At 62.6% G+C, this 112,981-nt stretch carries 98 protein-coding genes, 3 tRNA genes and 9 pseudogenes (1 of these 110 cut by a window edge); 47 read left to right on the top strand and 63 right to left on the bottom strand.

Features of this window, described 5'->3' with window-relative positions; all coding sequences use genetic code 11:
- Positions 1-1,224, bottom strand: the 5' portion of a protein-coding gene (locus IHE30_RS12115) for a lipopolysaccharide biosynthesis protein (RefSeq protein WP_337690904.1). The gene continues 33 nt to the left of window position 1, outside the view; only the first 1,224 of its 1,257 coding nucleotides appear in the window; it begins with the start codon at positions 1,222-1,224; the stop codon falls past the left edge of the window.
- Positions 1,225-1,468: 244 nt separating this feature from the next.
- Here IHE30_RS12115 and IHE30_RS12110 point away from each other — a divergent pair, with 244 nt between their 5' ends.
- The 5 genes from IHE30_RS12110 to IHE30_RS12090 all read left to right on the top strand — a co-directional run bounded on the left by IHE30_RS12110 (position 1,469) and on the right by IHE30_RS12090 (position 8,359).
- Complete coding sequence (locus tag IHE30_RS12110) at positions 1,469-2,851, top strand: phosphomannomutase/phosphoglucomutase (RefSeq protein ID WP_337690903.1); 1,383 nt, start codon at positions 1,469-1,471, stop codon at positions 2,849-2,851.
- A 185-nt stretch (positions 2,852-3,036) separates the two neighbouring features.
- Positions 3,037-4,035: a lipopolysaccharide heptosyltransferase I gene (gene waaC, locus IHE30_RS12105; protein ID WP_337690901.1), complete on the top strand. Its 999-nt coding sequence runs from the start codon at positions 3,037-3,039 to the stop codon at positions 4,033-4,035.
- 10 nt (positions 4,036-4,045) lie between these two features.
- Positions 4,046-4,930 carry a Kdo hydroxylase family protein gene (locus tag IHE30_RS12100; RefSeq protein WP_337690899.1) on the top strand — a complete coding sequence of 295 codons (885 nt, stop codon included), beginning with the start codon at positions 4,046-4,048 and terminating at the stop codon, positions 4,928-4,930.
- Positions 4,931-4,948: 18 nt separating this feature from the next.
- Positions 4,949-6,286: a lipid IV(A) 3-deoxy-D-manno-octulosonic acid transferase gene (gene waaA, locus IHE30_RS12095; RefSeq protein ID WP_337690897.1), complete on the top strand. Its 1,338-nt coding sequence runs from the start codon at positions 4,949-4,951 to the stop codon at positions 6,284-6,286.
- Positions 6,287-6,739: 453 nt separating this feature from the next.
- Complete coding sequence (locus IHE30_RS12090) at positions 6,740-8,359, top strand: hypothetical protein (RefSeq protein WP_337690896.1); 1,620 nt, start codon at positions 6,740-6,742, stop codon at positions 8,357-8,359.
- Between the two features lie 583 nt (positions 8,360-8,942).
- On the opposite strand, the gene IHE30_RS12085 is transcribed toward IHE30_RS12090, so the two are convergent.
- A complete protein-coding gene (locus IHE30_RS12085; protein ID WP_104076705.1) occupies positions 8,943-9,266 on the bottom strand; it encodes a rhodanese-like domain-containing protein in 324 nt (107 codons plus the stop codon).
- Positions 9,267-9,269: 3 nt separating this feature from the next.
- Complete coding sequence (locus IHE30_RS12080; protein ID WP_337690892.1) at positions 9,270-9,923, bottom strand: protein-L-isoaspartate O-methyltransferase family protein; 654 nt, start codon at positions 9,921-9,923, stop codon at positions 9,270-9,272.
- 252 nt (positions 9,924-10,175) lie between these two features.
- On the opposite strand from IHE30_RS12080, the gene IHE30_RS12075 reads away from it, so the two are divergent.
- From IHE30_RS12075 to IHE30_RS12055, 4 genes are all read left to right on the top strand, one after another.
- Positions 10,176-10,436 (top strand): YkgJ family cysteine cluster protein, encoded by a 261-nt coding sequence (locus IHE30_RS12075; protein ID WP_337690891.1) that lies wholly within the window; start codon positions 10,176-10,178, stop codon positions 10,434-10,436.
- Positions 10,437-10,706: 270 nt separating this feature from the next.
- Positions 10,707-10,979 carry a DUF6691 family protein gene (locus IHE30_RS12065; protein WP_337690890.1) on the top strand — a complete coding sequence of 91 codons (273 nt, stop codon included), beginning with the start codon at positions 10,707-10,709 and terminating at the stop codon, positions 10,977-10,979.
- Entirely contained in the window at positions 10,972-11,574 is a 603-nt protein-coding gene (locus IHE30_RS12060) for a DUF1439 domain-containing protein (protein WP_443193660.1), read from the top strand. Before IHE30_RS12065 ends, IHE30_RS12060 begins: the two co-directional genes overlap by 8 nt.
- Positions 11,575-11,630: 56 nt before the next feature.
- Positions 11,631-12,473, top strand: a complete 843-nt coding sequence (locus tag IHE30_RS12055; protein ID WP_337690888.1) for an undecaprenyl-diphosphate phosphatase — start codon at positions 11,631-11,633, stop codon at positions 12,471-12,473.
- A 10-nt stretch (positions 12,474-12,483) separates the two neighbouring features.
- Here the strand turns inward: IHE30_RS12055 and trmB are convergent, their stop codons facing one another.
- A complete protein-coding gene (gene trmB / locus IHE30_RS12050) occupies positions 12,484-13,272 on the bottom strand; it encodes a tRNA (guanosine(46)-N7)-methyltransferase TrmB (RefSeq protein ID WP_337690887.1) in 789 nt (262 codons plus the stop codon).
- A 326-nt stretch (positions 13,273-13,598) separates the two neighbouring features.
- On the opposite strand from trmB, the gene IHE30_RS12045 reads away from it, so the two are divergent.
- Positions 13,599-13,859 carry a hypothetical protein gene (locus tag IHE30_RS12045; protein WP_337690886.1) on the top strand — a complete coding sequence of 87 codons (261 nt, stop codon included), beginning with the start codon at positions 13,599-13,601 and terminating at the stop codon, positions 13,857-13,859.
- Positions 13,860-14,088: 229 nt separating this feature from the next.
- Here the strand turns inward: IHE30_RS12045 and IHE30_RS12040 are convergent.
- The 3 genes from IHE30_RS12040 to IHE30_RS12030 form a co-directional block, all read right to left on the bottom strand.
- Positions 14,089-14,163 (bottom strand) — tRNA-Gly (locus IHE30_RS12040).
- Between the two features lie 588 nt (positions 14,164-14,751).
- Entirely contained in the window at positions 14,752-15,315 is a 564-nt protein-coding gene (locus IHE30_RS12035; protein WP_337690885.1) for a YggT family protein, read from the bottom strand.
- Between the two features lie 56 nt (positions 15,316-15,371).
- Complete coding sequence (locus IHE30_RS12030) at positions 15,372-16,331, bottom strand: Rossmann-like and DUF2520 domain-containing protein (RefSeq protein ID WP_337690883.1); 960 nt, start codon at positions 16,329-16,331, stop codon at positions 15,372-15,374.
- Between the two features lie 248 nt (positions 16,332-16,579).
- Here IHE30_RS12030 and IHE30_RS12025 point away from each other — a divergent pair, with 248 nt between their 5' ends.
- From IHE30_RS12025 to IHE30_RS12015, 3 genes are all read left to right on the top strand, one after another.
- On the top strand, positions 16,580-16,741 hold the full coding sequence (locus IHE30_RS12025; protein ID WP_337690918.1) for a hypothetical protein: 162 nt from the start codon (positions 16,580-16,582) through the stop codon (positions 16,739-16,741).
- Between the two features lie 89 nt (positions 16,742-16,830).
- A complete protein-coding gene (locus tag IHE30_RS15220; protein ID WP_443193659.1) occupies positions 16,831-17,070 on the top strand; it encodes a hypothetical protein in 240 nt (79 codons plus the stop codon).
- Between the two features lie 336 nt (positions 17,071-17,406).
- A complete protein-coding gene (locus IHE30_RS12015) occupies positions 17,407-17,706 on the top strand; it encodes a hypothetical protein (protein WP_337690882.1) in 300 nt (99 codons plus the stop codon).
- Positions 17,707-17,774: 68 nt separating this feature from the next.
- Here the strand turns inward: IHE30_RS12015 and IHE30_RS12010 are convergent, their stop codons facing one another.
- Positions 17,775-19,349 (bottom strand): UbiD family decarboxylase, encoded by a 1,575-nt coding sequence (locus IHE30_RS12010; RefSeq protein ID WP_337690881.1) that lies wholly within the window; start codon positions 19,347-19,349, stop codon positions 17,775-17,777.
- 573 nt (positions 19,350-19,922) lie between these two features.
- Here IHE30_RS12010 and IHE30_RS12005 point away from each other — a divergent pair.
- Entirely contained in the window at positions 19,923-21,089 is a 1,167-nt protein-coding gene (locus tag IHE30_RS12005; protein WP_337690879.1) for a lytic transglycosylase domain-containing protein, read from the top strand.
- Positions 21,090-21,141: 52 nt separating this feature from the next.
- On the opposite strand, the gene IHE30_RS12000 is transcribed toward IHE30_RS12005, so the two are convergent.
- The 6 genes and pseudogenes from IHE30_RS12000 to IHE30_RS15215 all read right to left on the bottom strand — a co-directional run bounded on the left by IHE30_RS12000 (position 21,142) and on the right by IHE30_RS15215 (position 25,373).
- Positions 21,142-22,371: a pyridoxal phosphate-dependent aminotransferase gene (locus tag IHE30_RS12000; protein WP_337690878.1), complete on the bottom strand. Its 1,230-nt coding sequence runs from the start codon at positions 22,369-22,371 to the stop codon at positions 21,142-21,144.
- A gap of 32 nt (positions 22,372-22,403) precedes the next feature.
- Positions 22,404-22,838: a transcription antitermination factor NusB gene (gene nusB, locus IHE30_RS11995; protein WP_337690877.1), complete on the bottom strand. Its 435-nt coding sequence runs from the start codon at positions 22,836-22,838 to the stop codon at positions 22,404-22,406.
- On the bottom strand, positions 22,835-23,353 hold the full coding sequence (gene ribH, locus IHE30_RS11990) for a 6,7-dimethyl-8-ribityllumazine synthase (protein WP_337690875.1): 519 nt from the start codon (positions 23,351-23,353) through the stop codon (positions 22,835-22,837). Before ribH ends, nusB begins: the two co-directional genes overlap by 4 nt.
- Positions 23,354-23,437: 84 nt before the next feature.
- Positions 23,438-24,589 carry a bifunctional 3,4-dihydroxy-2-butanone-4-phosphate synthase/GTP cyclohydrolase II gene (gene ribBA / locus IHE30_RS11985; protein WP_337690873.1) on the bottom strand — a complete coding sequence of 384 codons (1,152 nt, stop codon included), beginning with the start codon at positions 24,587-24,589 and terminating at the stop codon, positions 23,438-23,440.
- A gap of 66 nt (positions 24,590-24,655) precedes the next feature.
- Positions 24,656-25,191, bottom strand: a pseudogene (locus IHE30_RS11980) (DNA-binding protein).
- Positions 25,185-25,373 (bottom strand): flavin reductase family protein, encoded by a 189-nt coding sequence (locus IHE30_RS15215; RefSeq protein WP_443193658.1) that lies wholly within the window; start codon positions 25,371-25,373, stop codon positions 25,185-25,187. Before IHE30_RS15215 ends, IHE30_RS11980 begins: the two are co-directional and overlap by 7 nt.
- 368 nt (positions 25,374-25,741) lie before the next feature.
- Between IHE30_RS15215 and IHE30_RS11970 the strand changes: the two genes are divergently transcribed.
- Positions 25,742-25,924 carry a hypothetical protein gene (locus IHE30_RS11970; RefSeq protein ID WP_337690870.1) on the top strand — a complete coding sequence of 61 codons (183 nt, stop codon included), beginning with the start codon at positions 25,742-25,744 and terminating at the stop codon, positions 25,922-25,924.
- A 16-nt stretch (positions 25,925-25,940) separates the two neighbouring features.
- Here IHE30_RS11970 and IHE30_RS11965 read toward each other — a convergent pair whose 3' ends face one another.
- Genes IHE30_RS11965 through hemL form a run of 3 tightly spaced genes read right to left on the bottom strand, consistent with a single transcriptional unit; the run spans position 25,941 to position 29,039 of the window.
- Positions 25,941-26,576, bottom strand: coding sequence for a riboflavin synthase (locus IHE30_RS11965; RefSeq protein ID WP_337690869.1), 636 nt, complete (start codon positions 26,574-26,576; stop codon positions 25,941-25,943).
- 14 nt (positions 26,577-26,590) lie between these two features.
- Positions 26,591-27,739 (bottom strand): bifunctional diaminohydroxyphosphoribosylaminopyrimidine deaminase/5-amino-6-(5-phosphoribosylamino)uracil reductase RibD, encoded by a 1,149-nt coding sequence (ribD, locus tag IHE30_RS11960; RefSeq protein ID WP_337690868.1) that lies wholly within the window; start codon positions 27,737-27,739, stop codon positions 26,591-26,593.
- Positions 27,740-27,755: 16 nt separating this feature from the next.
- Entirely contained in the window at positions 27,756-29,039 is a 1,284-nt protein-coding gene (hemL, locus tag IHE30_RS11955) for a glutamate-1-semialdehyde 2,1-aminomutase (RefSeq protein ID WP_337690867.1), read from the bottom strand.
- A 125-nt stretch (positions 29,040-29,164) separates the two neighbouring features.
- On the opposite strand from hemL, the gene IHE30_RS11950 reads away from it, so the two are divergent.
- Positions 29,165-30,379 (top strand): Bcr/CflA family multidrug efflux MFS transporter, encoded by a 1,215-nt coding sequence (locus tag IHE30_RS11950; protein ID WP_337690866.1) that lies wholly within the window; start codon positions 29,165-29,167, stop codon positions 30,377-30,379.
- A gap of 88 nt (positions 30,380-30,467) precedes the next feature.
- On the opposite strand, the gene hpaR is transcribed toward IHE30_RS11950, so the two are convergent.
- A complete protein-coding gene (gene hpaR / locus IHE30_RS11945) occupies positions 30,468-30,974 on the bottom strand; it encodes a homoprotocatechuate degradation operon regulator HpaR (protein ID WP_337690864.1) in 507 nt (168 codons plus the stop codon).
- 781 nt (positions 30,975-31,755) lie between these two features.
- On the opposite strand from hpaR, the gene zwf reads away from it, so the two are divergent.
- The 3 genes from zwf to IHE30_RS11930 all read left to right on the top strand — a co-directional run bounded on the left by zwf (position 31,756) and on the right by IHE30_RS11930 (position 35,882).
- Positions 31,756-33,213, top strand: a complete 1,458-nt coding sequence (gene zwf, locus IHE30_RS11940) for a glucose-6-phosphate dehydrogenase (RefSeq protein WP_337690863.1) — start codon at positions 31,756-31,758, stop codon at positions 33,211-33,213.
- An 82-nt stretch (positions 33,214-33,295) separates the two neighbouring features.
- On the top strand, positions 33,296-33,982 hold the full coding sequence (gene pgl / locus IHE30_RS11935; RefSeq protein WP_337690861.1) for a 6-phosphogluconolactonase: 687 nt from the start codon (positions 33,296-33,298) through the stop codon (positions 33,980-33,982).
- Entirely contained in the window at positions 33,963-35,882 is a 1,920-nt protein-coding gene (locus IHE30_RS11930) for a bifunctional transcriptional regulator/glucokinase (RefSeq protein WP_337690859.1), read from the top strand. The genes pgl and IHE30_RS11930 overlap by 20 nt, the downstream gene beginning before the upstream one ends.
- A 252-nt stretch (positions 35,883-36,134) precedes the next feature.
- Here IHE30_RS11930 and IHE30_RS11925 read toward each other — a convergent pair whose 3' ends face one another.
- From IHE30_RS11925 to IHE30_RS11915, 3 genes are read right to left on the bottom strand one after another with little or no spacing between them, the layout of a single operon-like run.
- On the bottom strand, positions 36,135-36,902 hold the full coding sequence (locus tag IHE30_RS11925) for an ABC transporter ATP-binding protein (RefSeq protein ID WP_337690856.1): 768 nt from the start codon (positions 36,900-36,902) through the stop codon (positions 36,135-36,137).
- A gap of 40 nt (positions 36,903-36,942) precedes the next feature.
- On the bottom strand, positions 36,943-37,656 hold the full coding sequence (locus tag IHE30_RS11920) for an ABC transporter permease (protein WP_337690855.1): 714 nt from the start codon (positions 37,654-37,656) through the stop codon (positions 36,943-36,945).
- 15 nt (positions 37,657-37,671) lie between these two features.
- Complete coding sequence (locus IHE30_RS11915; protein WP_337690854.1) at positions 37,672-38,361, bottom strand: ABC transporter permease; 690 nt, start codon at positions 38,359-38,361, stop codon at positions 37,672-37,674.
- A 328-nt stretch (positions 38,362-38,689) separates the two neighbouring features.
- On the opposite strand from IHE30_RS11915, the gene IHE30_RS11910 reads away from it, so the two are divergent.
- Positions 38,690-39,409, top strand: coding sequence for a response regulator (locus tag IHE30_RS11910; RefSeq protein ID WP_337690852.1), 720 nt, complete (start codon positions 38,690-38,692; stop codon positions 39,407-39,409).
- On the top strand, positions 39,393-40,691 hold the full coding sequence (locus IHE30_RS11905) for an ATP-binding protein (RefSeq protein WP_337690850.1): 1,299 nt from the start codon (positions 39,393-39,395) through the stop codon (positions 40,689-40,691). Before IHE30_RS11910 ends, IHE30_RS11905 begins: the two co-directional genes overlap by 17 nt.
- Positions 40,692-40,733: 42 nt before the next feature.
- On the opposite strand, the gene IHE30_RS11900 is transcribed toward IHE30_RS11905, so the two are convergent.
- Positions 40,734-41,000 carry a double-stranded DNA-specific endonuclease gene (locus tag IHE30_RS11900; protein ID WP_041753763.1) on the bottom strand — a complete coding sequence of 89 codons (267 nt, stop codon included), beginning with the start codon at positions 40,998-41,000 and terminating at the stop codon, positions 40,734-40,736.
- A 291-nt stretch (positions 41,001-41,291) separates the two neighbouring features.
- Between IHE30_RS11900 and IHE30_RS11895 the strand changes: the two genes are divergently transcribed.
- Positions 41,292-43,061, top strand: coding sequence for an ABC transporter permease (locus IHE30_RS11895; RefSeq protein ID WP_337690849.1), 1,770 nt, complete (start codon positions 41,292-41,294; stop codon positions 43,059-43,061).
- A 17-nt stretch (positions 43,062-43,078) separates the two neighbouring features.
- Complete coding sequence (locus IHE30_RS11890) at positions 43,079-44,425, top strand: ABC transporter ATP-binding protein (protein ID WP_337690847.1); 1,347 nt, start codon at positions 43,079-43,081, stop codon at positions 44,423-44,425.
- A gap of 318 nt (positions 44,426-44,743) precedes the next feature.
- Here the strand turns inward: IHE30_RS11890 and IHE30_RS11885 are convergent, their stop codons facing one another.
- Positions 44,744-45,799: a sigma-54 interaction domain-containing protein gene (locus IHE30_RS11885; protein ID WP_337690845.1), complete on the bottom strand. Its 1,056-nt coding sequence runs from the start codon at positions 45,797-45,799 to the stop codon at positions 44,744-44,746.
- A 352-nt stretch (positions 45,800-46,151) separates the two neighbouring features.
- Between IHE30_RS11885 and IHE30_RS11880 the strand changes: the two genes are divergently transcribed.
- From IHE30_RS11880 to IHE30_RS11855, 6 genes are all read left to right on the top strand, one after another.
- The gene (locus tag IHE30_RS11880; RefSeq protein ID WP_337690843.1) at positions 46,152-47,573 is read left to right on the top strand and encodes a sigma-54-dependent transcriptional regulator; all 1,422 of its coding nucleotides are present in this window, start codon (positions 46,152-46,154) and stop codon (positions 47,571-47,573) included.
- Positions 47,574-47,704: 131 nt separating this feature from the next.
- Complete coding sequence (locus tag IHE30_RS11875; protein WP_337690842.1) at positions 47,705-47,926, top strand: hypothetical protein; 222 nt, start codon at positions 47,705-47,707, stop codon at positions 47,924-47,926.
- 253 nt (positions 47,927-48,179) lie between these two features.
- Complete coding sequence (locus IHE30_RS11870) at positions 48,180-48,389, top strand: hypothetical protein (protein WP_337690841.1); 210 nt, start codon at positions 48,180-48,182, stop codon at positions 48,387-48,389.
- Positions 48,390-48,543: 154 nt separating this feature from the next.
- Positions 48,544-50,010 carry an alpha,alpha-trehalose-phosphate synthase (UDP-forming) gene (gene otsA, locus IHE30_RS11865; RefSeq protein WP_337690840.1) on the top strand — a complete coding sequence of 489 codons (1,467 nt, stop codon included), beginning with the start codon at positions 48,544-48,546 and terminating at the stop codon, positions 50,008-50,010.
- A gap of 2 nt (positions 50,011-50,012) precedes the next feature.
- Positions 50,013-50,903 (top strand): YihY/virulence factor BrkB family protein, encoded by an 891-nt coding sequence (locus tag IHE30_RS11860; RefSeq protein ID WP_337690838.1) that lies wholly within the window; start codon positions 50,013-50,015, stop codon positions 50,901-50,903.
- A gap of 76 nt (positions 50,904-50,979) precedes the next feature.
- The gene (locus IHE30_RS11855) at positions 50,980-51,303 is read left to right on the top strand and encodes a BON domain-containing protein (RefSeq protein WP_337690836.1); all 324 of its coding nucleotides are present in this window, start codon (positions 50,980-50,982) and stop codon (positions 51,301-51,303) included.
- Positions 51,304-51,523: 220 nt separating this feature from the next.
- Here the strand turns inward: IHE30_RS11855 and IHE30_RS11850 are convergent, their stop codons facing one another.
- The 9 genes and pseudogenes from IHE30_RS11850 to IHE30_RS11815 form a co-directional block, all read right to left on the bottom strand.
- Positions 51,524-51,967 (bottom strand): PA2169 family four-helix-bundle protein, encoded by a 444-nt coding sequence (locus IHE30_RS11850; RefSeq protein ID WP_337690835.1) that lies wholly within the window; start codon positions 51,965-51,967, stop codon positions 51,524-51,526.
- 119 nt (positions 51,968-52,086) lie between these two features.
- Positions 52,087-52,686 (bottom strand): glycine zipper domain-containing protein, encoded by a 600-nt coding sequence (locus tag IHE30_RS11845; protein ID WP_337690833.1) that lies wholly within the window; start codon positions 52,684-52,686, stop codon positions 52,087-52,089.
- Positions 52,687-52,734: 48 nt separating this feature from the next.
- Positions 52,735-53,037 carry a DUF1488 domain-containing protein gene (locus tag IHE30_RS11840; protein ID WP_337690831.1) on the bottom strand — a complete coding sequence of 101 codons (303 nt, stop codon included), beginning with the start codon at positions 53,035-53,037 and terminating at the stop codon, positions 52,735-52,737.
- Between the two features lie 416 nt (positions 53,038-53,453).
- On the bottom strand, positions 53,454-53,957 hold the full coding sequence (locus IHE30_RS11835; RefSeq protein ID WP_337690829.1) for a YbhB/YbcL family Raf kinase inhibitor-like protein: 504 nt from the start codon (positions 53,955-53,957) through the stop codon (positions 53,454-53,456).
- A 170-nt stretch (positions 53,958-54,127) separates the two neighbouring features.
- A pseudogene (locus IHE30_RS15210) lies at positions 54,128-55,141 on the bottom strand (glycosyltransferase family 4 protein); the annotation flags it as partial.
- A gap of 114 nt (positions 55,142-55,255) precedes the next feature.
- Positions 55,256-56,005: pseudogene (locus IHE30_RS15205) on the bottom strand (glycosyltransferase family 2 protein); the annotation flags it as partial.
- 297 nt (positions 56,006-56,302) lie between these two features.
- Positions 56,303-57,391 (bottom strand): glycosyltransferase, encoded by a 1,089-nt coding sequence (locus tag IHE30_RS11825; RefSeq protein WP_337690825.1) that lies wholly within the window; start codon positions 57,389-57,391, stop codon positions 56,303-56,305.
- A 373-nt stretch (positions 57,392-57,764) separates the two neighbouring features.
- Positions 57,765-57,839 (bottom strand) — tRNA-Arg (locus tag IHE30_RS11820).
- Between the two features lie 122 nt (positions 57,840-57,961).
- Positions 57,962-58,051 (bottom strand): annotated as a pseudogene (locus IHE30_RS11815) (rubredoxin); the annotation flags it as partial.
- 115 nt (positions 58,052-58,166) lie between these two features.
- Here IHE30_RS11815 and IHE30_RS11810 point away from each other — a divergent pair.
- The 4 genes from IHE30_RS11810 (at position 58,167) to IHE30_RS11795 (ending at position 65,168) form a co-directional block, all read left to right on the top strand.
- On the top strand, positions 58,167-60,140 hold the full coding sequence (locus IHE30_RS11810; RefSeq protein WP_337690824.1) for an ATP-binding cassette domain-containing protein: 1,974 nt from the start codon (positions 58,167-58,169) through the stop codon (positions 60,138-60,140).
- A gap of 150 nt (positions 60,141-60,290) precedes the next feature.
- The gene (locus IHE30_RS11805; protein ID WP_337690822.1) at positions 60,291-62,279 is read left to right on the top strand and encodes a DNA topoisomerase IV subunit B; all 1,989 of its coding nucleotides are present in this window, start codon (positions 60,291-60,293) and stop codon (positions 62,277-62,279) included.
- Between the two features lie 77 nt (positions 62,280-62,356).
- The gene (gene parC / locus IHE30_RS11800) at positions 62,357-64,693 is read left to right on the top strand and encodes a DNA topoisomerase IV subunit A (RefSeq protein ID WP_337690821.1); all 2,337 of its coding nucleotides are present in this window, start codon (positions 62,357-62,359) and stop codon (positions 64,691-64,693) included.
- 19 nt (positions 64,694-64,712) lie between these two features.
- Complete coding sequence (locus IHE30_RS11795; RefSeq protein WP_337690819.1) at positions 64,713-65,168, top strand: DUF4149 domain-containing protein; 456 nt, start codon at positions 64,713-64,715, stop codon at positions 65,166-65,168.
- Positions 65,169-65,177: 9 nt separating this feature from the next.
- Here IHE30_RS11795 and IHE30_RS11790 read toward each other — a convergent pair whose 3' ends face one another.
- From IHE30_RS11790 to IHE30_RS11775, 4 genes are all read right to left on the bottom strand, one after another.
- Positions 65,178-66,578, bottom strand: a complete 1,401-nt coding sequence (locus tag IHE30_RS11790) for a chromate transporter (protein WP_337690817.1) — start codon at positions 66,576-66,578, stop codon at positions 65,178-65,180.
- Positions 66,487-68,835, bottom strand: coding sequence for a bifunctional diguanylate cyclase/phosphodiesterase (locus tag IHE30_RS11785; protein ID WP_337690816.1), 2,349 nt, complete (start codon positions 68,833-68,835; stop codon positions 66,487-66,489). Before IHE30_RS11785 ends, IHE30_RS11790 begins: the two co-directional genes overlap by 92 nt.
- A 388-nt stretch (positions 68,836-69,223) precedes the next feature.
- Positions 69,224-69,682, bottom strand: coding sequence for a RidA family protein (locus IHE30_RS11780; RefSeq protein WP_337690815.1), 459 nt, complete (start codon positions 69,680-69,682; stop codon positions 69,224-69,226).
- A 53-nt stretch (positions 69,683-69,735) separates the two neighbouring features.
- A complete protein-coding gene (locus IHE30_RS11775) occupies positions 69,736-69,891 on the bottom strand; it encodes a hypothetical protein (protein WP_337690920.1) in 156 nt (51 codons plus the stop codon).
- Positions 69,892-70,124: 233 nt separating this feature from the next.
- Between IHE30_RS11775 and htpG the strand changes: the two genes are divergently transcribed.
- The 3 genes and pseudogenes from htpG to IHE30_RS11760 all read left to right on the top strand — a co-directional run bounded on the left by htpG (position 70,125) and on the right by IHE30_RS11760 (position 73,085).
- Complete coding sequence (gene htpG, locus IHE30_RS11770) at positions 70,125-72,023, top strand: molecular chaperone HtpG (protein ID WP_337690813.1); 1,899 nt, start codon at positions 70,125-70,127, stop codon at positions 72,021-72,023.
- Positions 72,020-72,583, top strand: a pseudogene (locus IHE30_RS11765) (chorismate--pyruvate lyase family protein); the annotation flags it as partial. The gene htpG and the pseudogene IHE30_RS11765, both read left to right, overlap by 4 nt.
- Positions 72,584-72,608: 25 nt before the next feature.
- Positions 72,609-73,085: a DNA-deoxyinosine glycosylase gene (locus tag IHE30_RS11760; protein ID WP_337690811.1), complete on the top strand. Its 477-nt coding sequence runs from the start codon at positions 72,609-72,611 to the stop codon at positions 73,083-73,085.
- Here the strand turns inward: IHE30_RS11760 and IHE30_RS11755 are convergent.
- Positions 73,014-73,256, bottom strand: coding sequence for a YlcI/YnfO family protein (locus tag IHE30_RS11755; protein WP_337690809.1), 243 nt, complete (start codon positions 73,254-73,256; stop codon positions 73,014-73,016). The genes IHE30_RS11760 and IHE30_RS11755 overlap by 72 nt on opposite strands.
- Positions 73,257-73,361: 105 nt before the next feature.
- Between IHE30_RS11755 and IHE30_RS11750 the strand changes: the two genes are divergently transcribed.
- Positions 73,362-74,306 (top strand): spermidine synthase, encoded by a 945-nt coding sequence (locus IHE30_RS11750; protein WP_337690807.1) that lies wholly within the window; start codon positions 73,362-73,364, stop codon positions 74,304-74,306.
- 596 nt (positions 74,307-74,902) lie between these two features.
- Here the strand turns inward: IHE30_RS11750 and IHE30_RS11745 are convergent.
- Positions 74,903-76,279, bottom strand: a complete 1,377-nt coding sequence (locus tag IHE30_RS11745; protein WP_337690806.1) for a hypothetical protein — start codon at positions 76,277-76,279, stop codon at positions 74,903-74,905.
- A gap of 151 nt (positions 76,280-76,430) precedes the next feature.
- On the opposite strand from IHE30_RS11745, the pseudogene IHE30_RS11740 reads away from it, so the two are divergent.
- Together IHE30_RS11740 and IHE30_RS11735 are read left to right on the top strand one after the other, a co-directional pair.
- Positions 76,431-76,745: pseudogene (locus tag IHE30_RS11740) on the top strand (transposase); the annotation flags it as partial.
- A gap of 11 nt (positions 76,746-76,756) precedes the next feature.
- Positions 76,757-76,936 (top strand): type II toxin-antitoxin system PemK/MazF family toxin, encoded by a 180-nt coding sequence (locus IHE30_RS11735; RefSeq protein ID WP_337690804.1) that lies wholly within the window; start codon positions 76,757-76,759, stop codon positions 76,934-76,936.
- A 122-nt stretch (positions 76,937-77,058) separates the two neighbouring features.
- Here the strand turns inward: IHE30_RS11735 and IHE30_RS11730 are convergent, their stop codons facing one another.
- From IHE30_RS11730 to IHE30_RS15200, 5 genes and pseudogenes are all read right to left on the bottom strand, one after another.
- Positions 77,059-77,664, bottom strand: a complete 606-nt coding sequence (locus tag IHE30_RS11730; protein WP_337690916.1) for a DNA-3-methyladenine glycosylase I — start codon at positions 77,662-77,664, stop codon at positions 77,059-77,061.
- Positions 77,665-77,743: 79 nt separating this feature from the next.
- A complete protein-coding gene (locus tag IHE30_RS11725) occupies positions 77,744-77,986 on the bottom strand; it encodes a hypothetical protein (protein ID WP_337690802.1) in 243 nt (80 codons plus the stop codon).
- A gap of 44 nt (positions 77,987-78,030) precedes the next feature.
- Positions 78,031-78,984 (bottom strand): transaldolase, encoded by a 954-nt coding sequence (tal, locus tag IHE30_RS11720; RefSeq protein ID WP_337690801.1) that lies wholly within the window; start codon positions 78,982-78,984, stop codon positions 78,031-78,033.
- A gap of 222 nt (positions 78,985-79,206) precedes the next feature.
- Positions 79,207-79,332 (bottom strand): annotated as a pseudogene (locus IHE30_RS11715) (benzoate/H(+) symporter BenE family transporter); the annotation flags it as partial.
- Positions 79,326-79,487: pseudogene (locus IHE30_RS15200) on the bottom strand (AAA family ATPase); the annotation flags it as partial. The pseudogenes IHE30_RS15200 and IHE30_RS11715, both read right to left, overlap by 7 nt.
- Before the next feature lie 298 nt (positions 79,488-79,785).
- On the opposite strand from IHE30_RS15200, the gene IHE30_RS11710 reads away from it, so the two are divergent.
- Together IHE30_RS11710 and IHE30_RS11705 are read left to right on the top strand one after the other, a co-directional pair.
- A complete protein-coding gene (locus tag IHE30_RS11710) occupies positions 79,786-80,139 on the top strand; it encodes a c-type cytochrome (protein ID WP_337690800.1) in 354 nt (117 codons plus the stop codon).
- Positions 80,140-80,221: 82 nt separating this feature from the next.
- Positions 80,222-80,557, top strand: coding sequence for a c-type cytochrome (locus tag IHE30_RS11705; RefSeq protein ID WP_337690914.1), 336 nt, complete (start codon positions 80,222-80,224; stop codon positions 80,555-80,557).
- 48 nt (positions 80,558-80,605) lie between these two features.
- Here the strand turns inward: IHE30_RS11705 and IHE30_RS11700 are convergent, their stop codons facing one another.
- From IHE30_RS11700 to rsxB, 3 genes are all read right to left on the bottom strand, one after another.
- Positions 80,606-81,037, bottom strand: a complete 432-nt coding sequence (locus tag IHE30_RS11700) for a DUF1841 family protein (RefSeq protein WP_337690797.1) — start codon at positions 81,035-81,037, stop codon at positions 80,606-80,608.
- A gap of 180 nt (positions 81,038-81,217) precedes the next feature.
- Positions 81,218-81,862 carry an endonuclease III gene (gene nth / locus IHE30_RS11695; protein WP_337690795.1) on the bottom strand — a complete coding sequence of 215 codons (645 nt, stop codon included), beginning with the start codon at positions 81,860-81,862 and terminating at the stop codon, positions 81,218-81,220.
- Between the two features lie 42 nt (positions 81,863-81,904).
- Positions 81,905-82,873 (bottom strand): electron transport complex subunit RsxB, encoded by a 969-nt coding sequence (gene rsxB / locus IHE30_RS11690; protein WP_337690794.1) that lies wholly within the window; start codon positions 82,871-82,873, stop codon positions 81,905-81,907.
- Between the two features lie 221 nt (positions 82,874-83,094).
- Between rsxB and IHE30_RS11685 the strand changes: the two genes are divergently transcribed.
- Positions 83,095-83,727, top strand: a complete 633-nt coding sequence (locus tag IHE30_RS11685; protein WP_337690793.1) for a TetR/AcrR family transcriptional regulator — start codon at positions 83,095-83,097, stop codon at positions 83,725-83,727.
- A 516-nt stretch (positions 83,728-84,243) separates the two neighbouring features.
- Here IHE30_RS11685 and IHE30_RS11680 read toward each other — a convergent pair.
- Positions 84,244-84,402, bottom strand: a complete 159-nt coding sequence (locus tag IHE30_RS11680) for a hypothetical protein (protein ID WP_337690792.1) — start codon at positions 84,400-84,402, stop codon at positions 84,244-84,246.
- Positions 84,403-86,092: 1,690 nt separating this feature from the next.
- Here IHE30_RS11680 and IHE30_RS11675 point away from each other — a divergent pair.
- Positions 86,093-86,584 carry a hypothetical protein gene (locus IHE30_RS11675; RefSeq protein WP_337690791.1) on the top strand — a complete coding sequence of 164 codons (492 nt, stop codon included), beginning with the start codon at positions 86,093-86,095 and terminating at the stop codon, positions 86,582-86,584.
- Between the two features lie 232 nt (positions 86,585-86,816).
- Here IHE30_RS11675 and IHE30_RS11670 read toward each other — a convergent pair whose 3' ends face one another.
- From IHE30_RS11670 to IHE30_RS11660, 3 genes and pseudogenes are all read right to left on the bottom strand, one after another.
- Positions 86,817-88,079: a polyhydroxyalkanoate depolymerase gene (locus IHE30_RS11670; RefSeq protein ID WP_337690790.1), complete on the bottom strand. Its 1,263-nt coding sequence runs from the start codon at positions 88,077-88,079 to the stop codon at positions 86,817-86,819.
- A gap of 450 nt (positions 88,080-88,529) precedes the next feature.
- Positions 88,530-88,826 (bottom strand): annotated as a pseudogene (locus IHE30_RS11665) (glycoside hydrolase family 15 protein); the annotation flags it as partial.
- 34 nt (positions 88,827-88,860) lie between these two features.
- Positions 88,861-92,073, bottom strand: coding sequence for a DNA translocase FtsK (locus IHE30_RS11660; RefSeq protein WP_337690789.1), 3,213 nt, complete (start codon positions 92,071-92,073; stop codon positions 88,861-88,863).
- Positions 92,074-92,304: 231 nt separating this feature from the next.
- Between IHE30_RS11660 and purT the strand changes: the two genes are divergently transcribed.
- Complete coding sequence (purT, locus tag IHE30_RS11655; RefSeq protein WP_337690787.1) at positions 92,305-93,537, top strand: formate-dependent phosphoribosylglycinamide formyltransferase; 1,233 nt, start codon at positions 92,305-92,307, stop codon at positions 93,535-93,537.
- Positions 93,538-93,878: 341 nt separating this feature from the next.
- Positions 93,879-95,387, top strand: a complete 1,509-nt coding sequence (locus IHE30_RS11650; RefSeq protein ID WP_443193657.1) for a DEAD/DEAH box helicase — start codon at positions 93,879-93,881, stop codon at positions 95,385-95,387.
- 5 nt (positions 95,388-95,392) lie between these two features.
- Here the strand turns inward: IHE30_RS11650 and gluQRS are convergent, their stop codons facing one another.
- Both gluQRS and IHE30_RS11640 read right to left on the bottom strand, forming a co-directional pair.
- Positions 95,393-96,307, bottom strand: coding sequence for a tRNA glutamyl-Q(34) synthetase GluQRS (gene gluQRS, locus IHE30_RS11645; protein ID WP_337690784.1), 915 nt, complete (start codon positions 96,305-96,307; stop codon positions 95,393-95,395).
- 67 nt (positions 96,308-96,374) lie between these two features.
- A complete protein-coding gene (locus IHE30_RS11640) occupies positions 96,375-97,256 on the bottom strand; it encodes a sulfurtransferase (protein ID WP_337690783.1) in 882 nt (293 codons plus the stop codon).
- 325 nt (positions 97,257-97,581) lie between these two features.
- On the opposite strand from IHE30_RS11640, the gene dnaE reads away from it, so the two are divergent.
- Together dnaE and msbA are read left to right on the top strand one after the other, a co-directional pair.
- Positions 97,582-101,178, top strand: coding sequence for a DNA polymerase III subunit alpha (dnaE, locus tag IHE30_RS11635; RefSeq protein ID WP_337690782.1), 3,597 nt, complete (start codon positions 97,582-97,584; stop codon positions 101,176-101,178).
- Positions 101,108-102,982, top strand: coding sequence for a lipid A export permease/ATP-binding protein MsbA (gene msbA, locus IHE30_RS11630; protein WP_337690781.1), 1,875 nt, complete (start codon positions 101,108-101,110; stop codon positions 102,980-102,982). The genes dnaE and msbA overlap by 71 nt, the downstream gene beginning before the upstream one ends.
- Positions 102,983-103,117: 135 nt before the next feature.
- Here msbA and IHE30_RS11625 read toward each other — a convergent pair whose 3' ends face one another.
- The 11 genes from IHE30_RS11625 to IHE30_RS11575 form a co-directional block, all read right to left on the bottom strand.
- The gene (locus tag IHE30_RS11625; RefSeq protein WP_337690779.1) at positions 103,118-103,822 is read right to left on the bottom strand and encodes a nucleotidyl transferase AbiEii/AbiGii toxin family protein; all 705 of its coding nucleotides are present in this window, start codon (positions 103,820-103,822) and stop codon (positions 103,118-103,120) included.
- 1,267 nt (positions 103,823-105,089) lie between these two features.
- Positions 105,090-105,166, bottom strand: a tRNA-Met gene (locus IHE30_RS11620).
- A gap of 146 nt (positions 105,167-105,312) precedes the next feature.
- Positions 105,313-105,564 (bottom strand): cysteine-rich CWC family protein, encoded by a 252-nt coding sequence (locus IHE30_RS11615; protein WP_337690778.1) that lies wholly within the window; start codon positions 105,562-105,564, stop codon positions 105,313-105,315.
- 100 nt (positions 105,565-105,664) lie between these two features.
- Positions 105,665-107,134, bottom strand: coding sequence for a ribonuclease G (gene rng, locus IHE30_RS11610; RefSeq protein ID WP_337690776.1), 1,470 nt, complete (start codon positions 107,132-107,134; stop codon positions 105,665-105,667).
- 3 nt (positions 107,135-107,137) lie between these two features.
- The gene (locus IHE30_RS11605) at positions 107,138-107,851 is read right to left on the bottom strand and encodes a Maf family protein (protein WP_337690773.1); all 714 of its coding nucleotides are present in this window, start codon (positions 107,849-107,851) and stop codon (positions 107,138-107,140) included.
- A 70-nt stretch (positions 107,852-107,921) separates the two neighbouring features.
- Positions 107,922-108,392, bottom strand: coding sequence for a 23S rRNA (pseudouridine(1915)-N(3))-methyltransferase RlmH (gene rlmH / locus IHE30_RS11600; RefSeq protein WP_337690772.1), 471 nt, complete (start codon positions 108,390-108,392; stop codon positions 107,922-107,924).
- 37 nt (positions 108,393-108,429) lie between these two features.
- Positions 108,430-108,825, bottom strand: coding sequence for a ribosome silencing factor (gene rsfS / locus IHE30_RS11595; RefSeq protein ID WP_443193656.1), 396 nt, complete (start codon positions 108,823-108,825; stop codon positions 108,430-108,432).
- 2 nt (positions 108,826-108,827) lie between these two features.
- A complete protein-coding gene (locus tag IHE30_RS11590) occupies positions 108,828-109,676 on the bottom strand; it encodes a nicotinate-nucleotide adenylyltransferase (RefSeq protein WP_337690770.1) in 849 nt (282 codons plus the stop codon).
- Positions 109,592-110,587: an oxygen-dependent coproporphyrinogen oxidase gene (gene hemF / locus IHE30_RS11585; protein ID WP_337690768.1), complete on the bottom strand. Its 996-nt coding sequence runs from the start codon at positions 110,585-110,587 to the stop codon at positions 109,592-109,594. Before hemF ends, IHE30_RS11590 begins: the two co-directional genes overlap by 85 nt.
- Before the next feature lie 6 nt (positions 110,588-110,593).
- Positions 110,594-111,868 (bottom strand): phosphoribosylamine--glycine ligase, encoded by a 1,275-nt coding sequence (purD, locus tag IHE30_RS11580; protein WP_337690767.1) that lies wholly within the window; start codon positions 111,866-111,868, stop codon positions 110,594-110,596.
- A gap of 41 nt (positions 111,869-111,909) precedes the next feature.
- Complete coding sequence (locus tag IHE30_RS11575) at positions 111,910-112,662, bottom strand: YebC/PmpR family DNA-binding transcriptional regulator (protein WP_337690766.1); 753 nt, start codon at positions 112,660-112,662, stop codon at positions 111,910-111,912.
- Positions 112,663-112,981 lie beyond the last annotated feature (319 nt).

Below are 112,981 nucleotides of genomic sequence, written 5' to 3'. Positions count from 1 at the left end.
ATTTACTGCGGCTGCCGTGATGTAGCCCGCGGCCAGTCCGCCTAGCGCGCCGCGTGCGCCGAATGCCGGGATCAGTGCGAAGTCCAGCGCGAGCGCGACGGCCAGTGCCAGCGTCCATTTGGCCAGCAAGACAAATTTGGCCTGGTATTTGAGCACGACCAGATTGCCGATTGCCTCGATGCCGGCCGGCACCGACAGCCAGACCGCCGCGCGCAGGAGGTGCGCAGCGTCGTCGAAATCGGGTCCGAACACGATCCGCACGATGAGGCTCGCCGCTAGATCCAGCAACAGCGCGCCGGCGCTCATCAGCGCTGCTGTCATCCACAGCAGTCGCCCCATATTGCGTCGCAGCTGCGATACGTCGGCGACGCGATAGACGAACGCCGGCGCGAGCGTTTGTGCAAGCATCAGCGCGAGCGCGATCCAGTTCTCGTTCAATTGCTGCGCGGCGGCATAGCGGCCCAGTTCGGCAAATGACACGTAGCGCTCCAGCACCAGCCGGTCCAGCTTCAGGAACAGGTACATGCAGACGAGTCCGAGCCAGAAAACCGTCCCGGTGCGGCCGAACGTGCGCAGTAGCGCGCGCTCCACACGCCAGTCCAAGCGGCCGTGGCGCGCGCGGTAATAGACGAGCAGCACGGCGGCGATGATCGCCGCCTCCACCGCCCACAACCATGCAAAGCCGGCCGCCGACGTGGCGGCGTGCACCAGCAGCCAGACGCCGCCGGCTTTGGCTAGCGCGGTGACCATGTTCGTGATCAACTGTGGCTTGGTATAAGTGATGCTCTGCAGCCACGCATTGACCACGCCGATCAGTGGCTCACGCAGCAGCAGTGTCACGGCCAGCGCGGCCAGTATCGCGCCGACGGTCGGCTCAGTCAGCCCGGCAGCGATGCCGGCCCACGTCAGCGCGAGCGCGAGTGCCGAGACGGCCAAGCGTAGCGCAAACGCGCTGCCGAGGATCGTGCCTAGGCGCTGCTCGCCGCCGTGCACGATCATGGGGACCAGGATCTCCGCGCCGCACACCCAGGTCAGCGGCGCCAGCACGAGCAGCAACGTGTTGGCATACTGCCACTTGCCGAACAACTCCGCGCCGAAGTAGCGGGCGAGCAGGCCGCTGATTACGATCGCGACCCCGATTTGCGTGAACCGCTCCAGGCCAAGCCAACACAGGTTGGCGACCGCGCGGGCAACATCCGGATGGTGCTTGATTCGGTTTAGCATGCGCCGGCGGGGCGGAAAAGTACGCGTCCTGACGTGGTGTGGTGGTGTGGACCGCCGTTTCGGCGATCATGGCCTTTAACCACGTTAAAATGACCAGACAAAGGGGTCTGAGTAAGCTGCAATTATAGATTGGATCCGGTCCCGAACCGGCGACCCGTGAGCGGCACGGCGAACAGACTGCGTAGGTTCGTTGCGCGACGCTTCGGCGGCCCCTCGAATTTTCGTTTCCAACAGGCACTCACTCATGATTTCTCAATCGATTTTCAAGGCTTACGATATTCGCGGCGTCATCGGCAAGACGCTCGATGCCGATGTGGCACGGCAGATCGGCCGCGCGTTCGGCAGCGAGGTGCGCGCGCAAGGTGGCGATGCGGTGGTGGTCGGTCGCGACGGGCGCCTGTCGGGTCCGCAGTTGTCCGCCGCGCTGGCCGATGGCCTGCGCGCGGCGGGCGTGGACGTGATCGATATCGGCCTGGTGCCGACGCCGCTCGGCTATTTCGCGGCCAGCGTGCCGCTCGCGGGGCGGCAGGTGGATTCGTGCATCGTTGTCACGGGCAGTCATAATCCGCCGGACTACAACGGCTTCAAGATGGTGTTGCGCGGCGCCGCGATCTACGGTGAGCAAATTCAGGCGTTGTATAAGCGTATCGTCGAGGGCAATTTCGCCACGGGCGCCGGCAGCTACAGCGAACATGACGTGCGCGATGCCTACGTCGAGCGGATCGTGTCCGACATCCAGCCGGCTCGGCCGCTGAAGATCGTCGTCGATGCAGGCAATGGCGTGGCGGGATCGCTTGCGCCGAGGCTGTTCAAGGCGCTCGGATGCGAGCTGGTCGAGCTATTCTGCGAGGTGGACGGCAATTTCCCGAACCACCACCCGGACCCGGCCCATCCCGAAAACCTGCAGGATGTGATTCGTGCGCTGAAGGAGACCGACGCACAGATCGGCTTTGCGTTCGACGGTGACGGCGATCGGCTCGGCGTCGTGACCAAGGACGGCCAGATCATCTATCCGGACCGGCAATTGATGTTGTTCGCGCAAGAGGTGCTGTCGCGCAACCCGGGCGGGCAAATCATCTATGACGTGAAGTGCACGCGCAACCTGGCCAAGTGGGTGCGCGAGCAGGGCGGCGAGCCGGTGATGTGGAAGACCGGCCACTCGCTGGTGAAGGCAAAGCTGCGCGAAACCGGCGCGCCACTTGCCGGCGAGATGAGCGGACACGTATTTTTCAAGGACCGCTGGTACGGTTTCGACGACGGTCTCTATACTGGTGCACGGCTGCTGGAAATCCTGTCGCGCGTAGCCGACCCGAGTCAGTTGCTCAACAGCTTGCCGAACTCGATCTCGACGCCCGAATTGCAGCTTAAGCTCAACGAGGGCGAAAACTTCGAGCTGATCGGCAAGCTGCAAAAGCATGCGACGTTTGACGGTGCCGACGAGGTGATGACGATCGATGGTCTGCGCGTGGAGTACCCGGACGGCTTCGGGCTCGCACGCTCATCCAATACCACGCCTGTGGTCGTGATGCGCTTCGAGGCCGACAATGATGCCGCGCTCAAGCGGATCCAGGCGGACTTCAGGCGTGTAATCATTGCGCAGAAGCCGGACGCAAAACTCCCATTCTAGGCGGTTCGGCACAACGCGGCTGCCGGGCCGTGTGCCCCGTTTATCGGCGCCGTTCGGGTCCGATGCGATAGCCGTGTCTATCCGCGCTACAATTCGCTACTTTTCGCCCGGCGGTCGAGAGCCCGCCGGCGATCCTCTTTCGCCGGCGATAGGGCCGGTGTGGTTCCCGTAGCGTATTGATCCGCGTGCAAAAGATTCTGATCGTTCGGCTGTCGTCGCTGGGCGACGTCGTTCACAACATGCCGGTGGTCGCCGACATCCGGCGGCGCCATCCCGATGCGGTCATTGACTGGCTGGTCGAGGAGAATTTCGTCGAGCTGGTCGAACTCGTCCAAGGCGTGCGTCGCGTCATCCCATTCTCTTTGCGTCGCTGGCGCAAGCGGCCGCTGTCGGCCACGACGTGGCGTGAAGTGCGGCAATTCAGGCGCACATTGGCTGCTGAGCAGTACGACGTGGTGATCGATTGCCAGGGACTGGTCAAGAGCGCATGGGTCGCGAGCTGGGCACGCGGCAACCTTGTCGGATTGGGCAACCGCACCGACGGAGCCGGTTATGAGTGGCCGGTACGCTGGTTCTACCGCACGTGTGTGCCGATCGAGGCGCGTACGCATGTGGTCGAGCGTTCCCGGCAATTGGTCGCACGTGCGCTCGGTGATCCAACGCCGCGAGCCGATGAACAAGACATCGATTTCGGCATTGACCGGCGCCGCGCGGCGCTCGAGCTGGCGCGCACGGGGCTGAACTTGCCGGTGCCGTACGTGGTGTTCGTGCATGCGACCTCGCGCGAGGACAAGCAATGGCCGCAACGCTGCTGGATCGAGTTGGGCCAGGCACTCATTCGCCGCGGCGCGTCGATCGTGCTGCCCTGGGGCAGCGACGTCGAGCGTGCGACTAGCGAGCGGCTTGCGCAGCAATTCGGTGCCGCCGCGCTCGTGCCGCCGCGCCTGTCGCTGCCGGCGGTCACGGGACTGATCGATGGCGCGGCGGCGACCGTCGGCGTTGACACCGGTCTAGTCCATATTGCCGCGGCGCTCAAGCGTCCGACGATCGAGTTGTACAATTTTGCGACGGCATGGCGCACCGGCGGCTATTGGTCGCCTGCCATCGTCAACCTGGGGACGGCGGGCGCCTCACCGGGCCTTGCCGACGTCAAGCGTGCGCTGGCTGGCTTCGGATTGCTGTAGCGATATGTTCATGAGCGAATCACAAATCATCGAGGTCCAAGCCGCCGATTGGCACGGGCAACACCTGTCGGTGCCACGCGAGACACTGCTGGCCGCGGTGGAGTCCGGCAAAGTGCTGTATTTCCCCCACTTGCGCTTTGTGATCGAAGGGGGCGAACAAGCACTGCTGGATCCGGCGATCGCCGACCCCAAGCGCAAGAACATCAGCTTGGCGCCCAATGGCGGCGCGTTGCACGGCGTGTCGGGCGATGCGGTCACGCAGTCGGCCGTGCGTGCGCTGGTGTCGCGTTATCAACTCAATGCACGCGAACTGATCGACGGACTGTTTCCGGAATATACGGGCAAGCTCCGCGTCGCGCCCACCAGCCTGCGGTTGCATCGTGTCGAAACACGCAAGACATCATGGCGCAAGGACGACAGCCGGCTGCACGTGGACGCGTTTCCGTCGCGGCCGAACTATGGCGAGCGAATCCTGCGCGTGTTTACGAACATCAACCCACACGGCGAGCCGCGCGTGTGGCGGGTCGGCGAGCCGTTTGAGGACGTGGCACGCCGGTTTCTGCCTCATATACCGAAACTCGTGCCCGGAGCCGCATGGCTGTTGAAGCTGCTGCGTGTGACCAAGACGCGACGCAGCGAGTACGACCATCTGATGTTGCACCTTCATGACGCGATGAAGGCCGACCTGGACTACCAGCGCAACGCGCCGCAGCAGACAGTGCCGTTTGCGCCGGGCAGCGTCTGGGTATGCTTTTCGGACCAGACGTCGCATGCTGTGATGTCCGGCCAGTTCATGCTCGAGCAGACCTTCTTCCTGCCGGTGCGCTCAATGGTGCAGCCGCAATGCGCGCCGCTGGGCATCCTGGAGCGTCTCGCGGGCCATGCGCTTATCTGACCCGTTGGCCGACGATCGATGCTACTAAGGATTCTGTATCGCGCACTCTGGTGCATCGTGGCACCGCTGGCCATCGTGCGCCTGGTGGCACGCTCGCGGCGCGAGCGCGTCTACATCGAGCATATTGGCGAACGGTTCGGCCATGCGGCGGGTCGCGCAGCGCACGACGACGCCCCGCTGGTTTGGATCCATGCGGTGTCGCTTGGTGAGACGCGTGCCGCTCAACCGCTGGTGCAGGCGCTGCTCGACGAGCGTCCCGATGCGCGGGTGCTGCTCACGCACATGACGCCGAGCGGACGCGCGACCGGCGAGCAACTATTCGGCTCGCGCGTGTTGCGCTGCTATTTGCCCTATGACATGTGCGGTCCGGTCCGGCGGTTTCTGCGCGCATGGCGTCCCACGTTGGGCATCGTGATGGAAACTGAGGTGTGGCCGACGCTGATCGACGAGTGCCGCCATGCGGGCGTGCCACTGGTGCTGACCAACGCGCGAATGTCGGAGCGCTCATACCGGCGCGCCTCGCGTTTTGGCGCGGCGGGGCGTCAGGTATTCGGCGGCTTTGCGCGCGTGTTGGCGCAGAGCCCTGCCGACGCGCAGCGCCTGAGCGCGCTTGGCGCGCGTGACGTCGCGGTGCTCGGCAACCTAAAGTTCGATATGGAAGCCCCGGCCGAGTTGGCTGAGCGCGGCCGTGCCTGGCACGCGGCAATCGGCCGGCGGCCGGTGTGGGTGGCGGGCAGCACGCGCGAGGGCGAAGAGGCGCTCGTGTTGGACGCATACCGCCAGCTCCACGTTGCCGATGCGCTGCTGGTGCTGGTGCCTCGCCATCCCCAGCGTTTTGATGAGGTGGCGTCGCTGGTCGAGCGCGCCGGACTCAAGCTGGCGCGCCGCTCGCAGTGGGCCGGCGCCTCGCTCGCGCCGGGCTCGCGCGAGGCGGCCGCCATCGAGCCGCTGCCGGCCGACGTGCAAGTGCTGCTCGGCGATTCAATGGGCGAGATGCGCGCCTACTACGCGGCGGCGGACGTGGCCTTCATCGGCGGAAGCTTGCTGCCACTCGGTGGCCAGAACCTGATCGAGGCATGCGCTGTCGGCGTGCCGGTCGTGATCGGCCCACATACATTTAATTTTGCACAGGCGAGTGCCGACGCAATCGCGGCCGGCGCTGCGCTGCGGGTGCAGGATCCGACAACGTTGGCGCACGCCGTGCGCACGGTGCTGACCGATCGCGCGCGCCGTGTGACGATGAGCGCTGCCGGGGCCGCGTTCGCGGCGCGTCACCGTGGCGCAACCCGTCGCACGATCGATGCGCTGGAGGCGCTGTTGCCGCCTGTCAAGCCGCGAACAGGCCGTTCTTCTTGATAAGACGCACGACGTCTGCCAAGCCGCTTTGCGTTCCTAGGTGGTTCATCATCAAAGGTTTGTCGCCTCGCATCGTGCGTGCGCCGGGCGATGACCGCGTGACGGACGTCGACATACCGCACAGCCCTGGTGACGTGAGGCGAAACGACACGGAGCACGTCCCGCAAGCGCATGAAAAGCAGCCCGCAGCAGATGGAACGACGTCGATGCTATGCATGACGAAGCAATAGCGCTGTCTATTTAGTAACTTTATTGGCGATTAATAAAAAAGATGTGTATCGCGCGCGATGGGCGGGTGCGCTGGTCATACTGACGTTTCGCGCCACGTCGCATGGCGTACCGATATAGCTTTTACTATCTGACAGTCGGAGCTGGTTTGCCGCGCCGTTGCCTTCGAGTATGAATTGTTGACGTTGCTGCAGGCGGGTATCCTGCATCTTGACGAGGGCGATTATGAAGACCATCGGATGTTTTTCCCCCTTTTTTAAGCTGTTCCGCGCACGCTTAAAACACGAAGGAAGCTACGAGCGTACGAATCAGCGGTATGTAGCGACGCCTCCGGGCCAGCGTTTCGGTTTGGACGGACTGCTTCCCAAGGCGCCATCGCGTCGTGCCAGCCTGACGCCGCTAAACCGTGATATTTACGAGCCGCGGTATGACAACATCGGCAACGCTCCGATATCGACGAAGGCGCATCGGCGCTTCGGATCCGTGCCGGAGGCACAACTGTATGCTAGTGAACTTCGGCCCGTTCACGTGCGTCGCGCGAATTCGCAACCGATGACGCAGCGATTAAAAAAGGCTGGCCGTTTTATTAGCATGTCGTTTGGTGGCCCGAGCGGGACGGCGGAATCTGACAGTCAAATCGACGTACTTCACCAACAGTACCTCGACTACAAGTTCTCTGCTCCTAAAGAGTTGTATCAGACGATTAACGGCTTCGAGCCGCTGATCGTGAAGAAGGTTAGGGGGAGCGATAATATGCTCGGCCCTCGTGCGCCGCTGCTCACCGTTTTCTCCACTGCTTGCAAGTCGGTCTATGGCAAACATGTGCAACCGGCCGATAAATGGAGCGTCCGAGACGGGAAGCTGAAGCGGTTCAAGAAGGCTCTCGCGGAGTTTAAAGATATTTCGCAGTCAGACGCGGAACGCGAGGACGTCGGGAAGTTGCAAACGTTGTGGGTGGCCATCAAAGAGTTTGAGCGTGAGCTGCAGTGTGATCCCGAATGGCGAGACTATTATAAGGAGTGGGATAAATTTCTAAAGTCTGCCAAAGCATTCGAAAAAAATATGCGGTCCAATGCCAAGGGGAAGGATGCCACGAAGCTGAGCGAATTTGCAGCGACCATCCAGAATTTTGAAAGTAAATTCCAGCCTAATCCTAAGTGGCAAGCCTACTATGAGAGGCTGGATGAGTTCAAAGTGGCCGTCAAGCATTTCGAGAAGCGTGCGCAGTCTGACCTAGACAGGAAAAATTCCGGTAAGCTGCACAATTTCATGGAATCTGTCAACCATTTCGAAAGCGCGCTGCAATTCGATTCCAAGTGGGGTAGCTACAGTGAACTGGAGAAATTGCTGGCAGGCGTCAAAACTTTTGACGATGTTTTGCAGTCCAACTTAGCGTGGCGGAGCGACGAGGGATCGTTCCGAGCGACCATCAGGGATTTTGCAAAAAATATGCAAGCCGATCCTGAATGGACGAACTACATCAAACTGAAGAAATTTAGAACGGACGTCCAAAACCTTGAAAAAGACTTGGAGTCCAATCGTGAGTGGAAGGGTTACAAGAACCAATACAATCAGTATTTGATGACGCTGGAAAAGCGTATGTTAGAAGTGAGAGCGGCACAGGCGCAGCAATCGGGGACATCCCGCACGCCGGTCAACAACCAGGTATTGGCTTCATCGTCATCGATCCAAAAACGGATTGTGCAGCAACGTTCGGAGCCCTTCGCATCACGCATCACGCTGACCGACGATGACCGAGTCTACGCCGAAGAGCTGAAGCAGTACCTGCTGAAGCAGCCCCTTGGTTCGGCAATGATCCAATTAATCCGTTCCACAAACGTTTAGGAAGATCCAAGATAGCGCGACGCCGCTGGCCGGCGTGCCGCCCGCCGCTTAATGTGCAATCCGTTGTCGTATGCCTTTTGTCCCCGATTCGCTGCCCGTGCCCTCGTCGACGTTTTTGATGCGGCTCATTATCCTGTACTGGCTGGCGAGTTCCTTTGCAAGTTCGTAGTACTACGCCACTAGCCGTACCGGCTTTCCACGTTAATCTATTAAACGCCTGAGCGTGTACCCCGATGTCGCGGGCGTTTAAGGGCTGCACGCCCGGCCGCCTGGCGCCAGGCAGCACGCCGATCGATGAAAAGGCCCGCTCAATAGGCGCTGCACCATCGATGAGGATGCAGGCGGACGGGCCCAGGCCACGACGATGCGCGCAGGATCAGCAAGAGAACACCGAATCAGTGACGGGGGCGAATCAGCGAAGGACACGCTGAAGCGGTGCGGCTGCGGGGCGACGAGGAGCGCGCCGTACTGGTGTCGGTGCGCGACAGGATGTCACGGTATGTCAGCGGGTGCGACATGCATAGCTGGCGCCCCGCCGCGTGCATCGACGGCGCTGCTTTTTAGTGGGGGCAGCGCAGTGCGTTCAATAAGTCGGCACTGACGGATCGACTTGCCGCGACCACGCATCGATACCGCCTTGCAGGTTATAGATGTGCTTGAAGCCGCGCGCCTCGAGGAACATGCCCACGTTTGCGCTGCGGGCGCCATGATGGCAGATGCAGACAATCTGCGCGTCGTCGTCAAGCTCTTCGCTGCGCGCCGGAATGTCCTTCATCGGGATATGCACGATACCGTCAAGCCGGGCTGTCGAGACCTCCCACGGTTCACGCACGTCGAGCAATACGGGTGCGGCACGAGACGAGTCAGCAAGCCAGGCGGCGAGGTCGGAGGCAGTGAGGTTCTGCATGGCTTAAAACTTGAAGTGAGGCGGCTCGACCGCGTTGATGAGGGGTGGGACGAACGTCTCGAAGACGTCGGCGATCCGGTATTGCTTGTCGTCCACACGGGTGACGATTTGTGCGCGCATGACCGGTGCCACGCCGACGAATGCCGCAAGTCGGCCGCCGATCTTCAATTGCTCCAACATTGCTTGTGGCAGCATCGGCAGCCCGCCCGATACGCAGATGACGTCATACGGCCCTTGTGCGGGCCAGCCGCGGGAACCGTCGCCGGTTTCCACTTGTGCATGGGTCACGTCGTTCGCCGCCAGGTTGGCCCGGGCCAGCTCCGCCAGTTCCGGGACAATGTCCAGCGTCAGCACCGAGCGCGCGCGATGCGCGAGTAGCGCCGCCATGTAGCCGGAGCCGGCACCGATCTCTAGCACCACCTCGTGCTTTTTCACGGCCAGCTCCTGCAGCACCCGCGCCTCGATCTTCGGCAACAGCATGTGCTGGCCCGCCGGCAGCGGCACCTCAAGATCGGCGAACGCAATGTTGCGATAAGCAGCAGGCACGAAATTCTCGCGCTTGACAATCGCCAGCAGGTTCAACACGTCTTGGTCCAGCACCTCCCACGGGCGGATTTGCTGTTCGATCATGTTAAAGCGTGCTTGCTCGATGTTCATGGTGTCTTGACGGTTTGAATCGACGAAGGTAAGCGTTGGAATTATACTCGACCCTTTGATGACGTTGCCGGTTCTCTCATCGCCGGCCCTTTCTTCGGCCGATACCGGCTTTGCCGGCCGCAGGCTCTCGTAGCAGGCTTCGTAGCAAGCTTGGTCTCGCAGGCCCCTGTGGCAGCGCTGATGGCGTAGGCCGCGCGTGCGGTGCCGCTCCAGTGTGCTGGCTACGTCGCCGATCGTCCATGACCGGATCCCATGAACTGCCGTCCCAATTGCGGTGCCTGTTGCATTGCGCCTTCCATTTCCAGCCCAATTCCCGGCATGCTGAGCGGTAAGCCCGCCGGCGTGGCGTGTGTCCAGCTGGATGCGCAGATGCGTTGCCGGATTTTTGGCGTGCCTGACAGGCCGCGTTGCTGCGGCGGCTTGCAGGCGTCCGAGGAAATGTGCGGACGCTCCCGTGCCCACGCGCTGCATTGGCTGACGCAGCTCGAGCAACTAACCGTCCCCTCGGCGTAATGGAGGCGTTGCGCTGGCACGTCGTTGAGTGCGGCGCCCAAGCCGTAGCGGAGCGTTCGGCGGCGCGTGTGAAACGCGTGTCAACGGTATAGGCTGATGTGCCGGCTGTGCTGATGGGCGGGCTGTCGTAAGAGGGACGGTCGGCGCACTGCAAAAGGAATTGCGCATTTAGCAGCCGACGTTTTCGCAGCAGCTGGGCGTGCTGCGGAGCAACAGGCTGGTGGCGACTCGCCGCGAAGGCGAGAACATTTTCGATTCGGTGGCGAGCCCGTGCGCGCTTGCTCGTTGCTCGGGCCGTCCCTGCAGTTGCCGGCGAGTGAGGCAGTGGCGTCGCGGCGGGTGCCGGGCAGTGCCGCGTTCGGCATCGGCTGTCGCTTGACGGGTTGCTGTCCGGAGCCTACGCTCGTGACGCTCAGTGCCGGCTATCCGAAGGCGAAGGGTTTCATGGCGGCAATGATGGCCAACATGGCCATCTTCAAGATCATCTCGCAGCGAGAATCGGATGGGTGGGGGCGAGCCGAAAGAGGAGCATTGCATGATTGAAACGGTGGTCCGCGCGCTGGTGCGGGCGGCGGCCGCGCTGTCGTTGATCGTGCCGCTTGGCGTGGCGGGGACGATGGCTGTGGCGCCCGGTGTCGCGCATGCCGGAATTTTCCCGTTCGTGCCGGATCATTACACCTTCTCGCAGCGGCAGGTGCAGCGTGCGATCGAGCGCAAGTTCCCGTATCAGCGCAGCGTCGGCCCATTGCTGGACCTGGCGTTGGCCAATCCGGTCGTCGCGTTGCGCGCAGATGCCAACCGCGTCGTGGTCACGATCGACGCGCACTTGGCCAGTCCGTTGCTGGGGCAGCCGGTGAACAGTGTCGTGAGCTTATCCAGCGAACTAGCGTACGACGCGCCTAGCCGCTCGGTAGTGCTGCGCCATCCCAGTATTGAGCGGATCGACGTCAGCGGCGACGCGGCGCCGTACACGCAACAGATCCATGCTGCCGCATCGATTGCCGTGACCCAGTGGCTGGCTAACTACCCAGTCTACACGTTCAAGTCTGAGCAACTGCAATTTGCCGGACAGCAATATGAACCCGGTACAATTACCATTCTTTCAGATGGCATACGCGTGCAGATCGTCGAGAAGTAGCGGCGTCGCGCGCGGCCGCCGCCCCGGCTCAGGTTGCTTCTTCAAAGGACGATGGAATGGATCTGTTGCTGTTGCTCAAGGCGCTGGTGCTTGGCATGGTGGAAGGCTTGACGGAATTCCTTCCCGTATCCAGTACAGGACATTTGATCCTGATGGGAGAACTGATCGATTTTACCGGCGACAGCAGCAAGGTCTTCGACGTTGCAATTCAATTCGGCGCCATCCTCGCGGTATGCTGGGAATATCGCGAGCGTATTGGCCAAGTCGTGCAGGGCCTGGCCACCGAGCCGCCAGCGCGGCGTTTTGCGCTCAACGTGATCGTCGCCTGTCTTCCCGCGGTCGTGATGGGACTGCTGTTCGAGAAGCCTATCAAGGCGCTGCTCTTTTCGCCGGTGCCGGTGGCGATTGCGCTGATTGTCGGCGGCATCATCCTGTTGTGGGTGGAGGCGGCGCATCGCCGTCGCGATGGCGATGCGTACGTTGCCCGTGTGCAATCGATCGATGAGTTGACCGTCGTTGATGCCCTGAAAGTCGGGCTCGCGCAATGCTTCGCACTGATCCCCGGCACGTCACGCTCGGGGGCGACGATCGTGGGAGGACTGCTCACCGGCCTGGAGCGGCGTGTTGCAACCGAGTTCTCGTTCTTCCTCGCCATCCCGTTGATCTTCGGCGCCACCGTGTACGAATTGGTCAAGGCGCGTGACGCGTTGAGTGTATCGGACATGGGGCCGTTCACGGTCGGCTTCGTGACCGCGTTCGTCAGCGCATTCGCGTGCGTGCGCTGGCTGTTGCGCTACATCGCAACACATGACTTCACTGTGTTTGCGTGGTATCGGATTGGCTTTGGACTGCTGGTGCTGGTCGCTAGCTATCTGGCGGGGGTCACGTTTAGCCACTGACCTGGGGTACTCAACGCTTCGTGAACAGCAGATCCCAGACGCCGTGGCCAAGTCGCAGTCCGCGGCGCTCGAATTTTGTCACCGGCCGATAATCCGGGCGCGGTGCATAGCCGCTCGCCTCGTCCGACGCATTGGCGAGAGCCGATTCCGCGCGCAGTACGTCGAGCATCTGCTCTGCGTAATTCTGCCAGTCCGTCGCTAGGTGCAAGTAGCCGCCGGCGCGTAGCCGTGAGGCGAGCAGCTTAACAAACGGTGGCTGGATGAGCCGGCGCTTGTGGTGACGCGCCTTGTGCCACGGGTCGGGGAAGAAGAGGTGTACGCCATCCACGCTGTTCTCGGCCAGCATATGCTCGATGACCTCGACCGCGTCGTGCTGAATCACGCGGATATTGCTCAGTTGTCTTTCGCCGATCAGCTTCAGCAGCGCCCCTACGCCCGGCTCGTGAACCTCGATGCCGAGAAAGTCGTCGCCTGGCCGCTGTGCGGCGATATCGGCGGTTGTCGTGCCCATGCCAAAACCGATCTCGAGCACGCGCGGCGCATCGCGACCAAAGATCGCACCCCAGTCGAGTGGCGCGCCGGTATAAGGTAGCTTGAATCGCGGACCCAGTTCGTCCAGCGCTCGTCGCTGGGCGTTGGATAAACGCCCCGCTCGAGTCACGAAGCTGCGGATGCGGCGCAGCGGCGGGGTTGCATCGGTGGCGGGTGCCGCGCCATGGCCGCTGTCTTCGTGGACTTCATTGTCGGCACGCTTGTGCGCGGCCGTGTCGTCGTGGCGATCGGAAGGATTGTGAGTCATCGTGCGGCGTTTGCGGCAGACCGTCCGGCGCAGCAAGTGCGTCGGGCCGGCGTGCGGCGGATAAGCAAAAAGCCGTTCGCATATTGAACGGCTTTTGGTGTCTTGGGATGGGCGATGCGGGATGAACGCATGGTCCCGGTCATTTCGGCGAAAGTAAAACTTTCGCGAAGAGCGGGGATTGTGGACCGGTTTTGCTATCCCGTCAACCGGCGGGCGCGATGCGCGCCTGACGTGCTGGCGTGCGCTCGGGGGCGAGCAACACTAGCTGACAGCCTTGATCCATACAGACAAGCCGATGGCGCACGAATGAACCCGCTGCGCTCACCATGCTGCAATCGGTTTGCGGCGCAGTGGGCAAGGCCATGCGGCTTATGTCGTGCAAAGTGCCCGAGCATGCGCCCATCAAGCATAAGGCGATGCTGATCTCTCATTTGCCGGCCGGCTCCAACCTGATACCGATGGCCACGCTAGTCGGCAACAATGAGGCGCCCCGGATTTCGATTCCCATTGCGTTTGACCGCCCGTTGCCCGACGCGGCGGCGCGCGAGCAGCATTGGATAAAGCGCAGTTGGTATGAGGCGTTCTAATCTCTTTGGTCAATCAAGAAAGACCTGATGCGAGTGATTAAGCGCGATGTGAGCAAGAGCCGGAAAGCGGCTTCGTCGAAGAGGTATACGCCTACCTACGGCCGGATGGGCGGTATGGCCTGAACGCGTGCCGCACCTATAGTGCCAATTCTGCTCGCGACAGAGCGGCGTCTTGAACGAGCTGGCCGCTCGGAGAACTTACTGCACTTGCAGGGATGAAACCGGGAGGTGGAGCGGGCGATGGGAATCGAACCCACGTCTCCAGCTTGGGAAGCTGGGGTAATAGCCATTATACGACGCCCGCGAAGTCGCTAATTCTACAGGGTTTTGGGCGGTTTGAGGAGCGAAGTGCCGCGGCGTTGTCGTAAGCATAGGAGTTGTCCGGGTCTGCAGCATGTCGCTTTTATGGACGTGGTATGGAGCCACCCGCCCGCCGAGGACGTTGGTGACAGGAAACCCGGCAGATGGGATCCGAAGAAATCGACAGTCCCTGACAAAACAAGCGCTACAGCCCCTGGCAGGACAAGCGGCTTACGTAGGCGGAAGTGGCGGCTATTGGGCATGCTGGGCTGCACGCGGCCTGGAATGGCAACGCTCAAGGCCGCTGCGTGCCCCGCTCATGGCGATCCAGCTCGGCAGCATGGTCGGTTCGACGTTCATACGGCAACTTCGTGCTTGGCGGCTCGAACTCAGACCCTGCACTGGCCGCACGGTCAAACCATATAAGTTTGGTAGATGCCCGACTCGGTTTCAAGTGTACTGGCATCTTCGCTATGTCGGCCGTGGTGCGCAGGCCATGGCGCGAACGGTGAGCGTCGACGTGCAATAGAGGCCGCGACGCGTCTAGTTCCACGTGAGCGCTAACCGCGTGCACGCGTATCGCCCATCATGCTCACAATCCGAACATTGTCACCGACACGGTGATGCGCGTGACGATCATCAATAATACCTCGACGATCACGAGCAGCACCAACGGCGACAGGTCGATGCCGCCGAGCGTAGGCACTACGCGGCGCAGCGGGTTCAGCAGCGGCGCGGTCAATTGCAGTAGGATCGCCATCGCCGGGGAGCGCGGGTTGACCCACGAGAGCAGTGCCATGATCAGCGTCAGCCAGATCGTCAGGTTCAACGCCCACTTGACCATCGTCAACAGCGCGATGATGAATCCAGCGGGCAACAGTGAGGCCGGGTCACCCCCAGAGATGGCCACCATCAGGACGATGAACACGATCGCGGTGAGCCAAGCGGCGAACAGGCTCGTCCAGTCGATGCCACGCGCGGCCGGAATGACCCGGCGCAACGGCAGCACAAGCCAGTTGGTTGCCTGAAAGATGCCCTGCGAGACCGGGTTGTACGGCGTGAGCCTGACCACATGCAACCACGCGCGCAGCAGCAGCGCGGCACCGAACAGCGTGAAAATCGTATTGAGCAGAAAGCGGGCAATATCCCCGAACATCTTGTTTTCCTTCGAGTGGCGCAGCCGACGAGTTGTAAGGTACCGGACGCAACGTGTCAAGGGCGCGGCAGCACGCAGCCGGATCGCTGCGCCGCGCCATCGTCGGGTGCCGGTGCGTCCGTGCCATGCTGCAGCGCTGCCGCGACGGTGGCTTCGATCGCGTCAAGCCCGGGCGGCGCCGGCGAGCGTCGGCGTGCCAGCGCGGCCACTCTGCGCGTGAGCATCGCATAGAGTGCCATGTGATCTTCACCCAACGCGGCCAAGGTGTCGAGCTGGCGGCGGATCACTGAAACGTCGCCGCGCGACACTGGCCCAGCGATCGCGCCGGACAGGCCTTTGTCGCGCACCGATTGTAGGGTGCGCTCGAGCATGGGCAGCAATGCGGCCAATGCGACTTCTTCATCCAATCCGATATGTTTCCAGAGTGTGACGTTTTCGTACAGCGACGCCACCACGAAGCTTGCAGCGTAGCTCGCCGCGCCATGATAGAGCATTCGCGCACCAGACGGGATCGACAACGGCACGCAGTCCAGAGCGCTGGCAAGCGCGCGTAGGGCGGTGTCCAGCGGCGCCGGAGCTTCAATCGTGATGGAGCAGCCCGCCAGCCGGTCCACGTCAGCCGCGTGTCCGGTGAACAGGTACAGCGGATGAAAGCCGCCCGTCAAGACGCCTTGGACTCGGGCCGGTTCGAGTAACTCGACGCTGGACGCGCCGCTGCAGTGCACGAGCGCGCATGAACTGGCCCGCGCAGGGGAATAGCATAGTTGAGTGGCCACCGCGCCGATTGCATCATCCGGCACCGTCACGAAGACCAGCTCAGCGGCCTCAATAACGTGTCTCAAATCTGAGACGATTTGGCAGTGTCCTGCCCGCTCGGCAAGTTGCCTGGACGATTCTTTTGAGCGGCTCGCGACCGCGGCAATCCGGTAGCCACTCCGGTGCCACGCTGCGGCAAGCGTTTGGGCGAGCCGTCCGGCGCCGATGAAGCCAATGGTCGGATGAGGTGGAAAAGGCATGGTTCATGCTTAAGTCACGAGAACGGTGTCCATGATAGACCAGTTGTGTATTACTTCGCGTCAAGCGTTATAGCGACGCACTTGCTGCGTCCTCTGTTGCTGCTTGCGCGTTGAATGGTGTGATGCAAGGCGTTTGTCAAGGGACGAGTCGTGGGCCGCAGGTGGCGGGGCGGCCGCGGGCGAGTTGCGTCGCGCTCCATTATTGGCCACAACTCAATCAAAAAACACCTGATCAGGAGATTTGCGCCATGAGCCTCTTTTCGTATCGGAAACACCTACGATTCCTCAATGCGGTCCAGCGCCGCTTGTGGTGGGAGCAAAGGATGCGCTTGACGCCGCGCGTGCGAATCGGTGGCTTGTACGTGCCGCCGAACGTAAGCCGCGAGTTCGCCTATGTAAAAGTGGGCTGACGGTAAGTGGGCTGACGGTACGGTACCCGTAACGGGTGTGCGGCGGGTACGCGGTGTGCATTGGCTGGCCAGGACCGGCGGGGGGATCAATGGCTGGCGAGAACCGGCTGGCGGACCAACGGATGGGGGTCACGCGGAATAGGCTGAGTGGTAGGCTGAGCCTGTGGTGGGTATGTCTTTTCGCGTTGATCGCTGCGTGCATCGAGCGCTGCTTCTCGAGCCGCCGCGCGGGCAGCGCGCTGCCCGCGCGCGTGCCCGGCAGGAAGGCCCAGAACGATTCGCTATGGCGCATGCTGGCCGAACCGGACCAGGACACCGCACACACGTGATGTCTCCGGTTGGGCTCGACAAAAAATACCCATAGGCGACGGGCGCCAAAGTGATCCAGTGACTTTGTAATGAAACTTTAACGACTCGAAGCATCTCGGTCAGCCAATGTTGCGCGGCGAGCGTGGCGTGTTGGTCCGGCGCTGCCTACTCCACCTGTCAGCCGCCCCGCGCCTGGGCTTCGATGATGGCGAGGCTGCCAACAGCACCCGCTAGCCGCCTATTGCGCCTGCATCTCTATTGCATTTTGCAACAATTGGGCCCGGCCATCCGCGCGAATTTTCGGTACAGTGCAATGGTGGTGCCGTCATAGGCGGCATCGTGTTCAGGAGAGAGTAGTGAAAAAGATCGTCCCGATCCTAGTCGGTGTCGTCCCACTGTTGGTGGGGGCGGGCGACGCGCAAGCGCATGTGTCGATTGACGTGGGGATTGGGATTCCTGGTCCGGTGTACGCTACTCCGGTTTATACGCCGCCGCCGCTCGTCTACGCGCCGCCCCCGCCTCCGGTGGTCTACGCACCTGCGCCACCGCTCGTCTATGCGCCGCCGCCCGCGGTCGTTGTGGGCGGCTATAGCGGCTATTACCGGCCGTGGTATCCCCATCCTCATTGGCATGGCGGTTATTATCGGCGCTGGTAGCGGGCGGCAGGCCTGTGCGCCGTCGTGATGATGGCAGGCTGCCGCGCGCACGCCCGCTGGCGCCATCGTTACCCCAGGCCGATCTCCGTCCACAGCGCATCGACGCGCCGCTTGACCGTTGCATCCATCACGATCGGCCGGCCCCATTCGCGGGAGGTCTCGCCGGGCCACTTGTTCGTTGCGTCAATGCCCATCTTGGAGCCGAGTCCGGCCACCGGTGACGCAAAGTCGAGATAGTCGATCGGTGTGTTGTCGACCAGCACCGTGTCGCGGCTCGGATCCACGCGCGTCGTCAGGGCCCAGATCACATCTTTCCAGTCGCGCACATTCACGTCGTCGTCCACCACGACAATGAACTTCGTATACATGAATTGCCGCAAGAAGCTCCAGACACCGAACATCACACGTTTGGCATGGCCGGCATAGCTTTTCTTCATCTGCACGATGGCCATCCGGTAGCTGCATCCTTCTGGCGGCAGATAAAAGTCGGTGATCTCCGGAAACTGCTTTTGCAGCAGCGGCACGAATACCTCGTTCAGCGCGACGCCGAGCACGGCCGGTTCGTCCGGCGGCTTGCCCGTGTACGTTGAATGGTAGATCGCGGCGCGCCGCATCGTGATGCGCTCGACGGTGAACACCGGAAACCACTCTTGCTCGTTGTAATAGCCGGTGTGATCGCCATAGGGCCCCTCCAGCGCATGTTCGTAGCCGCTGCCCGGTCCGGCCACACGAGCGCGCGTCGAAACGGTTCCTGGTTGTGCCGAGCTGTCTTGCACTGTGCTTGCATCGGGATGGATGAACCCCTCTAGGATGATTTCCGCGCGGGCTGGCACCTGCAGCTGCGTCAGTCCGGGCGTCAAGCAATGGGCCAACTCGGTTTTGCCGCCGCGCAGCAAGCCGGCGAACTGATATTCGGACAATGTATCGGGTACCGGCGTGACGGCGCCGAGAATCGTCGCCGGATCGGCGCCGAGTGCGACGGCGACCGGATAGGGCTGGCCAGGATGGGCTAGCGCAAATTCGCGAAAATCCAGCGCGCCGCCGCGATGGGCGAGCCAGCGCATGATCAGCTTGTTGCGCCCGATCACTTGTTGCCGATAGATGCCCAGGTTCTGACGCGGCTTGTTTGGACCCCGCGTGACGGTGAGCCCCCAGGTGATCAACGGCGCCGCATCGTGTGGCCAGCAGGTTTGGACTGGCAGCCGCGCCAGGTCGACATCGCCCCCTTCGATCACGATGTCCTGGCAAGGCGGCGCGCTGACCGTGCGGGGCGCCATGTCCCAGACCGCCTTGGCCAGCGAAAGCAGCCGTGTCGCATCCTTCAGGCCCTTCGGCGGATCCGGCTCCTTCAGCGACGATAATAAGTGACCGATATCGCGCAGCGACGTTAAGGCCGCGTCGTCGGCATCGGCATCGACGCCCATGCCGAGCGCGACGCGACGTGTCGTACCAAACAGGTTGCCAAGCACAGGCATCGTGTGCCCGGCCGGATTCTCAAACAGCAGCGCGGGACCGCCCGCATTGAGCACGCGGTCGCATAGCTCGGTCATTTCGAGCACTGGCGAGACAGCAGCGCGCACCCTTCGCAATTCTCCCAATGCTTCGAGGCGGCTCGCAAAGTCACGCAGGTCTTTGTATTTCATCACACTATACGAACGTCGCCGGCCATGCCGGGCACAAGGGGTACATTTTAGCTTGTGTGTGCGACACATTTGTTGCAAATCGGACCACCTGCGTCTCGGGGCACGCGGCGTGCTTCATTCTCACGTATTGACCGTTTCTTTATAACTAAAGGTATTGACTTCTCGAGTCCTTAGTTTTGATGCTCTATAAAACCCTGTTAGAATCCGACCTCATCAGTGGCGGGACCGCCTCGTAGTCCGCCATCCTGTTTGGCGCTTCGCGTCACGCCGACCCTTCTCGCTAAGGGCGGCGCAAACTGACATCGGCTGGCCCAATATGCCGGCTTTTTGGTGCGGGTGGCCCGCGCGGCTTGATTGACGCGCGCGCAGCGTGTGTCACGAATCCTGACGCCCCCGTCTGCGCAGATGGCGCCTCGCCATCTCTTCCCGGCATCGTCCCGCGGCTAACCAACGCAGGCGATGCCTTGGCCTGTCATGCACATCGGTTGCGACTGCGCTTGTGTGTTCGCACGAAGGTCGTCGTCGCTGCAAGGCACGGCATGACCGGCCATGAACCCTGGGAGCTTGTGAAGTATGAATACTTGGTTAGGTTGGCGACCGAAGCGCGATGTTGTGCAAACGGTACGCGAACTGCTACGCCGCGGCACGCGGCTTTCTTCCATGCTGTTGAGCCTCGTCGGCGCGCTGGCGGTGCTCACGAGCCTGGCATTGTGGTGGCAGCCGGCGCTGCGCGGCACCTTGGCCGCGAAGGTCATGCCGTTGATCGTGGAGGCGGTGCATAACGGCCCGGCGCGATTGCTGTCCGGCCAACCGCTGCCGCCGTTCGCGCCGCATGCCAGACCGGAGGGCGACGCCGCCCCGTTGGGGATGACGCCCGTATCCGCTACGCTCGGCGGCAAAGGGTTCGTCGCGGCGACGCTCGAGCTGGGATATGATGATCTGCCCGGCGGGGCCGCCCTGGGTCCGACCCCGCTCAATGGGCTCGATCCGCACACCCTGCCGTCGGTTGGCACGCTGGCCCGGCTCATCCCGTCCGAGCGTGTTGCCTCCGATGCGCGAGACGATCGCGTACTGGTGTCGGCGCATGAGCAAGCGCTGGTTGCCGCTTACCTTGCACGGCGCTATCGTGTCGCGCAGGAGCCGGTTCGCCAGTTGGTCAAGGCGGCGTTCAACATCGGTCGCGAAGTCGGGCTCGACCCGCTGCTATTGCTGGCGGTGATGGCGATTGAATCGGGCTTCAACCCGTATGCGGAAAGTGGCGTTGGCGCCAAGGGCCTCATGCAGGTGATGTCCAGGGTTCATTCCGACAAGTTTGATTACTTCGGGGGACAGAGCGCCGCGCTGCAGCCGCTGGCCAACATTAAGGTCGGCGCCCTGGTGCTCAAGGACTGCATTGCCCGTGGCGGCTCTGTAGCGGGCGGCTTGCGGCGCTATGTCGGCTCGACATCGCCGAGCGATGGTGGCTATGGCGCGAAGGTGCTGGCCGAGCGCGCGCGGCTGCGGGATGTCGCGCGCGGACGCAGGGTGCCAGTTCGCGCCCCGCAATCGCCTGCGCCAATGCTTGCATCGACAACGCCGCAGACCAATGCATCGACGCAACGGGTGCCGGTCACGCTGGGTGCTGAGCCTTCGGCTGTCATGCAGAAGGCGCCTGCCGGCGCCGATACGCATGCGCAGGACGACGCCGGCGTCAGTACCGTGTCGAAACATACCGAGCAGTTGGCCGACATCGGCGCTTGATCAGTGTCGGGTGCTGCACAGCCGGTGGGGAAGAGGCGGTGGCAGCGCCCACTTAAGACGCGTCAAACAGGGCGTGCAGCCGTGCGATAGCCTGTTGCAGCCGCTCGTACGATGTCGCGTATGAAATTCGCAGGTAGTCGTGCGGCGCATGCACGCCGAAGTCCAGGCCCGGCACCATGCTGACCTTCGCTTCTTGAAGCATCACGGACGCGAGCGCCGCGCTGTCCGACGCAGCCTGGTGTGCGATGCCGCGGCAGTTCGCATAGACGTAGAACGCGCCATCCGGCAGGACCGGTATGCCGAAACCCAATTCGCGCAACGCCGGTACTAGGAAGTCGCGCCGTCGCTTGAACTCGAGCCGCCGTTGCTCGTAGATCTCGAGTGACGCGGGCTCGAAGCAGGCGAGCGCCGCGTGCTGCGCGAGCGCGGACGCGCAGATGAATAGGTTCTGCGCGAGCTTCTCGAAGGCCGGCACCCAGTGCGGCGGCACCACGAGCCAGCCCAGGCGCCAGCCCGTCATACTGAAGTACTTCGAAAAACTATTTACGGTCACGACATGATCGTGTGCGCCGTGCAGTGACAGCGCCGAGACGGGCGGCGCATCATAGGTCAGTCCCTGATAGATTTCGTCGACGATCGCGAAGCCGCCGCGGGCGCGGACCGTATCGACAATGCGTTGCAGCTCGTTCGCGTCGATCGACGTGCCGGTGGGGTTCGACGGCGACGCGAGCAGCACGCCGCGAGTGTTAGCGCCCCAATTCTGCTGCACGTGCGCCGCGCTCAACTGAAAGCGTTGTGCCGCGTCGCTCGGCACTAGAACCGCCCGGCCCTCGAAGGCGGTGACGAAGTGGCGGTTGCACGGATAGGTCGGATCCGGCATCAGCACTTCGCCGTCGCGATCTACCAGCGCCGCGCAAGCGAGCAACAGCGCCGCGGAGGCGCCGGCCGTTACGACGATGCGTGCCGGTTCGACATCGATGCCGTACACACGCCGGTAATGCATTGCAATGGCTTCGCGCAACGGCGTGATGCCCAGCGCCGGCGTGTACTGCGTGAGGCCTCGGCGCAGTGCCGAGACCGCCGCTTCGGCGACGGGCGGTGGAGCCGTGAAATCGGGCTCGCCGATGCTCATGTGGATCACGTCATGGCCTGCCTGCTCGAGGCGGGTGGCCTGCTTGACGAATTCCATGACCTGGAATGGCTCGATCCGGTCGATGCGTGAAGCGAGTCGAGCGGCCCGGGCGGTGTCGAGCGGATCCGGCATCGAATCAGTATCGGTCATGCAGCATTCCTGGCGGACGCGACAGCGCGCATTTAACCGCGAGCCTTGACTTCGTCGGCGCGCATGGTCACCGCGAGCTTGTCGAGGACGCCGTTCACATACTTGTAGCCGTCGGCACCGCCAAATGTCTTAGCCAATTCGACGGCCTCGTTGATCACAACCCGGTACGGGATCTCGAGATGATGCTGGAATTCATATGCCGCAATGAGCAGCACCGCCCGTTCGACCGGCGACAGCTGGTCGATTGGGCGATCCAGGAACGGCATGAGCGCTTCAGTCAGCGTCGCCGACTGCTTGATCACGCCATGCAGCAGCGCATCGAAATGGTCGCGATCCGCTTTGTCGAAGCCGGGCTGCTCGCGCATGGCTGCGTCGATTTCGCCCGGCGCCGCACCCGACAGCAGCCACTGATATAAACCTTGCGTGGCCAACTCGCGCGAGCGACGGCGAGCACTTCTCGTTGTCATGCTCGATCCTCGTCTGCCGCTTCGTCTTCCTCGTCCTCGTCGTCATCTTGACCGAGTTGGTCGAGCGCGGACGATAGGTTCGCCATTTCCACCGCAACGCGTGCCGCATCGCGGCCTTTCTCAGCCATTCTCGCGATCGCCTGCTCGTCGTTCTCGGTGGTTAACACCGCGTTGGCGATCGGCACGCCGAAGTCCAATGCAATCCGGCTGATGCCCGCGCCGCTTTCGTTGGACACCAGCTCGAAGTGATAGGTCTCGCCGCGAATCACCGCGCCGAGCGCGATCAGCGCGTCGAACTGGCCGCTCTCGGCAAACTTTTGCAGCGCGAGCGGAATTTCCAGGGCGCCGGGCACCGTGACGAGCAGCACGTCCTCGCCCGCGACGCCAAGGCGCTCGAGTTCCTCGACACAGGCGTCGACCAGCCCGTTGCAGACCGGCTCGTTGAAGCGGGATTGGACGATGCCGATGCGCAGTCCGTCACCCTCGTGATTCGGTTGATATTGTCCGATTTCCATGAATGTTCCATTGATATGTTGGGCGAGGCGGGACGCCGGCCGCCGGGCCATGATCCAGAATAGGCAGATACCGCGCGCGTCGCCCTATTCGTGCGAACGCGGGCCGCTGCCCGCGAATCCGTGTGCTGCTGCCGGCATGGGCTCGAAACCGGTGACCTCGAGGCCGTACCCCGACATGCTGCCCATCCTGCGCGGATTCGACAAGACTCGCATTTTGCCGACATGCAACTCATGCAGAATCTGCGCGCCGACGCCGTACGTCTTGAAGTCAACTGGACGGCGCTTGAGTTCGGCTGCCTTGTCCTGCCGCTCGAACGCCTCGAATACATCCAGCAGCCGCTCGCCGGACTCGTGCACGTTCAGCAACACCAAGACGCCGGGTTCCCGCTGGGCAATCTCGCGCAGCGCCGCATCCAATGTCCAGGAGTGTGTACTGACACCCGTTTCAATCAAATCGAGGATCGACAGCGGCTCGTGTACCCGTACCAGGGTTTCGACTTCTGGCGATGGCTGCCCGCGCACCAGCGCTAGATGCGGCGCACCGCTCGGCTTGTCGTGGAACAGCACCGCATTGAACGGTCCATGCGCGGTATGCATCGTGCGCTGCGCTACGCGCTCAATGATCGATTCGGTGCGACTGCGGTACTGGATCAAGTCCGCAATCGTGCCAACCTTCAACCCGTGCTGCGCGGCGAATTCGACGAGGTCGGGCAAGCGGGCCATGGTGCCATCGTCCTTGATCACCTCGCAGATCACCGATGCCGGCGTGAGCCCGGCCAGCGCCGTTAGGTCGCAACCGGCCTCGGTATGGCCGGCGCGCACCAGCACGCCACCAGGCTGCGCCATGATTGGAAACACGTGTCCAGGCTGCACGATATCCTCGGCTCGGGCGCCGCGCGCGACGGCCGCCTGGACCGTGCGGGCGCGGTCGGCAGCGGAGATGCCGGTGGTCACGCCTTCCGCGGCCTCGATGCTGACCGTAAACGCCGTGCCATATTGCGTGCCGTTGCGATGCGTCATCAGCGGCAGATTCAATGTGCGGCAGCGCTCCTGCGTCAGCGTCAGGCAGATCAGCCCGCGGCCATAGCGAGCCATGAAGTTGATCGCTTCTGGTGTGACGAAATCAGCGGCCAGCACCAAGTCGCCCTCGTTCTCGCGATCTTCTTCGTCGACGAGGATGACCATTCTGCCGGCTTTGAGTTCGGCAATGATCTCTTGCGTGGAAGCGAGTGTCATGGTGGACGATGGTGGCGCGAGAGGAAAACCGCTATTTTACGTCAGCACCGCGTCAAGAGCCGATTTCTATGCTGGTTCTGCGAGTGCGCAGGCGATGAAGCGGGCGACGCTGTCCACACAGGACACACACTCATCGGTATAGCCGATCCGTGCAAAGGCGCTGGCGGGGCCGACGCATATCAGCGGCTTGCGCCAGCGTTGCGCCAACGAGATTTCGTCGGCGGTACCGTGGCCGCCCGGCAACGCGACGATGACGTCGCTGCTCAGCACGTTGACGTGGTTGCGACTGACGTGATTGGGCGGCACGCCGGCGTCATGGCGGGCAGTGGCGTGCTGATCGGCAGATCGACAAACCGATTCGGATAGCCGTCCAGCGGCACGAAGCCGGCTACCGGATCGGCGCGTGTGGGCACGATTGCAATTGAGCGGCCCGTGCGTGCGCTGACGCTGCAGAAACCGCGTGCGACGCTGAGCATTACGCCCTGGCCGCCGCCGGTCAGCAAGTTGTAGCCGTTTTCGGCGATCCATCGGCCGAGCGGCTCGGCCAGTTCCGTCCAAGGCTCGGTGCCCGAGCCCATGACACCGATTGTCTTGGTTAGCATGAGGAGGCGACGACGTGATAATGACGATCGAAGTACACCAAGGCGTCGATTGGCGCCGGGCCGAGCCGCAGATCGAATACGTCGGCGACGATGACGCTATGCGTGCCATGTCGAGTAACGCTCGCGATGCGACAATCGAATGTGGTCAATGCGTCGCCAAGCACCGGCGCGCCAGTGTACATCGTGCGCCAGCGCACGTGCACAAAACGTTCGACTGAGGGCGCCTATGCGCAGGCCTTCAAAAAATGCTATGGCTATCTACCCAGCCGGCCCCCGATGGTGTCGTAGCTCCCGCGCAATGTAGCGGCCATCGTCCATTGCGCCCGGGACACATGATTTTTGGATGGTCATCCAACGCATATTTTGCGGTTGTTCGGCCAAACATGCCGTCCTATCTCTGCGCGTTAGCGCATGCTTTGCAGCAGTAGCGGTGCTGCGCCTCTTGCCCCTTTTCGCGTGCCTGACTAAATGACTTGGCTGTTGAGCTGCGATTCGACCTGATAAATTGGCGATATTATTGAGCAGGCCGGTGATTCCAATTACCGTCGCCATGACGGCAAGCGGCTTTAAACCGGCGTTTCGGCGCGTGCAGCAGAGCGGCGACTTTGATTGCGCGTTTGCCGTCGTCGCGATGATCGTCCATGCCGCTCTTGACAAGGTGCGTCGCGTGGCCATCGAGTGGTTCGATCACCCCACACACGGCCGGTTTAGGCGCGACGTCGGCAGACGATAAATCCTTGAAAATCCGATTACTTCAATGATGGGTAGCCGTCCTGAGACGCGCTGAGCATCCGCTCGACATACCGCGCAATCATATCGACTTCGAGATTGACTGCGTCGCCAACGCGCAGGTGCCGCAGCGAGGTCATCTGTATCGTATGCGGGATCACGTTGATCGAGAACTCGCACCCATCGTCCCGGTCCTGTACGGCATTGACTGTCAGGCTGACACCGTTGACCGTGACGGACCCCTTGTACGCGAAGTACTTCGCAAGCAAGGACGGTGCGACGATGCATAATTCGTGCGATTCTCCCACCGGCTCGAAGCGGCTGACCTGGCCGAGCCCGTCGACATGTCCGCTGACTAGGTGGCCGCCCAGGCGTTCATGCGCACGCAGCGCTTTTTCGAGGTTTACTTCGCCGGGCTGTGCGAGCCCGGTGGTGCAGTTCAGCGTTTCCCGCGATACGTCGACCTCGAACTGCGTCGATGTCTTGTCGATGACCGTCAAGCACGCACCTTGCACAGCGATGCTGTCGCCCAGCTCGACATCGGACAAATCGAGCGTGCCGGCGGCGATCACGAGGCGCGCGCCGTCCTCGACAGATGCGCCCAGCGGGGTGACCGATTCAATGCGGCCGATCGCCGCGACGATGCCTGTGAACATACAAGAGAATCCCTTCAGTGTGAGCGCGGATCGCCCGTTTGCAGGGCGTTGTCGGATGCGGTCGCCACGAGCCTGGCGAGGACTCGTAGATCCTCGCCGATCCGCTCGATCGAATGATATTGCAGCCGTACTCGTCGATCGAGCGCCGGCGGCGGCTCGAGGTTGAACATGCCGGTCGCGTTGCCGAGCAGGGCTGGGGCGATGTAGAGCAGCAGCTCGTCAACGCAGCCTTCGCGCAACAATGAACCGTTGAGCTTGTAGCCCGCCTCGACATGCAATTCGTTGGTGCCACGCGCAGCAAGCAGCCGTAGCGCAGCCGGCAGGTCCACCTTGCCGGACCGGTTCGGCAATGCAATCACTTCGGCGCCGGCCGCGCGTAACGCATGCGCACGCGGGGCGAATTCTCCATCGTCGCGCGCGCAGATGATCAATGGTGGCGCGCCAGCTAGAATTCTTGCATCCAGCGGCACGTCCAGACGGCTGTCCACCAGCACGCGCAGCGGTTGGCGAGGCGTGGGCACCGCGCGCACGGTCATCTGCGGATCGTCTTCGCGCACCGTGCCGATGCCGGTAAGGGTTGCGCACGCGCGGGCGCGCCATGCGTGTCCGTCCGTGCGTGCGGCACTCGACGTGATCCACTGGCTTTGACCGTTCGGCAACGCGGTGCGACCGTCCAACGTCGCGGCGATCTTGAGCCGCACCCACGGAACGCCACGCGTCATCCGCGACACGAAGCCGACGTTTAACTCCTGCGCCTCGTGCGCAAGCAGTCCACAGCGTACGTCCACGCCCGCATCGCGCAGGCTGGCCAGGCCACGGCCGCTGACCTGCGGGTTCGGGTCCTCCATCGCGGCGATCACCCGTGCAATGCCGGCCTCGACCAGTGTATTCGCGCAGGGTGGCGTGCGACCGAAGTGGCTGCAAGGCTCCAGCGTTACATAGGCGGTGGCGCCGGCGGGGGTGTACCCGCGCGAGCGTGCGTCTTTCAGCGCGCAGATTTCCGCGTGGTCCTGCCCGGCCGGCTGCGTGAAGCCTTCGCCGATGATTTCGCCATCCTTGACGAGCACGCACCCCACGCGTGGGTTCGGTGACGTCGTGTATAACCCGCGCTCGGCGAGCACGAGCGCGCGCTGCATTTGCAAACGATCAAAGTCCGAAAACATGGTAGGAGACCAGTGTTCAGCGTTGCAGCGCAGCGAACACGGTGCGGGCGATCGACAGCGTTTCGTCGATGACCGTGTCGTCGTGCGTGATTGATACGAAGCCGGCCTCGTATGCTGAGGGAGCAAAATGCACGCCGGCATCGAGCATTGCGTGGAAGAACGCGTTGAAACGGGGTACGTCGCAGCGCATCACCTCGGCAAAGCTGCACGGCACTTGCGAGGCGAAATACAGGCCGAACATGCCGCCCAGCGAGTCCGCGCTGAACGGCACGCCCGCGTCGCGCGCGGCCGCCTGCAGCCCACCGGCGAGCCGCGCGGTCTGCTGGGACAGGCGGTCATAGAAGCCGGGCGCCTGAATCTGGCGCAGCGTTTCGAGGCCGGCGGCGACCGCGAGTGGGTTGCCTGACAAGGTGCCGGCCTGGTAGACGCCGCCGAGTGGCGCCAGGTGCGCCATGATTTCGCGTCGGCCCCCGAACGCGGCAATTGGCATGCCGCCGCCGATCACCTTGCCCAGGCAGGTCAGGTCCGGCACGATATTGAATAGCTGCTGCGCGCCGCCAAGCGCGACACGAAAACCGCACATGACCTCGTCAAAGATCAGCACGCTGCCGTACTCGGTGCACTGCTTGCGCAACGCGGTGAGGAATTCGTTCGACGCCCGCACGAGATTCATGTTGCCCGCGACCGGCTCGACGATGACCGCTGCGATTTCCGTGCCGAATGCGCTGAATGCTTCGCTCAACTGCTCGACGTTGTTGTACTCGAGCACGGTGGTGTGATGCGCGATGTCGGGCGGCACACCGGCCGAGGTGGGATTGCTAAACGTCAGCAGTCCGGACCCGGCCTTCACAAGCAGGCTGTCGGCATGGCCGTGATAGCAACCTTCAAATTTGACGATGCGGCTGCGTCCAGTGAACCCGCGGGCAAGCCGCAGCGCGCTCATCGTGGCCTCGGTGCCACTCGAGACCATGCGGATTTGCTCGATCGATGGCATGAGGCGGCAGATTTCCTCGGCGATTTCGATCTCCGCCTCGGTCGGCGCGCCGAATGAGAAGCCCGACGCGAGCGCGCGCTGTACCGCGGCCAGTACGTCTGGATTGAGGTGTCCGAGGATCATCGGGCCCCACGAGCCGATGTAGTCAATGTAGCGCTGCCCGTCTGCATCCCATAAATACGGGCCGTGCGCGCGTGCGATGAAGCGCGGCGTGCCGCCGACCGAGCGGAAAGCGCGCACCGGCGAATTGACGCCGCCCGGAATCGTGCGCTGGGCCCGTTCGAAAAGAAGTTGGCTCTTGGACATCGAATCCATCTCGCATTGCAGCAATGACATCCGTGCATTGTACCGGAGCAGCGCGCGACGCCGTCGCGTACAATGAAATTGTTAACTTATGAAAGGTCGTGCGCGCGGCCTCCCGCAGCGTCTCCATGCCCGCTTCCCCCACTGCTCGCCGCCGGCCCGATTGGCGCTTGATTCTCTTGCTTGGCGCGCTCGCCGCGTGTGGCCCGATCTCGATTGACATGTACCTGCCGAGCCTGCCATCGCTGGCAGCGGCATTCGACATCAGCGCCTCGGCCGCACAGGTGACGTTGACCAGCTTCATGTTCGGCTTCTCGATGGGCATGCTGCTGTATGGCCCATTGTCCGACGTCTATGGTCGGCGCCCGATCTTAATCGGCGGCATCGTGCTGTATGGGCTGGCCAGCATGGCCTGTGCGCTTGCGCCGTCAATCGGCTGGCTGATCGCGGTGCGCTTTCTGCAGGCGCTGGGCGCCGGCGCTGCGTCGGTGCTTGCGCGTGCGATTGCACGAGATGTGCATGGCCCGACCGATGCAGCCCGCGTGCTGTCGATACTGGCCATCGTTACTTCGATCGGGCCGTTGCTCGCGCCGCTGGTGGGCGGGCAGCTACTGCTGCTCGGCGGCTGGCGCGCGGTATTTGGAGCGCTGGCGCTGTTCGGCACGGCCTGCGCCATCACGGCGGTGCGCAAGGTGCCGGAAACGTGGCCGCCGCATAAGCGGCATGAGAACGCGCTCACCGCGTCATTTGCCGTGTACGGGCGCTTGCTGACCGACCCGGCGGCGTGGGGCTACATACTGTGCGGCGGCATGGCGTTCGCGGGCATGTTCGCGTACATCACGGCCACGCCGTTTGTCTACATCGATTACTTTCATGTGTCGGCGCAGGCCTATGGGTTGTTTTTTGCGCTGAATATCGTTGGCATCATGGCGGGGAATGTCCTCAATGTGCGGCTGGTCGGCGCGCTCGGCGCACTGCGCATGATCTCGGCCTCGTCGCGGGTGTGCCTGCTCGCCTCGCTCGGCGTGTTCGTGGTCTGTACCACCGGTTGGGGCGGCTTGCACTCGATCGTTGCGACGCTATTTTTTATGGTTAGCATGGTTGGTGTGCTCGGCGCGAACTGCACGAATGATTTGATGCACCGCTATCCGCGCAACGCCGGCGCGGCGGCGGTGTTCGGCGCGATGCAACTGGCGCTCGGCGCGCTGTCGAGCCTGGCGGTCGGCGCGTTGCAGGATGGCTCGCCGCGCGCCATGGGGATCGTGATCGGTGCCTGTGGCGTGTTGACCTATATGGGATATCGACTTGTGGCCCGCTCGCACCGGCTGCCGGCCATGGGTTGAGTGCCGGCCAGCGGCAGCGAGCGAGCAAGGCACAGGGCACAGGGGCGCCAGTGGCGAAAGAGGCTAGCGACAGCCCGCCAAGCGGGTTTCAGTCAGCCGTATCGCTCATCGCGCGTTTGGTCGAACGCGACGCGTCGCCGCCACTGTCAGCGGGCGCATCGCCGGGCAGCGTCTCGATCAGCGTGTCTAACAGGCGGTAGGCCTCGGCCAGTGTCTTCGCGCCGATCTTGTGCTCCAATGACCGGTATTGTCCGTCGATCAGTGGACTAATCTGCTTGACGAGCGCCTGGCTTTGCGGCGTCAGGCTCACGATCACTTTACGCTGGTCGGAGGCGACGCGCGAACGGCGGATCAGCCCATCCCGATCCATCCGTTCAAGCACTCCAGTCAGGCTCGGACTGAGAATGCAGCAAATTCGCGCGATCTGCCCCGCTTCCATTTCCTGACGCGGATGGTCGTTCAGCGCGCGTATGATTCGCCACTGCTGCTCGGTTAGCGAGAATTGCTTAAGCACTGGGCGGAACATGCCCATGACGCTTTCGCGGGCTTGGAGCAGGAGCATCGCGAGGTTGCGATGGTCGAATTCACCGGTCATCGTCGTGTGGAGTCAGGCGTGTGGCGAGGCAACCTATTATACGTTCCGGAACGCGGTGTTCTCGCGCGGTGGCCGATCCTGTTGCCAATCGTGCTGTTCGGGATAACAGCAATGCAACTGGCGCATCACTGGGCGCCGCGTGGCGATGCGCGGCGCAGTAATGCGGGCCGGTGATGTGTATTTGCGTGGGATGACGAAACAATGGTCGGTGCGCCAGCCGTCATGCAACACGCTGTTCGCTCTTCGGCACGGCCTGTCACCGTCAGGCCCTTTCATTGGTACCCCTGGTGGGTCATGTCGTCGTTGAGCACGACGGCTGCTTTGGGCTCGCCGCCTAAGGTTCCCATGCAGCACCACTGCCAGCGCCTGGACCACCTGGACCACCTGGGCCGTCGCGGCGCTAGATACCAAGCCGGCGGCGCACAGGGTGCCGATGATCGCGCAAAATCCATAGTTTATCTCTTCCAGTGCACCCGTTGAAACTAGGGCCCGCGTCGCCGGCCACGGAGTCATGGCACCTGCGCGGCGATTACCACGCTTCATGACGAACGGTGCCGAGGACCATTCACTGGCCCCTGCCGGACCGCCAGGCCGCACTGCAAGTGATTGATAGCACGAAGTTTTTCGTTACCCTGAATGCATCGCTTGATTAGGAGCTTGCTTAGGATTGTAGTTAAACTACAATTTAGTGCCGAAAATATTTCTATCGGGCTACGGTCGATGGCACGCCTTGCGCGGCGGTCTGCCCGAGCCAGGTTTCTAACGTCACCGTCAACACACAATGCAAGTTGATCCAGGCTTTACGTTCGTCCTTTTCGGCGGCACCGGCGACCTGTCGATGCGCAAAATCCTGCCGGCGTTGTACCAGGCGCACCGCGGCGGCATGCTGCCTGCGGCAGGCAGAATCGTTGCGGTCGCGCGTGGCATTGGCGACCGCGATGCGTACGCGCAATGGATGCACACGCACGTGCGCCAGCACGTGAAGCCAGCCGGCGACGATGCCTCGTGGAACAGCTTTCTCGAGCGCATCTTATTCGTGCAGATCGACCTTGGACAGCCCCACGACTATGCGCTGCTACGCGACGCGATTTCGCCGCTGCCCGGCATTCGGGTGTTCTACTTGGCTACTGGGCCGTCACTATTCGTGCCGATCTGTCGTGCGTTGGCGACCGTGGGCTTGAGCGATGGCGCACGCATCGTGCTGGAGAAGCCGCTTGGCTACGATCTGGAGTCGTCCAATGCGATCAATGACGCGGTTGGTGAGATCTTCGCGGAAGGGCAGATCTACCGGATCGATCACTACCTGGGCAAGGAACCCGTTCAGAACCTGCTCGCGCTGCGTTTTGGCAATGCACTGTTCGAGCCGCTGTGGCGCCGTGAGTGGGTTGAGAGCATCCAAATCACGATTGCCGAGGAATTAGGCGTCGAGGGACGGGGCGATTTCTACGACAATACCGGTGCGTTGCGTGACATGGTGCAGAACCACCTATTGCAGCTGCTGTCGATCGTGGCGATGGAGCCCCCTCACTCGATGGATGCCGATGCGGTGCGCGATGAAAAACTGCGCGTGCTGCGCGCGCTCAAGCCCGTCGAGCGGCGTGACATCAGTCGCGTCGCGGTACGCGGCCAGTATCACGCGGGCGTGGTCAAGGGTGTCGCGGTGCCCGCCTATGTGACCGAGCACGGCGTGAGCGCATCGAGCACGACCGAGACCTTCGTCGCGTTGAAGGTTGAGATCGAAAACTGGCGCTGGGCCGGCGTGCCGTTTTTCCTGCGCACCGGCAAGCGGCTTGCCGATCGCGTCGCGGAAATCGTCGTCAACTTCCGCGCGGTCCCACACTCGGCGCTCGGCCCGATGGCGCTGCGCAATGGCGCCAATCGTCTGGTGATACGGTTGCAGCCCAACGAATCAATCCGGCTATATTGCCTGGCCAAGCAGCCCGGCGAGGGGATGAACCTGCAAAGCGTGCATCTGGATCTGGCGTTCGACCAGTTCTTCAAAGAAGATCGCATGGAAGCGTACCAGCGCCTGTTGCTGGACGTGATCAATGGTCGGCTGGCACTGTTCGTGCATCGGGACGAGCAGGAGGCGGCGTGGAAGTGGGTCGAGCCAATCCTGGAAGAATGGGCGCGTCCCGGCACGTCGCCCAAGCTGTACGCGGCGGGGACGTGGGGACCGGCTGCGGCGAGCGCGATGCTCGCTCAGCATGGTACATGCTGGCTAGAAGAAGAGAACTAGCTGGCGCGTCGCGCTGGCTTGAATCGCAGGGACCGGCCCGCCCGCCATGTCGGTGGGCGGTCACAGGCAGTACGGAGGAGCAGTGATCGAGCTTTACGCTTTTAATGACCCGCGTGCGCAGCAAGACGCGCTGTCGCAGGCGGTCGGCGACGCGTTGCAGTCGTCGCTGGCCGCGCGTATCGGCGCGAGTCGTGCCACGCTCGCGGTGTCGGGCGGCACGAGCCCACGGCCGTTCTTGCAGGCTTTGTCGCGGCGCCCGCTCGACTGGGCGCGCATCGATGTCACCCTGGTCGACGATCGCTGGGTCTCGCCGATGCATGCCGACAGCAATGCGCGACTCGTGCGCGACACATTGCTACAGCACGCGGCGCGCCAGGCCGTGTTCCGGCCGCTGGTCGACGTCGAGCAGGCGCCTGCCGACCACGTCGCGGCATTGAACGCGGATGCTTCGCGCGCGCTGCCCGACGTGGCCGTGCTTGGCATGGGCGAGGATGGTCACACGGCGTCGATCTTCGCCGACGCGCCGCAGTGGGATCTGGCCACACGAACCCACGAGCGCTATGTGCTGGTCGAGCCGCGGCAGGCGCCGCATCTGCGGGTCAGCTTGTCGCTATCGGCGCTCAGGCAAATCGGCCGGCTGTTTCTGTTGGTCTCTGGGCAGCGCAAGCTGGACGTGCTGCGCGCTGCGATTGAGCAGCCACAACATAACGCCATCTCCAAGCTGGCCAACGATACGGGAGTCAACGTCGATGCCTATTGGTGCGCCTAAAGCCGTGCTCGCACGCGCGCGTCCCCATCCGGATGGCCCGCGGCTGCTTGCCGACATAGGTGGCACCAATGCGCGTTTTGCACTGGAATTCGGACCGGGACAGATTGACGATATCCGAGTGTACCCTTGCGCCGACTATCCGGGCATCGCCGCCGTAATCCGCACATTCCTGAAGGACAGCAAGGTCGGTCGCGTGAACCACGCGGCCATTGCAATCGCCAATCCCGTCGATGGCGATCAGGTGCAGATGACCAACCACAACTGGAACTTTTCAAGCGAGGCCACGCGTCGCGCGTTGGGCTTCGATACGCTGTTGGTGGTCAACGACTTTACCGCGTTGGCAATGGCGCTGCCGAGCCTGTCCGATGCGCAACGCGCGCAGATTGGCGGCGGCGTGCGCCGGCAGAACAGTGTGATCGGGCTGCTCGGACCGGGCACGGGGTTGGGCGTGTCAGGCTTGATTCCCGCAGACGAGCGCTGGATCGCGCTGGGCAGTGAGGGCGGGCATGCCACCTTCTCGCCGCAGGACGAGCGCGAGGATTGGGTGCTGCACTATGCGCGCAAGAAGTGGCCGCATGTGTCGTTCGAGCGGGTTTGCGCAGGACCGGGGCTGGCACTGATCTACCGCGCGCTGGCCGCGCGCGGCAGGAAGCGACTTGACACGCCGCTCGAGCCGGCCGACGTGGTGCGGCGTGCGCAGGCGGCCGAGCCGCTCGCGCTGGAAGCGGTGGAGTGCTTCTGTGCGGTGCTTGGCACGTTTGCCGGCAATATTGCAGTCACACTTGGCGCGCTGGGCGGCATTTATATCGGCGGCGGTGTCATTCCCCATCTGGGCGAGTTGTTTTCGGCTTCGCCGTTTCGTGCGCGGTTCGAGGCGAAGGGCCGTTTCCAGGCGTACCTGGCGAACATCCCGACCTTCGTCATCACCGCGCAATATCCGGCCTTCCTCGGTGTGTCCGCGATCCTGGCCGAGCAGCTCGGGCATCATGCCGGCGGCGGATCAGCCGTGTTCGAGCGCATCCGGCAGATGCGCGACGTGCTCACGCCGGCCGAGCGGCGCGTGGCTGACCTGGCGTTGAATCACCCGCGCTCGATCATCAACGATCCGATCATCGACATCGCGCGCAAGGCCGATGTGAGCCAGCCGACCGTGATCCGCTTCTGCCGTTCGCTTGGCTGCCAGGGATTGTCCGACTTCAAGCTGAAGCTGGCTACCGGCCTGACTGGCACGAACCCAGTTAGTCACAGCCAGGTCTACTTGGGCGACTCGGCGACTGACTTTGGCGCGAAGGTGCTCGACAACACCGTGTCGGCCATCCTGCAGCTGCGCGAGCATATGAACTTCGACCACGTCGAGCGTGCGATCGACATGCTGAACAGCGCACGGCGTATCGAGTTCTACGGCCTGGGCAATTCGAGCATCGTCGCTCAGGATGCGCACTACAAGTTCTTCCGCTTCGGGATCCCGACCATTGCATACGGCGACTTGTACATGCAGGCCGCGTCCGCCGCGTTGCTGGGCAAGGGCGATGTGATCGTCGCCGTCTCCAAGTCCGGCAAGGCGCCGGCGTTGCTGCGCGCGCTGGAGGTGGCGATGCAAGCTGGCGCGCAAGTTATTGCGATCACGTCGAGCAACACGCCGCTGGCCAAGCGCGCGAGCGTCGCGCTGGAAACAGACCCTATCGAGATCCGTGACTCGCAGCTGTCGATGATCTCGCGCGTGCTGCACCTGCTGATGATCGACATATTGGCGGTTGGCGTCGCGATTCGGCGCGCGTCACCCGACGCGGGCATCCAGCAGGTGGCCGAGGCGATGCGCGGGCATGCCGACGAAGACTCCGCGGTGGTGCTGGACTGGCTCAGCCACGGTGCGGCATTGGAGCAGCGCGATACGCAATAGTTGTCGCGCTAGCTGGTCAGAACACGTGCTGGATGCCCGCGTACAAGCCAGTCTGGCTGTGGCCCGGGATTAAAGGGTCAACATTGACTCCTGCTTGCAAACATCTGGTGGTGTGACGCCGGGCGGATCGTCTTTCTCGAAACGGCGGCCGTCTGCTCGCGCTGTCGAGGTCCAATCGCGGACCGTTGCTGGGCGTCGCGCTTGCAGATCGGCCCGCATCACACCGGCTGCTGGTGACAGGCCAGCTGATGGCTACTTTAGGCTGCCGGACAGGAATTGCTTGAGCCGTTCGCTCTTCGTGCGGCCGAAGACCTCGTCCGGCGGCCCTTGTTCTTCGACGCGGCCTTGGTGCAGAAACATCACATGGCTTGACACGTTGCGCGCAAACGCCATTTCGTGCGTCACGACGATCATCGTGCGGCCTTCTTCGGCCAGCGTCTGCATCACCTTCAGCACTTCGCCGACCAACTCGGGGTCCAGTGCCGAGGTCGGCTCGTCAAACAGCATGACATCTGGGTGCATCGCCAGTGCGCGGGCGATGGCCACACGCTGCTGCTGCCCACCAGACAGGTGCGACGGGTATTTCTTCTCGACCGATGTGCCGAGCCCAACCTTGTCCAGATACTGGCGCGCCCGCTCCTGCGCTTGCGCGCGCGACAAGCCCAGCACATGCACGGGTGCCTCGGTGAGGTTTTCTAGCACCGTCATGTGCGACCACAGATTGAAGTGCTGGAAGACCATCGCTAGCTTGGTGCGCACGCGTTGCAATTGCCTGGCGTCGACGACTTTTAGGTTGCCGTCGCGATCCGGCGCAGTCTTGACCTCGACGCCGTCCACATAGATCCGGCCCGCATTGGGCTGCTCCAGGAAGTTCACGCATCGCAGGAACGTGCTCTTGCCAGAGCCCGACGAACCGATGATGCTGATCACGTCGCCGGCCTTGGCCTTGAGCGAGATGCCCTTGAGCACCTCCTGGCTGCCGTAGCACTTGTGCAGATCATCAACGAACAACTTGGACATGGGCGAATTCATCGCGTGTTGAGCCTTTCGCGGATTGAACTTATTGACCTTGCGGCCGCAGATGGGCCAGCCAGCGCTGCTCGGCGCGCCGGAACAGACCCACCAGCGTGAACGAAATGCCCAAATAGAGCAGCGCGGCGATGCCGAACGCCTCGAACGATTGATACGTGGCCGAATTGACGTCGCGAGCGATCTTCAAAATGTCCGGCACCGTCGCGGTGAAGGCGACCGTGGTGGCATGCAGCATCAGGATCACTTCGTTGCTGTAGTACGGCAGCGCCCGGCGCAGCGCCGAGGGCAGGATCACACGCCGGTAAAGCGCGAAGCCGGACATGCCGTACGCGCGCGCGGCCTCGATCTCGCCGTACGGCGTTGCGCGGATCGCGCCGGCGAAAATCTCGGTTGTGTAGGCACAGGTGTTCAGCGTGAACGCCAGCAGGGTGCAGTACATGCCCTGTCGGAAGAACGCATTGAGAAAGTCGTGTGAACGCACCAGCTCCAGGCTGTAAATGCCGGTGTAGCACAGCAGCAACTGCACATAGAGCGGGGTGCCGCGGAATACGTAAGTATACAGCCAGACCGGGGCGCTGAGCCATTTGTGTCGAGATACGCGCGCGACCGCAAGCGGAATCGACAGGCAGAAACCGATGCTGATCGACACGACCAGCAGCCACAATGTGATGGCCACGCCGGTAATGTTGTAGCCATCGGTGAACAGATAGGCTTTCCAGTAGGTATGCAGCAACTCGATCATCGTCGCGCCCGGGTATCAGAGATCCGCACGGCGAACGCCGGTTGAGTAGCGGCGCTCCAAGTACAGCAACACGACATTGGAAAGCGTCGTGATCGCCAAGTAGATCGCGCCGGCGACGACCGTGAAAAAGAAGAAGCGCATCGTGCCCTTGCCGGCGTCCTGCGATGCCTTGACCACGTCGGCAAGACCGATGATCGATACCAGCGCGGTCGACTTGACGAGCACCTGCCAGTTATTGCCGATGCCGGGTAGCGCAAAGCGCATCATCTGCGGGAACATGACCCGCGAAAACGCTTGCCAGCCTGTCATGCCGTACGCCGCCGCCGCCTCCATCTGGCCGCGCGGCACCGACAGGAACGCGCCGCGGAATGTCTCGGTGAAGTATGCGCCGTAGATGAAGCCCAGCGTAAGTACGCCGGCGGTGAAGGGGTCGATGTCGATCTGGTCGATCTGCATCAGGTCGGTTAGGGAATTCAGCCAGATTTGCATGCTGAAGAACACCAGCAGCATCAGCACCAGATCAGGCACGCCGCGGATCAACGTGGTATAGACCGTGCCGACCACGCGCGGCATGCGGCTGCGCGAGAGCCTGGCCGCGGCGCCGAGCAGCCCGATCATAAAAGCGACCGCGAGCGACAGCAGCGACAGCTTGATGGTTTGCCACGTGCCCGCTGCGATGACCGGGCCATACCCTTGCAGGAACATGGTGAAGTCAGTAGCCTAATGTCTAACGATGAGTCAAATATCCGGCGCACTTTGGGACAACCGCCCGTTTTAGGTGGCCAAACATGCGCGCAACGCGATGCCGGTGCGCAGCATGCCTGCGTGGTGCCCGGTACGCGAAGGGCGGTATTCTAACTCAACAGCGCACGAGGGCCGCCACGCGGCCACGGTTTGCTCTCATGCAGTGGTTCGCGCTGTGCGGTGAGGCGTTGCTGCGTCGCGTGCAAGGTCATCGTGTTGGGAGGGCAACCGGTAACGATGGATACGCATTGCAGCGGCGACTCGGTCCGGTAACGGTAAACTGCCGCTCATGGCTACTCAAATCCTCGTAATTGACGACGATCAGGAGTTGCGCGACTTGTTGCGCGACTATCTGACCCGGCAGGGCATCGAAGTGTCGGTACTGCACGATGCTGCTTCACTGGAGCGGCGGCTCGAGCGGGAACGGCCCGACTTGATCGTGCTCGACCTAATGATGCCTGGCATGGACGGCTTGACGGCGCTGCGGCAATTGCGTGCCGCGGGCGACGACATTCCGGTGATCATGCTGACCGCACGTGCGGACGACGTCGACCGTATCGTCGGGCTGGAGCTGGGCGCGGACGACTATCTCGGCAAGCCGTTCAACCCGCGCGAGCTGCTGGCCCGCGTGCAGGCGGTGCTGCGGCGGCGTCGCAGCATTCCGTCGGCCGCGCCGGAGCAGCGCGAGCCATTCAACTTCGGCCGTTTTACGCTTGATTTCCAGACCCGCTCGCTGATGCAGGACGGCAAGCCTGTGGCCTTGTCGGGCAGCGAGTTCGCATTGCTGAAGATCTTTGTCAACAATCCGATGCGCACGCTGACGCGCGAGCGGTTGCTCGAGTTGCTGCACGGGCCCGAGTACGACGGCACCGACCGCGGGATCGACGTGCAGGTGTGGCGGTTGCGGCGCGCGTTAGAGACCGATCCGTCGGCGCCGCGCTTGATCCAGACAGTGCGCGGCCGCGGCTACGTATTCGTGCCGGACGAAGGCCATGCGGCGTCCGTTTGATTCGCTGTTCGGACGGCTGGCATTGCTGGTGGTTGGCGTGCTACTGCTCGCGCATTTTGCATGGTTCGCGCTGATCCGGCTGCAGCGCAGCGAGTGGCAGGCGCGCTATGCGGTTGAGGAAGCGATGTTCCTGATCGAGGCAGTACGCCAACATGTCGAGCGCACGCCCGAGCAACCGCTGCCGTCGCGAGTCAAGGTGGTGCCCGATAACCCGGGCGTGGCACCCGCGGCGGATCCGCACGTGCCGCCACCGGTCGAGCATTTCCTGTCCGAACTGGAAGATCGCTTGCCGCCCGGCACGCAGATCCGGGCCAAGGGCGGCAACAAGCCGTCCAGCCTGTGGGTGCGCGAACCAGGGTTCAAGCGCTGGATCGTCGTGCCGCTGCAACCGTTGCGTTCGCCGCGTCGTGCGTTGGACCGCACGTTGATGTGGCTCGGGCTGATTTTCACCGGTGCGGTGCTCTCGGCGCTGTTCGCCGCGTGGCAATTGCAGCGCCCGTTGCGCACGCTGGCGCAGGCTGTGGCTCGGTTCGGTCGTGGCCTGCCCGTCGCCCCCGTGCGCGAGTGCGGCCCCCTCGAGTTGCGTCAGCTCACGCGCGGCTTCAATACGATGGTCAGCAATCTCGCGCAGACCGACAAGGATCGCAACGTGATGCTTGCCGGCGTCGCGCACGATTTACGCACGCCGCTGGCGCGGTTGCGGTTGCGCGCGGAGATGCTCGACGATGCAAAGGCGCGTGACGGCGTGGTGCGCGACGTCGACTCGATGACCCACATCGTCGACCAGTTCCTGGTGTTCGCGCACGATGGCATCGATCGCAGCGAGCCAGTCGGCGTGGACCAACAGTGCGACCGTATCGCGCGGACTTATCGCGCGGTGTCGCCGTCGGCGGACGCAGTGCACACCGACCTGCGCGCCGGCCCGGACTTCGTGCTGCCGGCCGCGACACTGGAGCGCGTGTTGTCCAACCTACTGGACAATGCATATGCGTACGGCGCGCCGCCTGTGGTGATCGAAACCGTCCGCACGGCGCGAGGCTTCACGTTAACGGTCAGCGACCAGGGTGGCGGCATTTTGCCTCAGGACCTGCTCAATGCAAGCCGTCCGTTCGTGAGGCTGGACCCGGCGCGCGGCGGCAATGGTCATAGCGGGCTCGGGCTGGCCATCGTCGAGCGGCTCACGAACCGGCTGGGCGGCGAATGCCGACTCGGCAACCACGAGCGCGGCGGCCTGCGTGTCGAACTGGCGTTTCCGGCTCAGTCGGGCACTGCGCAGGCCTGACCCGCGGCGTGCATCCCCGCACGCGGGGACGGCATGGCCGCGTCAATTACCGAACAGGGCATTCAATGCCGCGGCGGCTTCGCTGTCGATCGTGTTATACGTGACACTGTTGGCCTCAAAAATATAGTGCGTGGTGTACTTGCCCAGTCGTGCCAGGATCTCCTCCTGAATCACGTCGGGCGCCGCGTCGAACTTCAGGTACCACGCGGTCGACGATAATCTCGTCTGGAAGGCGCCGTATTCAGCCATCAGCGCGTCGAATTCATGGGCGTCCTGGTCACGGCAGATGATGACGAGATTTCCCTTCATGTGGCCTCCTGCATTCATTCAGTGACCCATCATGATAACCGTTAACGGCCGCCGCGCCGCGTCAGGGGGCGGCCCGCAAGGTAATCGGTGCGGCTGGACCACCTGGATGACATGGCGCGCATGCCGCATCTGCGCAACGGCGGAACAATTCAAACACGTTAAAAGGTTGTAACGGTCAGGGTGCTTAGTGTAGTGTCGGGGCGGTCTTGAAAATGGGCGGTGTTTGCCATCGCGCTCCGGCGCGGCGGCGCGGTCCATCCGTATGCCCGAGAGCGCCGGGGAGTTTGTCTGATGGATTTCGGTTTCAATTTCGGTTTTCGCTTCGATCCAAAGCGCGACGCCGCGGCGTCCGCTTGGCGCTTGTTGCCCAATCGGTGGGATTTCGTGGCCTTTCCGCTGATCATCGGCCTGATCGCGATGGCGGCGATCGGCTTCGAGCAGACGATGGCGCCGATCTCGACGCTGAAGACCCAGGCGATTTCGCTGAACCCGATTGATTTGCCGGAATATGCGCTGCGCACCACATTGCGGATGCTCGCCGCGATGCTCGCCGCGTTCGTGTTTACGCTCGCTTACGGCACGCTTGCTGCAAAAAGCCGGCGGGCGGAGAAAGTGCTGGTGCCGATGCTGGATATCCTCCAATCGGTGCCGGTGCTCGGCTATATCTCGTTTACGGTCACCTTCTTCATTGCGCTGTTCCCGACGCGGGTTGCCGGAGCGGAGTGCGCGGCAATCTTCGCGATCTTCACCAGCCAGGCCTGGAATATGACGTTCAGCTTCTACCAGTCGCTGCGCACGGTGCCGCGCGACCTGGACGAAGTGTCGCGCGGCTTTCACCTGACGGGCTGGCAACGCTTTTGGAAGCTCGAGGTGCCGTTCTCGATGCCGGGCCTGATCTGGAACATGATGATGTCGATGTCCGGCGGCTGGTTCTTCGTCGTCGCGTCCGAAGCGATTACCGTTGGCAACCACACGATCACGCTGCCCGGTGTGGGGGCGTATCTGGCGCAGGCGATCACCGAGCGCAACCTGCCGGCGATCGGTTGGGTGATCTTGACGATGACGCTCGTGATTCTCGCGTACGACCAGTTGCTGTTCCGACCGCTGGTCGCGTGGGCTGACAAATTTCGCATGGAGAACACCGCGTCGGCGAGCGCGCCCCAATCGTGGCTGCTCGACCTGGTGCGTCGCACCCGGTTGATCCACCAATTGCTGGTGCCGGCCGGATGGCTGTTCGCGCGCATGGCGCGCTTGCCGCTGCGTTGGCGCAAGCTGCCGTTGGTTGGACCCAGGATAGCGCCACACCGCAAGCTCTCACGGCTTGGCGATCTCGCTTGGGGTGGGCTGGTGCTGGCTGGCACAGCGTACCTGTTATGGCGCGTCATCGGCTATGTGAGCACCGGCGTGACATGGGATGAGGTGGGGCACGTGCTCGCGATGGGATGCATTACGCTGGCGCGTGTGCTCGTGCTGATCGCGATCGCCTCGGTCGTGTGGGTTCCACTGGGCGTGCTAATCGGTTTGCGCCCGGCGCTGGCCGAGAAGCTTCAGCCGCTCGCGCAGTTTTTGGCGGCATTCCCGGCCAATCTGCTGTTCCCGGTATTCGTCATCGTGATCGTGCGTTTCGGGCTGAACCCGGACATCTGGCTTTCCCCGCTGATCGTGCTGGGCACGCAGTGGTATATCTTGTTCAATGTGATCGCCGGTGCGAGCGCGTATCCGAATGATTTTAAGGAGGCCGCGACCAACTTTCGCATTCGCGGCTGGCAATGGTGGCGTCAGGCGATGCTGCCGGGTATTTTCCCGTACTATGTGACCGGGGCGATCACCGCCTCCGGCGGCGCGTGGAACGCGAGCATCGTGTCCGAAGCGGTGCAATGGGGCGATACACACGTCGTCGCGCATGGGCTCGGTGCCTACATCGCGCAGATGACCACGGACGGCGATTATCGCAAGATCATCCTCGGCATCGCGGTGATGTCGTTGTTCGTCACACTCTTTAATCGCTTGTTGTGGCGTCCGATGTACGCCTACGCTGAGAACAAGCTGCGCCTGGATTGATCAATACGGTGGTTGCCATGCAGAATCCCACGAATGCCGCTGCGCCGGTCACGGTAGTGCCCGCCATGAGCGCGCCCACGCCCGGCGATGTCCTGTTGTCCGTCGACCATGTGCGGCGTGGGTTCGAGAAGACCCAGGGCGAGCTGCTGGTGCTCGACGACGTCAACTTGTCGATCCGCGAGGGCGAGATCGTTGGCTTGCTTGGGCGCTCCGGCTCCGGCAAGTCCACGCTGCTGCGCATCATCGCGGGGCTGATCTCGCCGTCTGGGGGCGAGGTGACCTATCGTGGCCAGCCGCTGCGGGGCCCGGCGGAAGGCGTCGCGATGGTTTTCCAGACCTTTGCGCTATTCCCATGGCTCACTGTGCTGCAGAACGTCGAAGCGGGTCTGGAGGCCCAGGGCGTACCCGCGCGCATCCGGCGTGAGCGCGCGCTGGCTGCGATCGACCTGATCGGGCTGGACGGGTTCGAGAACGCGTACCCGCGCGAGCTGTCCGGCGGGATGCGCCAGCGCGTGGGCTTTGCCCGTGCGCTGGTGGTAGATCCGACGCTGCTGCTGATGGACGAGCCGTTCTCGGCGCTGGACGTGCTCACCGCCGAGACGTTGCGCACCGACATGCTGGACTTGTGGACGCAAGGCCGCATGCCGATTAAGGCCGTGCTGATCGTCACGCACAATATCGAAGAGGCGGTGTTCATGTGCGACCGGATCCTGGTGCTGTCGTCCAACCCGGGGCGCGTGCTAGCCGAGATCCAGGTGCCGTTCAAACATCCGCGCAACCGGCTCGATCCGGTGTTCCGCCGTCTGGTCGATGACATCTACGCGAAGATGACGGCGCGTCCGAGCGCTGGCGCGCCGCGCAAGGGCCTGGAGTTGCACAGTTGGTTGCCACACGTGTCAACCAACTTAATGGCCGGCCTGATCGAGACGCTGGCGACCGCACCGTACCACGGCCGAGCGGACATGCCCGAGATCGCCCGCACGCTGCACCTGGAGGTCGATGACCTGTTCCCGATTGCCGAAGTGCTGCAATGGCTGGGTTTTGCCGACGTGCGCGAGGGCGATATCTTCCTGACGCCGCCGGCCCGTGTATTTGCCGAATGCGGCACGCAGGAGCGCAAGATGATGTTCGCCGATCATCTGTTGAGCCACGTGCCGCTGGCGGCGCGGATCAAGCGGGTCCTCAATGAGCGGCCTGGTCATCGTGCACCGCGGGTGCGTTTCGAACAGGAACTCGAGGACTACTTGTCGGACAGTGCCGCGGAGGAAACGCTCGACGCGGTCATCAATTGGGGCCGCTACGGCGAAATCTTCTCGTACAACGACCAGACTGAGATCTTTAGCCTGGAGGACGTCGAGTCCTGATGGCTGTCGAGTCTTGATCGCGGTTGCTATTGTAGCGAGCGCGAGCGCCCCGACGGCCGGCTCGCCGACTGCCCACTTCCAGCGCTCGCCATGCCGGCACGCGCTAGCAAGATACCAGGAGGCGTGCGCCCGCGTGCCGTGCCCGTCGCCGCGTCGGCGAAGCCACTAATCAACTGGCAGTCGCACAGCGCGCACCCAGCGGCCAGCGCCGCCTCGCCGCGCGCGCGGCGGATTGGTTTCAGACGCCGCAAGGGTAGAAGCGACCTACTCGGGTACGCCCGGCAAGGAATGTAAATCATGGTGAGCGGGATAAGCGGCTCAGCCTGCGTCGCTCTCGGACGGGTCCGCGCACGCCTGCGCCTCGTACGTGCCTAGACGGTTGTACAGCGTCTTCAGACTGATACCAAGGGTTTGGGACGCGCGCCGCTTGTCGCCGCCGCAGTGCTTCAGGGTTGCCAGGATGATTTGCTTTTGCGCGTCGGCAAGCGGCGTGCCGACCCAAATGCTCATTGCATCGCCTTGCAGCACCGGCTTCTTGACCCGCGATGCCAGATGCGGGTGCTGAATCTCGACGGTTTTCTCCGCCAGAATGAACGCACGATAGACCGCATTTTTCAATTCGCGCACGTTACCCGGCCACGAATAAGTACGCAACGTGTCGAGCGCGCGCTTGCTGAATGCCTTGCTGGTATTTTCCTGTGCGTTCAGCTCGGCCAAAAAATACTGCGCGAGCAGTTCGCGATCGCCGTTGCGTTCTCGCAGCGGCGGCGCGCGCAACGGGAAAACCGCAAGCCGGTACATCAGGTCTTCGCGCAGCCCGTTTTCCTTGACCGCGGTGGCCGGGTCGCGATTGGTCGCGGCGATCACGCGCACGTTGGCGCTGATCAACTCGTTGCCGCCGACCCGATAGAATGTGCCGGTCTCCAATGCACGCAGCAGCTTGACCTGACGCACCGGCGACATCTCGGTGACCTCGTCTAGAAACAGCGTGCCGCCGTGCGCATGTTCGAAGTAGCCGATGCGGCCTTGCACGGCGCCCGTAAAGCTGCCCTTTTCATGGCCGAACAACTCGGCCTCGATCAGGTTGTCCGGGATGGCGCCGCAATTGACCGCGACGAACGGGCCATCCTTGCGGTGGCTGGCGTCGTGGATCGTGCGCGCGATTAACTCCTTGCCGGTTCCGGACTCGCCGACGATCAACGCGGTCGCGTCGGTGGCCGCGACCCGCTCGATTTGCTCGTACAGATCTAGCATTGCGTCGGACGAGCCATACAGCAGGCCGAACGACTTCAGGCCCGGCACTCTCGGGTGCGGGAACTTAAGTGATTGCTGTTCATCGGACGCCACTAGCGCGTCCGCCTCGCTTGACGACATGGTGTATTGCTTTCGGGTGCAAAGAACCCTATTTAACCACCCGCGCCAACCCAGCCGCAATTGCTTATTTTGAAGCGTCAGGCGTTTTGGCGTAAACGAATTGCGTTTTGAGCGGCCGATCGGAAGCGGTTACACTGAGTGCCCCGAGCGTGTCGATTATTCTTTATAATCAAGTTTACGCACCACATAAGACTTTTAAATGGCAATGATTACGCGATGGGCGTAATGGTCCTGGCTGAGGCGCGCAAATTTTTTCAAATTGGCAGGACGGCGGCACGTCGCGTGCGCGTTGACGCGCAACGTCCGTGGGGGCTGCCGACTTGCCGCTTTTTCCGGACACGATTCCTTTCTCATGCCGCATATACTGATAGTCGATGACGACCCCAATTCCCGTGATGCGTTGGCGGAGATCGTCACGGGCGATGGTCTGACCATCGCGATGGCCGGCGACGTGCGCGAGGCGCGTATCCAGATCGTCAGGCAGGTGCCAGACGTCGTCTTTACCGACTTGAAGCTGCCGGATGGCAGCGGCGTGGACTTGTTCAACGATCTCGATTTACGCTCCGGCGTAGAGATCGTGGTCATTACCGGGCACGCCACCGTGGAGTCCGCGGTCAGTGCGCTGAAGATGGGCGCAACGGATTACCTCGTCAAGCCGATCAATGTGCAACGGGTCAAGGCGATCCTTGGCAGGATCCCCCGTACCGGCGACCTGCGCGCCGAGATTGGCACGCTGCGTGGCGAGTTGCGCCGCTTTGGGCGTTTTGGCTTGATGCTAGGCAATTCGGCGGCGATGCAGCAGGTCTATGACCAGATCAACCGGGTGGCGCCGACCTCCGCTTCGGTGCTGCTAGTGGGTGAATCCGGCACGGGCAAGGAAGTGGCCGCGCAGACCTTGCACGAGTTAAGCTTACGACGCAAGCAGGCGTTTCTGGCCGTCAATTGCGGCGCGGTGTCGCCGACGCTGATCGAGTCGGAAATGTTCGGTCATGAGCGGGGCGCCTTCACTGGCGCGGACCGACAGCACAAAGGCTATTTTGAGCGCGCCAGCGGCGGTACGTTATTTCTGGACGAGATCACCGAAATGCCGATCGAGTTGCAGGTTAAGCTGCTGCGCGTACTCGAGACGGGCGTATTCATGCGCGTCGGTACCACTAAGGAGATCGAGACCGACGTGCGGCTGATCGCGGCGACCAATCGCGATCCCGAGCAGGCGGTGCTCGAGGGCAAGCTGCGGCTGGATCTTTATCATCGGTTGAACGTATTTCCAATTAGCCTGCCGCCGCTGCGCGAGCGCGGCAAGGATGTCGAGTTGCTCGCGCAGAGCTTTCTAGACGAGCTCAACCAGCGCTACGGCACGGACAAGCACTTTCCGCCTTCGGTCAAGGAAACGATGCTGTCGTACACGTGGCCTGGCAATGTGCGCGAGCTTAAGAACTATGTGCAGCGCGCCTACATCATGTCGCCGGCCGATTCGTCCGCGACCGCATCGGTGCCGCTGCAGATCTCGTTGTCCAAGCCGTCCGCTGGCACTGCGGTGACCATCCCGTTCGGCACGTCGCTAGCCGAAGCGGACCGCCAACTGATTCTGGCCACGTTGGAGCAATGCGGTGGCGTGAAGACGCGGGCCGCGGAGATCCTCGGCATCAGCTTAAAGACGCTGTACAACCGCTTGGTCGAATATGGCGATGACGTGCGCAACGCATCGGGCGAGGACGCCGGCGACAGCGACGACGCGCCAGAAAATGTCGGGACGAAGTCCGCCGATAATTGACGCATAGGCTTGGCGGTGATGGATGAACAGGCGTTTGGGCGTGAGCGGGACTGAGCGGCTGGCTCTTCGGTGGGGGGCAGCCGGCATACGCGTTGCTCCCTATCATATCGTCTCCTTTGAGGACGCGACCTATGTCAACGCTCGAATGGCGCGCCCACGCGCCGCAACCCGATCCACCCACGCCCACGCCGCCGCATCCGCCTGAGGTGCCGCCGCCGGACATGCCACCGGATGAAGCGCCGCCTGACCCAACGCGCGATCCACCCGGGCCTGATATGCCGCCGATTGGCGATCCGCCGCCGCAAGGCCCGGACATGCCGCACGTGCAAGCACCGACGTACCACGCGTTTTGACGGCGTCGCCTGCGCGGCCGCGCCGCGCGGCCCAATGGCTCGCGCGAACATCGGCCCAGGGACGCACGCCGACGACACAGGCCGCGATGCCCGGGAAGGCTCGTCCGCTCACCTGTCATTGTAAAGGTTACAACCTGGGGCGTAACGCTTACTGCGCTATGCGAAGACGGTGCGGAAGCCTCGCCGGACGGGTACGCTACAGCCGGACGGGTACGCTACAATCAGGAACCACGCAGTGCAAGTTGGGGGCGCAATGAGCCGACCAAACACACAAGCCGGCCAACGGCCGGACCGGTTGCCGACCACCGGCACGGGTAACGCGGGCGACCACGAAGACAGCATATCGGCCGGGCAGAACCGGCCTGCACCTGACGCGCCGGCAGATGGCGTCGACAACCAGGGCGGCATTCGCCGCGCCGACCTGGCCTATCAGCGAGAAATCGGCACAGAGCAAGACGCGTAACGCGATTCTGGCTATTCCTTTGGGGCCTTGCGCCATCATGCCTTTCGGGGCGTCGGCCGTGCTCGGCCTTTTTTTGTGCACTGCGGAAATCGGCATGAAAATTGCATGATGGTGCCGATAGCTTCGTTTAAACAGACAGCAGGTGGCAATCCCTATGAGCAGATTGATCGTGGTATCCAATCGGGTCGCCCCGGCGCAGGAGGGCCGTCCCGCGGCAGGAGGGCTGGCAATCGGCGTCTACGATGCGCTGAAGGAGGCCGGCGGCGTATGGTTTGGCTGGAATGGCGAGATCGGCAGTGAGGCGGGCAAGCCAACGATCGAGACCCGGGGCAACGTGACCTACGCAACAATCGGCCTTAGCCGGCGCGACTATGATCAGTACTATCGCGGTTTTTCGAACGCGACGCTGTGGCCCGCTTTTCATTATCGAAACGACCTGACGCGGTTCGACCGCGCCGATTACGAAGGCTATATGCGCGTCAACGGGATGCTCGCCCGGCAATTGCAGAAGCTGGTTCGGCCGGACGACATCATCTGGGTGCACGACTACCACTTGATCCCGTTCGGCAAGGCATGCCGCGAACTCGGCATGCGCAATCCGATCGGGTTTTTCCTGCATATTCCGTTTCCGGCACCCGAGGTGCTGCATACGATCCCGCCGTACGCCACACTGCTCAAGGCACTGTGCAGTTACGACGTGATCGGCTTCCAGACGGACAGCGATCTGCAGTCTTTTACCGACATCGTGCAGCGCGAATTCGGTGGGCAGTTGCTTGGCAATGGGATGGTCCACGCATTCGGCCACCGATTCAAGGCCGCCGCGTATCCGATCAGCGTGTACCCGGATGCCATTGCGAAAGCTGCGCAGCAAAACGCCAGCCGCAAGCAGGTGGTCGGGCTGCGTGACAATATGCGCGAGCGCAAGCTGATCATCAGTGTAGATCGGCTCGACTACTCGAAGGGGCTGGCCGAACGGTTTCAGGCATTCGAACGCCTGTTGCTGGATTCGCCGAGCCTGGCCGGGCGCGTGTCACTGATGCAGATTGCACCGCCTACGCGTACCGACGTACAAAACTACCAGTCGATTCGCAAGAACCTGGAGGCGGAGGCGGGCCGGATCAACGGCCGTTTTGCCCAGCTGGACTGGACCCCGATCCTGTACCTGAATCGCAACTATGAACGCAACTTACTGATGGCGCTGTTCCGTGCGGCTCAGGTCGGGTGCGTGACGCCACTGCGCGACGGCATGAATTTGGTGGCGAAGGAATACGTCGCGGCACAAGACCCCGCCGATCCTGGCGTGCTTGTGTTGTCGCAGTTTGCCGGTGCAGCAGACCAATTACCAGGCGCCTTGATTGTCAATCCGTTCGACCTGGTTCAGGTCGCCGACGCGATGCGCCGTGCGTTGTCGATGCCTTTGGTGGACCGGCAACAGCGGCACCAGGCGATGATGGCAGTATTGCGGCAGAACGACCTGTCTGTATGGCGCGATTCATTCATGCGCGATCTGCGTGAAGTGGTGGACCGCGATGACGCGTTGACTCTGCGCGTGATGGCGCAGTCGGCGGCGCTCGCGCGGTCCGGTGTGCCAGTGCGGTTGCCTGCCAGCACGTTGTCTTGATTATGACCAAACCGACCTTCGCGGCCCGCGCTCAATCGATGCGCTCGCGCATGATGGACCTGCTGGCTTGGGTATCGGATCCGGTCACGCACTGGGTCAAGGATCGCTGTCCGACAATGGCGGCGTCGATCGCGTTCTATACCGCATTCTCGCTTGCACCCACCCTGGTCATCGTCATCGCAGTGGCCGGCTTTTTTTTCGGTCAGGATGCGGTGCAAGGCCGGTTGTTCGACGAAATACGCGGTGTGGTCGGCGACGAAGCCGCACAAGGCGTGCAGGCCATCGTGGCGAACGCGTGGCATGTCGATATGGCAACGCATACGACCGCGGTGTCGATCCTAGGTATCGTGATTGGCGCATCCGCAACATTCTCGACATTGAACAGCGCGTTGAACGCGATTTGGCCGGTGCCGGAACCCGATACGCGCGCTAGCCTGCTCAGTCTGGTACGGGTGCGCTTGGTCTCATTTGGCCTGGTGCTGGGTGTGGCATTCTTGATTGTCGTGCTGCTGATTTTGGATACGGCGATCAGCGTGGCCGGGCACTGGTTCTGGGGGCCGCAAAGCGCTTCGTACCTGATAGCGAATGCGGTGCAGCACGTGGCCACGCTCGGTTCGCTATGGCTGGCATTCTCCGCGATGCTCAAGTTCGTCCCCGATGCGTCGCTCCAATGGCGCGATGCGTTGGCGGGCGGCTTCGCGGCGGCACTGCTGTTCTCCGGCGGCAAGAATATCTTTGCGTTTTACTTGTCACACGCGGGCACCGCCAACACCTTTGGCGCTGCGGGCTCCCTCGCCGTGCTGCTAATGTGGCTGTATTTCTCGTCGTCGGTGTTCCTACTCGGTGCGGAGGTGAGCGCGACCGCCGCGCGCCGACGCAACAACACGCATTGACCGCGGGTACGGTCCTTGCAACACCCTTGCCACCTCAAACTGGGAGAAAATAATGCAAACAACACCATGGATCCGCATGACCATCGGCATGATCTGTGCAGTGCATATGGCCGGGCTGGTCGCGCAGACTGCAAGCGGCAACAGCACTGCGCAATCGTCGGGTTCCGAGACGGTCAGCGAGAAAATCAGCGACGGCGCCATTACCACGAAGGTCAAAGCCGCCTTGCTGAACGCAAAGGACGTGAAAGGCTTTCAAAATATCCACGTGAAGACCACGGCTGGCGCGGTACGCTTGACCGGGACGGTCCCCAGCCGCCAGGCGAAGGAAGCTGCCTCAGCAGCAGCGAGGACGGTCGACGGTGTAACTCACGTGCACAACGACCTGCACATCGCAAATTGACGCTAGCTCGCCACGCGCTAAGTACCGCGTGGCGATGGGCTACGACTGTGGCGAAGCGGTTTGATGAACCCGCCTTCTAGATGCGGCGTTCGTCAAACGCGGCACCCGCCACACACAGCGTCCGTTAGACGCAACACCCGCCGCACACGGCGCCCGCCAGATGCAGCGTCCGCTAGACGTGGCATGTGTGGCATGGGGTGCTGCATCCGGGACAGTCAAACTATCGTGCCGTAGCGTCGCGCAATTCGCGTACGCGGTCGTGAGTCTTGAGTACGCCTTCGTATTGCCGCTCGACGAGCATCCGGATGTCCGCGGGCAGTGCTTCATCCAGCGCCTGTCGGTAGTGCTTCTTCGCTACGTCCTCGCCTTTTTCGCAGTCTGCCAGGATCTCATGGTCGCTGCGGCCCTTGATAGCTGACTTCAGGTCCATCCAGCCACGGTGCAGCGCACCGGACGCGGACCCGTGATCTTCGGCCTTGCCGCCGATGGAGTGGACGGCCGCTTGCAACTCGCTGACCGCTTGCGCGCACGATTGTGCGCGGCTGGTGAACAGCGCCTTCAATTCCGGGTTCGATGCGTCCTCTGCCGCCTTGCGAAAGCCGGCTTCGCCGTCTTTGGATGTTTCGATCAGGTTGTTGAGAACGGAAACAATATGAGTTGCCATCGCGTACCTCCATGGGTTGTGATGAATCGGAAACTGCGCACCGCGCAGATCCGGCGTGCGAGGGTCGGTTCGCCCATCCGGCTACCGGTGGCCTGGCCGACACCCCACAATGCGGCGGACTAAGTGTGCCGCTCGTTGAGATCGGGCTGGCTGTCGCGCTCCACGTGCGGCGCGCGGGTCGGGTCGAAGTCAGCCCAGCGTCCGTCGCGCCAGCGTCCGGATGCGCGCTCGATATCCAGCGCACCTGCGTCGCGCAACACACGCGAGGCATTCTCCTGCGTGGCGGCGTCCACATGCACGGCAACCAACACGCCGGCATCACGCGCCTCGCGCTGGACGACGCGCTCGTGTCCGTGATGCTCCTCGAGCGCGCGTCGGGTATGGCTCATTGCACCGATCATTGAGCCGACATAAGCGCCGACCCCGGCGGCGATGATCGATACGAGCATCGGCGCGCCCGCCAGCGTAAAGACCGCGACGCCAACGACCGCGCCCACGACAGCCCCCAGCGCGACGCCTTTGGCTGCCCCCTTCGGCGCTTCACGCGCGCCAGGGTCGGTCGATATGTCGCCGCCGGTCGGAAGGCGCGCGTGCTGGCCGGGTGGGTTGACGAAGAATAGGGTAACGTCCTCTTGGACAAAACCGTGCTCGAACAGCGCCTGCGAAGCGCGTTCGGCTTGAGGGAACGAGGTAAAGCGTCCCGCAACGATCAGTGACATAAAGCCTCCTTTGCAGGATAAGACAAGTGGGCGGATTGCCTGGCGGCGTTAGTTTGCCGAGATCCGGAATAGGCCACTGTGCAGCACGACGGGTTGACCGTCGCTATCCGTCAGTGCGAGCCGAGCGACTCGATAAATGCAGTCGCGTCCGCGCTCAAACGCCTGCAGTAATTCGCTCTCGAGCACGGACGTGGCGCCAAAGTGGTCTTCAAGGGCTTCAGCACTCACCGAGCACTGCACTAGGCGTCCATCGACGGACGCGGTGAAATCAAGCATCATCCGTGCGCCATCGAAGGCAGGTGACGCGTCATCGAAAGTAATATGCTGTGATGGTTTGAGTGATTCGTTCATGCCCTTCTTTCAAGCAAGCAGCATGCCTATAGTCGATTAGCCGCGATGCCCTGGATCGACGCCGCGGCAATGCGCAAGGTTTGTTGTTGCCGCCATGGGTGAAAAGATAGCCGCCACCGTCACCTGGAGACGGCCCCCTTGGTTGCCGGTGACGTTGAAAAATCAGCGCAACGAGGGCTGCACCGATAGTTTGGCCGGCTAGTCGTGCCGTGCCGAACCTGCCACTCGCCTCGTCGCCACGCGAGCGTAGCGACGAGGCGAGCATGGGACGCTTGTGGGGCGACTGGGACAGGCGAAGCCGAAACTGCACAGCGCCATGCGCGACACGAGGTGGGTCGTGCACGGGTGCGCGTCGAGTGTGGCCAGCAACGCGAGGCTAGCAGCAAGCCCTCGCTAGGTCTGGCGTGCGCGTCTAATTACTTCAGCTCGTATAGACCTGTATAGGTGGCCGAGTCGATTTCGTTCAAGTGGATCATGAAGCGCGCCACCGCGTTGGTCGTGTCCGTGCCAAGTGGCAGTGCATCGACTTTCAGCGCATGGAGACGGAACACGTACCGATGCGGCGTGTCACCGCGTGGTGGCGCCGCGCCGCCAAAGCCCACCGTGCCATAGTCGTTGCGTAGCTGCAGCGCACCGACTGGCAGCAGGCTGCCGTCGGCCTTGCCGGCATCATCCGGCAGTGAGCGCACGTGTGCCGGGATATTGACGAGAACCCAGTGCCAGAAACCGCTGCCGGTCGGCGCGTCCGGGTCGTATACGGTCAGCGCGAAGCTTTTCGTATCGGCGGGCGGGTCGGCCCATTGCAGCGCGGGCGACACGTTGCCGCCGTCGACGCCAAACGAGCGGTCATCGTATTCCTGCTGCTTAGGCATGAATCCATTGTGCGAGAACCGATCGGACCAAATGCGAAATTCAGCCATGGACGTTGCTCCGGTAGGTTGACGGCGCATGGTGCCGCGACATGACGGCGGCCGCATGGCATGGCTATGCGGCGCGTGTGTCGCAGCGTTCGCTGCCAGATGAGCGAGTGTAGCATCACGCGTGGCCCGATAGGAGGCGGGCGCCGCACGCGGGGCGATGAGATGCAGCGCTAGGCGCGGCGGCCGGCAAGCTCCGAGGCCAGCGCCAGCAAGTGGGCGGTGTGGGACGCCACGTCGTAGTCGTACAGCAGGTGCTCGCTGGGTCGGATGAGCCGCGCGGTGCCGGCACGCCAGCGCGTGAGCGCCTGTGTGACCGCCATGGCGAAACTGCTCGCGTCCAGGTGCGAGAAGCGCCATTGCGCGTCGTCGCGGATGACTTCGGCGCAGCCGACATGACCGGCGGTAAGCACCGGCGTGCCGCACAGTATCGATTCGATGCCTACTAGCCCGAACGGTTCATAGGGCGCTGGCACGATCGTGAAGTCGGCCGCGCCGAATACGCATGGCATGTCCTTGCGATAGCCGAGCGAGCGGATCCGCGGCGATGGGCTGGTGACCGGGCGGCCCGCGACCAACAGGCAGACCGGCTCGGTGGTCGCCTCGAAGTACGCGCGCAGCAGCTCGAAGCCCTTGCCGGTGTTGGCCACGAACACAAACGCGGCGTGTCCGTCGGGGATGCCGAGTTGCGCCCGCATCGCATCGCGCTGTGCCGGCGCCATCGGCGTGAAGCAGTCGCTGCGCACCGGGGGATAGATGACACGGATCTTGTCCGGCGCGATGCCGAAATACTGCTGGATTTCTTGCGCCATCATCCTGGAGTGGGCGACGACCACGCCCGCGTTGTGATAGGTGCGGCGCTCCAGCGCGGTTTGCCAGCCGTCGTTCCATTTTGGCTTGTTGCGACCATGGCGCAATGCGCCCGGATGCGTGCCGCCGCATACGACGATGTCGGCTGAGTCGACCCGATTGCACGCGATCACGATGTCTGCCTGGCTGCGTGTACGGCGCGTGCGCAGCCGCCAGGAGAACGCCGCGTCGCGCAGCGCACGCGGCAGCCAATTGACCCGGATGGCTTGCGCGTCGACGACTGGATACTCGGGCAGCGTTTTATCGAATTTGCGGGCGAAGACGATCGGACGGACGCCCCGCGCTGCCATTGCACCAATGATGTCGCGCGCGTAGCGCTCGAAGCCGCCGGCGTGGCGCAACGCTTGGCACGACAACCCGATGCGCAGTCCCCGCCAGGTGCCGCCAGTGCTACCAGTGCCGCTGTCGCCGCGCGCTGATGGGTCTGCGCACCGCGCATAGTGGTACTTCAGGAACGTCGCCCGCGCATTCATCCGCGCGATGCCTAGGCCCGTCAGCCCGTCCAGGAATCCAGCCCGCATCATAAACGTGCGCACGAAAGCAAAGCCGCCGTGCGCGAGGGGGGCCAATGCGCTGATGCGGCGCGCGCGCGCGCGCAACATCTGGGCGCCGGCGCGAGCATAGGCCAGTGTCTTGTCCGCTACCTCCTCGCCAGAGCGATAGCTGTAGTGCAGCAACTGGCCATCGAGGCGCCCGGTGGGGCCTTTGACGATGGGCCGCTCGTGCACGGCATCGTCCGAGAATCTGACCGCTTCGCGGCGGAACAACCGGACCACCCAATCCGGCGACCAGCCCGAGTGCTTGACCCAGCGGCCGCAGAATTGTGAGCGGCGGGACATCGCGTATCCCGTACAGCCGGATGGGACGCGCCCGGACAGTACCGCTTCGATCGATTTCCTCAGCTGCGGGGTCACGCGCTCGTCGGCATCCAGCGACAGCACCCACGGCCGGGTGGCGAGCGCGAGCGCCCGATTCTTTTGAGGGCCGAAACCAGGCCAGTCTGTTGTGACGACCCGTGCGCCGAAGCGCTCGCAGATCTGCACCGTCGCATCGGTGCTGCCGGCGTCGACCACGACGATCTCATCGGCCAGGCCGCGCACGGACGCTAAACATGCTTCGATGTCGTGGGCCTCATTGAGCGTGATGATGATCACACTGAGCGGTTCGCGATGCACGGTCATGACGATATGAGGGGATAACGGCGAAACCAGCAATATTAATGGATCTTGCCGCGGTGGCCCGTACGCCGACGATTGCCTGTCTCAGTACGCGGCTGCCCATACCACAGCTTCATGACAATTCAATGCATCTGCGATGCCCGTGTGGCCTGGTTGCCAACGTGCTGGGTCCTGCCGGTCCACCCTTGTGGCGACGCGGTCCGGATTGCCGTGTGCACTGCTCGATCATTGCTGTGGTGGGGTGCGTCGTCACTATCGCAGCACGGGCGGGATCGCCAATGTGGTGCCGCAGCGTTTCGTTCAGCGATCGTCTTGCAGCGCGGGTACCGCGGCCGAGGTCTTCTTGCCCGCGGCAGGCGGTGTCCTCGGGCGCCGCTCTCGACCAATCAGGCGCTTGATCGCGCGCTTGGCCAGGAACACTGCACGCTCTCGGTACAACGTACCGCGATAGCCGTCGAATGGCACGTGTTCGGCCAGTTCCGGGTAGGTTTGCGCGACGGTGCGGCAATGCTGAGCCAGCGTGTCGATGAGGCGCAGCGCGTCGCCCAGCGCATGGCCATCGACGCGGGCCGCTTCCCGGCGCGCGTGCGCGAATCCCATCGCAGTGAGCGTCATCCAGTAACGCCGATACGCCGGATCAGCGCATTGCGACAGCGCGCGCTCGACATTCTTGGCCAGGTCCTGCACGCTGCGCGTGTTCATGACTTGCGTGATGCTGCCCGAGCGTCGATAGTAGTTGTACAGACGCTCGCTGAGCCGATGTACCGTGCGGGCACGCAAGTATAGATACGGCGTGACCGCGGCGTCCTCGTACAGTTGGGCAGGCGGGAACGCAATGCCATGCCACAGCGAGCGCCGGTAAATACGAGCCCACGCGAACATCTCATAAGTGGCCGCGACATCGAGTAGCAGCCGATCGTCCACTTGATGCTCGCCAGCCCACTCGGCGCCGATCATCGTCAACTCGTCCGATTGTTTGCCGTTGCGGCCCACGATCCAGATGTTGTAGTCGATCACGTCGGCGCGTCCTGCCCGCAGGATCGGAATGATCTCGTCGGAGAAGTCCGGCTCCCAGGCATCGTCGCCATCCAGGAAGGCCAAGTACGGCGACTGCGCTTGTGCGATGCCGGTATTGCGGGCTGCGCTGCATCCACCGTTGGGCTGGGTGATCACCCGAATATCGGCGTGCGGATTGGCTTGCACGATTGCGTCGATGCGCTCGCGAGAGTGGTCGGTCGAGCCGTCGTCGACCACCAGTGTCGTGATCTCGTTGAGATAGCGTTGCTTGAGTATCGATTGCAACGCATTCGCGATGCAGTCCTCGAGATTGTAGACGGGCACGATAACGGTCAGCAGCGTGCTCGTGGATACACGTCCGGAAAGCGTCATATCTGGCGTGAGAAGGCGGTTCGCGTCGCACTGCCCGGCCCGGGACATGCAGGCACCGCGCGGCGCGTTCGCACCCGCATTGCAGTGGGTTTGCCCCACCTTACCATCCCACGAATATCATTTATGTGCGGTGCACCACATCGTCGCGACGCGTTGCCGCATACAAAGCCCCTGCGGATTACCAAGACGGGCCAACACTGGCGCGTGGTGGCTATCATGGAGGCAAGCTTGCGAAATCGTAACCTGCTGAGGCGAAGCAAAGCAGTGAAAAGCGAAGCAGTGAACACTCTGTTACGCTTGGAGGCGGTACGTGCGGTACCTGCAGACAAATGGCGGCATAGTGGCCGCCCTCTCGTTGCGCCGTCAGGCAATATGGTCCCGCCGTCAGGAATCGAACCTGAATCTCACGCTTAGGAGGCGCGTGCACTATCCATTGTGCTACGGCGAGAAGGCGCCATCATCGACGCCACGCAATCCGGTGGCCTGTGCGAAGCTGCGTACCCGCAGCATGGCCGTGCTGCCTGCTGCCAGGTAATCGCCAGGATCGCGGGGTCCGTAAGGATACCACGAGCGCCAGTGTGCCGGGATATGGGCACAATGCGTGCCGGGAGCGATGCCTTCGTCCGGCAGCCCGTTTGCCTCGTTGCCGATCCACCCCATATTTTACCGTAAGGCCTGGTGTGGCCTACATTGGCCAATCGCCCGATAGGGGGCCACGCGCGGTGGCTCGCGTCCGACCGGTACAATGGGTGTTTTCTGTCCTTTCCCTGACCCGATGTCGCTGTTTTCCATCACTGGCGCGCAACTCGCGTTCGGCCATGTCGCGCTGCTCGACCACGCGGACTTCTCGATCGAGCCGGGCGAGCGGGTGGGCCTGATTGGCCGCAACGGTGCGGGCAAGTCATCGTTGCTGAAGATCGTCGCCGGCCTGGCCAAGCCCGACGACGGCTTGATCACTCGCACGCAGGCGCTCACGACTGTCTACGTGCCGCAAGAGCCGGTCTTCGACGCCGGCATGCACGTGTTCGATGCGGTGGCCGCAGGGCTGGAGCACACCCGTGCGCTGCTCGACGAGTATGACCGTGTGGCGCATGAGCTAGCCGATACGCCCGAGGGCCCGTCGCATGACGCGTTGCTAACGCGCATGAATGCGCTGCAGGGCGCGCTGGACGCGCATGACGGATGGGCATGGCGCACCCGGGTCGCGACCACGCTCGCCCAACTGGGCTTGGAGGGCGACGCGCGGGTGGATCAGCTCTCTGGCGGCCTGCTCAAGCGCGTTGCGCTGGCACGCGCGCTAGTGACGCAGCCCGATGTGCTACTGCTGGACGAGCCGACCAACCATCTCGATTTTGATTCGATACGCTGGCTCGAGGAACTGTTGTTGTCGCTGCGCGGCAGCGTATTGTTCATCACGCACGATCGCGCGTTCCTCGACCGTGTCGCGACCCGCATCGTCGAACTCGATCGTGGGCGCTTGCTGTCATACCCGGGCAACTTTTCGGCCTATCAGACCCGCAAGGCGCAGCAACTCGAAGTGCAGGCGGTCGAGAACGCGAAGTTCGACAAGTTGCTCGCCCAGGAGGAAATCTGGATCCGCAAGGGCGTCGAGGCGCGTCGCACGCGCAGCGTCGGACGCATCGCGCGTCTCGTGCAGATGCGCAATGAGCGCGCGCAGCGGCGCAATGTGCAGGGCAACGTGCGCCTTGACGTGAGCCAGGCCGACAAGTCTGGCAAGATCGTCGCCGAGCTGACCGACGTGACCAAGCGCTACGGTGAGCAAACGGTCGTCGCCTGTTTTTCAACCACCGTGATGCGTGGTGACAAAATTGGCTTTGTCGGCCCAAACGGCGCGGGCAAGACCACGTTGCTCAAGCTGCTGCTCGGCGAGATTGCGCCGGACGAAGGCCGCAGGCGTACCGGCACGAATCTGCAGATTGCATACTTTGACCAGATGCGTGCGCAGTTGGACCCAGAGCGCAGCCTCGCGGACACGATCAGTCCGGGCAGCGACTGGGTGGAGATCAACGGTGCACGCAAGCATGTGATGAGCTACCTGGGCGACTTTCTGTTTTCGCCAGAACGCGCCCGCTCGCCCGTCAAGTCATTGTCCGGCGGCGAGCGCAACCGGCTGTTGCTGGCGCGATTGTTCGCCCGGCCCGCGAATGTGCTGGTATTGGACGAGCCGACCAACGACCTGGACATTCCGACGCTCGAGTTGCTCGAGGAATTGTTGACCGACTATGACGGCACGGTGCTACTCGTGAGCCACGATCGCACGTTCCTGGACAATGTTGTCACGTCGGTGATCGCGGCGGAAGGAAACGGGCAGTGGCGCGAGTACGTTGGCGGCTTCTCGGACTGGCAGACGCAGAAGGCGCGCGCCGATGCGCTGGCGCAGGCCAGTGCTGCGCCGTCGGCGAAGGCCGCTGCCAACCTCCCGGCCACACCGCGAGGCGACGGTGCGTTGCATGACACCCCCAGTGCCGCCTCGGGACGCAACGACAAGCGCGGCGTCAAGCTGACGTTCAATGAGCAGCGTGAGCTAGATGCATTGCCGGAGCGGATTACGCAACTCGAGGCGGAGCAGCAGTCCATTGGTGCGCGGCTGGAAGACGGGTCGATCTTTGTGACGGATCCGGCCGAAGGCACGCGGCTCACCGAACGCTATGCGGCAATCGACGACGAACTGTTGGCCGCGCTCGAGCGCTGGGAGGGGCTGGAGGCCAAGCGCAAGCCGGTAAAATAGCGCGCGTTCTCACCCCGGCCGACGGCAGCGCGCACGATTCGCGGGCATCGTGACGAGCGAGTTGTTTCGGCAGGGCTTTTTCAAGCATTCAACGAATTGTCCACGCGTTTGTCCACAGCAACTGTGGATAACGGCGGAATTTATCGGAATATGGCTACAAAGAAATCCGGTCCCGCATACAGCGAAGCGTCGATCAAGGTGCTCAAGGGGCTCGAGCCGGTGAAACAACGGCCGGGTATGTACACGCGCACGGAGAATCCGCTGCATATCGTGCAGGAGGTGATCGACAACGCGTCGGACGAGGCATTGGGCGGATTTGGCGCGCAAATCGTTGTGACGCTGCATACCGACGGCTCGGTCAGCGTTGAGGATGACGGGCGGGGTATTCCGTTCGGCCCGCACCCTGAAGAAGGGGTGCCGGTGGTGGAGATCGTCTTCACCCGATTGCATGCGGGCGGCAAGTTCGACAAGGCCGCGGGGGGGGCGTATACCTTCTCCGGCGGCTTGCATGGCGTGGGCGTGTCCGTGACCAATGCCTTGTCGCAGCGGCTCGACGTCACCGTGTGGCGCGACGGCAAGGTGGCCGATATCGGCTTCTCGCACGGCGAGGTGGTGCGCGCGCTCACCGTGCGTGCGGCCAATGGCCGCATGGACAAGAAATCTGGCACTCGGGTCACGGCATGGCCTGACCCGAAATACTTCGATTCAGCCAATCTGCCGCAGTCCGAACTGCAGCGTTTATTGCGCTCCAAGGCCGTGCTGTTGCCCGGTGTCGAGGTGGTGTTAATCATCGAAAAAACCGGCGAGCGGCAGTCATGGAAATACGAAGATGGACTGCGTGGCTATCTGCTCGAGGGCCTGGCCGGCTACGATACGTTGATTCCGCTGTTTGAGGGTGAGCGGTACGCCGGGTCGTCACGCACGAGCGACGATACGTTCGCTGAGGGCGAGGGCGCATCGTGGGTCGTCGCCTGGTCCGAGGAGGGCCCGCTGTTACGTGAGTCGTACGTGAACCTCATTCCGACGCCGGCGGGCGGCACCCACGAGTCCGGGTTGCGCGATGGCCTGTTCCAGGCGGTCAAGAGCTTTGTCGAACTGCATAGCTTACAGCCCAAAGGCGTCAAGCTGCTCGCCGAGGATGTGTTCGCCCGGGTCTCGTTCGTGCTATCCGCGAAGGTGCTCGATCCGCAATTCCAAGGTCAGATCAAGGAGCGGCTCAACAGCCGGGATGCAGTCCGACTGGTATCCTCGTTCGTGCGACCGAGCTTGGAGCTGTGGCTCAACCAGCATGTCGAGCATGGACGCAAGCTGGCCGAATTGGTGATCAAGCAGGCGCAGGCGCGCACCCGCGCCGGCCAGAAGGTTGAGAAGCGCAAGAGTTCCGGCGTGGCGGTGTTGCCCGGCAAGCTGGTCGATTGTGAGTCGACTGAGGTGGCGCGCAACGAGTTGTTCCTGGTTGAGGGCGATTCCGCGGGCGGCTCGGCGAAGATGGGGCGCGACAAGGAGTTCCAGGCGATTCTGCCGCTGCGCGGCAAGGTCCTCAACACGTGGGAGACGGAGCGCGACCGGCTGTTCGCGAACAATGAAGTGCATGACATCGCGGTGGCGATCGGCGTCGATCCGCACGCGAGCGACGATGCGATCGACCTGTCGAATCTGCGTTACGGCAAGATCTGCATCCTGTCGGATGCAGACGTGGACGGCTCGCATATCCAGGTGCTGCTGCTCACGCTGTTTTTCCGCCACTTCCCACAACTTATCGAGCGCGGCCATGTGTATGTGGCGCGCCCGCCGCTGTTTCGCGTGGACGCGCCGGCTCGAGGCAAGAAGCCGGCGCAAAAGCGCTATGCGCTGGACGAAGGCGAGCTTGAGGCGATACTGGACAAGTTGCGCAAGGAGGGGGTGCGTGAGTCCGCGTGGACGATCTCGCGCTTCAAGGGGCTGGGCGAAATGAATGCCGAGCAGTTGTGGGACACGACGATGAACCCGGATACCCGGCGGCTGATGCCCGTGCAATTGGGCGGCCTAGATTTCGATGCAACCATCGGGCGCATGACGATGCTGATGGGCAAGGGAGAAGCCGCTGCTCGCCGCGCGTGGCTCGAGGAAAAGGGCAACGAGGCGCAGGCGGACATCTGACACAGGGTGCGCACGTGGCGCCGCTAGAGGCTGCTGCGCGCATTGCCCGCTGGACTTGAATTTGAGACTGTCACCCGATGAGTGAAGAACTGGAATTGGATTTTTCACCGCCTCCCGATGGCGAGTACCTGACGCTGGGCGACTACGCCGAGCGTGCCTACCTCGACTATGCGGTGTCGGTCGTCAAGAGTCGTGCGCTGCCCGATGTGACCGATGGCCAGAAGCCGGTGCAACGTCGCATCCTGTATGCGATGCACGAGATGGGACTAGCGGCCGACGCGAAGCCGGTCAAGTCGGCGCGCGTGGTCGGCGACGTGCTTGGCAAATACCACCCGCATGGCGATTCGTCCGCGTATGAGGCGCTGGTGCGGCTGGCGCAGGACTTCTCGATGCGCTACCCGCTGATCGACGGGCAGGGCAACTTCGGCTCGCGCGATGGCGACGGCGCCGCGGCGATGCGCTATACCGAAGCGAGGCTCACGCCGATTGCACGGCTGCTGCTCGATGAGATCGATCAGGGCACCGTCGACTTCATTCCGAACTACGACGGCTCGTTCGAGGAGCCCAAGTCGTTACCGGTGCGCTTGCCGTTCGTGCTGCTCAACGGCGCATCGGGCATTGCGGTTGGCATGGCCACTGAGATTCCACCTCACAACCTGCGTGAGGTCACGCAGGCGGCGATCGAACTGATCCGCAATCCGGGCCTGGATCATGCAGCGCTGATGGAGCGGATGCCGGGCCCGGACTTCCCGGGGGGCGGCCAGGTCATCTCCAGTCCGGCGGAGATTTCCGCGGCATATGAAAGCGGCCGAGGCAGCCTGAAGGTGCGCGCGCGCTGGAAGATCGAGGAATTGGCGCGCGGGCAGTGGCAACTGGTGATGACGGAACTGCCGCCCGGCACGTCGTCGCAGAAGGTGCTGGAAGAAATCGAGGAGTTGACCAACCCGAAGATCAAGCTTGGCAAGAAGACATTAACGCCGGAGCAACTGCAGACCAAGCAGAGCCTACTTGCGCTGCTCGACGCGGTGCGCGACGAGTCTGGCAAGGACTCGCCGGTGCGGCTCGTGTTCGAGCCGAAGTCCAGCCGCATCGACCAGACCGAGTTCGTCAATACGTTGCTCGCGTACACGAGCTTGGAATCCAGCGCGCCGATCAACTTGGTGATGATCGGCGCCGATGGCCGGCCGCGGCAAAAGGGGCTGGGCGAGATCCTGCGCGAATGGATCGGCTACCGCTTCGCGACCGTGACGCGGCGCACGCGGTTTAGGCTGTCCAAGGTGCAGGATCGGATCCATATCTTGGAAGGGCGGATGATCGTCTTTCTGAACCTGGACGAAGTGATCCGGATCATTCGCGAGTCAGACGAACCGAAGGCGGCGCTCATCGCGGCCTTTGGGCTATCGCAGCGGCAGGCGGACGACATTCTCGAAATCCGTTTGCGTCAATTGGCGCGACTGGAAAAGATTAAGATTGAGCAGGAACTGAGCGAGTTGCGCGACGAAAAGATCCGGCTCGAGGAACTGCTGGGCAGCGACGTGGCGATGAAGCGGCTGATCATCAAGGAAATCGAAACCGATGCGAAGCAGTTTGGCGATGCGCGCCGCACGCTAATCCAGCAGGACAAGCGCGCGACGCTCGAGGCGCGGATCGTCGACGAACCGGTGACGGTCGTCGTCTCACAGCGCGGCTGGGTCCGTGCGCTGAAGGGTCACGGGCTGGATGCAGCAAGCTTCACGTTCAAGGCTGGCGACAGCTTGTATGCCGCGTTCCAGTGCCGCACGCCCGATACGCTGGTGGCGTGGGGCAGCAATGGTCGCGTGTATTCGGTGCCGGTCGCGGCGCTGCCGGGCGGGCGCGGCGATGGCGTGCCGGTCACCTCGTTGATCGAGTTGGAGGCCGGCACCCATTTGATGCACTATTTCGCTGCACCGCTGGAGCAGCCGTTGCTGCTCGCGTCGAGCAACGGCTTCGGTTTCATCGCGCGGATCGGCGACATGATTAGCCGCGTGAAGGCCGGCAAGTCGTTCATGGCAATCGATGCCGGCGCGTGGCCGCTCGCGCCGATGCCCGTGTGGCCGGATGCCTCGCAGGTCGCATGCCTGGCACTCGGTGCGAAGGACGAAACACGTCTGCTGGTGTTCGGGATGGACGAGATGAAGACATTGTCCAGCGGCGGACGTGGCGTGACATTGATTGGCCTGGACGGCAACGAGCAGTTGCGCCAAGCGCTGGCGATCGGCCAGGCTGGGCTGTTGCTCAGCGGCGCCGGGCGGGGCGGCAAGCCGCAGCAGCAGGCACTGGTTGGCGAGGCGCTCGCGCCCTACGTCGGCAAGCGTGCGCGTCGTGGCAAGGCGCCGGCGGTCAAGTTCAAGGTGTCGGGTATGCGTCCGGTATTGCCCGGGCAGTCGGCATGACGATTAGGGAGGAACGAACATGTTGAAAGTGCTGGAGGCGGCGATGTTCTTGCACATCGCCGCAGTAGTGACATGGGTCGGCGGCATGACGTTCGTGCAATTTTGCCTGCGTCCAGCGTTGTCCGACGTATCGCCGCAATTGCGCCTGCCGTTGCTTGATTCGGTGTTCGGCCGGTTCTTCCGGCTGGTCGCGGTGGCGATCGTCGTGATGCTGGCCACTGGCATATTCATGTGGGTGACGCTGGGCGGCGCGCAGGCGAACTGGCCGACGCACGCGATGGCCGCGATCGGTGTATTCATGATGCTCCTGTTCGGCCACATCCGTTTCGCGTTATACCCGCGGCTGCAGCGCGCGGTCCAAGCGCAGAACTGGCCGGACGGCGCCCGCGTCGTCGCGGGCCTGCGCCGGCTAGTGGCGGTCAACCTCGCGCTCGGTGTAGTGGCCATTGCGCTGGGCGTGATTGGGCGTTTCTAATCGTGGCCGCTACGCGGTGTGCCAGAGGACCAGCATGTAGGTGAGTGCCACGGTCGCGTACACCGCATAGACCGGTACCTTGGTGCGACAGAAGCACGCCAGCGCGAATGCGGCGGTGACCGCGTAGATCGGCTCCATGGGTACTTGCCACGCGATCTTGGCGACGGCCGATACAAGAAATGCCGTTGTTGCCACGCGCAGCACCCGCATCGCGGATTTGAAGCGCGGATGCGATTCAAGCGCCTTCAAATTGCGCTGCGCGATCACCACCAGCGTTGCCGATGGCACGAATACCGAAAAAGTGGCGAGCAGTGCGCCGGGGATGTGTCCGACCAGATACCCGAAGAACGGCACCACGTTCAACAACGGACCAGGCGAGACCGGCGACAGCGCGAAGACAAACGTAAATTCGCTGTCGGAGATGTCCAGGATCGGCGGCACGAACAATGTCTTGAATACCGGCAGCGCCGAAAATCCGCCGCCGAATAGCGTCAGGCCCGCACCGACGAGCCGGGGCCATAGCAACAGCATGGCGCTGCTCGATGGCAGTGGCAGTGGCAGGGCGTACAGTCCGAGCAGCACGGCGAGCAAGACCAGCAACAGTGAGTCGGTGCGGCACAGCACGAATGCTGATTTCGTCTGCTGCTCGGACGCCGGACTCGTGAACCAACCCAGCGTAAACGCGGCGCCAAGCAGCGCGACATAGACGGCCGGGCTATGTAGGAACAGCAGCGTGACGCTGGCTACGATGGCCGTGGCCCAGTCAATCGGGCGTTGTACCAGGGTGCGCACCTGCTTGATCCAGGTCATGCCGATCAACGATGCCAGTACGACGCTGAAGTGCGTGACCAACGATTGCGACGCGAGCGCTGCCACGGCCGGCGTGCGATAGAACATCGCCATCACGGTCATCACAATCGCAAAGGGCAGCACGCTGCCAAGGCCGGCCATCCACGCGCCCCGCCAGCCCCGCAGTGCGGCGCCGACCTGGACTGCGACATTGCAGCCGACCGGCCCGGGAATCAACCAGGCCAGCGCAACCAGATTCAGGTAGTCGAGCCGGTTGAACAGTTGCTTGCGCTCAACATAGTGACGCTCCAGTTGCGCGATCAGTGACAGCCCACCCCATGAAACGGATGACAGCCCGGCAGTGACCAGCAGCAGCGACCATAAGGGTTCTTGGCGGGATGAGACAGGCTGCACCGCCTGAGGCTGATGCACTTCGCCATCGACGCCGGTGGCAGACGAGGGCGCCGGTGCAGCCGGTGGGGCGGTGACGGACGGCAAGTGAGATTGATTATGCGGCACGGCACGAGATTCAAGCGGACACACGTGGTTGCACGGCGTGCGTTGCTGCGACGCCTCCTGGCTCAGAAAGTGAACACACCCCGAAGCGCTCGAGCAGCGCATGCACCTCGTCGGGCGGTACCGGGTGCGAGAACAGAAAACCCTGTGCCTCGATGTTGCCCAGCCCCGACAGCCATGCGATCTGCTCTTCGGTTTCCGTGCCTTCGACGACCACGGTCAACCCCAGCGAGCGGGCCAAATTGACGATTGCCGACACCATGACGCAGACATTGCGGTCCGCGGGGAGGGCCTGGACGAACGAGCGATCGATCTTCAGTGTGTCGACGGCAAAACGATTCAAGTAGGACAGCGACGAATAGCCGGTGCCGAAGTCGTCCAGCGCAATGCGCACGCCAAGCCGCTTGAGCGCGGCGACCTTCTCCGACACGATTTCGGGATACTCCATCATTGCCGTTTCCGTGATCTCGAGTTCGATGCGCCGTGCGGGCAAGTTGTGGCGGCGCAGCGCCCGCTCCACGGTCCCGAACACGTCGCCGCGCCAGAACTGCACGGCCGAGATGTTGATGGCCAGCGACAGCGTGTCGTAGCCGAGCGAGGTCCATTGCGCGAGCTGCTGGCACGCGCTGTCGATCACGTATTCGCCGATCGGCACGACCAGGCCGGTAGATTCGGCGATCGTAATGAACTCGCTTGCGGTGATCTCGCCATGCTGCGGGTGGTTCCAGCGCAGCAGTGCCTCGAAGCCAGTGATGCAGCGGCGCGTCAAGTCGATCTTGGGCTGGTAGGCGAGGAACAACTGCCCCTCGGCAAGTGCAACGCGCAGTTGCTGCTCCCATTTCATCAAATGGTCGGCGCGGTGCGCGAGCTGCGGCGAATAGAACTGGTAGCACCCGCGGCCGGCATCCTTGGCGCTGTACATCGCCAGGTCGGCCTTTTTTAGCAAATCGATTTCACTTTCGTTGGCACTGGAGAGCAGCGCGATGCCGATGCTTGCGTGCAGCACGAATGAGCTGCCGCGCACGTCGAACGGCCTCATGAAACTGCCGGCAATCGCCTCGGCCAACTGAACCGCCTTCGGTTCGACATGATCCTCCTTGACGATCACAACGAACTCGTCGCCGCCGATGCGCGCGAGGATGCCTTTGCCATCGACCGTCTGCGCGAGCCGTGCCGATGTCATTTGTAGCACGATGTCGCCGGCGTTGTGGCCGAGCGTATCGTTGACCGTCTTGAAATTGTCCAGGTCGATGAACAACAACGCGAGCCGGCCGACGTTTGCTGGCTGCGAGACTTCGGTGCGCAAAATCTGCAGCGTCTGGTAGCGGTTTGGCAAGCCGGTCAGCAAGTCATACTCGACTAGGTGCGTCATCTCACGCTCACGGCCGAGCAGCTTGCGGATCAAGCTCGTGGCCACGCCGAAGAAGCCGAGAATCGCGATTGAAATGCATCCGGCCATCAATAAGTAGATATTGCGGGTGTGCTCGTAATCGGCAAATTCTTCCTTTTGCGACAGGCCAACCATGACGCCGAGCGGATAGCCGTCGATGTGGCGGTACGACACGATGCGCATCACGCCGTCGATCGGATCGCGGTAGGTGCCGGACACATGATCGGACAGCGGGTAGCTGCCGGTCGCGGAAAACGCGCCGGGTGCATTCAGCGTGTTGCCAGTGCGGCGCGCCAGCACCGCGCCGGTGTCGGCAATTACCGATATGACGCCGTTGCGGCCGATTGCCGCGCTGTTGTAGAAGTCATTGGTGAAATAGCTCGGATCTTCCGATACGACGACTACGCCCGCGAACGAGCCGTCGCGATGGTTGAGCCGGCGCGTGAGTTGCAACGTCCATTGGTGCGATACGCGACCCAATACCGGCTTGCTGATATACAGCTGGTCGAACGTCTCGTGCTTATGGACCTGAAAATGCTCACGATCGGACAGGTTCAGCGGCTTGGGCCGTGAATCCTCCGTATTCGCGATCAGGTAGCCATGCTCGTCGACCAGCGACACCTGGATCAGCGTGTCGCTCTGGATCACGCCCTTCTCGATCGTGCTGGCCAAGTTAAAGCGCTGCGGCGACTTCTCGAATTCGTATTTGACGAAGCGGGTGATCTGGTCGACCTGGTGAATGGCCTTGACCGTATGCTGTTCAAAAGCCGCGGACAGCAGCGCGGCCGAGGCCGTGGCTTCGCGCTGGGCGTTGTCCTGCTCGACTTGTAGCCGCGTATAGATCACCGCCCACAGCAGGATCAGCACCAGCAACCCGAGAAACGGGATGACCCACAGAGAGCGCTGCCTGGACACCGCCGCGTCACGGCGCAAGCGCGCCTCACGTGCGGAGGGAGTCAGCGGAAGAGTCATGGAGGCCAGGCCGTGATAGGGGTGAATATCCCCGTGCGGCGGCGTGTCCAATGCGATGGCGGGGCGTGATGCAGAGCCGCCAAAGGCCGTGCCGCGCGGGCGCTCAAATGATAGTAATCAAAACAGCGCCGCGCGCAAAACGACCCGACCTTGGGGTAGACGCGCAACGCCCGAATGCTGCCTGTAACGCCAGCAGATTATGCGCGAAGAATGGCGGCGCGCCTACAGCGCCCACTCGGGATGTGTAAGGATTCTGTCCGAAGTCGGCTAAATCGTGTCCGGAATGTTCCGTCTATGGCCGTTATCGCATTGCTGCCGATCCGCGGTTCTCGCTCCCTGTGGTTGGCGCGCCGCGGTTGGCGCGCCGCGGGGCAGGGCGCGGATGCCGTTATTCGACTTCGGCGATCAGTTCGATTTCCACGCAGGCACCCAGCGGGATCTGCGCGACGCCGAACGCCGAGCGGGCATGCTTGCCGCGTTCACCGAACACCGCCGCGAACAGCTCCGATGCCCCGTTCGTCACCAAGTGCTGCTCGGTGAAGTCCGGTGTCGAATTGACCAAGCTCATCACCTTGACAATGCGCTTGACGCGGTTCAGGTCGCCCACGTGCGCGTGCAGCGTCGCAATCAGATCGATGGCAATGCTGCGCGCCGCCTGTTGTCCTTCTTCCGTGCTGATCGTGTCACCGAGCTTGCCGGCCCAGACCTGTCCGTTCCTTTTGGCGATATGGCCGGACAGGAACACCGTCTTGCCTGCCTGCGCGCTCATCACGTAAGCGGCTGCCGGTGCGCCGGCCGTCGGTAGCGCGATGCCGAGCGCCTTCAGTTGATCGTATACATTCGACATGGGAACTCCAAAGGGGTTAGGAGAATACAAGGGGCGAGACCGGCCGGGCCAGATCAGGCCTGGGCCTGGACTAGGCTGGCCAGGCGCGCAATGCCCTCGTCGATCTGAACGGGCGGCACGGTCACGAACGACAATCGTAGCGTGTTGCGCCGTGCAGCACTTGCGCGGCGCGCCTCTGAGGGCGCCGTGACGCGATACGTAGGTGACACGCTACTCGCGCATTCTTTCCGATGGCGACCGTGGCGATCATACCCAGCGCCACCACCGCCAGGCCCTTGAGTCACCGCCGCGTTGGCCAGCGCTCGCGGCGCCGGGGCTGTCCGCGTTTCTGCCGCGGTACCTGGACAAGTCTTGAATTTGGCGCGGGCCGTCCCCATTTGCGCGGACACGGGTAAACCTGGCCTCGTGCCGTTGACGTCAACTCGCTGAAAGGACCTAGACTATGGCGCAAGAAACCATGAGCTTCCAGGCGGAAGTCAAGCAGCTTCTGCAACTGATGATTCACTCGCTGTACAGCAACAAGGAAATTTTCCTGCGTGAGCTGATTTCGAACGCGTCCGACGCGGCGGACAAGCTACGTTTCGAGGCGATCGCCGATGCCGGACTGTATGAAGACGACCCGAACCTGCGTATCCGGATCGCGTACGACAAGGCCGCACGCACGATTACGATCGACGACAACGGGATTGGCATGAGCCGTGACGACGCGGTCTCGCACCTAGGCACGATCGCGCGCTCGGGGACCAAGGAGTTCTTTGCCCAGCTGTCCGGCGATCAGCAAAAGGACGCGGCACTGATCGGCCAGTTCGGCGTCGGCTTCTATTCCGGCTTCATCGTCGCAGACCGGATCACCGTGGAATCGCGGCGCGCCGGCCTGCCCGCCGACCAGGCGGTGCGCTGGGAAAGCGCGGGCGACGGCGAATTCAGCGTCGAGACGATCCAACGCGCGCAGCGCGGCACGTCGATCACGCTGCATCTGCGCGAGGGCGAGGACGAGTTGCTGTCCTCCTACCGGCTCAAGTCGATCATCCAGAAGTACTCGGACCATATCGGCCTGCCGATCCTGATGAAGAAGGAGGAGTGGGACGCTGAAAAGAGCGAGATGGTTGTCAAGGACGAGGATGAGACCATCAACCAAGCCAGCGCCCTGTGGACGCGTGCCAAGAGCGAGATCAGCGACGAGCAGTACAAGCACTTCTACGAGCATTTGTCGCACGATCATGAGGCGCCGCTTGCCTGGACCCACAACCGCGTCGAGGGACGCAGCGAATATATCCAGTTGCTGTACGTGCCCGGTCGCGCTCCGTTCGATATGTGGAACCGCGATCATCGCGGCGGGCTGAAACTGTATGTGAAGCGCGTGTTCATCATGGACGAGGCCGAGCAGTTGTTGCCCAATTACCTTCGCTTCATCAAGGGCGTGGTCGATTCAAACGACCTGCCGTTGAACGTGTCGCGTGAGATTTTGCAGGAGAGCCGCGACGTGAAGGCGATCCGCGATGGTGTCACCAAGCGAGTGCTGTCGATGCTTGAGGAGTTGGCGGATGCCGATGACGATGCCGGCAAGCAAAAGTACGCGACATTCTGGCGCGAATTCGGCCAGGTGCTCAAGGAGGGCTTGGGTGAGGACTTCGCGAACCGGGAGCGCATTGCCAAGCTGCTGCGCTTCGCGTCAACGCAGACCGACAGCGCCGAGCAAAATGTGTCGCTGGCCGACTACGTCGCGCGGATGAAGCCGGAGCAGACGAAGATCTACTATGTGACCGCCGACAGTTGGCAGGCCGCGCGCAACAGTCCGCACCTGGAGGTATTCCGCAAGAAGGGTGTCGAGGTGCTGCTGCTGACCGATCGCGTCGACGAATGGATGCTGTCGTTCCTGCATGAGTTCGACGGCAAGCCGCTGGCCAGCGTCGCCCGTGGCGATCTGGATCTGGGTGCGTTGAACGACGAGGAGAAACAGGCTCAGGAAAAGGTCAATGAGGACCTGAAGCCGCTGGTCGAGCGGATGAAGGACGTGCTCAAGGAAAAGGCCAAGGACGTGCGCCTCACGTTCCGCCTGACCGACTCGCCAAGTTGCCTGGTGGCCGACGAGGGACAGATGAGTGGCTACCTGCAGCGACTGTTGAAGGCGGCCGGCCAGAAAGCGCCCGATTTCCATCCGATCCTCGAAGTGAACCCGGAACACGCGCTGATCAAGCGGTTGTCGCCGGATGCAGCGGACTTTGCTGACTGGTGCCATTTGTTGTTCGATCAGGCGCTGCTCGCCGAGGGGGGCGCGCTCGATGATCCAGCGAGCTTCGTCAAGCGCACTAACACGTTGTTGCTGTCGGACGCGCATTGAACGGCACGCTTGAGCGGCGCTCGGGCGGACGGTTTTCGGCGCACGGCGACGGTTGGCGGGCGCGACCGCGTGCCGCCTTCAGCGCCGCGCAAAAAGACTGGGTAACCCGTGCGGGCTCGCTCACGCGTCATTTGGGCACGCTCGGCCAGGTGACCGTGCGGGTCGTCTGCGAGAAGGTGGGTGTTGCGTGGCGCGACGAGGCGCGCGTGTTGCGCCTCGCACGCCGCGCGCCGGTGTGGATTCGCGAGGTCGTGCTCGCGGTGGATGGCGTGGCCGTGGTGGCCGCGCACAGCGTCACGCCGCTGCGTGCGAGCCGCGGCGTATGGCAGGCCGTGCGACGATTGCGTACGCGAGCGCTGGCCGAGCTGTTGTATGCGGACATGACGGTGACACGCTCGCCGATCGTCAGCCGGCGCGTCGATGGCGCCCATCCGCTGTACCGGTTCGCCGTCGCGCAGCTAGGCCAGGGTCGGCCGCACGCGTGCGTCGCGCGGCGCTCGGTGTTTACCCGTCATCGGCTGCCGCTGATGGTGACCGAGTGCTTCCTGCCAGCAATGTGGACCCTGACTACTGATTAAACCGCTCATGTTGCAAGGTTTTCCGCCGGTGATCAGGCTCGATACGACGATTCTGATGCTGGGCAGCTTTCCTGGCGAAGCATCGCTCGGGGCAGGGCAGTACTATGCCCATCCGCGCAATCAGTTCTGGCGGTTGTTGGGAGCCGTGCTGGGCGAGCCGGCATTGCACGAACTCGATTACGGGGTGCGGCTTGAACGCGTGCTAATGCACGGAATCGGGGTCTGGGACGTGCTCGCTGCCTGTCATCGAGAAGGCAGTCTTGATTCGGCGATTCGAAATGCGAAGCCGAACGACTTCAAGTCATTGCGAGAGCATGCGCCGAAGTTGAAGAAGGTATGTTTCAACGGGAAGACGGCGGGGCGGTTTGCCGATGTAATCAGTGCTGCCGGCTATGAGACGCTCGTACTGCCTTCATCGAGCCCGGCGTATGCGATGCTGTCGTTTGAACAGAAGCTCTCGTGCTGGCGGGAGATTCTCTCCTGACCACACCGCGATGCCGCGGGTAATGAATTCGCTTTGATTGCGACGGCGCTCGATGCCCTCGCGGATCGATTGCTCGACGAAACTCGACAGCGCTTCTCCTTCGCCGAGGACGCTTTCAGTGGCGTCACGCAGTTCCGGTTTGACCCGAATGGCCGAGCGACCCGTGGACAATCGCCGGTCGCCCCAACTCGATTACGGGTTGCGTAACCCGCCGCGCGGCCTCGGATGCTATGCTTCGGGCGAACAAAAACTGTGCAACATGCAAGACTTCGTTACATGACATCCTTGATCAAGCGCGCGCCGTCGCAAGCACGCACATTCCAGCGCGGTGAGCGGGCCGCGCAACCGTCGCGCGGCGCTGCCCGATGCACGCAACGCGACGAATACGCTAGCGCAGCGCAGCACGGGGTCGCGCCCATGCTCAAAGTCCCGCGCAAGGCCCGTTTTGCGCCGGTGACGTTTTCCGAAGAAGGGGGCGTGCGCTACCTGCATTTCGGCACAGAATGGATACAGGGCGCGATGCGGCTGAAAAAGCCGTTCGATATCGAGCTTGAATACGCGCAGCAGATGATGGCGTGGTTGCTCTTTCTCGCGCCGCCCAAGCGCATCGTGCAGTTGGGCTTGGGGGCGGCAGCCTTGACCAAGTTCTGCCATCGGCATTTCTTGCGCTCGCATGTCGATGCCGTGGAGTTGAACCCGGCGGTGATCATTGCCGCGCGCAGCATGTTTGAGTTGCCGCCCGACGACCGCCGCTTGAGCGTGCTCCAGATCGATGCATGGGATTTTGTCAATGACCCCGCGAATCACGGTACGATCGGCGCGATGCAGATCGACCTGTATGACGCAACCGCACGCGGCCCGGTGCTCGATTCCGTCGCATTTTATCGCGCGTGCCGCGCGTGCCTCGGCGCCGCCGCAGTGGTGACGATCAACCTGTTCGGCGACCATCCGAGCTTCGTGCGCAACCTGCGCCATTTGCGCGCGGCGTTCGATGCGCGGGTCATCGTGTTGCCCGAGGTGCATGAGGGCAACCGCGTCGTGCTGGCTTTCTCCGGGCCCGCGTTGTCGATTGACTGGAACGTACTGACCGAACGCGCGAAGGTCATTGAGAAGGCGTGTGGGTTGAGCGCCCGTAAGTGGATCGCCGCGCTACGTGAGGCGTCCGGCGCGCCCCGCCGCGACGCGCAAGGCAGCGCCGTCGGCGGGCATTTTATGATCTGAGTTCGTTTCCGTCACTCCCTCGTTTTCTCGTCTTGATCGCCGAAGGCGCGCTCCTAGACTCGGCGTTGCCGCGGCGAATGACGCGATCGCCGCTTGGTCTCCGGCTGCCTACCGAAGCCGGCTGCCGTGGCGAGCGCGGCGAAAAGAAGCTGAGCTATGTAGGCTATGCAAGCTGTTCATCGGATGGTACAACGGGCCTGAAACGCCGTGGCTGGCCGATGCACCGACGCGCCTCTGCTGCAACGCACGCTCAAGGACTTGGAACGTGCCTATGCCAACTTCTTGGCCAAGCGGGCCGGCTTGCAGGTAGTGCGAGATATTGCGGGGAAGCTCATTAAAAATTTTCTTGAGCAGGCGCAGTTTCAATGTAGCGCGTAGTGTGCATAACCGGCTTGGCGCTGCGAAAAACCATCCCAATGCGCGAACGTTTTGCGCCACTGGCGCGGGCCGCTGTTCAATGCGCCGCGCGTAAAGCAGCCGCGCGGCTGGCCTTGCGCAAGCCTCCGGCGCCGATCATCGCGATGGCGACGCATAGCACCGCCGCCTCGATGCAGCGAAATTGTCCAACGATTGACGCGCTTGAGCTGCTGTGGCTGTTAATCTGGCCAGCTTCTAAGCCAGGCCGCACTGTCTTGGATGCGCGCCTGAGCGGGTTTGGAAAACTGGTTGGCTTTCATAAAGCGCGTGATTTCACCCATCGCCATTTTCCATTTGCGATTGTTCAGGTGCCATAGCACCCCATTGGCCCGAAGCTCGCTCAGTACCTCCCATAAAGCGTCTTCGCCCGCCCCATTCAGTAGACTCAGTCCCTGCTGCCATCCCCGCTTGGCTAGCGTGTCGTTGATGAAATAGATGCAAGTGATGAACCCGGCTGCTGCCTGCGTGCGCTGCGCCGTGGGTACGCGCGCCAAATAGCGTTCAAGCAACGCCAGCTCCCGCGCCTGTTCCTTAAGTGAGAACCTACCCAGTCCTTCGGGCAAACGCTGCAGCGCGATCCCCCACTGGTCGTCGGGCAGCGACAGCGCCCAATCGCGCATTTGTGCATACCGCGCGGGTTGCTCCGCTTCCGGCAATTGCCACACGCAACTTGCTAACGCGCCGACCGATGCGCCTTGATGAGAGGGGGGCAGGCGTGACGCGTAGTCGTGTAAGAGCGTATAGAGTTCAGGGATGCGCGGGTCGTCCGGGCGAAACTTATCGAGTAAACGGGTCAATGTGGGAATGATTTGCGCTTGCTCGGCTACGCTCAATGATGGCAGCCGTGCCAGAATCGCGTCATACCACTGAGCAAAGTGAGGGGTCTCGGGTGTATCGATTGAGAAATTCGACAGCCCAAGCGCCAGTTCCGGCCACACATTGTCTTGCCCGGGCTCGCGCTGTTCGGCCAGCGTGTAGGCAAAATCAAACAATTTCATCCATTCACGCTCATCGGTGAAAGCTCGGGGCATGAGCAACAGCGCTTTTTGTATCTGCACGCCGTCTTGCGGGATACGCTGCGCGGCTGCGAATAAACGCTTGAATACATCACCGCGATCTGCGCTGCGTAATGCTTGCAGCCGCTGGCACAGGGCCTCCATGGGTTCAACGTGCTGCGCTGGATTGGCGAGCGTGCCGTCCATCTCATCGAGCAACTGGCTGATTGACTCATGACTCAGCGCCTGTTTCGCCCGTTGCCAATAGCTGTGAACGAGGCGCCTGGTCTGCATCGCAGAATAGGTGCGCCGATCGACGGTGGCAAACGGCATCACGTCTTGGACGGGCACGTAGTCACCAATGCGCGCGATGACTTCGCTCGGCAGGTCCTGGTAGGTGGTGGGCCGCTTGGCCGATGGGTTGGCCCACGCGGCGCTGAGCAGCTGCGGCGGTGGGGGTGCCGATGCGGCGAGTGTCGGGCGAGCCTCTAACGCGCAGATATAGGCCTGATAGTTGTTTAAAACGGCATTCAGATCGAAGTCCATCGGCAAGCCCAGCAAGAAGTCAAGAAGACGCCACGCATCGCGAGGTTACGCAGCAGGCTAGCGAAAAGTGGGCGCAGGCGCGCAGCGATACGCCGTAACTTTAAGTCTTCTGGCGGATACATAATCCAATGGATACGTTGTACCATCCCAGGTGAGCGGTGTGAGCGATCGCGAAGGCACCTTCGATCCGGTACTGATTGCCAAGGGCACACGGCGCTTGACTGGCTTCAATGACAAGATCATCGCGATGTACGCGCACGGTATGAGCATGCGCGAGATTCAGGGTTTCCTGCTGGAGAGGTACGGTATCGAGGTATCGCCGGACTTTATTAGCACGGTGACCGATGCGGTGACCGATGAAGTGCGCGCATGGTAGCAGCGGCCGCTCGAACCGATGTATCCGCTGGTGTTCTTCGACGCGCTGCGGGTCAAGATCCGCGACGAAGGCGTAGTGAGCAACAAGGCGATCTACCTGGCCCTGGTCAGCCACGAATGAAGGATTTGCATCCGATGCTGGTCCTGTCACCGAAACCATTCAACGAGCGAACTGGCATGGTCCTCAGGCTTGCGATGACAACTGCCGACTTCAATGACACCAATCCGTTTGCTACGAAGCTCATCCGTGGAAGCGCGTGCCGGATGATGTGTTCGCGTCCGCATGCGAACAGTTGAACAGATTATTGCGATGGCGATTAGCCGGCGTCTCGCAGGGGAGTTGGCTGCCGCGCTCGATTTCACTTCTCTTGCACGGGTCTTTCCATCTAAATTTTGAAGGGCTGGTGCTGACCGGTTGATCAGCGTGGCACTTGAAAGGCGGCACGTGCCCGATCGACATCGGCCCGCACGCCGCAATCGTGCTGATGATCGTTGACCAGACCCATCGCCTGCATCATCGCGTACATCGTCGTCGGCCCGACGAATTTCCAACCGCGCCGCTTCAGGTCTCTCGACAACGCAATCGACTCAGGGGACGTCGTCATTGTGCTGAGCACGTCGCGTGTCAGCTTGCGCGGCCGGCTCTGCGGGTCTGGCTCGAAACGCCACAGGTAGGCGGCCAGCGAGCGCTCGCTATCGAGCAGCGCCAGCGCGCGGCGTGCGTTATGAATCGCAGCCTCAATCTTGCCCCGGTGGCGGATGATGCCGGTGTCGCCGAGTAACCGCTGCACATCGCACTCGGTAAACCGGGCCATCTTCTCGATGTCGAAGTTGGCAAATGCGGCGCGAAAGGCTTCCCGCTTGCGCAGGATCGTCAGCCAGCTCAGTCCGGCCTGGAACCCCTCGAGGCACAGCTTCTCGAACAGCCGGCGGTCGTCATCGACCGGAAAACCCCACTCCATGTCATGGTAAGCGCAATACTCGGCACCGGTGCCGCACCAATGGCAGCGCCGCGAAGGGCCCATCGTCGGTGCCGGCGCGCCCGATGGCCCGGCGGGTATCGCCGAAGCAGGAACAGAAGGATGTGTCATCGATGGTTTAGATTTATCCTGGATGTGGTGCGCTGACCATCCCGCCAATGCCAAAGCGGTCCGTCAACAACATATCGAAGCCCGTACACCAGAGCGTCGCGCCAAACGGCATCATCACGTCGCCCTCGTCGGTTAGCGCGTCAAAGATCTGCTGCCCGCCAGCCAGGTCATCGGCGTTGATGGGCAGGGCCACGCCACGGTAGTTAGGGTGGGGCATGTCCGGCATGCCCGCATCTGGCGACGCCTTGAAGTGCATGATAAAGTCGATGCGTGCGCCAAGCTTGTCGGTATAGAGCCCACTTAGCGCAATGCTGTAATCAACTGCTCGAGCTTGACCGCGTCCGCCGCGAACAGGCGAATGCCTTCAGCCAGCTTCTCGGTGGCCATGGCTTCATCATTCAGCAGGTAGCGGAACGTCGACTCATCGTGCGCGATGCGCTCGATCGGCACACTGGCTGCTTGCTGCGGGCAGAGCTTGCGCTGCACGGGCTCGTTGCTCTCGTGCAGCTTCTGTAGCAAGTCCGGGCTGATCGTCAGTAGGTCACAGCCGGCAAGCTCGACGATCTGGCTCGTTGTGCGGAAGCTTGCGCCCATCACCTCGGTCGGGTAGCCGAACTTTTTATAGTACGCGTAGATACGCTTGACCGACTGCACGCCGGGATCGTTGGTGCCGCCGTCGCGGGCCTCGTCCCAATTCGCGCCGGCATTTTTCTTGTACCAGTCGTAGATGCGGCCGACGAATGGTGAAATCAGCTTGGCCCGAGCTTCCGCGCAGGCGACTGCCTGGGCGAGCGAGAACAGCAACGTCATGTTGCAATTGATTCCTTCCTGCTGCAGCACCTCGGCGGCGCGCACGCCTTCCCACGTCGACGCGAGCTTGATCAGCACGCGCTCGCGGCCGATGCCCGCGGCCTCGTAGAGCGCGATCAGCTGATGTGCCTTCTCGACGCTCCTGCGCACGTCAAACGACAGCCGCGCGTCCACTTCTGTTGACACCCGCCCCGGGACGATTTTCAGGATCTCGATGCCAAATGCGACTAGCAATCGATCAATGATGTCGCCGACGGGCCGGCTAGCGTGATCGCGCACTGTTTTCTCAAGCAGCGGGCGGTAGTCGTCCTTCTGCACCGCCTTAAGGATTAGCGATGGATTGGTCGTCGCATCCTGCGGCTTGTAGCGCGCGAGTTGCTGGAAATCGCCGGTATCGGCAACGACGGTCGTGTACTGCTTCAACTGGTCCAGTGCAGTCGTCATGGCTAGGTTCCTTGCGGGTCATATCGCGGGTTACCGCGCTGATTGCTGCCATTGTCTCGCAGCCGCGCGGCGTCCGATAGTCGTCCGACCAGCCGATGCTCCACTGGTTCATCGTTTCGCCGAATGCCGAATGCCGAATGCCAGATGCCAGATGCCAGATGCCAGATGCCAGATGCCAGATGCCAGATGCCAGATGCCAGCTTGCCGCCGCGTTCAGCGGCACTAGTTCAAGATGGTGTTCGCGACGATGCCGGCCACCAAACCCCAAAAGGCCGAGTTGATCAACAGCAGCGTGAACCCGGAGGCGGTCACCATGAAGGAAATGAATGCCGCTTCGCGTTGCCGGGCGCGGATCGACTCGCGGGTCTCATAGACGTGGAACTCCATCCGGGCTCGCCCTTGATCAGCAGCGGACGCTCGAGCGTGATCGTGGCGTTGACGGCTAGCTTCAGGTCAGCAGTCGCCACATACTGTGAAAAACCTTCGCAACGGTCGGGCGGCATGATCGGCATGGGGACACGAAAATGCCAGTATAAGTAGAAGCCGCATCGCCACCGGCCGCGCGGTTGATTTGCTGCGGCCGATTGACGCAGGCAGAGGCAGTCTGCTGCCTACAGCACGGTTGACTGCGCGGCGTGCAGTCACGTGCCGGCCCTCAAGTGGACGCTCCCCGCGTCGGGGGTTACAATACGCCGTTTTTTGGCCGGCTGCTCAACGCCAGCGGATTCATGCGGAGCAGGGCGGTGCAGGCCTGCGCGGTTTCAGCGCCCCGATATTCCCCTACAGCCAGGTTAGATGCTTATGAACAGATTCGTCGTGATGGCTGCCATTGCGGTGCTCGCCGGGTCAGCCGGCACCGCGGTGGCGGACGTGGTCGGCAACGCGCGCGCCGCACAAGGGAAGGTCGCCATGTGCATTGGCTGCCACGGCATTCCCGGCTATCGCGCCGCGTTCCCACAGGTCTACAAAGTGCCGATGCTCGGCGGTCAGAACGCGAAGTATCTAGAAAACGCATTGCAGGGATACAAGAAGGGTTCACGCAAGTTCGCGCCGATGGAGGCGATCGCCAAGTCGCTGACGGACCAGGACATTGCCGACCTGGCCGCGTACTACGCGGCTCAAACGCCGGAAAGCCGACCCAATCCGCAGCGGTGACCGGAACGTGGCGAACGGTAGACGAGCAACAGGAGAACTCATGAAAAAGCGCATCATCGAAGCGTCGGGCGTCGCCAAGGCAATGGTCGCTGCGTGTGCGGCAGTGGTGTCGATCGGGGCCGCGCAAGCCGCGGACATCGGTAACGGGCGCGCGCTTGTCGAGCGTACCAACTGCGCCGCGTGTCACGGAGTAGGACTGAGCAAACCGGTGAGTCCGGATTATCCCAAGCTCGCCGGGCAGCATGCCGACTACACCTATTGGACATTGCGCCAATATCAAATGGGCGGTGGCAATCCGTCCTTTGGCCGCGACAATGCGATCATGGCTGCGCAGGTGCAAAACTTGTCGGAAAGCGATTTGAAAGATATTGCCGCGTATATCGAGTCACTAAAGGGCGATCTCGTGCTGAAGAAGTAGCGGCCTTACACCGCCGGCAAGCACGCACGGCGGTGTCGCCACGTGTCGTCAATCCTGGGACGCACGCTGCTTGATCAGCGCTAAATACGCCTCGGTATCCGGTGGGACGTTGTTGCGCTGTGCTTCCCAAATTACCTGGCCAAGGCATTCCATGATCGCGTGGTGGGCATCGTGGTCCGAGCCTAGGCGCGCCGCCAGGCGCTCGTGTGCGGCGCGGATGCCGCGTGGCTGGTCGATCGACAACTGCTCGCTGATTGCTAAATGCATCGACAAGTGCAGGAACGGGTTTGTCTGGCCGCGCTCGGGCGAGTAGTGCTGCTCGCCTGCGTCGGCGCAGCTTAGGACGGCTTGGTACTCCGGGTGCTGGACGATCCAGTCCGCCGCCATGCTCTGCAGCGGGGTTAAGATTTCGCCGGCGCGTTGCTTGCGCCACGTCTCAGTAAAAAAACGACGGACTTCGTCGCGACTCGGATTGAACATCAGGCACTAGAACCACTGGGCACGCGCAGCCGCGCAATGCTTTATTGTACGCCGAGCGTTGTCGTGGCGCCGCATCGTCGCACCGCTATGCTCATCGCCGCGCAGCCACGACATCGTTGCACAGCCACGACGCACGCTTCGGATCAGTCCATCCGCGGTGCTTTTGCGGCAATCATGACATCATTGGGTGGGAGCGAGTGTCTTGCTCTTAAATTCGCACAGCGGCTCGATCGCGCAATGCCAGCATTCAGGCAGCCGCGCGCGGCATACGTAGCGGCCGTGCAGGATCAGCCAGTGGTGCGCGTCATGTCGGAATTCGGCCGGCGTGAGCTTTTCCAGCGCCATCTCCACCGCCCGCACGTCCTTGCCAGGTGCTAGCCCGGTGCGGTTCGCGACGCGGAAGATATGGGTGTCGACGGCGATCGTCGGGTGCCCGAATGCCGTGTTCAGCACGACGTTCGCCGTCTTGCGGCCCACCCCTGGTAGGGCCTCGAGCGCTTCGCGATCAGCCGGCACTTCGCCGTGGTGTTTGTCGAGCAGGATTCTGCAGGTCGCGATGACGTTCTTGGCCTTGGTCCGGTACAGTCCAATCGTCTTGATGTACTGCGCCACGCCGTCCTCGCCAAGCGCTAGGATGGCTTCCGGCGTATTGGCGACGGGGAACATCTGGCGCATCGCCTTGTTGACCGAGATGTCGGTCGCCTGCGCCGATAGCATCACTGCGATCAGCAGTTCGAACGGTGTTGTGTACTCTAGCTCCGTCGTCGGATGGGGATTCAGGCTTTGCAGCGTTTCGTAAATCGCGCGGCGCTTTTGGGCGTTCATGGAGAGTCGTCGCTTTAGGGGCAATCGGGCGCGCATGGCGCATCATGCATCGGTGTTGGAGCCGTCTTTGCGCGCATTGGGCGGCGGGGGCGGCTCCGATGCATGGGCGGCTGGTTCGCCCGGGCCATATCCTAGGCGCCGCCGGCGTGCTTCGGCCGCGTCGATTTGCGCTTGCACGGCCGGGCTGATGTCCGATGTGTTGCGCGGCCCGAGCCCCTGGGCGGCCAGTTCCTCTTTTTTCTTCCGGGCCCGCTCGAGCGCCGCCTGGATGATCGCCTGCTTTCGCGCGGCAGCATTGTCCTGCGACGGCGCCGTTGGCTCGGACGCCAGCATGCCGGCCGCGGCAACAGCGGCGGGCATCGCGCCGTGCGGGCGATCGGGCGCCGCACCTGCGCCCTCGCGCATCGCGCCGAGTGACGTCCATTCCGGCATCGGTGGCACCGATGTGGCACCTGGGCTCATCGCCGTGCGGCGCGCTGCGGCGCGCTGCTGTGCGGCGTCACGCTCTGTGTCAAGCCGTGCATTGCGTTGCGCGTGCCGGCGTCGGGCTGCATCGGCCTGCTGTGGCGACCATGCATCCCATCCGGTGGCAGTGCCGGTCACCGGAATCATCTCGATACAATCGACGGGGCACGGCGCGACGCACAGGTCGCAGCCGGTGCACCAATCTGCCAGCACCGTATGCAGCTGCTTCGGGGCGCCGACAATGGCGTCGACCGGGCATGCCTGCATGCATAACGTACAGCCGATACACACGGTTTCATCGATTACCGCACGCGGTCGGGCACGCTCGACGCCGTTGGCTGGATTGAGCGGGATGATCGGCTTGTCGAGCAATGACGCCAGCCGGGCGACACCTTGCTGTCCTCCAGGCGGACACTGGTTGTAGCTCGCCGTGCCGTCGGCAACGGCTTGCGCATAGGGGCGGCAGCCGCTATAGCCGCATTTAGTGCATTGAGTTTGGGGAAGCAGATCGTCGATCCGATCCGCGAGCGACGAAGAAGCAGTCACAGTGTCGGAACCTGGCCGCGTCGAGAAGCGTGACGCATATTTTATCAATATGTCATTATCGCCTATTCCGATAGCGGCGTCGGACTCGCATGCCATAATCCAACTGCTTCCCGTGTCAGTGTTAGGACGGTAACCCAGCGTGGCGCACCGTTTTCTGCCGCCGTGGGCCTATCCGGCGGTGACGCGATCGGTCAACGCGGCGACTGCATCATGATCTGAACATGAACCAGCCGAGAACTAAAAGGGACCCCGAAGGCACGAGGCGCCGCATTCTCGCTGCCGCTGCCGAGGAATTCGCGAACGGCGGATTGTCCGGCGCGCGCGTGGACCAGATCGCCCGGCGTGCCGAGACCAACGAGCGGATGCTGTACTACTACTTCGGCAGCAAGGAGCAGTTGTTCACCGCGGTGCTGGAGCAGGCACTGACGGGATTTGCCGAAGCGGAGCGCACGCTGGACCTGAGGGCACTGGCGCCCGTGGAGGCCATTACACGGCTGGCCCACTTCATATGGGCGTTCTATCGTCAGCATCCTGACCTGCTGCGCTTGCTGAACAACGAAAACCTGCATGAGGCGCGGTATCTGCAGAAATCAGCGCGGATTCGTGAGACCGTTTCACCGGTGCTCGCGATGCTTTCCGGCATCCTGGAGCGCGGGCACCGCGCTGGGCTGTTCCGGGCCGGCATCGATCCGATGCGCCTGTATGTGATGATTTCCGGGTTAGGCTATTACATCGTGTCTAATCGGCATACGCTGTATGCGACGCTGGGGCGCGATTTCGGCCACGGCGATGAACATGCCGAGATGGTTCGGCTCAATACAGATATGTTGCTGGCTTATTTGCTGCATCGATGATGTTCGTGCCGTGCCGTGCCGTGCGACACGACAGGCGGTGCGCTGCTCAAGTATGTCGTGACGAGGGGCAGCGTCAAGCTCGCGTCCATTGCAGTGGCGAGGCGCTACCCGGCGCGTCAAGACAGGGGAGCGTTGATTCGCTTGCCGGCGTCGCCGTTCGGATGCAACCCGATGTTGCGCCGTGCCGCGATTAAGCTGACCGGGCGTGGTGTCATATTTACCGCCGCGTTAGGAGTCAGACTTGCACAACCACCGCGTCGCGATACTTCCCGGCTCAGCAGCGCTGTTGCCGCAATGGCTCAATGAGCGTTCCTTTGCAAGCACACCGTGTTCTTCGATGCCCTCGGCGTCCAACGGGCCGCTGGCGGCCCTGAAAACATTGGCTAGACCTAAGAGCACGCGCGTTCAACCGCCTGTAGGAAGGCCGGCAGCGTTCGGTTCGCACGGCGCGCTTGTCAAAGGCAATCAGACGTTTCCTGCGGCCTCCGGCGTATATGGTCCGCAGCCGATGGGGCGTCAATCCGCGCTGGACGCCGCAGAGCGCCCCAGCGCTCGCTGGATGTCTTCATTCCCGCAAATGCTGCGTCGGGCGAGCACATCCTTCTCGACCGTGCCGTTGGCCCGTTGCAAGGCAATCGCGGCTGCTGTAGCACGCATGTTCCGTGGCTTTTTCATGCCCAAAGCTGCTTCGGCTTGGGAAGGGCAAACGACGTCACAAATGAACATGCCAGCACAAGGTGTCATCGCCCCGTTTCCGAAAGACGGTTGTGCCGACGGGCCTAATGGTTCATTCCAGTCGTTGGATGTTCCCGTGTGGAAAGGTGGCACCGCATCTTTAGACGAAGACGAGCCGTTCCCATCACTGCGGCAACCGGATCCCGCGAAGATGCTATTGTACAGTTCGTTTTCGCCGCCGAAGCAACGCTCGGAAAAGGGGGATTCGCCACAAGCTCGTGTCCCCGATGATGCCTCGAAGGAGCAGTGGAAGATGCGTATATTCCGTCCCCAGCAGGGGGGAGTCGTCTCCGCGAAAACGCCACCGGCTCGGCCATCTTCGACGCTGAGGCACGCCCCTGTTAAAAAGCCATCGGGACAGCGCTCAAAGCACGCGAGTCTGTCACACGCTAGTCTCCCCGATGATGCATCAAAGGAGCAGGGGAAGAGCCGTATGTTTCCCCCCCAGGAGAGAAGCGTACCGGTGCATAGACCGCTGACCGAAACCCGTAGGAACGTTTATCAGCCGCAGTTGGCGCCAAGTATCTTTTCGGTAGACCCAGGGACGGATTAATTTGAAGCCCAAACCAATTGGGAATGCGTACCCATGCCGGCATGCTATGCGACTGTCGATTACGGCCGCCGATGGAGGGCCATGGCGAAATCACGCTGTGGCACCGGAGGCGTCCGAATTGGCCACAGTGTTTGAGCTGTCCAGGACGTCCGGTTCGTCCGAAGTGTGTAGGGATGAATCTTTGTCGCTGCGTCGCATGGACCTTCAAAGAGGTGGTGACTCAAGCCGTGCGTGGGGCTAAGCAGCAACGCACAATTCGAATAGGACGCGATCATTGGAGCAGATATGATTGATAGGCCAGGACTGGATGTATCTGGACGGGCTTTGCCATCGTCGCAAAGTCTACGTTCGGCTTCGGACGACAAGCCGGGTGCCACCCCAGGGCGTGCCGCGGTCTCGGCACTGCTAAGCGGGTTGAAAAAGCGTGGCTCGCGTCTGCGTGCTGCCGCGCTACCATCCGAGCGAGCGCCGTGGCATATCTCCTCCCCCAGTACGGGCGGCGCGATGCCAGGCGCCCACTCACCTTATGTTTGGGGGCACGGCAATGCAATAGGCTTTTCTACAGCGCCGCGATTTGGGTCGCCACTTGAAAGCGGGGCGCCATCATGGTTTGTCCCGATGGGGGGCAATCGCCCGTCGGTGATGTCGACGCCTTTTCAGCCTTTAAGCCACGTGGTCGTCGTCCCGCCACCGCCGTCCTCGATTGTGTCTGCCATTTCGCGGTTGTTGGGCGACCCACCCATGACGGCGGTACCAAGTAGTGCGATCATGTTGTCGTACGGTCCATACGGGTATGGCAGTGGCAGCGTGCCGGCGCCTCCCTGGTCTGGCCACAGTAGCACTCCGATGGCTGCGGGTTGGCATGAGGCAAGCGGCGCCGACTACCCGATGTCGGCGTTCGCCCATCACGGTGTGCCGCAGCCTCCCTCCCTAAGATACGCTACGCCTCCCACCCTTGAGGACGCACCGCCACGGCTGAATAATGGGGTTGTTCCGCCACGGCGGCCGCCCAGACGAGTCGTTCCGCTGTCGTCGCAGCGGCAAAATACCGTTAGTCCCCAAAATCTTGATGCATATTTGAGCGAGAAACAGAAAAAGATCCGTGAAAAGTTGGACGCGAAGGAAGAGCCGTTCGAAAAGGAAATACAAGATGCCAATGATGACGCGTTCGCCGAAGGCATCAGGTTAAGCTTAATCCAACACGCCGCTTCGGACGTCTCGCGTGCAGATGCGACGCAGGCTTTGGCTGAGTCTCGAAGGGCGGCCACGGTTAGCGCGCCATTACGTACCGTTGATACGGCTCGGCAGCGGCCGCAAGTCGCGCCTTCGGATTTCCCATCTATTATGCGAGTACCGATTGGGGCTGACAATGTAGCGTCATTGCGGACTCCGCACGTAGGCATAAAGCGCCAGCCAACGGAATCGAAGAACGATGAAGCAACCAAGCGACTCAAATCATCGTACATTTCCCGCGCTCAAGCGCCCCGGGCGTTTTACCAGCCTGGGCTCACTCTGGAGAACATAGAGGACAACGCACCGGAGGAGCCTGAATCGCTCCATCAAAAGTAACGGCTCAGTTGCAATTTTCCCTTGCCTGAACGCCAGCGCCGCTGATATGTCCGGCAACCTAGATGCGGCGCGTCCGGTGCGCTACCCAGTTTAAGCTGTGCTGCGACAAGCACAGCGCTCGGCTCCGTGGCAGGATTGCACGAACTGTTTTAAATGCCAGGACAAGCCAATCCTTGGCAACGTGCCGACTTTAATTGCGGCCGCCCGGGCGGGAGAGCCGAGCGCACCGGTGCTACGTCTGCCCCGCCGCCTCGTGATCATGCTCATGGATGAACTCGCGGATCTGCGGATAGATGATCGTGCGCCAGCGCCGTCCCGAGAAGATTCCGTAGTGACCGCATTGCTCCGCGGTGAAATGCCGACGTGACGCTGACGCAATGCCGGTGCACAGCGTGTGGGCGGCGCGCGTCTGTCCACAGCCGGAGATGTCATCTAGCTCGCCCTCGATCGTAAAGAGCGCGGTATCGGTGATGTCTTGTGGGCGCACCGGCTCGCCGTTGACGACCCAAGTGCCTTGCGCAAGCCGGAATTGCTGAAACACGATGCGGATCGTTTCCAAGTAATATTCCGCCGCCATATCCAGTACGGCGTTGTATTCATCGTAGAAGCGGCGATGCGCTTGGGCATCGTCTTCGTCGCCGCGCACCAGGTTCTCGAAGAATGCCCAATGCGATTGCCAATGCCGCTCCGGGTTCATCGCAACGAACCCGGCGTGCTGCAGAAAACCCGGATAAACTTTGCGGCCCGCGCCCGGATAGTTCGACGGCACCGTATAGATCACATTGTTCTCGAACCACTCGTACGTGTGCTGAGTTGCCAGCGAGTTCACCGACGTTGGGCTCTTGCGGGCATCGATCGGCCCGCCCATCATCGTCATTGTGCGCGGCGTGTTCTCGCCGCGGCTGGCCATCAGCGAAATCGCCGCGAGCACCGGCACCGTCGGCTGGCATACCGAGATTACGTGCAGGTTCTTCGCGCCGATGTGTCGGATGAAGTTCTGGATGTACTCGACGTAGTCGTCCAGATGGAACGCACCGGCCTCGGACGGCACCATCCGTGCATCGATCCAGTCGGTGATGTAGACCTTGTGCTGCTGCAGCAGTGTGCGCACTGTGTCGCGCAATAGCGTTGAGTGATGCCCGGACAGCGGCGCGCAGACCAGCACGACCGGTTCATGTTTTAGTTGCGATACGGCGTCGCTGTCGTCGGAATACCGCTTGAAGCGCAGCAGCCGGCAAAACGGTTTTTCCAGGATCGTCTGCTCGACGATCGGGATGCTGCGACCGTCCTTCTCGATCTGCTTGATGTTGAATTCGGGACGCTCATAGTCCTTGCCGAGCCGGTACAGCAACTCGTAGGCGGCGGCCCAGTGCGATGCACCAGGGACGTAGGCGAGTGGACTGGCCGGATTCGCGAACGATTTCGACGCGGTTTGCGCCCAGGCAGTCAGCGGGCTCAGCAGCGCACGCTGGAATTCGTGAAATTGGTAGAGCATGTTTGCTCCAGGTTACGGCATGTGGGTCGATTCTCACTGCCATGGGTACGGCGCTGGTCGATGCTGAGCGCTTTTTGCCGTCCGCGCGAGACACATGGGCGGCCGGGCGCAGGACGACGTGTCCAATCTTGATATTCGATCATATCGGACAATCGCAGGTTGGTGCAATGCAGCAAATGAATGGCGAGCGTGCCCCTTATTGCGACGCATCCAGCGCGGAACAAAGGTGGCTGTCGTCGGCGGTGGTCTTGGCTATCGGCTCTTCGTGCCGCATGAGGCTCAGTCCGGTATGGTATGCACCAGCGCGACATTGTCTACCACCCTAAAGAGCTGCATGCCAGAAACGTTCCTTCGCCGGGCGGCAGTCCGTCGTTGACATCGCGGCTGTGATAGCTGTGATAGCGCTTAATCAGCCCGTGCTCGCTCAACGTACGATCGATCGCCTCGACTGTGCCGCGCATTCATCACTTCACCGTAGACGTCCCGCTGCAATTGCCTGACTGCGTGGTTGCCGCGCTTGACCGGCCGGGAACCTTCGTAGCCGGGCAGCCACGACGCCTCCCATTCTGGCAGCCGTGGTTCGCCGCCAATGCCGTACATGGTCTGCAACTGGGTCGGCGAGCCGGCCATGACGCGACCCAGCCATGCGCGCCACGCGCAGGCTTCGTCATCGTATCCACCGCGCCGTTCCGCTTGATGAGCCAGGCGCGTAGGCGAGGCAAGAGTGCCGTCTCGAGAACAGCAGTGCGCGTCGAAGGGCGCGCGCCGCAGGCGCGGCGGCTCAGTCCGTGGGCGCCGGCGCGAGCACTTCGCGGCTGCCGTTGACGCCCATTGACGACACCAGTCCGGCCGCTTCCATTTGCTCGACCAAGCGGGCAGCGCGGTTGTAGCCGATGCGCAACTGTCGTTGCACCGATGAGATCGACGCGCGGCGACTGCGCAACACAAATGCCACGGCCTCGTCATACAGCGGATCGGCCTCTGCATCGGGCGCTTCGCCGAACAGGTCCGTGGCCGCACCGTCACCGGGCACGCCAGCCAGGATGCTCTCCTCGTACTCCGGTTCGCCGAACTGTTTCAAATGTTCGACGACGCGATGGACTTCGTCGTCTGCGACGAAGGCGCCGTGGACTCGTTGCGGGTAGCCGGTACCGGGCGGCAAGAACAGCATATCCCCTTGGCCGAGCAGCGATTCCGCGCCCATCTGATCGAGGATGGTGCGCGAGTCCACCTTGGACGAAACCTGGAATGCCACGCGCGTCGGAATGTTCGCCTTGATCAAACCCGTGATCACGTCGACCGATGGCCGTTGCGTGGCTAGGATTAAGTGGATCCCGGCAGCTCGGGCCTTTTGCGCGAGCCGGGCGATCAACTCCTCGATTTTCTTGCCGGACACCATCATCAGGTCCGCTAGCTCGTCGATGACCACCACGATCATGGGCAGCGGAGCAAGCGGCTCCGGTGCATCCGGCGTCAGCGAGAACGGATTGCCGATCTTGCGTCCGGACTGCTCAGCATCGACGATTTTCTGGTTGAAGCCCGCGAGATTGCGCACACCGAGCGCGGACATGAGCCGATAGCGCTTCTCCATTTCCGCGACACACCACGTCAGTGCGTTCGCCGCGAGCTTCATGTCGGTCACGACCGGCGCAAGCAGATGCGGGATGCCCTCGTAGACCGACAGCTCCAGCATCTTCGGGTCGATCATGATGAGCCGGACGTCCCGCGGCGTTGCCTTATACAGCAAGGACACGATCATCGCGTTGATCGCCACCGACTTGCCCGAGCCAGTGGTGCCGGCCACGAGCATGTGCGGCGCGCGTGCCAAGTCGGTCACGACCGGCTCACCCGTGATGTCCTTGCCCAGCGCGAGCGTGAGTTGCGATGCCGAGCCCGTGTATTGGCGCGACGCGAGGATGTCCGCCAACCGGATCACTTGCCGTCGGACATTGGGCAGTTCGAGTCCCATGCAGGTCTTGCCCGGGATCGTCTCGACCACGCGGATCGACGTCAATCCGAGGCCGCGTGACAAGTCCTTCATCAAGCCCACGATCTGGCTACCGCGTACCCCCAGTGCCGGCTCGATCTCGAAGCGCGTGATCACTGGGCCGGCCGAAGCGCCGATCACGGACACCGGCACCTTGAACTCCTTGAGCCGCTGCTCAATGAGCTGGCCGGTCGCGGCGAGCGCCGCCTCGGATACCGGTTCGATGATGTCCGAGCCGCTTGTGAGCAGCGCCAGGGCTGGCAATGCAATAGGCGGGGCGGCGCTCGCCTGGAATGGGAACGCGTTGCGCTTTGGGGCGGGGCTTGTCGCCGGCAGAGTTTCGTCGGGTGCGGCAGGCACCGTAGCGGAAACCGGCGCGCCGCCGTCGGAACTGGGCATCGGCTCGGGTGTGGGCATCGGCGCCGACGCCGGCAAGGGTGCCGATGCGGAGACGGCAGCGGCAACTGCCGCAACCCGGGCAGTCGGCGGGATAACGGGTGGGAGAGCGGTGGAGGGCAGGTCTGATTCGGACGCAGGAGGGGCCGAGGGAGCTTGTACCCATGGCGGTGTAGACCCAGTATCGAATGAAACAGAGTTAACCGCCGGCGCATCCACGCGCAGCTCAGGCGATCGAAGGGTGTCCAAAGGCATCTCGGCATGCGCTGGCGGGAGGGGGGCCAGGGGTGGCGAGGCAGATTCCGACAATGATTGGGCCAGCAGTGTGGGCGCGGATTCCGGCGTTGCTGCGTCCGGCGGGGTTGCAGCGGGTCTTGGTTGGTCCGGATCCAATCGCGGCGTCGCGCATGCGGATGAAGCCGTAACGAGACCTGCTCGTCGGTCGAGGCTTGCGCCGGCGAGCGCGCTCCATTGGGCTGCTTGTTGCTCGATTGCGCGCAGTGCCGCCACGATGCTTGGCGGCGCCGGCGGTGCAGGCGGCGGGGCGAACACGCCGTCCAGTTGCGCTGGTCCGCTCGCGGGGCTGCCGCGCTGTGACGCGGCGCGGTCTAGGTAGTTGTCGCTCGGCCGATACGGGCGCGGCGGCGTGCGCGACGGCGCTTGCTGGGGCGCGGGCGTGGCAGGGGGGCCGCCGCGCGGCGTCGTGCGGCGCGCTTCGTTACCGGCGGGCACGGTTGTGCGCGGGACGGCGCGTGAATGGGCCGCGTACGGGGGCACGGCCGGCCGCACCGGTGAGGTCGGCATCGTCGCACGCAAGGTTCCCCCTGTCTTCAGCGGTGTATGCCTGCCGCGTGAACGAACCTTCGAGGCGCCGGGCGCGGGGGCAGCGTACGGCGCTTGGGTACCCACCGGTGACACGGAGGAGGGCGACGTGGCGGTGGGCGACGCGATCGTCGGCCCGCGGCCGTGATCATGAAGGCTCGCCGATGGGCCCGCCGACTCAAACCGGGCGTTCGGTGACGGGCCCGTGAAACCGCGTGTCATGCCCAGGTGCTTCGGCACGTGGCGCGCGTCGGACCAGCGGGATGCGGACGTGCGCTGGCCACGCGTATCGTTCGGGCCAAAACCGCCGTTGCCAAGCACGCGAAAATAACTTTCGCGCGAACCATGCGTTTCGTCGCCGCCGGGGGAGCGATGTGTCGGATGTTCGTGTCGTTCGTCGCGCGACGTGCGGCGTGTGCTGATACCGAGGCCTAGGCCGAAAGTACGGTCCAGGTATGCGAGGCATTGCGGCCATTGGACGCCAAACAGCCACGGCAGCGCGGCGATCCACAACAGCGTGAATACGACGATCGACGCGGGTGCGCCCAGCAGCGCGGCCAGGCCCGCAGCGCTTGCGCGGCCGATCGCGTCGTACTCGGCATGCATGGCGAGCTGCGCCTCCAGCGCGCTGCTGGCGACCAAGACGACGACGGTGCCGAGCCACAGGCGGATTGTCCCGGGCCCCTGCAGACCGGCGCTGCCCGGCCACAGCGCACGCGCGAGTCGCCACGCGAAGACGATGAGCCAAGCTGTGGAAAATCCGAATCCGCCGAGAACCACGCTGAGCATGCTTGAATAGAATCAATCAGAGAGAGTAGGTGCCGCACCGCCGGACGACGATCGCGAACCAAAGAGCGAGTTTAACTGCTCGAGGTGAAGGCCGTGGCGATCCCCGGTCCTGACCGCGTACCGATGGCCCATGCAACCTGCGTGTGCGGCGGGTATCCCGCGAAGGGGGCAGCATGTTAACATCGCCGGCCATGCCGCACTACCGGTTTTGGCTACATCCAAGGGGAATCCATGTCCGTCAGTTCGTTTCATCACCGGCGTTTCGGCACGCCATTGTCGCCGGGCGCGACCCGTGTGATGCTGCTCGGGGCCGGCGAGTTAGGCAAAGAGGTAATCATCGCGTTGCAGCGGCTCGGGGTCGAGGTGATTGCGGTTGATCGCTATGCCGATGCCCCCGGCCACCAGGTTGCGCATCGTGCGTACGTGGTGGACATGACCGATGGCCGCGCGCTTCGCGCACTGGTCGAGCAGGAGCGCCCGCATCTGATCGTGCCCGAAATCGAGGCGATTGCCACCGACGAGCTTGCCGCGATTGAAGCCCAGGGACTGGCCGAGGTGATCCCCACCGCACGCGCGGCGCAATTGACGATGAATCGCGAAGGCATTCGCCGCCTGGCCGCCGAGCAACTGCAATTGCCGACTTCGCCCTACGCGTTTGCGGACTCGCTCGATGCGCTGCAAGCCGCGATCGACGCCGGTATCGGCTACCCGTGCGTGGTCAAGCCTGTCATGTCGTCCTCCGGCAAAGGCCAGTCCGTGCTCAAGAGCGCTGCGGACATTGAGCGGGCCTGGCATTGCGCGATGTCGGGCGGGCGCGTGCATCACGGCCGGGTGATCGTCGAAGGCTTCGTGCAATTCGACTATGAGATCACGCTGCTCACCGTGCGAGCCACCGATCCGGCAAGCGGCGAGATCGCGACGTATTTTTGTGAGCCGGTGGGCCACTTGCAAGTGGACGGGGACTACGTTGAATCATGGCAACCGCAGCCTATGAGCCCGCTTGCGCTCGAGCGGGCGCGTGAGGTCGCTCAGCGGATGACGGCTGCCCTGGGGGGGCGTGGACTGTTTGGGGTCGAGCTATTCGTGCGCGGCGATCAGGTCTGGTTTTCCGAGGTCAGCCCGCGTCCGCACGATACCGGGCTCGTAACGCTGGCCACGCAGCGCTTTTCCGAATTCGAACTGCATGCACGCGCGATCCTTGGCCTGCCGGTGGACCCCGCGTTACGCTCGCCTGGTGCGTCGGCGGTGATCTACGGCGGTCGCGACGAGAAAGGCATTGGCTTTGATGGGGTTGCCGATGCGCTGGCGGTGCCGGGCGCGGACTTGCGGCTATTCGGCAAGCCGCAGAGCTTCGTCAAGCGCCGCATGGGTGTGGCGTTGGCGGTGGCGTCGAGCGTTGACGAAGCCCGCGAGCGCGCACGCACGGCGGCCAGCCGTATCAAACCGGTCAGTGGCGGTGTATGATCGAGCCGTGCACGAACGGTGACACGCTAGAGCGGTGACACGCCACGGTAGCGGCTATTCGAATCGCGATTGGCATACCAACTTTAGGGGGCCTGGATCCGGCCGCAGCGGGCCAACACGCTCGCGTTCGCCGCTCGATTGACTTACCAACGCTGGGGCGCGAAGTCAACCACTACGCGATCGAGGATATTGACCGCGTTGCGTCGGGTGGTGATACGCAATGCATACACCCTGTGGCACCGAATCCGGTCGTGGCCGCGCAAAGTGCTACAATTTAAGGCTATTTCCGGTATTTCATTAGGGGCAGCCGCGCACGCGGCCGCTTGAGCGAACGCCCACACATGTCAGATTCAGCCATTACCTCACGTTCCGTCCCGACTGACGCGGGGGCTTGCGGTGCTACGGCAAGCGCCGCCGCCTCCAGTTCCGCGCCAGCTGCCGCCCCGTTGTCATTCGACGGGTTCGGCCTTGCCGCGCCGATCCTTCAGGCGATAGTCGAACAGGGCTACACGAAACCGACGCCGATTCAGGCGCAGGCGATCCCCATCGTGCTGGCCGGACGCGACGTCATGGGTGCGGCGCAGACCGGCACCGGCAAGACGGCCAGCTTCTCGCTACCGATCATTCAGCGTTTGTTGCCGCTCGCCAGTACCAGTGCGTCTCCCGCGCGTCATCCGGTGCGGGCGTTGATTCTGACGCCTACACGCGAACTTGCGGACCAGGTGGCGGCCAATGTGCATGCGTATGCCAAGCATACCGCGCTACGTAGCGCGGTCGTGTTCGGCGGCGTCGATATGAATCCGCAGACGGCTGAATTGCGCCGTGGAGTCGAGATCCTGATCGCAACGCCTGGCCGGCTGCTCGATCATGTGCAGCAAAAAAGCACGTCACTGGCACAGGTGCAGATGCTCGTGCTCGACGAGGCCGACCGGATGCTCGACATGGGCTTTTTGCCTGACTTGCAGCGGATCCTGAACCTGCTGCCGAGCCAAAGGCAAACGTTGCTATTTTCCGCGACGTTCTCCGCCGAAATCAAGAAGCTCGCGTCGACCTACTTGCGCAATCCGGTCACAATCGAGGTGGCCCGCAGCAATTCGACGGCGTCGAACGTGCGGCAAATCGTCTTTGAGGTGGCCGAGCCGGACAAGCAGGCGGCGGTCGTGCAGCTGATTCGTCAGCGCGAATTGAAGCAGGTGATCGTTTTTTGCAACAGCAAGATTGGTGCGAGCCGGCTTGCCAAGCAACTCGAGCGCGATGGCGTGGTTGCCACCACAATCCATGGTGACCGATCGCAAAGCGAGCGGATGCAGGCGTTGGATGCATTCAAGCGCGGTGAGATCGAGGCCTTGGTTGCGACCGACGTGGCCGCGCGCGGCCTGGATATCGCGGAGTTGCCGGCGGTGATCAATTTCGACTTGCCGTTTAATGCGGAAGACTATGTGCACCGGATCGGGCGCACGGGTCGTGCCGGCGCATCCGGCGACGCGCTGTCGTTGTTCAGTGGCAACGAGCGCAAGCAACTGGCGGACATCGAAAAACTGATTAAGCGGGCGTTGACCATCGAGCCGCTCGAGCTGGACCGGCCGGCTCGTCAAGGCCGCTCGCGTTATCATGACGATCGCGGCGACAGCCGTCGCGATCGTCATGCACACGTCGCTGACCGGGTGCGCGCGTCAATGCGTGACGCCCAGCCGGTTGACGACTTTTTCACGAAGCCGTACGAGCCGCCACCTTCGGCCTGCCAGACGTCCGAACGCGCGGAATCGAGTCCATCGACCGACAAGAAGACGCCGAAGCGACCGCTGGCTGCGCTGCTGGGCGGCTTCGGCATGCCGCGCCGAAATTCGTGACAGTGTCACGCGCGCGTTGCCAGGCGCGCGCGCCAAGCGGGCACGGCTTCGCGGTAGAACGCCTCCAGCGTCTTGCATCGCTGGGGCGCCAACGCGAGCCCGAGATGCGACGCCGCAGCCAATAGCGCTTCGAGCGGCCGGTCGAGTTCAATCGGTGGTGCACCGGTTTGCTTGCTCAATTTCTCGCCCTGCGCATTAACGACCACAGGCACGTGTAGATAAGCGGGCGTCGGATAGCCGAGGCAGCGCTGCAAGTAGATTTGCCGCGCAGTGGAATCGAGCAGGTCTGCGCCGCGCACGACGTCGGTAATCCGTTGCTGCGCGTCGTCGACGACCACTGCGAGCTGGTAGGCCCAGAGGCCATCCGCGCGCCTCATCACGAAGTCGCCGACCTCGGTGGCGAGATGCTGCCGTTGTGCATGCTGCCAGCGGTCATCGAAGACGATGACCGCATGCTCTGCGTCCGGCACCCGAATACGCCACGCACGCGCTGGCTTGCCGTGCAGTCCGCTTCGGCACGTTCCCGGATACGTGAGTGTCGTGTGCCGAACGTGCGCGTGCAGCAGCGAATCGGCGATGTCCTTGCGTGTGCATCCGCATGGATAAATCAGGCCCGCTGTATCCAACTGAGTGAGTGCTTGCTGGTACAGCGCGGTACGAGTGCTTTGCCATACCGGCGTTTCGTCGCAGTGCATGCCGAGCCGGTGTAGCGTCTTCAAGATATGCTCTGCTGCGCCGGGCACCGTGCGCGGTATATCGACGTCCTCTATCCTGACCAGCCACGTGCCGTCATGCGCACGCGCATCCAGGTAGCTCGCCAGCGCGCTGACTAGCGAGCCTTGGTGCAGCGGGCCGCTCGGAGACGGCGCAAAACGGCCGCGATAGCGGCGCGTCGACGTGGCCCCGGTTATCCTCTGCATCGCCAAGCGTTTTTTATGTCACGATCAGTGGGCAAGCCGCGCCCATCACGACCCGATCGGGCGGGCCTCATGTGGCAACCTGTGCAGATGCCTCGGATGACGGGCACGCATCGTTCGCGCAGTGTGGGCACTGTTCGCCGGCGACATAAAGCGGTGATCGTTGTTCGGTCGGGGTGACGACCGCGCGGCACGCGAAGCACTGCACAGTGCCGGTCGGTTCGAGTTGCGGGTTGAGTGCTGTTCGATGATCGAATACGAAGCAGTCGCCATGGTAGTGAGCGCCGCCTACTTCCTCAAAGTACTTCAGGATGCCGCCATCGAGCTGGTACACGCTGTCGATGCCGATGTTGTGCATGTGAATCGCGGCTTTCTCGCAGCGGATGCCGCCGGTGCAGAACGACACGACGGTCTTGCCTGCCAGCGCGTCCCGATGCGACGCGACGGCATCCGGAAACTCGCTGAATTTTGTCAGCCGATAGTCGATCGCGTTGTCGAATGTGCCCACATCGACTTCGAACGCATTGCGCGTGTCGAGCATCACCACGGGACGGCCGGCGTCGTCGCGCCCGCGATCGAGCCATTGCTTCAGAGTGCGCGCATCGATCGCCGGCGCGCGGCCGGCTTCGGGCCGTATCGCCGGCGACTTCATCGTGATGATCTCACGCTTGAGCCTGACTAACATGCGTCGGAACGGTTGCTTGTCCGACAGGCTTTGCTTGAATGGCAAATCCGCGAATTTACCGCCGAACATCGGATCGGTGCGCAGGTAGTCGATGAACGCGTCGGTTGCCTCGCGGCTGCCGGCGATGAACAGGTTGATGCCCTCGGGCGCTAGCAGGATCGTGCCGCGCAGCGCCAGCGCGTCGCATCGCTGTCGCAGCACTGGACGCCACGTGTCGATCGCGTCCAGCGAAATGAATTGGTAGGCGGCAAGGTTGACGATACTCATGGTGTGCTGCTCTTGGCGAAAACAGAAATCAATGTGGCCGTGGCGACCGTGGGCATAGCCGTGCGACGACTGTGGGTAGGAGGGCACGGGGGCCGCTCGTTGATCGGGATGGCACCGGCGTCATAGGGTTGTATTATCGCCGATTCGTCGCCCAGACCGCATGGGTCGGTTGGCCAGCGAGCGGTCGCACTGATTCCCCTAGGCCATCTCGCTCACCTAGGCCGTCTCGCCGACTGGGCCGCCTGATGTAGCCCGGTATGCTGTCGTGACGGCCGTCGCTGCGGCACGACGGCCGGCGGCATTCCCCGCAAGGTAAAATACCCTTATGTCTGATCCACGCTTCGTCCATCTGCGCGTTCACTCCGAGTTTTCCATTGCCGACGGCATCGTGCGTCTTGACGACGCGGTCGAGCGAGCAGCGGAAGACGGGCAAGGTGCGCTTGCACTGACCGATCTCGCCAACGCGTTCGGTCTGGTGCGTTTTTACAAGGCGGCTCGTGCGCACGGCGTCAAGCCGATCGTCGGTGCCGACGTCTGGATCTCGAACCCCGACGATCGCGACAAGCCGGCACGGCTGCTGTTGCTCGTCAAGGACCGGCGTGGCTATCTGAACCTGTGCGAGTTGCTCAGCCGCGCGTGGTTGACGAACCAGTACCGCGGTCGGGCCGAGGTGGATTGCCAGTGGCTCGAAACGGGCCTTGCCGAAGGCCTGCTGGCGTTGTCTGGGGCGCAACACGGTGACATCGGCATCGCGCTGGCCGCGGGCAATGTGCAGGCGGCTGCACGCCATGCGCAGCGCTGGGCGGCGATCTTCCCGAATGCGTTCTACATCGAGCTGCAGCGGATGCGGCAACCGGGTGTCGAAGCGTATGTGCAGCAGGCGGTGGAACTCGCTGCGCGGTTGAAGCTGCCCGTAGTGGCGACACATCCAGTGCAGTTCATGACGCCGGAGGACTTTACCGCGCACGAAGCGCGCGTGTGTATCTCCGAAGGCGACATATTAGCCAACCCGAGACGCGCGAAGCGGTTTTCGACGGACCAGTACTTTTTCACACAACAGCAAATGGGCGAGCTGTTTGCCGATATCCCGTCGGCGCTGGCCAACACGGTGGAAATCGCCAAGCGCTGCAACCTGACGCTCGAGCTGGGCAAGCCCAAGCTGCCGTTGTTCCCGACACCGGACGGCATGTCACTGGACGATTACCTCGTTCAATCGTCCAAGGCGGGACTCGAGCAGCGCCTCGAGCAGCTGTTTCCGGACGCGGCACAACGGGACACACGGCGCCAGACGTATCAAGAGCGGTTGGCGTTCGAGTGCGACACCATCATCAAGATGGGTTTTCCGGGTTACTTCCTGATCGTCGCGGACTTCATTAACTGGGCCAAGAACAACGGCGTGCCGGTGGGGCCGGGACGGGGATCGGGCGCCGGTTCACTGGTGGCGTTCGCGCTCGGGATTACGGATCTGGATCCGTTGCGCTACAACCTGCTGTTCGAGCGATTCCTCAATCCCGAGCGTGTCTCGATGCCGGACTTCGACATCGACTTCTGCCAGGATGGTCGCGATCGCGTGATCCAGTATGTGAAGAGCAAGTATGGTGCCGATGCGGTGTCGCAGATCGCCACGTTTGGCACGATGGCAGCCAAGGCTGCGGTGCGCGACATCGGCCGCGTGCTGGACTTGGGCTATAACTTCACCGATGGTGTCGCGAAGTTGATTCCGTTCAAGCCCGGCAAGCATGTGACCATTGCCGACGCGATGAAGGAGGAGCCGCAGCTTCAGGAGCGATTCGACAACGAGGACGAGGTGCGCCAGTTGCTCGAACTCGCGCAACGCGTCGAAGGGCTGACGCGCAACGTCGGCATGCACGCCGGTGGCGTGCTGATCGCGCCGGGTAAGCTCACTGATTTTTGTCCGCTGTACACGCAGGGTGACGACGGTGGCGTCGTCAGCCAGTATGACAAGGACGACGTCGAGGCTGTCGGGCTCGTCAAGTTCGACTTTCTCGGGTTGACCACGCTCACGATCCTCGACTGGGCTGAGCGCTACATCCGGCGACTGGACCCGTCCAAGCAGGACTGGTCGCTCGCGCAGGTGCCACTGGACGACTCTGCGTCGTTCACGATCCTGAAGAACGCCAATACGGTGGCAGTGTTCCAGCTGGAAAGCCGCGGCATGCAAGGCATGCTCAAGGATGCGCAGCCTGACCGTTTCGAAGACATCATCGCGCTGGTCGCGCTGTACCGACCGGGCCCGATGGATCTGATTCCAAGCTTTTGCGCGCGTAAGCATGGGCGGGAAACGGTCGAGTATCCGGATCCCCGCGTCGAACCTATCCTGAAGGAGACCTATGGCATCATGGTCTATCAGGAGCAGGTGATGCAGATGGCGCAGATCATCGGCGGCTATTCACTCGGCGGCGCGGACTTGCTGCGTCGCGCGATGGGCAAGAAAAAGCCCGAGGAGATGGCCAAGCATCGTGAGCTGTTCCGTGAAGGAGCGGCTAAGAATGGCTTGAGCGCGGAAAAGGCCGACGAGATCTTCGACTTGATGGAGAAGTTCGCCGGCTACGGCTTTAACAAGTCGCACGCGGCGGCGTACGCGCTGCTCGCGTATTACACCGCGTGGCTCAAGGTGCACCATCCGGCCGAATTCATGGCGGCCAACATGTCGCTCGCGATGGATGACACCGATAAGGTGAAGATCCTTTTCGAGGACTGTATCGCGAACCATCTGGCGGTGCTGCCGCCGGACATCAATCAGTCGGCCTATCGCTTTGAGCCGGTGGCCGAGGCGCCGGGCAAGCGCTCGAAGACGATCCGCTACGGCCTTGGCGCGATTAAGGGTAGTGGGCAGAACGCGATCGAGGAGATCTTGCGGGCTCGCGAGTCGCAGCCGTTCAGCGACCTGTTCGACTTCTGCGAGCGCATTGATCGCCGCATTGTGAATCGCCGCACGATCGAGGCGCTGATCCGGGCCGGCGCATTCGATTCGTTGCACGAGAACCGGGCGCAACTGCTCGCGTCAGTGCCGCTGGCGATGGAGGCGGCCGAGCAGGCGAGCGCCAATGCGCTGCAGGGCGGCCTGTTCGACATGCCCGATGGCTCGAGCGGCCATCAGCATGAGTTGGTCGACGAGCCGGCGTGGACCGAGAAGCGCAAGCTGCAGGAGGAGAAAGCGGCGCTTGGCTTCTATATTTCCGGGCATTTGTTCGACGCATACAAGGACGAAGTGCGACGCTTCGTGCGCCAGAAAATCGGGGAGTTGAAGGAAGGACGCGACAAGGTGATTGCCGGCGTGATCACCGCGATGCGCACGCAGATGACGCAACGCGGCAAGATGCTGGTTGCCGTGCTCGATGATGGCACTGGCCAGTGCGAGGTCACGGTCTTCAACGAGATCTACGACGCGAACCGCGCGATCTTCAAGGAAGACGAACTGCTGGTTGTGCAGGGACAGGCACGCAACGACAGCTTTACCGGCGGCATTCGCTTCACCGTCGACATCGTCATGGATCTGGAACGCGCGCGCCGCCGCTATGCGGACTCGCTACTGCTATCGATCAATGGCAATGCGGATCCGAGGCGGTTGCGTGATCTGCTCGAACCGCACCGGCTGGCGGCGACCCTGCAGTCCGAGCAGATACCGGTGGCTGCCAGTATGCCGGGCCGGGCGCGCCATGCCGGTGGCCCGTCGCGCGGCCCGGCGGGCGATGGCGGCAACGGGCGCCGCAATGGCGACGCGCGTGGTGGCCCGGAGCCGGGCGGCTTGCGGGTCAGGATTCGCTACCAGGGCATTGGCGCGCAATGCGACTCGACGCTGGGCGACGCGTGGCGCGTGAGGCCCAGCGATGACCTTCTCAACCTGCTGCGTGCCGAATTCAGCGCGGGCGCTGTCGAAATCCAGTATCCGCAGCGCTGACACCATCGAAAGGATTGACTTGACTACACCCGAGAACAGCGTGGCCAGTAGCGTGGCCAAGCCCGTCGCGCACGTCGATGTGCTGGCCCGCATCGGCCAGATCGTGCGGCCGTACTGGTGGGCTGTCGCGCTCGCGATCGTATCGATGGGGCTGGTGGCGGCGGCCGAGGCGGGCATTCCAGCGTTGCTTAAACCCTTGATCGACAAAGGTTTTGGCACGAAGGACCCGAGTTCGTCGGTTCGTTGGTATGTTCCGGTGGCGATCATTGGGCTCGCGCTGGGTCGCGGGCTTGCACAGTACGCGTCCGGCTACCTGCTGTCCTACGTACTGAACCGCGCTTTGTTGGACCTGCGGTTGCAGATGTTCCAGACGATGCTGCGCGCGCCGGCCGCTTTCTTCCAGCGCGAGACGGCCAGCACGATCATCAATGCGATCGTGTTCGAGGTGAACCAGGTGCTCAACGTACTGACGAGCGTGCTGGTCACGCTCGTGCGCGATTCGTTGACGGTGGTGTTCCTGCTCGGCTATCTGTTCTACCTGAATTGGCGGTTGACGCTGATCGTTGCGGTGATCCTGCCGGCGATCGGCTGGCTGGTCAGCAAGATCAACCGGCGCTTGCGCCGGCTCAATCGTGAGCAGCAGATGCTGACCAACCAGCTGTCATACATTGTGGAGGAGACGGTCGGCGGCTATAAGGTGGTCAAGGTGCACAACGGCGAGCCGTACGAAATGGGCCGCTTCACGCATATGAGCCGGCGTCTGCGTGGCTATGCAATGCGGGTGACAATTTCCGGTGGCCTGGCTCAGCCGCTAACGCAATTCCTCGCATCGGTCGCTTTGGCGGTGGTGATTACGATTGCCGTGATTCAATCGGCGCACGACCAGACAACGGTCGGCGGATTCGTCGCATTCGTTACGTCGATGCTGCTCGTGATTTCGCCGTTGAAGCACTTGATCGACGTCAACCAACCGTTGACACGCGGCATGACGGCCGCCGAACTGATTTTCGGTCTGATCGACGAGCCGGTGGAGAACGCCGGCGGCGAACGGGAACTCGATCGTGCGACCGGCAGCGTCGAATTCGAGCATGTGAGCTTCGACTATGGGGCCACGGAGCGGCCGACGCTCGACGACATCTCGTTGAAGATTGCGCCCGGTGAGATGGTGGCGCTGGCCGGGCCATCCGGCAGCGGCAAGACCACGCTGGTGAACCTATTGCCCCGCTTTTTCGATCCGACCGCCGGGCGCGTGTTGATCGACGGCGTGCCGTTGCCCGAGTATCGATTGCCAGACCTGCGCAAGCAGATCGCATTTGTCAGCCAGGATGTCGTGCTGTTCAACGATACGATCGCGGCCAATGTCGCCTATGGGCAGCCTGTGGACCGCGATCGCGTCGATGCCGCGTTACGCGCAGCCAGTCTCACGGATGCGGTTGCGTTGATGCCGGCGGGGATCGATACGCTGGTTGGTGACAATGGCATGCGACTGTCCGGCGGACAGCGGCAACGGCTCGCGATTGCACGCGCGATCTACAAGGATGCGCCGATCTTGATCCTCGATGAGGCGACGTCGGCACTCGATTCGGAGTCGGAGCGCCATGTGCAAGCGGCGCTCGAGGTGCTGATGCGTGGACGGACTACGTTGGTGATCGCGCACCGACTGTCGACGATTGAACGCGCCGATCGCATCCTTGTGCTCGAGGGGGGCCGGATCGTCGAAGCGGGGACGCACGCGGAGCTGTTGCGCCGCGACGGTCTGTATGCGAACCTGCATCGGATCCAGTACCAGCAGGGCACGGCGTAGCGGTGCGCGCCACACGCTCGAATGCAAGCTGCAAGGGGGGCGGCTGGTCAAGGCCGGTCCGCGCATTGCGGCGGTGGCCGCGACGCTGGACGTGCCGGCGCGGTCGATTTCCAACTGGACTTGAGTGTCATTGCATCATGGACGAAGCTGTGGCGCATTATTGTCCGCAAGATCTGCCGCAAGCACGGCTGTGCCTAGTTCCTTGGCTCGTCGAAAGAAGCCACGGACAAGTGTGGCGTTACGTAACTGTGCTGCGACTCCGGCATCAACGAATCGGCTCATCTCCTTGTGAAAGGCGGACGCGGCAACTGGGTCGTCAAGCTGATTCAGCTTACCTTGGAGCGCTTTTTTGAAATTGTCTTCAGCCCAACCGTAATCGAGCAGCTTTCTGCCGATCAAGCCCATGTCTGGAGCGACCTGCCGATCTGTCAAGAATTTAATGTCCCAAATATCACGTGCTTTGAGGAACGGGCGGGCGCCCAGCGCGAGAAGTTTGTCGGCCAGTATTTCGTTCGGAGTCTCCGCGGTGATAATCAGTTGACGATGTGGTGCCGGTAGGTGAGGGTAGTTCGCCGCGACGGATACCAGATCTGCATCGTGGGCAGGAACGCTGGCAACCTCGATATTGATGATTTGGTTTTGCGGTACGCTGGGATCGATTTGCGGGATATGGACTTTGGCGCTCCACCGAGCAACATTAATCCCGTCTGATGGCGGCTTTTCTTTTGGAGCCTTGATTTCGATCTGTAGCCCGTACGCGTCGGCAATTTCCTTTTGCAAGAGCGCGGCAAATGGGGCCATCAACCGTGGATCGAAATTGTCACCGCCTGCGAAATCCAAATCCTCCGAATACTGCGTGCGCGGGCTGGGGTCGCGATGGCAAGTTTGCGTCGAGCGTCGAATACAAGATCATTGCGCAGTTTGTTGGGGCACTGTGCGGTGTGGACAAACTCCAATGTTCCATAGGGCGTTTCATCGGGCGGCATTGACCTCGCACGAGGATTCACATAGAGGCCACGTGCGACATGCGTGATCAGTCCCGCACGCTCATGACGTGCGAGCGCCTTGAACATAGTGCGTTCGTTCTCCGGGAATAGGAGACGGAGCATGTTGGATGAATACGCCCAAATCCCTGCCTTGACCCAGCGGTCCATGGCCGCAATGAGTTCTCGAACAAGCATTCATTAGTTTACAGAAAGTGAACATTTAGGGGCAGTATAGGTTGAGTCGCTCAGGCATGGCAAGATGGCTATGAACGGAAAGTTAGCAAATGTTGATGTTCCGCTCATGTCGGCAACTCGATGCTGGCTGGCCGATTCTCATGGGAAAAAGGGCGCGACGAAACTTGCCGCGCTAGGCTTGCAATGAGGCAGCCTCGCCATTAGTAAGTGGTCTCGTACAAGCCGTGGCGAACGGATGGTTGAAGCGAAACCCGGGTTCGATACCACGATCGCTTCCTTGCTCAATTGAACGTCAAGGAACGATGCTATTGTCGATCGATGTCATCGGCACAAGCTAGCTCCGTGCTCGCCATGCCAACGCCTGCGCCGCCGGTTAAGGCTGATTCGAAACTTCTATCAACAGGCAGATTCTGGCAATAAATTCCTTACTTATTTTTATCGTAATTTCGCAATATGAATTGCATTTTCAAAAAATTAATAAAGCAGGACAGTTCAGAATTCAAAATGGGGCACACGCTAGCAACTGTTCATGGCACACCGACTGGTTCAGGACGTGACTGGAGTGTCATACCGGTGGCTGAATCGAACGATTCGCTCAGCCGATTACGGTTGAATTTAGCTCAGTGAGTCGAGATCAAAAACGAGAGGCTTGCTGGTGCTCTATTGGCTTGGCATCATCGTTGGCTGAAGATGGGCACACCTTCCAAGTCAGCGCAAGACGCTGCAGATGGCGGACAAATATGCGAGGCGCGCATCGACTACACTCGACGCGCGGTTACATCAACCCCATGGTGTTCGAGAAGAACAGGTTTGCGGCTCAGCAAGAGGCAGCCGCATTATTCCCTCAGCTAAGGGATTCATTAAACAAATGGGGAAGGTTAGAAGGCGCAGATTCGGTACGGAACCGGCCTTTTTGCGAAGAATTTTGGTTGCGGGGGTAGGATTTGAACCTACGACCTTCGGGTTATGAGCCCGACGAGCTGCCAGACTGCTCCACCCCGCGTCTGGAAAGAAAAAGATTATAGCGGGGTCCAACGAGTAGGTCAAATGGTTACGGTGATTAATGCGCATGCCACCGTGACGACGCTTGAACCCGTGGCCGTATCAGGATGAATGCCGGGGCTGTATTAGGTTGAGTGCGTGGCCGTCTCAGGAAGCTTCTGAGCTGGTGCAGTCTCGGCTGTGGCAGATCGGGTTCGCGCGGTCGGCCCTGTCCGGCGCGGTGGCGCCGATCGGCATGCGTGCGAGTTTGCTCGTCAGGCAGCTAGCGCACAGGCAGCCCTGCTCGGGATCCAGCGCGCGGGTAGGCAACGGCGGCAAGTTCGCGCACCAGCAGGGGCGGCTAGGATTGTCCGCCCCGCAATCGAATGCTTCGCCGCAGCACGAGCACCGTTGCCCCATTTCCCTTCTCCCATTCAGTTTATCGACACCTGGCCTGGACCCGTTCAAGCCGTCCGCGGGCTGCATGCGACAGTTGCATGTCCGGTGAAGCCAGGCGACGCTACATCAGCACGATGTCGTACTGCTCCTGGCTCAAATTCGACTCGACCTGCAGCGACACGGGCTTGCCGATGAAATCACACAGCATCGCCAGATGCTGCGACTCCTCCTCGAGAAACAGGTCGATGACTTGCTGCGCTGCCACGACGCGGAACTCGCGGGGATTAAACTGTCTGGACTCGCGCAAGATCTCCCGCAGGATGTCATAGCACACCGTGCGCGCAGTCTTGATCTGACCTTTACCTTGGCATACTGGACACAGTTCGCACAGGACATGCGCTAGCGATTCCCGGGTGCGCTTGCGCGTCATCTCCACCAAACCCAGTTGCGAGAAGCCGTTGACAGTGACGCGTGTGCGGTCTCGGCTGAGCGCCTTCTTTAGCTCGCCGAGCACCGCGTCGCGATGCTCGGCGTTCTCCATGTCGATGAAGTCGATGATGATAATGCCACCCAGATTGCGCAGCCGCAATTGCCGAGCAATCGTATGCGCGGCCTCCAGGTTGGTCTTGAAGATCGTGTCGTCGAAATTGCGCGCGCCGACGTAGCCTCCCGTGTTGACGTCGATCGTGGTCATGGCTTCGGTCTGGTCGATCATCAGGTAGCCGCCGGACTTCAAATCGACGCGGCGCGATAGCGCGCGCAAAATCTCGGTTTCGATGTTGTACAGGTCGAACAGCGGACGCTCGCCGGTATAGTGGTGGAGCTTGGAGGCGACTGCCGGCGTGAACTCATTGGCGAATTCGACGAGCATCTGCGATGTCTCGCGCGAATCGACCTGGATCCGCGTGGTGTCGTCGTTGACGAAATCACGCAATACGCGCTGCGCCAGATTGAGATCCTGGTATAGCAGGGTCGTTGGCGGCATCCGCGTTGCCTGTGCCTGGATCGTGGCCCATGTTTTGCGCAGATAGGCAACATCGTTCGACAGGGCTTCGCTGGACGCATCCTCGGCGATCGTGCGCACGATGTAGCCGCCTCTTTCATCAACTGGGAGCACCGACGTGAGTCGGGCACGGACCGCTTCACGTTCCACCTCGCTCTCAATCTTCTGCGAGATGCCGATATGGGGCTCCTGCGGCAGATAGACGAGCGTTCGGCCAGCGATGCTGATCTGGGTGGACAGGCGTGCGCCCTTGGTGCCGATCGGATCCTTGACCACTTGGACCATTAACGTTTGCCCTTCGAAGACAATCTTCTCGATCGGCTGCTGCGGTGCATTGACTGCCGCATCGGGTGCCAGTCGCGGATGCCAGATATCGGCCACGTGCAGAAACGCGGCGCGCTCCAGCCCGATGTCGACGAACGCCGATTGCATGCCGGGCAGCACGCGCACGACCTTGCCGAGATAGATATTGCCGACGCGGCCGCGCGACAGCGTTCTCTCGACATGAAGCTCCTGTACTGCGCCTTGCTGGACGATCGCGACGCGGGTTTCCTGCGGGGTGACGTTGATCAGAATTTCTTCGTTCATGATTTATTGGAACGCCACGCGGGCCGCGCGTAGCAGCGCGGCAGTCTCGAAAAGGGGCAGGCCCATGATACCTGAATAGGACCCGTCGATCCGCTCGACGAACTCGGCTGCTTTGCCTTGGATGCCGTAGGCGCCTGCCTTGCCGAAAGGCTCGCCACTGTGCACATAGTGGGCCAGTGTTGCGTCGTCTATCGCGGCGAACCACACGCGCGACACCGACAGCGCGCTGGTGACGGCGGCATCGGCGCCGACCAGTGCGACGGCGGTCAAGACTCGATGTTCGCGGCCGGTCAGGCGCTTGAGCATCTGCCACGCGTGATCGACGTCGTTCGGCTTGCCGAGGATTTCGTCATCGAGCGCCACAGTGGTGTCGGCCACGAGAATCGGCGCCGGCGCGGCATCGCGTTGTCGAGCCAGCAGTCGGTTCCGGCGTGCGCCAGCGGCCGTTGCCTTGGCCAGCGTCACGCGTATCACGTAGTCTTGCGCAGATTCGCCTGGCCGTTCGGCCTCCAGTGCCTCGGCATCTTCGTGCTCTTGCGCGAGCAGCAATTCGAAGCGCACGCCGATCTGCTCCAGCAGCGCTCGACGGCGGGGACTTTGCGACGCAAGATAAATAAACGAATGGCGTGGCGTGGCAGGGCAGGCGCCGTTTGCGCCGGATGCCTCGTGTGTCGACGGGCTGGACGCCGTCGGATCGAGCGATGATGGAGTGGACATGATGACCTAGACGGGAAGGGCCGTGCCGCTCACCGGTGTGGCGGGCAAGCGCACACGTCGGGCGGTACCGCTACGCCCGATGATAAGGATGATTTTGCGTGATGCTCCACGCGCGGTAAAGCTGCTCTGCCAGTAGCACGCGGACCATGGCGTGGGGCAGCGTCAGGCTGGAGAGCCGCAGCAGCAGATCAGCCTGTGCCTTGATGGCCGGATCCAACCCGTCCGCGCCGCCAATGACGAAAGCCACATCGCGGCCGTCCTGCTGCCAGCGCGGCAGGTGTTGTGCCAACTGCATCGTGGTCCAGTCCAGGCCATGCTCATCCAACGCAACAAGTCGCGCGCCCTTGGGCAGTGCTGCCTCGATGCGCGTACGCTCGGCTGCCATCACGCTCGTTGCGGCGCGTGCCGATGCCCGCTGTTCCGGCTTAATCTCGCGCAGTTCGAGGCGCAGTTCGGGCGGCATGCGCTTCGCGTATTCGTCAAAACCGCGCGTAACCCAGTCCGGCATTCGGTGCCCGACTGCGACAATGTGGAGCTTCATGCCGATGACTCGGACGCGGCTGCCGCCGCCTTACACGTCACGTCGCCAGGCCCGGCGCGACTGGGCCGCTGTCTTGTGTGCCGGCCTGGCCGCCGAGCTTCACGTGCACCGGCTTGTCTCCCCAGATTTCCTCGAGTCGATAGTATTGGCGCAGCGCGGGCTGCATGATGTGCACGACCGCGTCGCCGCAGTCAACCAGCACCCATTCGCCGGTGTCCTCGCCTTCGGTGCTGACAATGTCACCGCCGCTCGCTTTGACCTTTTCGCGCACATTGTTGGCCAACGCCTTGGTTTGCCGGTTCGATGTGCCGCTCGCCACGACCACACGGTCGAATAGCTCGGTCAGATGACTGGTGTTGAAGACGCGGATGTCCTGTGCCTTGACATCCTCGAGTGCGTCGATGATAACGCGTTGCAATGTACGGATATCCATGTTTATGTCTGATACAAATGATGTTGACGGATGTACTGCCAGACCGCGTCCGGCACGCTGGCGACTTTTTCGAGGCGGCCACACGAGCGTTCGCGCAGCAACCGCCGCACATCCGTGGCTGAGACGTCCAGCGACAGCGTGGTATCGAGCAAGACATGGCCGTGCGCCGTCGCACGCAGCGTGTCGGCCGACGCGCTGCGGCGCCCGATTTCGTCAAGCACCGTGGCATCCGCCTGCGATAGGTCGAATCCGGGACGCGTCGCGACACCGAGATGGGCGAATTCGAATAGTCGGCGCCAGTTTTTCCACGTATGCAGGCGCACCAGTTGGTCGGCCCCGATCAATAGCGTCAACGATGCCGCCGTGCCGTGGCGCGCGCGCCATGCGGCCAGCGTCTCAGTCGTGTACGTCGGGCCGGGATGATCGATTTCATCGGTTGCGACGGCCACCCGCGTGGCGGGCAGTGCCAGCGACGCCGCCGCCAGGCGGGTCATCGCGAGCCGGTGCCGCGCACATGATACGCCGCTTTTTTGCCACGGTTGCCCTGCTGGCAATAGCACGAGTTCGGTCAACCCGAGCCATTCGGCAAACCGACGCGCAAGCGCCAGGTGGCCGACGTGGATCGGGTCGAACGTGCCGCCCAGAATGCCGATCCGTGTGGGCAGGCGGGGGGCGGCGGATGCGTCGATAGTGTCCGGCGATGATGGGTTCGGCGAACTCAGGTCTGCGTCCTTAAGCAAGGCGATCGGGTGGCGGCCGTCACGGTTCAGATCCAGTCGCGCACGACCAGGAAATCGCGGTACAGCCGGGCCTCGGGCGAGCCGGCTTCCGGATGCCAATCGTAACGCCATTTTGCCACCGGGGGCATCGACATCATAATGGACTCGGTGCGTCCGCCACTTTGTAGGCCGAACAGCGTGCCGCGGTCGAAGACAAGATTGAATTCGACGTAGCGGCCGCGCCGGTAGGCCTGAAAATCCCGTTCGCGCTCACCATAAGGCATCGCGCGCCGCCGCTCGATGATCGGCAGGTAGGCGGTGAGCAGGCTGTCCCCGACGTTGCGCGTCATCTCAAAGCCGCGTGCGAAGCCCAGTTCCGCTATGTCATCGTAAAAAATACCACCAATGCCGCGTGGCTCCCCACGGTGCTTCAAGTAGAAATACTCGTCACACCACCGCTTGAAGCGCGGATACAAGTCGTCGCCGAACGGAGCCAGCGCGTCGCGGCAGGTCAAATGGAAATGCCGTGCATCTTCCTCGAATCCGTAATACGGCGTCAGGTCCATACCACCACCATACCAGAACACCGGCGCTTCATTCGGGTGGGTTGCGACGAATAGCCGCACATTCATGTGCACAGTCGGGCAATAAGGATTGCGCGGATGGAGCACCAGCGACACCCCCATCGCCTCAAAGCCACGCCCGGCCAGTTGCGGACGGGCGGCGCTGGCCGACGGCGGCAATGCGGCGCCGCTCACGTGCGAGAAGCCGACCACGCCGCGCTCAAAGCATTCGCCGCCTTCGATCACGCGCGAGCAGCCGTCTCCTTGCAGCGTGTCACTCGGCTCACGGCGCCACGTATGCGTGTCGAATGGCTTGCCGTCGAATTGGCCTAGCATATCGGCGATATGGCGCTGCAGCGCGAGCAAATAGCCGCGCACCGGTGCCAGATCGCCGAGCCCGCAGGCGGTTGTGCTGCGCGCCGGCGCGTTAGCCAAAGTCGGATCGGAGGACGGGGGGGCAGGGTCGAACGGACGGCTCATTGCGGATCAGTGCTTGCGGTTCAGGGCACGGTGACCGATGTCGCGGCGATACTGCATGCCATCGAAGTGGATATGATGGATCGTCTCATAGGCGATCGACTGTGCCTCGCGCACTGAGTCGGCCAACCCGACCACGCACAGCACGCGTCCGCCCGAGGTAACCAGCTTGCCGTCGACCAGTGCGGTGCCCGCGTGGAATGTGGCGGCAGTTTCGGTCTGTAGCGGAATGCCATCGATGCGGTCCCCCTTGCGCGGCGCGTCCGGATAATGGTGTGCTGCGAGCACGACGCCCAGTGCCGTGCGTCGGTCCCATTCAAGCTCGACGGTGTCCAGCGTGCCGGCGAGCGCATGCTCGACGACACGCGCGAAGTCGCCCTTGAGCCGAGCCATGATCGGCTGCGTCTCCGGGTCGCCCATCCGGCAATTGAACTCGAGCGTTTTCGGGTTGCCCTGTGCGTCGATCATTAACCCGGCATACAGGAAGCCAGTATAGCGCAGGCCCTCATGCTCCATGCCGCGCACGGTTGGCAGGATGATCTCGCGCATCACGCGCGCATGCAATTGTGGCGTGATGATCGGCGCCGGCGAGTAGGCCCCCATGCCGCCGGTGTTCGGACCTTGGTCACCGTCGAGCAACCGCTTGTGATCTTGGCTCGACGCCAGCGCGAGCACGTGCTTGCCATCGACCATCACGATGAAGCTGGCTTCCTCGCCTTGCAGGTATGCCTCGATGACCACGCGCGCGCCCGCGTCGCCGAGCTTGTTATCGGCGAGCATCATGTCGATTGCGCGGTGTGCTTCATCCAGCGTTTGCGCCACCACCACACCCTTGCCGGCTGCGAGCCCGTCTGCCTTGATCACGATCGGCGCGCCCTTTGCATCGGCGTACGCGTGCGCCGCCGCCGCGTCGGAGAACGTCTCGTATTCGGCAGTCGGAATGCCGTGGCGCTTCATGAACGCCTTGGCGAAGTCCTTCGAGCTTTCAAGCTGCGCCGCCTCGCGGCTCGGCCCGAAGATCTTCAGGCCGCGCGAGCGGAACAGATTGACGATGCCTGCCGCGAGTGGCGCCTCGGGCCCGACCACGGTGAATGCGATCTGCTCGCGCTCGGCAAAGTCAGCCAGTGCGTGCAGGTCAGTGATATCGACATTGTGCAGGCGCTCCTGCAGCGCCGTGCCACCATTGCCCGGCGCCACGTAGACTGCAGTGACGCGCGGCGATTGCGCGAGCTTCCACCCGAGTGCGTGTTCGCGACCGCCGGAGCCGACGACCAATACCTTCATGGAAATCCTCGAAAGAACCAAGAAATCTTCTGCGTGAGCCGTTACTGGTCGGCAATGACCGCGTTCGTGTACACCTCTTGCACATCGTCGAGGTTTTCCAGCGCATCGAGCAGCTTTTGCATCTTGACTGCGTCGTCGCCGGTGAACTGCACCTCGGTTTGCGGCTTCATCGTGACCTCGGCGAGTTCCGCCTTGAAGCCCGCAGCCTCGAGCGCAGCCTTGACCTGCGCGAAGTCGTTCGGCGGGCACAATACCTCGATGCTGCCGTCGTCATGGGTCGTCACGTCATCGGCACTGGCCTCGAGCGCCGCCTCCATCAGTTTGTCCTCCGGCGTGCCGGGCGCGAACAGAAACTGGCCGACATGGTCGAACAGAAACGCGACCGAGCCGTCGGTGCCCAGGTTGCCGCCGTGCTTGGAGAACGCGTGGCGCACTTCGGCGACGGTACGCGTGCGGTTGTCGGTCATCGTGTCGACGATGATCGCCGCACCGCCGATGCCATAACCCTCGTAGCGGATTTCCTCGTAGCTCGCGCCTTCGACGCCGCCAACGCCGCGCTGGATCGCGCGATTGACATTGTCTTTTGGCATGTTGGCGTCCGTTGCCTTGTCGATCGCCAGCCGCAGGCGCGGGTTCGATCCGGCATCGCCGCCGCCCAGCCGTGCCGCCACGGTGATTTCCTTGATCAACCGCGTCCAGACTTTGCCGCGCTTGGCATCCGCCGCGGCTTTTTTATGTTTGATGTTGGCCCATTTCGAGTGACCGCAGCCATGATGGTTTCTCCGACCGCGCACGCAACGCGCGTATCATGCATTCAATATCGATGTGTCGTGGCGAAGGCCCTGGCGCACGGCGCCATCGGGACGACAGTGTGCGACGCGCGTGCTGCTGTCCGCCGTGCGCGCGTCGCGCTGGCGCACGAAGGGCACCGCGGCAGGGGCGTTCGACGGAAAAGCGCAATTTTAGCATGCCGGCTGCCCTGCAAGCCGCGCGATCGCAATATGGCGTCGGACCCCATGTTGTGATTCACGCGCTCGCCCGTCCTTCAGCCTGTCCTCTGGTCCGGGGCCGCGGGCGTCCCTAGTTCTTGGTGCCGAACAGCCGGTCGCCCCG

The organism is Mycetohabitans sp. B46 (assembly GCF_037389205.1).
GTDB lineage: Bacteria > Pseudomonadota > Gammaproteobacteria > Burkholderiales > Burkholderiaceae > Mycetohabitans.
The sequence above is the reverse complement of the archived record's forward strand: the minus strand, read 5'-3'. Positions and strand labels throughout refer to the sequence as shown.

What these genes read in the sequence shown, in the direction of transcription:
- IHE30_RS12110 (WP_337690903.1), top strand. Translation starts at nt 1,469, where the DNA reads ATGATTTCTCAATCGATTTTCAAGGCTTACGATATTCGCGGCGTCATC.
- IHE30_RS12100 (WP_337690899.1), top strand. Translation starts at nt 4,046, where the DNA reads ATGAGCGAATCACAAATCATCGAGGTCCAAGCCGCCGATTGGCACGGG.
- waaA (WP_337690897.1), top strand. Translation starts at nt 4,949, where the DNA reads ATGCTACTAAGGATTCTGTATCGCGCACTCTGGTGCATCGTGGCACCG.
- IHE30_RS12090 (WP_337690896.1), top strand. Translation starts at nt 6,740, where the DNA reads ATGAAGACCATCGGATGTTTTTCCCCCTTTTTTAAGCTGTTCCGCGCA.
- IHE30_RS12085 (WP_104076705.1), bottom strand. Translation starts at nt 9,266, where the DNA reads ATGCAGAACCTCACTGCCTCCGACCTCGCCGCCTGGCTTGCTGACTCG.
- IHE30_RS12080 (WP_337690892.1), bottom strand. Translation starts at nt 9,923, where the DNA reads ATGAACATCGAGCAAGCACGCTTTAACATGATCGAACAGCAAATCCGC.
- IHE30_RS12075 (WP_337690891.1), top strand. Translation starts at nt 10,176, where the DNA reads ATGAACTGCCGTCCCAATTGCGGTGCCTGTTGCATTGCGCCTTCCATT.
- IHE30_RS12060 (WP_443193660.1), top strand. Translation starts at nt 10,972, where the DNA reads ATGATTGAAACGGTGGTCCGCGCGCTGGTGCGGGCGGCGGCCGCGCTG.
- IHE30_RS12055 (WP_337690888.1), top strand. Translation starts at nt 11,631, where the DNA reads ATGGATCTGTTGCTGTTGCTCAAGGCGCTGGTGCTTGGCATGGTGGAA.
- trmB (WP_337690887.1), bottom strand. Translation starts at nt 13,272, where the DNA reads ATGACTCACAATCCTTCCGATCGCCACGACGACACGGCCGCGCACAAG.
- IHE30_RS12045 (WP_337690886.1), top strand. Translation starts at nt 13,599, where the DNA reads ATGCTGCAATCGGTTTGCGGCGCAGTGGGCAAGGCCATGCGGCTTATG.
- IHE30_RS12035 (WP_337690885.1), bottom strand. Translation starts at nt 15,315, where the DNA reads ATGTTCGGGGATATTGCCCGCTTTCTGCTCAATACGATTTTCACGCTG.
- IHE30_RS12030 (WP_337690883.1), bottom strand. Translation starts at nt 16,331, where the DNA reads ATGCCTTTTCCACCTCATCCGACCATTGGCTTCATCGGCGCCGGACGG.
- IHE30_RS12025 (WP_337690918.1), top strand. Translation starts at nt 16,580, where the DNA reads ATGAGCCTCTTTTCGTATCGGAAACACCTACGATTCCTCAATGCGGTC.
- IHE30_RS15220 (WP_443193659.1), top strand. Translation starts at nt 16,831, where the DNA reads ATGGCTGGCGAGAACCGGCTGGCGGACCAACGGATGGGGGTCACGCGG.
- IHE30_RS12010 (WP_337690881.1), bottom strand. Translation starts at nt 19,349, where the DNA reads ATGAAATACAAAGACCTGCGTGACTTTGCGAGCCGCCTCGAAGCATTG.
- IHE30_RS12005 (WP_337690879.1), top strand. Translation starts at nt 19,923, where the DNA reads ATGAATACTTGGTTAGGTTGGCGACCGAAGCGCGATGTTGTGCAAACG.
- IHE30_RS12000 (WP_337690878.1), bottom strand. Translation starts at nt 22,371, where the DNA reads ATGACCGATACTGATTCGATGCCGGATCCGCTCGACACCGCCCGGGCC.
- nusB (WP_337690877.1), bottom strand. Translation starts at nt 22,838, where the DNA reads ATGACAACGAGAAGTGCTCGCCGTCGCTCGCGCGAGTTGGCCACGCAA.
- ribH (WP_337690875.1), bottom strand. Translation starts at nt 23,353, where the DNA reads ATGGAAATCGGACAATATCAACCGAATCACGAGGGTGACGGACTGCGC.
- ribBA (WP_337690873.1), bottom strand. Translation starts at nt 24,589, where the DNA reads ATGACACTCGCTTCCACGCAAGAGATCATTGCCGAACTCAAAGCCGGC.
- IHE30_RS15215 (WP_443193658.1), bottom strand. Translation starts at nt 25,373, where the DNA reads ATGTACACTGGCGCGCCGGTGCTTGGCGACGCATTGACCACATTCGAT.
- IHE30_RS11970 (WP_337690870.1), top strand. Translation starts at nt 25,742, where the DNA reads ATGACGGCAAGCGGCTTTAAACCGGCGTTTCGGCGCGTGCAGCAGAGC.
- IHE30_RS11965 (WP_337690869.1), bottom strand. Translation starts at nt 26,576, where the DNA reads ATGTTCACAGGCATCGTCGCGGCGATCGGCCGCATTGAATCGGTCACC.
- ribD (WP_337690868.1), bottom strand. Translation starts at nt 27,739, where the DNA reads ATGTTTTCGGACTTTGATCGTTTGCAAATGCAGCGCGCGCTCGTGCTC.
- hemL (WP_337690867.1), bottom strand. Translation starts at nt 29,039, where the DNA reads ATGTCCAAGAGCCAACTTCTTTTCGAACGGGCCCAGCGCACGATTCCG.
- IHE30_RS11950 (WP_337690866.1), top strand. Translation starts at nt 29,165, where the DNA reads ATGCCCGCTTCCCCCACTGCTCGCCGCCGGCCCGATTGGCGCTTGATT.
- hpaR (WP_337690864.1), bottom strand. Translation starts at nt 30,974, where the DNA reads ATGACCGGTGAATTCGACCATCGCAACCTCGCGATGCTCCTGCTCCAA.
- zwf (WP_337690863.1), top strand. Translation starts at nt 31,756, where the DNA reads ATGCAAGTTGATCCAGGCTTTACGTTCGTCCTTTTCGGCGGCACCGGC.
- IHE30_RS11930 (WP_337690859.1), top strand. Translation starts at nt 33,963, where the DNA reads ATGCCTATTGGTGCGCCTAAAGCCGTGCTCGCACGCGCGCGTCCCCAT.
- IHE30_RS11925 (WP_337690856.1), bottom strand. Translation starts at nt 36,902, where the DNA reads ATGTCCAAGTTGTTCGTTGATGATCTGCACAAGTGCTACGGCAGCCAG.
- IHE30_RS11920 (WP_337690855.1), bottom strand. Translation starts at nt 37,656, where the DNA reads ATGATCGAGTTGCTGCATACCTACTGGAAAGCCTATCTGTTCACCGAT.
- IHE30_RS11915 (WP_337690854.1), bottom strand. Translation starts at nt 38,361, where the DNA reads ATGTTCCTGCAAGGGTATGGCCCGGTCATCGCAGCGGGCACGTGGCAA.
- IHE30_RS11910 (WP_337690852.1), top strand. Translation starts at nt 38,690, where the DNA reads ATGGCTACTCAAATCCTCGTAATTGACGACGATCAGGAGTTGCGCGAC.
- IHE30_RS11905 (WP_337690850.1), top strand. Translation starts at nt 39,393, where the DNA reads ATGCGGCGTCCGTTTGATTCGCTGTTCGGACGGCTGGCATTGCTGGTG.
- IHE30_RS11900 (WP_041753763.1), bottom strand. Translation starts at nt 41,000, where the DNA reads ATGAAGGGAAATCTCGTCATCATCTGCCGTGACCAGGACGCCCATGAA.
- IHE30_RS11895 (WP_337690849.1), top strand. Translation starts at nt 41,292, where the DNA reads ATGGATTTCGGTTTCAATTTCGGTTTTCGCTTCGATCCAAAGCGCGAC.
- IHE30_RS11890 (WP_337690847.1), top strand. Translation starts at nt 43,079, where the DNA reads ATGCAGAATCCCACGAATGCCGCTGCGCCGGTCACGGTAGTGCCCGCC.
- IHE30_RS11885 (WP_337690845.1), bottom strand. Translation starts at nt 45,799, where the DNA reads ATGTCGTCAAGCGAGGCGGACGCGCTAGTGGCGTCCGATGAACAGCAA.
- IHE30_RS11880 (WP_337690843.1), top strand. Translation starts at nt 46,152, where the DNA reads ATGCCGCATATACTGATAGTCGATGACGACCCCAATTCCCGTGATGCG.
- IHE30_RS11875 (WP_337690842.1), top strand. Translation starts at nt 47,705, where the DNA reads ATGTCAACGCTCGAATGGCGCGCCCACGCGCCGCAACCCGATCCACCC.
- IHE30_RS11870 (WP_337690841.1), top strand. Translation starts at nt 48,180, where the DNA reads ATGAGCCGACCAAACACACAAGCCGGCCAACGGCCGGACCGGTTGCCG.
- otsA (WP_337690840.1), top strand. Translation starts at nt 48,544, where the DNA reads ATGAGCAGATTGATCGTGGTATCCAATCGGGTCGCCCCGGCGCAGGAG.
- IHE30_RS11860 (WP_337690838.1), top strand. Translation starts at nt 50,013, where the DNA reads ATGACCAAACCGACCTTCGCGGCCCGCGCTCAATCGATGCGCTCGCGC.
- IHE30_RS11855 (WP_337690836.1), top strand. Translation starts at nt 50,980, where the DNA reads ATGACCATCGGCATGATCTGTGCAGTGCATATGGCCGGGCTGGTCGCG.
- IHE30_RS11850 (WP_337690835.1), bottom strand. Translation starts at nt 51,967, where the DNA reads ATGGCAACTCATATTGTTTCCGTTCTCAACAACCTGATCGAAACATCC.
- IHE30_RS11845 (WP_337690833.1), bottom strand. Translation starts at nt 52,686, where the DNA reads ATGTCACTGATCGTTGCGGGACGCTTTACCTCGTTCCCTCAAGCCGAA.
- IHE30_RS11840 (WP_337690831.1), bottom strand. Translation starts at nt 53,037, where the DNA reads ATGAACGAATCACTCAAACCATCACAGCATATTACTTTCGATGACGCG.
- IHE30_RS11835 (WP_337690829.1), bottom strand. Translation starts at nt 53,957, where the DNA reads ATGGCTGAATTTCGCATTTGGTCCGATCGGTTCTCGCACAATGGATTC.
- IHE30_RS11825 (WP_337690825.1), bottom strand. Translation starts at nt 57,391, where the DNA reads ATGACGCTTTCCGGACGTGTATCCACGAGCACGCTGCTGACCGTTATC.
- IHE30_RS11810 (WP_337690824.1), top strand. Translation starts at nt 58,167, where the DNA reads ATGTCGCTGTTTTCCATCACTGGCGCGCAACTCGCGTTCGGCCATGTC.
- IHE30_RS11805 (WP_337690822.1), top strand. Translation starts at nt 60,291, where the DNA reads ATGGCTACAAAGAAATCCGGTCCCGCATACAGCGAAGCGTCGATCAAG.
- parC (WP_337690821.1), top strand. Translation starts at nt 62,357, where the DNA reads ATGAGTGAAGAACTGGAATTGGATTTTTCACCGCCTCCCGATGGCGAG.
- IHE30_RS11795 (WP_337690819.1), top strand. Translation starts at nt 64,713, where the DNA reads ATGTTGAAAGTGCTGGAGGCGGCGATGTTCTTGCACATCGCCGCAGTA.
- IHE30_RS11790 (WP_337690817.1), bottom strand. Translation starts at nt 66,578, where the DNA reads ATGCGCTGCTCGAGCGCTTCGGGGTGTGTTCACTTTCTGAGCCAGGAG.
- IHE30_RS11785 (WP_337690816.1), bottom strand. Translation starts at nt 68,835, where the DNA reads ATGACTCTTCCGCTGACTCCCTCCGCACGTGAGGCGCGCTTGCGCCGT.
- IHE30_RS11780 (WP_337690815.1), bottom strand. Translation starts at nt 69,682, where the DNA reads ATGTCGAATGTATACGATCAACTGAAGGCGCTCGGCATCGCGCTACCG.
- htpG (WP_337690813.1), top strand. Translation starts at nt 70,125, where the DNA reads ATGGCGCAAGAAACCATGAGCTTCCAGGCGGAAGTCAAGCAGCTTCTG.
- IHE30_RS11760 (WP_337690811.1), top strand. Translation starts at nt 72,609, where the DNA reads ATGTTGCAAGGTTTTCCGCCGGTGATCAGGCTCGATACGACGATTCTG.
- IHE30_RS11750 (WP_337690807.1), top strand. Translation starts at nt 73,362, where the DNA reads ATGACATCCTTGATCAAGCGCGCGCCGTCGCAAGCACGCACATTCCAG.
- IHE30_RS11735 (WP_337690804.1), top strand. Translation starts at nt 76,757, where the DNA reads ATGAAGGATTTGCATCCGATGCTGGTCCTGTCACCGAAACCATTCAAC.
- IHE30_RS11730 (WP_337690916.1), bottom strand. Translation starts at nt 77,664, where the DNA reads ATGGGCCCTTCGCGGCGCTGCCATTGGTGCGGCACCGGTGCCGAGTAT.
- IHE30_RS11725 (WP_337690802.1), bottom strand. Translation starts at nt 77,986, where the DNA reads ATGCACTTCAAGGCGTCGCCAGATGCGGGCATGCCGGACATGCCCCAC.
- tal (WP_337690801.1), bottom strand. Translation starts at nt 78,984, where the DNA reads ATGACGACTGCACTGGACCAGTTGAAGCAGTACACGACCGTCGTTGCC.
- IHE30_RS11710 (WP_337690800.1), top strand. Translation starts at nt 79,786, where the DNA reads ATGAACAGATTCGTCGTGATGGCTGCCATTGCGGTGCTCGCCGGGTCA.
- IHE30_RS11705 (WP_337690914.1), top strand. Translation starts at nt 80,222, where the DNA reads ATGGTCGCTGCGTGTGCGGCAGTGGTGTCGATCGGGGCCGCGCAAGCC.
- IHE30_RS11700 (WP_337690797.1), bottom strand. Translation starts at nt 81,037, where the DNA reads ATGTTCAATCCGAGTCGCGACGAAGTCCGTCGTTTTTTTACTGAGACG.
- nth (WP_337690795.1), bottom strand. Translation starts at nt 81,862, where the DNA reads ATGAACGCCCAAAAGCGCCGCGCGATTTACGAAACGCTGCAAAGCCTG.
- IHE30_RS11685 (WP_337690793.1), top strand. Translation starts at nt 83,095, where the DNA reads ATGAACCAGCCGAGAACTAAAAGGGACCCCGAAGGCACGAGGCGCCGC.
- IHE30_RS11680 (WP_337690792.1), bottom strand. Translation starts at nt 84,402, where the DNA reads ATGAAAAAGCCACGGAACATGCGTGCTACAGCAGCCGCGATTGCCTTG.
- IHE30_RS11670 (WP_337690790.1), bottom strand. Translation starts at nt 88,079, where the DNA reads ATGCTCTACCAATTTCACGAATTCCAGCGTGCGCTGCTGAGCCCGCTG.
- IHE30_RS11660 (WP_337690789.1), bottom strand. Translation starts at nt 92,073, where the DNA reads ATGCTCAGCGTGGTTCTCGGCGGATTCGGATTTTCCACAGCTTGGCTC.
- purT (WP_337690787.1), top strand. Translation starts at nt 92,305, where the DNA reads ATGTCCGTCAGTTCGTTTCATCACCGGCGTTTCGGCACGCCATTGTCG.
- IHE30_RS11650 (WP_443193657.1), top strand. Translation starts at nt 93,879, where the DNA reads ATGTCAGATTCAGCCATTACCTCACGTTCCGTCCCGACTGACGCGGGG.
- gluQRS (WP_337690784.1), bottom strand. Translation starts at nt 96,307, where the DNA reads ATGCAGAGGATAACCGGGGCCACGTCGACGCGCCGCTATCGCGGCCGT.
- IHE30_RS11640 (WP_337690783.1), bottom strand. Translation starts at nt 97,256, where the DNA reads ATGAGTATCGTCAACCTTGCCGCCTACCAATTCATTTCGCTGGACGCG.
- dnaE (WP_337690782.1), top strand. Translation starts at nt 97,582, where the DNA reads ATGTCTGATCCACGCTTCGTCCATCTGCGCGTTCACTCCGAGTTTTCC.
- msbA (WP_337690781.1), top strand. Translation starts at nt 101,108, where the DNA reads ATGACCTTCTCAACCTGCTGCGTGCCGAATTCAGCGCGGGCGCTGTCG.
- IHE30_RS11615 (WP_337690778.1), bottom strand. Translation starts at nt 105,564, where the DNA reads ATGGGGCAACGGTGCTCGTGCTGCGGCGAAGCATTCGATTGCGGGGCG.
- rng (WP_337690776.1), bottom strand. Translation starts at nt 107,134, where the DNA reads ATGAACGAAGAAATTCTGATCAACGTCACCCCGCAGGAAACCCGCGTC.
- IHE30_RS11605 (WP_337690773.1), bottom strand. Translation starts at nt 107,851, where the DNA reads ATGTCCACTCCATCATCGCTCGATCCGACGGCGTCCAGCCCGTCGACA.
- rlmH (WP_337690772.1), bottom strand. Translation starts at nt 108,392, where the DNA reads ATGAAGCTCCACATTGTCGCAGTCGGGCACCGAATGCCGGACTGGGTT.
- rsfS (WP_443193656.1), bottom strand. Translation starts at nt 108,825, where the DNA reads ATGGATATCCGTACATTGCAACGCGTTATCATCGACGCACTCGAGGAT.
- IHE30_RS11590 (WP_337690770.1), bottom strand. Translation starts at nt 109,676, where the DNA reads ATGGCGTTACGATTGGCATCCGGAAGCCGGCTCGCCCGAGGCCCGGCT.
- hemF (WP_337690768.1), bottom strand. Translation starts at nt 110,587, where the DNA reads ATGAGCCGTCCGTTCGACCCTGCCCCCCCGTCCTCCGATCCGACTTTG.
- purD (WP_337690767.1), bottom strand. Translation starts at nt 111,868, where the DNA reads ATGAAGGTATTGGTCGTCGGCTCCGGCGGTCGCGAACACGCACTCGGG.